The sequence below is a fragment of the Cupriavidus phytorum genome (genome assembly GCF_003254285.1).
GTDB lineage: Bacteria > Pseudomonadota > Gammaproteobacteria > Burkholderiales > Burkholderiaceae > Cupriavidus > Cupriavidus phytorum.
In genome coordinates this window covers 1-115,343 of sequence record NZ_QKZN01000004.1, presented here as the reverse complement: position 1 = coordinate 115,343, position 115,343 = coordinate 1, and the positions used below count along the sequence as shown (strand labels likewise).

At 65.3% G+C, this 115,343-nt stretch carries 96 protein-coding genes, 1 tRNA gene, 1 rRNA gene and 1 pseudogene (1 of these 99 running past the window's edge); 30 read left to right on the top strand and 69 right to left on the bottom strand.

Annotated elements, in window-relative coordinates; translation table 11 throughout:
• Both C7416_RS11815 and C7416_RS11810 read left to right on the top strand, forming a co-directional pair.
• On the top strand, window positions 1-349 hold the final stretch of the coding sequence (locus tag C7416_RS11815) for a TauD/TfdA family dioxygenase (protein WP_181461222.1). 692 nt of this gene lie to the left of the window's left edge; 349 of the gene's 1,041 nt are visible here — the last part of the coding sequence; its start codon lies beyond the left edge, outside the window; it ends in the stop codon at window positions 347-349.
• Between the two features lie 223 nt (window positions 350-572).
• Complete coding sequence (locus tag C7416_RS11810; protein ID WP_111519140.1) at window positions 573-2,075, top strand: methyl-accepting chemotaxis protein; 1,503 nt, start codon at window positions 573-575, stop codon at window positions 2,073-2,075.
• 15 nt (window positions 2,076-2,090) lie between these two features.
• On the opposite strand, the gene C7416_RS11805 is transcribed toward C7416_RS11810, so the two are convergent.
• Both C7416_RS11805 and C7416_RS11800 read right to left on the bottom strand, forming a co-directional pair.
• A complete protein-coding gene (locus C7416_RS11805) occupies window positions 2,091-2,798 on the bottom strand; it encodes a FadR/GntR family transcriptional regulator (RefSeq protein ID WP_111519139.1) in 708 nt (235 codons plus the stop codon).
• A 102-nt stretch (window positions 2,799-2,900) separates the two neighbouring features.
• On the bottom strand, window positions 2,901-4,235 hold the full coding sequence (locus C7416_RS11800; protein ID WP_062801755.1) for an MFS transporter: 1,335 nt from the start codon (window positions 4,233-4,235) through the stop codon (window positions 2,901-2,903).
• Window positions 4,236-4,538: 303 nt separating this feature from the next.
• On the opposite strand from C7416_RS11800, the gene C7416_RS11795 reads away from it, so the two are divergent.
• Window positions 4,539-5,075 (top strand): ureidoglycolate lyase, encoded by a 537-nt coding sequence (locus tag C7416_RS11795; protein ID WP_111519138.1) that lies wholly within the window; start codon window positions 4,539-4,541, stop codon window positions 5,073-5,075.
• 39 nt (window positions 5,076-5,114) lie between these two features.
• Here the strand turns inward: C7416_RS11795 and C7416_RS11790 are convergent, their stop codons facing one another.
• Together C7416_RS11790 and C7416_RS11785 are read right to left on the bottom strand one after the other, a co-directional pair.
• Window positions 5,115-5,636 carry a helix-turn-helix transcriptional regulator gene (locus tag C7416_RS11790; RefSeq protein ID WP_111519137.1) on the bottom strand — a complete coding sequence of 174 codons (522 nt, stop codon included), beginning with the start codon at window positions 5,634-5,636 and terminating at the stop codon, window positions 5,115-5,117.
• A gap of 216 nt (window positions 5,637-5,852) precedes the next feature.
• Window positions 5,853-7,394, bottom strand: coding sequence for a methyl-accepting chemotaxis protein (locus tag C7416_RS11785; RefSeq protein ID WP_111519136.1), 1,542 nt, complete (start codon window positions 7,392-7,394; stop codon window positions 5,853-5,855).
• A 205-nt stretch (window positions 7,395-7,599) separates the two neighbouring features.
• Between C7416_RS11785 and C7416_RS11780 the strand changes: the two genes are divergently transcribed.
• Window positions 7,600-8,103 (top strand): GNAT family N-acetyltransferase, encoded by a 504-nt coding sequence (locus C7416_RS11780; protein WP_111519135.1) that lies wholly within the window; start codon window positions 7,600-7,602, stop codon window positions 8,101-8,103.
• 90 nt (window positions 8,104-8,193) lie between these two features.
• Here the strand turns inward: C7416_RS11780 and C7416_RS11775 are convergent, their stop codons facing one another.
• The 10 genes from C7416_RS11775 to C7416_RS11740 all read right to left on the bottom strand — a co-directional run bounded on the left by C7416_RS11775 (window position 8,194) and on the right by C7416_RS11740 (window position 19,565).
• Window positions 8,194-8,997 (bottom strand): enoyl-CoA hydratase/isomerase family protein, encoded by an 804-nt coding sequence (locus tag C7416_RS11775; protein WP_111519134.1) that lies wholly within the window; start codon window positions 8,995-8,997, stop codon window positions 8,194-8,196.
• On the bottom strand, window positions 8,994-10,238 hold the full coding sequence (locus C7416_RS11770; RefSeq protein ID WP_111519505.1) for a CaiB/BaiF CoA transferase family protein: 1,245 nt from the start codon (window positions 10,236-10,238) through the stop codon (window positions 8,994-8,996). The genes C7416_RS11775 and C7416_RS11770 overlap by 4 nt, the downstream gene beginning before the upstream one ends.
• 59 nt (window positions 10,239-10,297) lie before the next feature.
• A complete protein-coding gene (locus C7416_RS11765) occupies window positions 10,298-11,263 on the bottom strand; it encodes a Bug family tripartite tricarboxylate transporter substrate binding protein (protein WP_111519133.1) in 966 nt (321 codons plus the stop codon).
• 60 nt (window positions 11,264-11,323) lie between these two features.
• Window positions 11,324-12,262, bottom strand: coding sequence for a LysR family transcriptional regulator (locus C7416_RS11760; RefSeq protein WP_111519132.1), 939 nt, complete (start codon window positions 12,260-12,262; stop codon window positions 11,324-11,326).
• A gap of 352 nt (window positions 12,263-12,614) precedes the next feature.
• Window positions 12,615-13,787 (bottom strand): MFS transporter, encoded by a 1,173-nt coding sequence (locus C7416_RS11755; RefSeq protein WP_181461221.1) that lies wholly within the window; start codon window positions 13,785-13,787, stop codon window positions 12,615-12,617.
• A 10-nt stretch (window positions 13,788-13,797) separates the two neighbouring features.
• Window positions 13,798-14,799, bottom strand: coding sequence for a hypothetical protein (locus C7416_RS28925; RefSeq protein WP_146604269.1), 1,002 nt, complete (start codon window positions 14,797-14,799; stop codon window positions 13,798-13,800).
• 56 nt (window positions 14,800-14,855) lie between these two features.
• A complete protein-coding gene (locus C7416_RS28920; RefSeq protein ID WP_146604268.1) occupies window positions 14,856-15,137 on the bottom strand; it encodes a hypothetical protein in 282 nt (93 codons plus the stop codon).
• The gene (locus C7416_RS11750) at window positions 15,121-16,335 is read right to left on the bottom strand and encodes a citrate/2-methylcitrate synthase (RefSeq protein ID WP_181461220.1); all 1,215 of its coding nucleotides are present in this window, start codon (window positions 16,333-16,335) and stop codon (window positions 15,121-15,123) included. Before C7416_RS11750 ends, C7416_RS28920 begins: the two co-directional genes overlap by 17 nt.
• Window positions 16,336-16,391: 56 nt before the next feature.
• Window positions 16,392-17,849, bottom strand: coding sequence for a nucleotidyltransferase domain-containing protein (locus tag C7416_RS11745; RefSeq protein ID WP_181461219.1), 1,458 nt, complete (start codon window positions 17,847-17,849; stop codon window positions 16,392-16,394).
• A gap of 66 nt (window positions 17,850-17,915) precedes the next feature.
• A complete protein-coding gene (locus C7416_RS11740) occupies window positions 17,916-19,565 on the bottom strand; it encodes a thiamine pyrophosphate-binding protein (protein WP_111519128.1) in 1,650 nt (549 codons plus the stop codon).
• A 458-nt stretch (window positions 19,566-20,023) separates the two neighbouring features.
• Here C7416_RS11740 and C7416_RS11735 point away from each other — a divergent pair, with 458 nt between their 5' ends.
• From C7416_RS11735 to C7416_RS11720, 6 genes and pseudogenes are all read left to right on the top strand, one after another.
• Complete coding sequence (locus tag C7416_RS11735) at window positions 20,024-21,031, top strand: LysR family transcriptional regulator (RefSeq protein ID WP_111519504.1); 1,008 nt, start codon at window positions 20,024-20,026, stop codon at window positions 21,029-21,031.
• A 679-nt stretch (window positions 21,032-21,710) separates the two neighbouring features.
• Complete coding sequence (locus C7416_RS29120) at window positions 21,711-21,851, top strand: hypothetical protein (RefSeq protein ID WP_181461218.1); 141 nt, start codon at window positions 21,711-21,713, stop codon at window positions 21,849-21,851.
• A 76-nt stretch (window positions 21,852-21,927) separates the two neighbouring features.
• Complete coding sequence (gene hisC, locus C7416_RS11730; RefSeq protein WP_111519127.1) at window positions 21,928-22,998, top strand: histidinol-phosphate transaminase; 1,071 nt, start codon at window positions 21,928-21,930, stop codon at window positions 22,996-22,998.
• 51 nt (window positions 22,999-23,049) lie between these two features.
• Window positions 23,050-23,868 (top strand): M81 family metallopeptidase, encoded by an 819-nt coding sequence (locus C7416_RS29315; RefSeq protein ID WP_258401113.1) that lies wholly within the window; start codon window positions 23,050-23,052, stop codon window positions 23,866-23,868.
• Between the two features lie 30 nt (window positions 23,869-23,898).
• A pseudogene (locus C7416_RS29310) lies at window positions 23,899-24,351 on the top strand (MlrC C-terminal domain-containing protein); the annotation flags it as partial.
• A gap of 338 nt (window positions 24,352-24,689) precedes the next feature.
• Window positions 24,690-24,905, top strand: a complete 216-nt coding sequence (locus tag C7416_RS11720) for a SymE family type I addiction module toxin (protein ID WP_240988192.1) — start codon at window positions 24,690-24,692, stop codon at window positions 24,903-24,905.
• A gap of 186 nt (window positions 24,906-25,091) precedes the next feature.
• Here C7416_RS11720 and C7416_RS11715 read toward each other — a convergent pair whose 3' ends face one another.
• The 8 genes from C7416_RS11715 to C7416_RS11680 form a co-directional block, all read right to left on the bottom strand.
• A complete protein-coding gene (locus C7416_RS11715; protein ID WP_111519125.1) occupies window positions 25,092-33,002 on the bottom strand; it encodes a CHC2 zinc finger domain-containing protein in 7,911 nt (2,636 codons plus the stop codon).
• Between the two features lie 490 nt (window positions 33,003-33,492).
• Window positions 33,493-34,680 carry a ribonucleotide-diphosphate reductase subunit beta gene (locus tag C7416_RS11710; RefSeq protein ID WP_018006273.1) on the bottom strand — a complete coding sequence of 396 codons (1,188 nt, stop codon included), beginning with the start codon at window positions 34,678-34,680 and terminating at the stop codon, window positions 33,493-33,495.
• Between the two features lie 156 nt (window positions 34,681-34,836).
• The gene (locus C7416_RS11705; protein WP_111519124.1) at window positions 34,837-37,776 is read right to left on the bottom strand and encodes a ribonucleoside-diphosphate reductase subunit alpha; all 2,940 of its coding nucleotides are present in this window, start codon (window positions 37,774-37,776) and stop codon (window positions 34,837-34,839) included.
• Between the two features lie 492 nt (window positions 37,777-38,268).
• Window positions 38,269-38,901 carry a 1,6-anhydro-N-acetylmuramyl-L-alanine amidase AmpD gene (ampD, locus tag C7416_RS11700; protein ID WP_111519123.1) on the bottom strand — a complete coding sequence of 211 codons (633 nt, stop codon included), beginning with the start codon at window positions 38,899-38,901 and terminating at the stop codon, window positions 38,269-38,271.
• The gene (locus C7416_RS11695) at window positions 38,898-40,535 is read right to left on the bottom strand and encodes a sigma-54-dependent transcriptional regulator (RefSeq protein ID WP_111519122.1); all 1,638 of its coding nucleotides are present in this window, start codon (window positions 40,533-40,535) and stop codon (window positions 38,898-38,900) included. The genes ampD and C7416_RS11695 overlap by 4 nt, the downstream gene beginning before the upstream one ends.
• Before the next feature lie 23 nt (window positions 40,536-40,558).
• Complete coding sequence (locus tag C7416_RS11690) at window positions 40,559-42,703, bottom strand: sensor histidine kinase (RefSeq protein ID WP_111519121.1); 2,145 nt, start codon at window positions 42,701-42,703, stop codon at window positions 40,559-40,561.
• Window positions 42,700-42,999 (bottom strand): PP0621 family protein, encoded by a 300-nt coding sequence (locus C7416_RS11685; protein WP_111519120.1) that lies wholly within the window; start codon window positions 42,997-42,999, stop codon window positions 42,700-42,702. Before C7416_RS11685 ends, C7416_RS11690 begins: the two co-directional genes overlap by 4 nt.
• Before the next feature lie 6 nt (window positions 43,000-43,005).
• The gene (locus tag C7416_RS11680; protein WP_111519119.1) at window positions 43,006-43,941 is read right to left on the bottom strand and encodes a cytochrome C assembly family protein; all 936 of its coding nucleotides are present in this window, start codon (window positions 43,939-43,941) and stop codon (window positions 43,006-43,008) included.
• Between the two features lie 142 nt (window positions 43,942-44,083).
• On the opposite strand from C7416_RS11680, the gene ffh reads away from it, so the two are divergent.
• Both ffh and C7416_RS11670 read left to right on the top strand, forming a co-directional pair.
• Complete coding sequence (gene ffh, locus C7416_RS11675) at window positions 44,084-45,478, top strand: signal recognition particle protein (protein WP_111519118.1); 1,395 nt, start codon at window positions 44,084-44,086, stop codon at window positions 45,476-45,478.
• 54 nt (window positions 45,479-45,532) lie between these two features.
• Window positions 45,533-46,075, top strand: a complete 543-nt coding sequence (locus tag C7416_RS11670; protein WP_111519117.1) for a hypoxanthine-guanine phosphoribosyltransferase — start codon at window positions 45,533-45,535, stop codon at window positions 46,073-46,075.
• A gap of 59 nt (window positions 46,076-46,134) precedes the next feature.
• Here the strand turns inward: C7416_RS11670 and C7416_RS11665 are convergent, their stop codons facing one another.
• The 6 genes from C7416_RS11665 to C7416_RS11640 form a co-directional block, all read right to left on the bottom strand.
• On the bottom strand, window positions 46,135-46,758 hold the full coding sequence (locus C7416_RS11665) for a LysE family translocator (RefSeq protein WP_111519116.1): 624 nt from the start codon (window positions 46,756-46,758) through the stop codon (window positions 46,135-46,137).
• A 135-nt stretch (window positions 46,759-46,893) separates the two neighbouring features.
• On the bottom strand, window positions 46,894-47,556 hold the full coding sequence (locus C7416_RS11660; protein ID WP_111519115.1) for a LysE family translocator: 663 nt from the start codon (window positions 47,554-47,556) through the stop codon (window positions 46,894-46,896).
• Window positions 47,557-47,644: 88 nt separating this feature from the next.
• Window positions 47,645-48,526 carry an AraC family transcriptional regulator gene (locus C7416_RS11655; RefSeq protein WP_111519114.1) on the bottom strand — a complete coding sequence of 294 codons (882 nt, stop codon included), beginning with the start codon at window positions 48,524-48,526 and terminating at the stop codon, window positions 47,645-47,647.
• Window positions 48,490-49,380, bottom strand: a complete 891-nt coding sequence (locus C7416_RS11650) for a 2OG-Fe(II) oxygenase (RefSeq protein ID WP_111519113.1) — start codon at window positions 49,378-49,380, stop codon at window positions 48,490-48,492. Before C7416_RS11650 ends, C7416_RS11655 begins: the two co-directional genes overlap by 37 nt.
• On the bottom strand, window positions 49,377-50,138 hold the full coding sequence (locus C7416_RS11645) for a lytic transglycosylase domain-containing protein (RefSeq protein ID WP_111519112.1): 762 nt from the start codon (window positions 50,136-50,138) through the stop codon (window positions 49,377-49,379). The genes C7416_RS11650 and C7416_RS11645 overlap by 4 nt, the downstream gene beginning before the upstream one ends.
• Before the next feature lie 5 nt (window positions 50,139-50,143).
• Complete coding sequence (locus C7416_RS11640; protein WP_111519111.1) at window positions 50,144-51,865, bottom strand: proline--tRNA ligase; 1,722 nt, start codon at window positions 51,863-51,865, stop codon at window positions 50,144-50,146.
• Window positions 51,866-52,058: 193 nt separating this feature from the next.
• Here C7416_RS11640 and C7416_RS11635 point away from each other — a divergent pair, with 193 nt between their 5' ends.
• Both C7416_RS11635 and C7416_RS11630 read left to right on the top strand, forming a co-directional pair.
• Window positions 52,059-52,742, top strand: a complete 684-nt coding sequence (locus C7416_RS11635; RefSeq protein WP_111519110.1) for an RNA pyrophosphohydrolase — start codon at window positions 52,059-52,061, stop codon at window positions 52,740-52,742.
• Window positions 52,735-53,316 (top strand): CNP1-like family protein, encoded by a 582-nt coding sequence (locus C7416_RS11630; protein WP_111519109.1) that lies wholly within the window; start codon window positions 52,735-52,737, stop codon window positions 53,314-53,316. Before C7416_RS11635 ends, C7416_RS11630 begins: the two co-directional genes overlap by 8 nt.
• Before the next feature lie 80 nt (window positions 53,317-53,396).
• Here C7416_RS11630 and proB read toward each other — a convergent pair whose 3' ends face one another.
• From proB to rplU, 4 genes are all read right to left on the bottom strand, one after another.
• Window positions 53,397-54,515 carry a glutamate 5-kinase gene (gene proB / locus C7416_RS11625; protein WP_111519108.1) on the bottom strand — a complete coding sequence of 373 codons (1,119 nt, stop codon included), beginning with the start codon at window positions 54,513-54,515 and terminating at the stop codon, window positions 53,397-53,399.
• Between the two features lie 47 nt (window positions 54,516-54,562).
• The gene (gene obgE, locus C7416_RS11620; protein WP_062801793.1) at window positions 54,563-55,660 is read right to left on the bottom strand and encodes a GTPase ObgE; all 1,098 of its coding nucleotides are present in this window, start codon (window positions 55,658-55,660) and stop codon (window positions 54,563-54,565) included.
• 121 nt (window positions 55,661-55,781) lie between these two features.
• A complete protein-coding gene (gene rpmA, locus C7416_RS11615; RefSeq protein WP_092306246.1) occupies window positions 55,782-56,042 on the bottom strand; it encodes a 50S ribosomal protein L27 in 261 nt (86 codons plus the stop codon).
• A 39-nt stretch (window positions 56,043-56,081) separates the two neighbouring features.
• Window positions 56,082-56,393: a 50S ribosomal protein L21 gene (rplU, locus tag C7416_RS11610; RefSeq protein ID WP_006576525.1), complete on the bottom strand. Its 312-nt coding sequence runs from the start codon at window positions 56,391-56,393 to the stop codon at window positions 56,082-56,084.
• Window positions 56,394-56,873: 480 nt separating this feature from the next.
• Here rplU and ispB point away from each other — a divergent pair, with 480 nt between their 5' ends.
• Both ispB and C7416_RS11600 read left to right on the top strand, forming a co-directional pair.
• On the top strand, window positions 56,874-57,803 hold the full coding sequence (gene ispB / locus C7416_RS11605) for an octaprenyl diphosphate synthase (protein ID WP_092306243.1): 930 nt from the start codon (window positions 56,874-56,876) through the stop codon (window positions 57,801-57,803).
• Window positions 57,804-57,909: 106 nt separating this feature from the next.
• A tRNA-Pro gene (locus C7416_RS11600) sits at window positions 57,910-57,986 on the top strand.
• A gap of 67 nt (window positions 57,987-58,053) precedes the next feature.
• On the opposite strand, the gene C7416_RS11595 is transcribed toward C7416_RS11600, so the two are convergent.
• Both C7416_RS11595 and C7416_RS11590 read right to left on the bottom strand, forming a co-directional pair.
• Entirely contained in the window at window positions 58,054-58,365 is a 312-nt protein-coding gene (locus C7416_RS11595) for a helix-turn-helix domain-containing protein (protein WP_240988193.1), read from the bottom strand.
• Complete coding sequence (locus tag C7416_RS11590; RefSeq protein WP_111519106.1) at window positions 58,355-58,693, bottom strand: type II toxin-antitoxin system RelE/ParE family toxin; 339 nt, start codon at window positions 58,691-58,693, stop codon at window positions 58,355-58,357. The genes C7416_RS11595 and C7416_RS11590 overlap by 11 nt, the downstream gene beginning before the upstream one ends.
• Window positions 58,694-59,011: 318 nt before the next feature.
• Here C7416_RS11590 and pilB point away from each other — a divergent pair, with 318 nt between their 5' ends.
• The 6 genes from pilB to C7416_RS11560 all read left to right on the top strand — a co-directional run bounded on the left by pilB (window position 59,012) and on the right by C7416_RS11560 (window position 64,893).
• A complete protein-coding gene (gene pilB, locus C7416_RS11585; RefSeq protein ID WP_111519105.1) occupies window positions 59,012-60,736 on the top strand; it encodes a type IV-A pilus assembly ATPase PilB in 1,725 nt (574 codons plus the stop codon).
• A gap of 65 nt (window positions 60,737-60,801) precedes the next feature.
• A complete protein-coding gene (locus C7416_RS11580) occupies window positions 60,802-62,073 on the top strand; it encodes a type II secretion system F family protein (RefSeq protein WP_062801799.1) in 1,272 nt (423 codons plus the stop codon).
• A gap of 3 nt (window positions 62,074-62,076) precedes the next feature.
• Entirely contained in the window at window positions 62,077-63,000 is a 924-nt protein-coding gene (locus C7416_RS11575) for a prepilin peptidase (RefSeq protein ID WP_111519104.1), read from the top strand.
• 84 nt (window positions 63,001-63,084) lie between these two features.
• Window positions 63,085-63,711, top strand: a complete 627-nt coding sequence (coaE, locus tag C7416_RS11570) for a dephospho-CoA kinase (RefSeq protein ID WP_111519103.1) — start codon at window positions 63,085-63,087, stop codon at window positions 63,709-63,711.
• Window positions 63,712-63,928: 217 nt separating this feature from the next.
• Complete coding sequence (gene zapD, locus C7416_RS11565; RefSeq protein WP_062801802.1) at window positions 63,929-64,687, top strand: cell division protein ZapD; 759 nt, start codon at window positions 63,929-63,931, stop codon at window positions 64,685-64,687.
• A 17-nt stretch (window positions 64,688-64,704) separates the two neighbouring features.
• Window positions 64,705-64,893 (top strand): DNA gyrase inhibitor YacG, encoded by a 189-nt coding sequence (locus C7416_RS11560; RefSeq protein WP_111519102.1) that lies wholly within the window; start codon window positions 64,705-64,707, stop codon window positions 64,891-64,893.
• Between the two features lie 25 nt (window positions 64,894-64,918).
• Here the strand turns inward: C7416_RS11560 and C7416_RS11555 are convergent, their stop codons facing one another.
• The 5 genes from C7416_RS11555 to secA all read right to left on the bottom strand — a co-directional run bounded on the left by C7416_RS11555 (window position 64,919) and on the right by secA (window position 72,624).
• Entirely contained in the window at window positions 64,919-66,958 is a 2,040-nt protein-coding gene (locus tag C7416_RS11555) for an OPT family oligopeptide transporter (RefSeq protein ID WP_111519101.1), read from the bottom strand.
• Between the two features lie 90 nt (window positions 66,959-67,048).
• Window positions 67,049-67,495: an NUDIX domain-containing protein gene (locus tag C7416_RS11550; protein WP_111519100.1), complete on the bottom strand. Its 447-nt coding sequence runs from the start codon at window positions 67,493-67,495 to the stop codon at window positions 67,049-67,051.
• Window positions 67,492-68,397 carry an ATP-binding protein gene (locus C7416_RS11545; protein ID WP_111519099.1) on the bottom strand — a complete coding sequence of 302 codons (906 nt, stop codon included), beginning with the start codon at window positions 68,395-68,397 and terminating at the stop codon, window positions 67,492-67,494. Before C7416_RS11545 ends, C7416_RS11550 begins: the two co-directional genes overlap by 4 nt.
• Window positions 68,398-68,466: 69 nt before the next feature.
• Complete coding sequence (gene argJ, locus C7416_RS11540) at window positions 68,467-69,705, bottom strand: bifunctional glutamate N-acetyltransferase/amino-acid acetyltransferase ArgJ (protein WP_111519098.1); 1,239 nt, start codon at window positions 69,703-69,705, stop codon at window positions 68,467-68,469.
• A gap of 141 nt (window positions 69,706-69,846) precedes the next feature.
• The gene (gene secA, locus C7416_RS11535; RefSeq protein ID WP_111519097.1) at window positions 69,847-72,624 is read right to left on the bottom strand and encodes a preprotein translocase subunit SecA; all 2,778 of its coding nucleotides are present in this window, start codon (window positions 72,622-72,624) and stop codon (window positions 69,847-69,849) included.
• A gap of 257 nt (window positions 72,625-72,881) precedes the next feature.
• Here secA and C7416_RS11530 point away from each other — a divergent pair, with 257 nt between their 5' ends.
• On the top strand, window positions 72,882-73,385 hold the full coding sequence (locus tag C7416_RS11530; RefSeq protein ID WP_111519096.1) for a DciA family protein: 504 nt from the start codon (window positions 72,882-72,884) through the stop codon (window positions 73,383-73,385).
• Between the two features lie 69 nt (window positions 73,386-73,454).
• Here the strand turns inward: C7416_RS11530 and lpxC are convergent, their stop codons facing one another.
• From lpxC to coq7, 18 genes are all read right to left on the bottom strand, one after another.
• Window positions 73,455-74,372 carry a UDP-3-O-acyl-N-acetylglucosamine deacetylase gene (lpxC, locus tag C7416_RS11525; RefSeq protein ID WP_018006242.1) on the bottom strand — a complete coding sequence of 306 codons (918 nt, stop codon included), beginning with the start codon at window positions 74,370-74,372 and terminating at the stop codon, window positions 73,455-73,457.
• Window positions 74,373-74,525: 153 nt separating this feature from the next.
• On the bottom strand, window positions 74,526-75,032 hold the full coding sequence (locus tag C7416_RS11520; protein ID WP_111519095.1) for a peroxiredoxin: 507 nt from the start codon (window positions 75,030-75,032) through the stop codon (window positions 74,526-74,528).
• 476 nt (window positions 75,033-75,508) lie between these two features.
• Window positions 75,509-76,702 carry a cell division protein FtsZ gene (ftsZ, locus tag C7416_RS11515; protein ID WP_092306216.1) on the bottom strand — a complete coding sequence of 398 codons (1,194 nt, stop codon included), beginning with the start codon at window positions 76,700-76,702 and terminating at the stop codon, window positions 75,509-75,511.
• Window positions 76,703-76,881: 179 nt separating this feature from the next.
• Window positions 76,882-78,114, bottom strand: coding sequence for a cell division protein FtsA (gene ftsA, locus C7416_RS11510; RefSeq protein WP_012353950.1), 1,233 nt, complete (start codon window positions 78,112-78,114; stop codon window positions 76,882-76,884).
• A complete protein-coding gene (locus C7416_RS11505) occupies window positions 78,111-79,049 on the bottom strand; it encodes a cell division protein FtsQ/DivIB (protein ID WP_062801811.1) in 939 nt (312 codons plus the stop codon). The genes ftsA and C7416_RS11505 overlap by 4 nt, the downstream gene beginning before the upstream one ends.
• 27 nt (window positions 79,050-79,076) lie before the next feature.
• Entirely contained in the window at window positions 79,077-80,060 is a 984-nt protein-coding gene (locus C7416_RS11500; protein WP_111519094.1) for a D-alanine--D-alanine ligase, read from the bottom strand.
• Complete coding sequence (gene murC / locus C7416_RS11495; protein WP_111519093.1) at window positions 80,057-81,484, bottom strand: UDP-N-acetylmuramate--L-alanine ligase; 1,428 nt, start codon at window positions 81,482-81,484, stop codon at window positions 80,057-80,059. The genes C7416_RS11500 and murC overlap by 4 nt, the downstream gene beginning before the upstream one ends.
• 21 nt (window positions 81,485-81,505) lie before the next feature.
• Entirely contained in the window at window positions 81,506-82,576 is a 1,071-nt protein-coding gene (gene murG, locus C7416_RS11490; protein WP_111519092.1) for an undecaprenyldiphospho-muramoylpentapeptide beta-N-acetylglucosaminyltransferase, read from the bottom strand.
• A gap of 109 nt (window positions 82,577-82,685) precedes the next feature.
• Window positions 82,686-83,927, bottom strand: coding sequence for a putative lipid II flippase FtsW (gene ftsW, locus C7416_RS11485; RefSeq protein ID WP_018006235.1), 1,242 nt, complete (start codon window positions 83,925-83,927; stop codon window positions 82,686-82,688).
• Window positions 83,924-85,438: a UDP-N-acetylmuramoyl-L-alanine--D-glutamate ligase gene (murD, locus tag C7416_RS11480; protein ID WP_111519091.1), complete on the bottom strand. Its 1,515-nt coding sequence runs from the start codon at window positions 85,436-85,438 to the stop codon at window positions 83,924-83,926. Before murD ends, ftsW begins: the two co-directional genes overlap by 4 nt.
• 70 nt (window positions 85,439-85,508) lie before the next feature.
• A complete protein-coding gene (gene mraY, locus C7416_RS11475) occupies window positions 85,509-86,678 on the bottom strand; it encodes a phospho-N-acetylmuramoyl-pentapeptide-transferase (RefSeq protein ID WP_012353957.1) in 1,170 nt (389 codons plus the stop codon).
• A gap of 13 nt (window positions 86,679-86,691) precedes the next feature.
• On the bottom strand, window positions 86,692-88,092 hold the full coding sequence (locus C7416_RS11470; RefSeq protein WP_111519090.1) for a UDP-N-acetylmuramoyl-tripeptide--D-alanyl-D-alanine ligase: 1,401 nt from the start codon (window positions 88,090-88,092) through the stop codon (window positions 86,692-86,694).
• Window positions 88,089-89,660, bottom strand: coding sequence for a UDP-N-acetylmuramoyl-L-alanyl-D-glutamate--2,6-diaminopimelate ligase (locus C7416_RS11465; protein WP_111519089.1), 1,572 nt, complete (start codon window positions 89,658-89,660; stop codon window positions 88,089-88,091). The genes C7416_RS11470 and C7416_RS11465 overlap by 4 nt, the downstream gene beginning before the upstream one ends.
• 10 nt (window positions 89,661-89,670) lie before the next feature.
• Entirely contained in the window at window positions 89,671-91,476 is a 1,806-nt protein-coding gene (locus C7416_RS11460) for a peptidoglycan D,D-transpeptidase FtsI family protein (protein WP_111519088.1), read from the bottom strand.
• Window positions 91,476-91,787 (bottom strand): cell division protein FtsL, encoded by a 312-nt coding sequence (gene ftsL / locus C7416_RS11455; protein WP_018006229.1) that lies wholly within the window; start codon window positions 91,785-91,787, stop codon window positions 91,476-91,478. The genes C7416_RS11460 and ftsL overlap by 1 nt, the downstream gene beginning before the upstream one ends.
• The gene (gene rsmH / locus C7416_RS11450; RefSeq protein ID WP_111519087.1) at window positions 91,784-92,785 is read right to left on the bottom strand and encodes a 16S rRNA (cytosine(1402)-N(4))-methyltransferase RsmH; all 1,002 of its coding nucleotides are present in this window, start codon (window positions 92,783-92,785) and stop codon (window positions 91,784-91,786) included. Before rsmH ends, ftsL begins: the two co-directional genes overlap by 4 nt.
• Before the next feature lie 7 nt (window positions 92,786-92,792).
• The gene (gene mraZ / locus C7416_RS11445) at window positions 92,793-93,221 is read right to left on the bottom strand and encodes a division/cell wall cluster transcriptional repressor MraZ (protein WP_018006227.1); all 429 of its coding nucleotides are present in this window, start codon (window positions 93,219-93,221) and stop codon (window positions 92,793-92,795) included.
• Window positions 93,222-93,659: 438 nt separating this feature from the next.
• Window positions 93,660-94,283: a 2-polyprenyl-3-methyl-6-methoxy-1,4-benzoquinone monooxygenase gene (coq7, locus tag C7416_RS11440; RefSeq protein WP_111519086.1), complete on the bottom strand. Its 624-nt coding sequence runs from the start codon at window positions 94,281-94,283 to the stop codon at window positions 93,660-93,662.
• A gap of 347 nt (window positions 94,284-94,630) precedes the next feature.
• On the opposite strand from coq7, the gene C7416_RS11435 reads away from it, so the two are divergent.
• From C7416_RS11435 to C7416_RS11420, 4 genes are all read left to right on the top strand, one after another.
• Window positions 94,631-95,764, top strand: a complete 1,134-nt coding sequence (locus C7416_RS11435; protein ID WP_111519085.1) for a porin — start codon at window positions 94,631-94,633, stop codon at window positions 95,762-95,764.
• Between the two features lie 183 nt (window positions 95,765-95,947).
• The gene (locus C7416_RS11430) at window positions 95,948-96,949 is read left to right on the top strand and encodes a Bug family tripartite tricarboxylate transporter substrate binding protein (RefSeq protein WP_111519084.1); all 1,002 of its coding nucleotides are present in this window, start codon (window positions 95,948-95,950) and stop codon (window positions 96,947-96,949) included.
• Between the two features lie 163 nt (window positions 96,950-97,112).
• Complete coding sequence (locus C7416_RS11425) at window positions 97,113-97,616, top strand: MarR family winged helix-turn-helix transcriptional regulator (RefSeq protein ID WP_062801825.1); 504 nt, start codon at window positions 97,113-97,115, stop codon at window positions 97,614-97,616.
• Window positions 97,613-98,059, top strand: a complete 447-nt coding sequence (locus C7416_RS11420) for a hypothetical protein (protein ID WP_111519083.1) — start codon at window positions 97,613-97,615, stop codon at window positions 98,057-98,059. Before C7416_RS11425 ends, C7416_RS11420 begins: the two co-directional genes overlap by 4 nt.
• 76 nt (window positions 98,060-98,135) lie before the next feature.
• Here C7416_RS11420 and C7416_RS11415 read toward each other — a convergent pair whose 3' ends face one another.
• The 4 genes from C7416_RS11415 to C7416_RS11400 form a co-directional block, all read right to left on the bottom strand.
• Window positions 98,136-99,818 carry a long-chain fatty acid--CoA ligase gene (locus C7416_RS11415; protein WP_111519082.1) on the bottom strand — a complete coding sequence of 561 codons (1,683 nt, stop codon included), beginning with the start codon at window positions 99,816-99,818 and terminating at the stop codon, window positions 98,136-98,138.
• Window positions 99,819-100,006: 188 nt separating this feature from the next.
• A complete protein-coding gene (locus C7416_RS11410; RefSeq protein ID WP_111519081.1) occupies window positions 100,007-100,669 on the bottom strand; it encodes a TetR/AcrR family transcriptional regulator in 663 nt (220 codons plus the stop codon).
• 68 nt (window positions 100,670-100,737) lie between these two features.
• Window positions 100,738-101,871 carry an aminopeptidase gene (locus tag C7416_RS11405; RefSeq protein WP_111519080.1) on the bottom strand — a complete coding sequence of 378 codons (1,134 nt, stop codon included), beginning with the start codon at window positions 101,869-101,871 and terminating at the stop codon, window positions 100,738-100,740.
• A complete protein-coding gene (locus C7416_RS11400; RefSeq protein WP_111519079.1) occupies window positions 101,868-103,976 on the bottom strand; it encodes a molybdopterin-containing oxidoreductase family protein in 2,109 nt (702 codons plus the stop codon). Before C7416_RS11400 ends, C7416_RS11405 begins: the two co-directional genes overlap by 4 nt.
• A gap of 287 nt (window positions 103,977-104,263) precedes the next feature.
• Here C7416_RS11400 and C7416_RS11395 point away from each other — a divergent pair, with 287 nt between their 5' ends.
• On the top strand, window positions 104,264-105,466 hold the full coding sequence (locus C7416_RS11395; RefSeq protein WP_111519078.1) for an ABC transporter substrate-binding protein: 1,203 nt from the start codon (window positions 104,264-104,266) through the stop codon (window positions 105,464-105,466).
• Between the two features lie 25 nt (window positions 105,467-105,491).
• On the opposite strand, the gene C7416_RS11390 is transcribed toward C7416_RS11395, so the two are convergent.
• The 6 genes from C7416_RS11390 to C7416_RS28915 all read right to left on the bottom strand — a co-directional run bounded on the left by C7416_RS11390 (window position 105,492) and on the right by C7416_RS28915 (window position 111,454).
• Window positions 105,492-106,532 carry an ABC transporter ATP-binding protein gene (locus C7416_RS11390; RefSeq protein ID WP_181461238.1) on the bottom strand — a complete coding sequence of 347 codons (1,041 nt, stop codon included), beginning with the start codon at window positions 106,530-106,532 and terminating at the stop codon, window positions 105,492-105,494.
• A 26-nt stretch (window positions 106,533-106,558) separates the two neighbouring features.
• Complete coding sequence (locus C7416_RS11385) at window positions 106,559-107,557, bottom strand: ABC transporter ATP-binding protein (protein ID WP_018003713.1); 999 nt, start codon at window positions 107,555-107,557, stop codon at window positions 106,559-106,561.
• Between the two features lie 14 nt (window positions 107,558-107,571).
• Window positions 107,572-108,504, bottom strand: coding sequence for an ABC transporter permease (locus tag C7416_RS11380; RefSeq protein ID WP_062801832.1), 933 nt, complete (start codon window positions 108,502-108,504; stop codon window positions 107,572-107,574).
• Window positions 108,505-108,507: 3 nt separating this feature from the next.
• Complete coding sequence (locus C7416_RS11375) at window positions 108,508-109,485, bottom strand: ABC transporter permease (RefSeq protein ID WP_012353976.1); 978 nt, start codon at window positions 109,483-109,485, stop codon at window positions 108,508-108,510.
• 115 nt (window positions 109,486-109,600) lie between these two features.
• Entirely contained in the window at window positions 109,601-111,187 is a 1,587-nt protein-coding gene (locus C7416_RS11370) for an ABC transporter substrate-binding protein (RefSeq protein WP_111519076.1), read from the bottom strand.
• Between the two features lie 66 nt (window positions 111,188-111,253).
• Entirely contained in the window at window positions 111,254-111,454 is a 201-nt protein-coding gene (locus tag C7416_RS28915) for a hypothetical protein (protein WP_146604267.1), read from the bottom strand.
• 56 nt (window positions 111,455-111,510) lie between these two features.
• Here C7416_RS28915 and C7416_RS11365 point away from each other — a divergent pair, with 56 nt between their 5' ends.
• Window positions 111,511-112,704 carry a M20 aminoacylase family protein gene (locus C7416_RS11365; RefSeq protein ID WP_111519075.1) on the top strand — a complete coding sequence of 398 codons (1,194 nt, stop codon included), beginning with the start codon at window positions 111,511-111,513 and terminating at the stop codon, window positions 112,702-112,704.
• 87 nt (window positions 112,705-112,791) lie between these two features.
• A complete protein-coding gene (locus tag C7416_RS11360) occupies window positions 112,792-113,817 on the top strand; it encodes a DUF2891 domain-containing protein (RefSeq protein ID WP_111519074.1) in 1,026 nt (341 codons plus the stop codon).
• A 21-nt stretch (window positions 113,818-113,838) separates the two neighbouring features.
• Here C7416_RS11360 and C7416_RS11355 read toward each other — a convergent pair whose 3' ends face one another.
• Together C7416_RS11355 and rrf are read right to left on the bottom strand one after the other, a co-directional pair.
• A complete protein-coding gene (locus C7416_RS11355) occupies window positions 113,839-114,780 on the bottom strand; it encodes a DUF3047 domain-containing protein (RefSeq protein ID WP_111519073.1) in 942 nt (313 codons plus the stop codon).
• Window positions 114,781-115,063: 283 nt separating this feature from the next.
• Window positions 115,064-115,176, bottom strand: a 5S ribosomal RNA gene (gene rrf / locus C7416_RS11350).
• Between the last annotated feature and the right edge of the window lie 167 nt (window positions 115,177-115,343).

Genomic DNA, 115,343 nt, shown 5'->3' with positions numbered 1-115,343 from the left:
TGACGACGGCAGCCTGACCGTGTTCAATGTGCTGGAACCGTTCGTGGTGCATCCGCAGACCGGGCGCAAGCTGTACCGCTCGATCCTGCATATGCAGCCGCAGGTCGAGCATCCCGAGCAAGAGCTGGAACGGCGCCAGCGCCAGAAGTACCCCACCGGCGCCACGCTGGGTAATGGTGAAGCGCTGACCGAGGCCGAGCGCGCTCATATCAACCAGCTTTGCGAACAGACCACCTATAGCTGGCCCTGGCGCGACGGCGACGTGATGGTGCTGGACAACCTGCAGGTCTGGCACGGCCGCAACCCTTACCAGGGCACGCGCGACGTCCAGGTGGCGCTGCTGGATTGAGGCGTAGCGGCGCGGGCGGAACATCGTAGCCGCTTGCTGCGCCCTCGAACATCACTCAATTGCAGCAATTTCCTGCCCGGTGTTGCGCGGCGGCGGCATGCCGCGCCGCGCGCCATGGGCGTCGATATAATCCGCCGCGCAATACCGAAAACAAGAACATTAAAACAATAGATCTCATGCGGACGGGGTGCAGCGTCTTCTCGAACCACGCTGCGGGGTAAACATGACCAGCGCTGACCACGCCCTGTCCGGACGCCTGTCCGCGACCATCCCTGCCCGCCGTGTCGCGGGCCCTTCCGTTGCCGCGCCGGCCGCGCCGCACATGCCGTTGCTGCAAGGCGTGCACCGCCGCGCCGACCGCCTGATGACGGCGCTGCTGTGGCTGCTCTGCCTGTTGTCGCTGGTGGTCGGCAATCACTATGGATCCACCGGCCTGACGCTGACGCTTGGCGTGCCGATCGCATTGATCGGCACGCTGATGGCGATCGCCCTGCCGGCACGCCTGGCTACGCGGCTGGCGATGGCGGTGCTGATGATGGTCTTTGTGGCGCTGCTGATCCACCAGGCGCACGGGCAGGTGGAATTCCATTTTTTGGTGTTCGTGTCGCTGTCGATGCTGCTGGCCTATCGCGACTTCCGCGTGATCCTGCTGGCGGCGCTGGTGATCGCGCTGCATCACCTGAGCTTCAACTTTTTCCAGCAATGGGGCTGGAACACCATCTGCTTCACCGATCCCAGCTTCAACATGGTGCTGTTCCATGCGGCCTTTGTCATCGCGCAGACCGCCGTGCTTTGCGTAATCGCGTGGCGGCTGGAGCGCGACGCCCATTCCGCGGATGAACTGAGCGCGCTGGCAGCCGGCATCGGCCGCGAACCCGGCTACCTGACGCTGGCCGGCGACGGCACCGAGCCCGACAGCGACTTTGCCCGCGCCTTCCGCAAGACTCTGGACACCGTGCGCCAGACCCTGCTGCAGGTACGCGACACCGCCGGCACCGTCGCCAGCGCCGCGGGCGAGATCCTCGACACCAGCGCCAGCGTCGCGCGCCGCACCGATGAACAGGCCCGCATCGTGGCCCGGACCATGCACGATGTGCAGGCGTTGACCCAGTCCGCGCGCGCCAGCGCGGACCAGGCCCGCGGCGCCTGCGAGCTGGCCGGTGCCTCCAGCGCCGTGGTGGCGCGCGGCAGCGGCGAGATCCTGTCGGTGATCCAGACCATGGGCGAGATCGACGAGGCGTGCGGGCGCATCACCGAGATCATCGGCGTGATCGACAGCATTGCCTTCCAGACCAACATCCTCGCGCTCAACGCCGCGGTCGAAGCCGCGCGCGCCGGCGAGCACGGCAAGGGCTTCGCCGTGGTGGCCGGCGAGGTGCGGCAACTGGCGCACCGCTGCGGCGCCGCCGCGCGGGAGATCCGCGGCCTGATCAACACCTCGGTCGAGCGCGCCCACGCCGGCACCGAGCTGGTGGGCCATACCGGCGAAACCATGAACGAGGTGGTGGCCAGCATCGGCAAGCTCGCCGCGCTGGTACAGGAACTGGCGACGCTGGGCGACCACCAGCGCAGCGGCATCGAGGGCATGGCGCAACGCGTGGCCGAGATCCAGGCGGCATTCGAGGAGAACGCCGAACTGGTGGCCGGCGCGGCAGAGGCGGCGCGGGCACAGCGGGCGCAGACCGAAGGGTTGAACCGGGCGGTGGGGGTGTTCAGGCTGGACTGAGGTCAGGCCCGACGCTTACTCGTCCTTTTCGTCGCCGGTGGGGAAATGCACGCCGGCCCGGCGTGCCGCCAACATGATGTGACGCTCCATCGCACGCTGGGCCTGTTCCGGCTGGCGCGCGGCAAGCGCCTCGATGATGGCGCTGTGCTCGAGGAAGGTGGCGTTGCGCGCGCCGCGCCGGTAGTACGGCAGGCGCTGGCTCTCGCGCATCACCTCGGCGCTTTCGCGCAGGATCTCGCGGATGACCTGGTTGCCGGACACCGTGACGATCAGCGTGTGGAACTCATAGTCCAGCTGCGAGGCCTCGTCGTAGGCATCGGCCTCGATCGCCCGCTGCATGGTGGCCGCGTTCTGGCGCAGCTGCTCGATCTCGCCGGCGGAGATGGCCAGCGCGGCCAGCCGCGCGGTCAGGCCTTCCAGCGCAAAGCGCAGCTGGTAGATATCGATCAGCGAATGCGTGGCGGCAAAGCGCCACGGCGGCGTGGCCGCGGCGCTGTCGCCGGCGGCGGTCACATAGACGCCCTTGCCCGGGCGCGACACCACCACGCCCATGCCCTGCAGCGTGGAGATCGCCTCGCGCAATGACGCGCGACTGATGCCGACCTTCGCCGCCAGTTCCCGCTGTGCCGGCAGCAGCGTGCCCGCGGGGAACGTGCCGTCGCGCACCCATTGCTGGATAAGGCTGACGGCCTGGTTGGCGACGGAGGCGGAGGATCCTGTCATACGTGCGGGGTTGACCAGTAAGGGTGACGCGTAAGGAACGGCAAAGGGGCACAGGGCCGGTTGCCGCAAATTCTAGCCGACAAACCCGCCCGCCCCGCCCCCTTACTTGTTGACCAGTTTGGCCGGCACCGAGTAAGTCAGCAACGCGCCGCACAGCAGCACCGCCGCCAGCACGAACATCGCGGCATCGGTGCTCTGGGTGGCATCCTTGATCAGCCCGATCATGTACGGGCTGATAAAGCCGGCGAGGTTGGCGAACGAGTTGATCAGCGCAATGCCCGCCGCGGCGCCCACTCCCGACAGGATCGCGGTGGGCAGGCTCCAGAACAGCGGCGACGTAGCCAGGCTGCCGCCGGCTGCGAGAGCCAGCGCGGCGAGCGACAGCGCGGTGTTGTGGCTGAACACGGCGCTCAGCACCAGGCCCGTGGCCGCGCAGCAGAACGGCACGATCAGGTGCCAGCGGCGTTCGCGCATGCGGTCCGAACTGCGGCTGACCAGGATCATCGAACACACCGCCACGCCGAACGGGATCGCGGTCAGCAAGCCCACGTCCAGCACGCTTTTTACACCGGTCTGCTTGATCAGCGTGGGCAGCCAGAAGGTCAGCCCGTACTGGCCCATCACCGTGCAGAAGCAGATCATCGTCATTTTCAGCACGCGCGGGTCGGTCACCACATTGCGCAGCGACATGTGCGCGCTCTTGTGCGCGTTCTCCGCGGCGATATTACGCTCCAGCAGCGCCTTTTCGTCCGCCGTCAGCCAGCGCGCGGACTGGATGTTGTTGTCCAGGTACCAGAGCACGGCCACGCCCACCAGCAGCGACGGCACCGCCTCGATCACGAACATCCATTGCCAGCCACGCAGGCCGTTGACGCCGTGCATGGCTTCCATGACCCAACCCGACAGCGGCCCGCCGAAGATGCCCGAGATCGGGATCGCGGCCATGAACAACGCCACCATGCGCGCGCGCCGGTGCGACGGGAACCAGTAGGTCAGGTACAGGATCATGCCGGGATAGAAGCCGGCCTCGGCCGCGCCCAGCAGGAAACGCAGCACGTAGAACTGCGTGCTGGTCTGCACGAACATCATCGCCGCGGAGATCAGGCTCCACAGGATCATGATGCGCGAGATCGTGGCCTTGGCGCCGATGCGGTGCATCAGCAGGTTGCTGGGCACCTCGAAGAAGAAATAGCCGATAAAGAACAGGCCCGCGCCAAGGCCATACACCGCCTCGCTGAACTGCAGGTCGGCCAGCATGTTCAGCTTGGCAAAGCCCACGTTGACCCGGTCCAGGTAGGCCACCACATAGCACAGCATCAGGAAGGGCAGCAGCCGCCAGGCCACCTTGCGGTACACCGCGTCCTCCCTGGCCTGGGCGTGCGGTTGCGGCACGGCCAGGCCATCCGGCCCGGCATGCGCGGTTTCAGTGGGAATCATGGAAGTCTCCTTGGTTGTTCGAGTCATCGACGCCATCCGGTCGCGGTCGGCTCATCGTCATACCGGTCTGACCAGTAGATGCCGAATGGTAGGGAGGCACCTTGCCGGTGTCAAGGCGATGCGATGTGGGGGAAAGTCCGGATACGCGCGCAATCAGCGCAACGACGGCCGCTGATCCGCTTGTGCTCCGCCGTGACTTGCTGCAGAATCCGGCTCAACTGGTCTGACCAGTCAAGCCATTCACGGCGTCGCTAGCGCGGCGGTCAGCCGCTTGCCGCTATTCCCAGATCCGGAGACTTATTGATGGAAACCACGCTTGCGCACATGGCAGACGCCCGCATGCGCCTGCACCCGCAGCCGCTGACCGCAGCCGCCTTTGCGCCCTTCGGCGACGTCATCGAGACCCGCCCTGCAGGCGATCCCGGCGCCTTTCCGATCAACGGGGGCATGGTCACGCGCCACCATGACCTGGCCGCGGTCGAACTCGGCGGCGGCCGTGCGCTGATCAACCTGTTCGAGGCCAGCCCCTACGCCTTGCCGATGGAAATCGCCATGCTGGAGCGCCATCCGCTCGGGAGCCAGGCGTTCATCCCGCTTTCGGAGCGCCCTTTCCTGGTCGTGGTTGCGCCGCCCGGCGACACGCTGGACGTCGGGTCAGTGCGGGCGTTCATCACCAACGGCAGGCAAGGCGTCAATTACCGCGCCGGTGTCTGGCATCACATGCTGCTGGCCCTGGACGCACCCTCATGCTTCGCGGTGGTGGACCGCGGCGGCGATGGAAACAACTGTGAAGAGCGCTGGCTGGCGCAGCCGCTGCGGCTTGAACTGCCAGACGCCTGACAACGCCAAGGCATGGCGCGGAATCTGCGCCGCGCTGCCTCAGGCCACCAGCTTGCGCAGCCGTCGCTCCATCGCCGGGACGATGTTTCCGGCGCTCCTGGCGAGATTGACTTGCATCGCGGCCGCAGCGACGTCCCTGAGCGAGGGCTCGATCTCGTAACCGTTGCCGCTCATCCACAAGAGCACTTCCCACAGATGCCAGAGGGAACTTGCGCCTTCGTGCACCGGCGGGGGAAAGGAAGCCGGATGGCCGAGCATCAGCTTGCGCATGTTCTGGCGCGACATGCCGAGGATGTCGGCAATGTCCGTCAGGCCAACCAGGTCCGGTGCCGCTTCGATCAGCGTGGCGGACGGCATGGCGCGCCTGGCATCGGTGAGCGCGCTGACGATGGCGTCGGCCGCTGATTCCGCTTCCCGGTCGAACGCCAGCGCAATCCGGCCCGCCACGCCGGTGCCCACGGTTGCATCGTCGCATCCGGCTTCGTAGAGTCGTTCGACCAGCGTGTCGGGATCGCTGTCATCCGCCGACAACTGGTATCTCAAGGTGAACGCGTATTCCATGGCGGTGGATTTTCCGTCAGCTCGACCGGCATCACGACGTCGTACCGATGCAGGCAGTGGGCTATGCAGACCGCCAAGACTAGCCCCAACAGCGAAGGTTGTCAAATGACAACCTAGCTATGACGCGTCCGCGTCTAGGAAGACGCCGAGATTTCCGCGTGCACATCAACGACGGACCTCGAACCCGAAGTAGCGGACGGGCATCGCCCCCTTCGCTTACGCTACCGCCACCCCACCTAACCTGAACACCGCCACCGCCTCGCGCAACGCGCGCGCCTGCTCCGCCATCGACTGCGTCGCCGCCGAAGCCTGCTCGACCAGCGCCGCGTTCTGCTGCGTGACCTCGTCGAGCTGGCCGACCGCCTGATTGACCTGCTCGATGCCGTGGCGCTGCTCGCCCGACGCCGCCGCGATCTCATTGACGATGCGCGAGACCTGCGCCATCGCCGCCGTCATTTCTTCGATCGTGCCGCCGGCGTTGCCGACCAGCGCGTGGCCGGCCGCGACGCGCTCGACCGCCACGTCGATCAGCGCCTTGATCTCGCGCGACGCCACCGCGCTGCGCTGCGCGAGCGTGCGCACCTCGTTGGCCACAACGGCAAAGCCGCGCCCCTGCTCGCCGGCACGCGCGGCCTCGACGGCGGCGTTCAGTGCCAGCAGGTTGGTCTGAAAAGCGATGCCTTCGATCACGCCGACGATATCGCCCACCTTGGCCGAGCGCTCGGCGATCTCCTGCATGGTGGTGACGACATTGCCCATCACATCGGCGCTGCGCCCCGCGATATCGCGAGCCAGCGCCGTGTGCCGGGACACCTGTTCGATGTTCTCGGCGTTGGCGCGCACGGTCAGCGTCAGTTCATCCATGCTCGCGGCGGTTTCCTCCAGCGAAGCCGCCTGCTGCTCGGTGCGCGCCGACAGGTCGAAGTTGCCGTTGGCGATCTGCGCGCTGGCCGCCGCCACGCCTTCGGCATTGCGTCGCACCAGCCCCACGACATCGGACAGGCTGTGCTGCATGTCGTGCAGCGCCTGCATCAGCGCGGCGATCTCGTCCTTGCCGCGCGTATCGATCTGCGTCGACAGGTCGCCCCTGGCAACGGTCTGGGCCACGTTCAGCGCACGGGACAGCGGGCGCGTCAGCGCGCGGCTGAACAGCATCGCGCCGGCCAGCCCGCAGACGAACGCGGCGAACATCAACGCATAGCTCAGCGTGGCGGCACGGCTTGCCGTGGCTGCGGTCTGCGCGGACACGGCCGCGGCGTCCGCCGCGATCAGCCGCGCGGCTTCCTGCAGCAACCGCGCCGGCTCGCGGTCGACGCCGGCCACGACGCGGTCACCTGCGGCTGGATCGAACTCCGCCGCCTTGAACGCCTCGAAGCCGCTCCGATAGCCCTCGCCCATCGCGGCGTGCGCGCTGGCGAACTGTGAGACCAGCTCCTTCGATTTGCCCTCGGGCAGCCGCCTGGCCAGCACCGCGCCACGCTCACGGATCGCCGCTTCGCGCGCGCCGAAGGCGGCCCAGTGCTTGTCCAGCCGCGCCGCATCGCTGCCGCGCAGGATCGTGTTCTTCCACTCCTGGATCTGCTCCTTGAAATCGACCAGCATCGCCGTGACCAGGCGTTCTTCCTCGACACGTTCCAACACGACATGGTTGTAATCGTCGAGCGAGCGGTTCAGGGTGCTCAGGCCGTACAGCGCGCCGGCGAACATGACGATTAGCGCCGCCGCGAAGGCAAGCGGGAGTTTGACTGCGATCTTCATTACGGATTTCCGATGGGCATGGGGACGCCCCAGCGCAGGAGCTGGTATGGCATGGCTCTTATCGGCAGGGAGATCTGTAAGTTGAGTCAGGAGTCGGAGTACAGGCTCGTATCCGCGCATCCGGTACCGCAAGTAGGAGAACCAGGAGGCGTACACTGCGGGATAACAGGGCCACAACGGACCGACCCAGCCAGCCTCCTTGCCTATGTCCGCCCCTCTGATCCACTCCGACCGCCTGACCCTGTCGCCCTTCCGCGGAAACGACGCAGCCGAGGCGTGGCCCTGCATTACCCCGACGCTTGCCCGCTACATGGAATGGGATCCCGCCCCGTCGCCCGAGGCGTTTCGCGACGTCTGGCAAGCATGGCTGCCGGCCATGGAAGACGGAACGGAATTCATCTTCACGATCCGTCGGACCAGCGACGGTTGTTTCCTCGGCCTGGCCGGGCTGCATCATGCCGATACGCCCGCGCCGGAGTTCGGCATCTGGATTCGCGAAGACGCCCATGGGCACGGCTACGGCAAGGAAGCGGTGCTGGCCGTGGCGGCGTGGGCGACGGCCACCTTGCGGCCGGCGCGCTTTGTGTATCCGGCCGCGGAGCAGAACTGGAAGAGCCGCCGGATTGCGGAAGCGATGGGCGGCGTAGTGGTAGACCGGCAGCCGGCACGGAAGTTTGTGCGGGTGGTTTATTCCGTGCCGGTGAGGTAGCTGGACGGCTGAACGGCACCAGCGACCGATGCCCGCCGACCAGCGAATCCGCCCGACGCCTTTATCTATAGCGTCGGGCGAACCGAAGATTCAACGCCCTTTCCACACCGGCGGACGCTTGCCAACGAACGCTTCCACCCCTTCCCGGAAGTCGTCGCTGCCATAGCACTGCCGCACCAGATCGTCGGTATCCGCCACCGCTGCAACGGTCTGGCGGCGCAACGACTCCTTGATGACCGCCTGCGTCACCGGCGCCAGTGCGCCGAGCCGCTCGCACAGCGCGGCCACTTCGGCGTCCAGCGCCTCCGGCGCATGCACGCCCTCGAGAAAGCCGCAGGCCAGCGCCGCATCGGCATCGAGAATCTGCGCCAGCAACAGCATGCGTCGCACCGGCTGCAGCCCCCATGCCGCGCGCAGCTTGGCCAGGTTCTGCGCGGAAAGCGTATTGCCGAGCGTCTTTGCGATCGGCACGCCGAAGCGGGCCTTGGGCGTTGCAAGCCGGAAGTCGCACGCGGTGGCGATGGCCAGCCCACCGCCCACCGCCCAGCCTTCGATCACCGCCACGGTAGGCATCGGCAGCTGTTCGACCAGCGCGATGCCCTCGTCGATGCGTGCCTCGTACGCGACCCCGTCATCGCCGCCCGAGAACTGCTGGAACTGCGCGATGTCGGTCCCCGCGACAAAGGCCTCGCCGCCCGCGCCGCGCAGCACCACCACGCGCGCGCCGGCGGTGCCTTCCGCGGCAAGCGTGCGGCAGTGCCCGGCCAGTTGGCCGTACATAGCCCATGTCATCGCATTGCGCGCGGCCGGGCGGTCGAAGGTCAGCGTCGCGACCTGGCCCTGTCGCGTCAGCGTGACCCGCCCTTCGCCGGGCGCCTGCTGCGGGGCGCTCATGCGCCGAACGCGCCGGCCGCGGCCAGCGACTGCTGTTCGTCCTCCGACATGCCCAGCTCCGCGAGAATCTCCGTTGTGTGCTGGCCCAGCAGTGGCGGGGGGCGCCGCACCTGCTGCGGTGTGCCGCCCATCTTCACCGCGAAGCCGATATTGGGCACCTTGCCTTCGATCGGATGATCGATCTCGATGCGCATCTGGCGGTGCTTGCCGTGCTCGCTGTCGAACGCCTGCGGATAGGTCAGGATCGGCCCGGCCGGGATGCCGACCTCCAGCAGTTGCTCGATCCAGTAGTCGGCACTGTGCTTGCCGAAGCTCTCTTCCAGCGCGCCGATCAGCGCCTGCCGGTTGGCCAGGCGCAGCGCGACGGTGGCAAAGCGCTCGTCCGCCAGCAGGTCGGGCCGGTCCAGCGTCTTGCACAGCAGCTGCCACAGCTTCTGGTTGGTCGCGCCCATCACGAAGTAGCCATCGGCCGCCTTCATCGCCTGGTACGGCGCGCTCATGCGGTTGGCGGTGCCGAGCGGCTCGGGCTCGCGCCCGGTGCCCCAGTATTCGCAGGTGTCCCACACCGAGAACGCCAGCGCCGAATCGAACAGCGACGCATCGACATACTGCCCCCTGCCGGTCTCCTTGGCGCCGATATAGGCGGACAGCATGCCGTAGGTGGCAAACAGCGCGCAGCCGATATCGGCCACCGGCACGCCCGCCTTCACCGGCGCACCGCCAGGGTAGCCCGTCACGCTCATCACGCCCGACATCGCCTGCGCCATCAGGTCGAAACCCGGCCGCGTCGCCCACGGCCCGCTCTGGCCGAAGCCCGAGATGCTGCAGTAGACCAGCTTCGGGTTGATATGGCTGAGCGTCTCGTAGTCGATGCCCAGGCGCTTCATCACGCCGGGGCGATAGTTCTCGACCAGGATATCGGCGGTTTCCGCCAGCCGGTACAGTACCTCGCGGCCGGATTCGGTCTTCAGGTCCAGCGTGACGCTGCGCTTGTTGCGGTTCATGTTGAGGAAGCCCATGCTGTCCGGGCCCTTCATCTTGAACCCCATCGAGCCGCGGGTCTGGTCGCCGCCGTCCGGCGGCTCGATCTTGATCACGTCGGCGCCCAGGTCGGCCAGCAACATGCAGGCGTAAGGCCCGGCCATGACCTGGCTGACATCGAGCACGCGCACGCCGGCAAGCGGCAGGCGCGCAGCGTTGGCGTGGGTTGTGTCGGCGCTTGCGTCGCGGGAATCCATCATCGGGTGCATCCTGGGAAATTGGTTCGTGCTGCGTGCATCGGTGCGTCGGCGGTCACCCATCAGCTCTCCGCCTTCACGCCGGCGTCCTTGATCACCTTGGCCCACTTGGTCGATTCCGCGGTGATGTAGGCGGCGAACTGCTGGTTCGACCCGCCCGAGTCCTCGGCGCCGAAGCTCTTCAGCCGCTCGGCCACGTCCGGCATGGCCAGCACGCGGTTGACGTCTTCGTTCATGCGCTGCGCCAGCGCCGGCGGCATCCCCTTCGGGCCCACCAGCCCGTACCACGACGCCGCGTCCAGGCCCGGGAAGCCCGATTCCGCCAGCGTCGGCACGTTTGGATGGCTCGACGCGCGCTTCAGGCGCGTCTGCGCGATCGCGATCACCTTGCCCTGCTGCACGAACGGCGTCGCCGCGGTCATGGTGTCGAAGGCGTAGTCGATCTGCCCGCCCATCAGGTCCGCCACCAGCGGGCCCGAGCCCTTGTACGGCACGTGCACCACGTCGATCTTCGCCTGCATCCGGAACAGTTCCAGCGCCAGGTGCTGCGCCGAGCCGATGCCCGACGAACCGAACGAAATCTTGCCCGGGTTCTTGCGGCACAGCGCCACGATGTCCGAAACCGTGCGCACCTTCTGTTCCGGACGGCAGGTCAGCATATTGGGCGTGACCCCGACCATCGAGATCGGCGTGAAGTCCGCGCGCGGGTCGTACTTGACGTCCAGCAGCGCCGGCGCGATCGCATGGCTGTTGACATGCGCCATCAGCAGCGTGGTGCCGTCAGGCGGCTGCTTGGCCACATAGGCCGCGGCAATCGCGCCGGTGGCGCCGGGCTTGTTCTCCACCACCACGCTGGTGTTCCACATCACGCCCAGCTTCTGCCCGATCACCCGCGCCAGCACATCCGTGCCGCCGCCGGGGGCAAAGCCCACCACGATACGAACCGGCCCCGCCACATTGGCCGCGCGCACCAGACCGGGCACCGCCAGCCCGGCCGCGGCCGCCAGAAGAAATTGCCTGCGCTGCATTGCCTGTCTCCTCTATCGTTATGGAGCCATCTTGCGCAATGCACCCGCCCAGGGCTATCGCTATTTTCGGGATTCAGGTTTCGCGTTTTGCGCAAGCACCTGCAGCACGCTCAGCGCCGCCGACGACAGCACCCCATGAGGCCGATGGCACAGCACAAAATGCCGTGCCGCCCACTCCCCCGCGATCGGCAACCGCACGAAGCGGCTCCCCCCCGCCACCTCGCGCGCGATCGCCTCCGGCATCACCCCGCCGCCCAGGTTCTGCGCCACCAGCGCCGCGATACTGTCGAACCCGCTCACCCGCATGCGCATCCGCAACACTCGCCCCGCATCCTCCGCCAGCCGCTCCAGCCCCACGGAAATCGCCGAACTTTCGCCCAGCACGATCAGGTCGCAGTCCAGCACGTCCTCCGTCGTCACCTTCCTGCGCTTCGCCAGCGCATGGCCGCGCGCCACCACCAGCACCAGCCGGTCGCTCCGGTACGGCGCCGTCGGCAGATCGACCACGCCGAGGCTGCCTTCATAGATACCGATATCGACGGTGCCACGGCGCAACGACTGCTGGACTTCCTGGCTGTTCATTTCCTGCAGATCGATCCGGACACCGGGGCATTCCGTGGCGCAGCGCTGGATGTCGAACGGGAGGAACTGGATGACGGCAGACTTGGGGGCAGCCACTCGCACCACGCCGAGATCGCCGCCGACGAAGGACGCGGCGTCGTCCTGCATGCGCTGCACCGTATGGGTGATGCCGCGGGCGTGGGCCAGCAGCGCGCGGCCGGCTTCGGTACAGGCCATGCCGTGGGGCAGGCGCTCGAACAGGGAGACGCCGAGTTGGGATTCGAGTTCGAGGATGCGGCGGGAGGCGGCGGCCGGGGCCAGGTGGACGCGTTCGGCGCCGCGGGTGATGCTGCCCTGGTCTGCGACGGCGATGAAGAGCTGGATCGTCGTGAGGTCGAAATGCAGCCGGGGTTGGCGCGTGTGGGCGGGGGACGTCACGGTGGTCTGCGCGCGGGGTCGGCGTCGTTGGGTCGAGCTACGGAAGGAAGTTGGAGAAACTGCCACGAACAATAGCTGCGCGTGCTCGCCGATTTTCCGCTCAATATCGAGCCCCGGCAATTGCGGGTTTCCCGTGTCCAGACAAGGGCCACCAACAATTACCGCAGCGTCCGCAACGCCTGCCTCCGGATCTTCCAGACCGCATTACGCGGCAGACCACGGAGGAATTCAACGCCGTTCCCCCGCTTGTATCCGGTGAGCCGTTTTCGGCAAGCGACCAGAATATCCGCCTCCGTCACCGGCGTCCCCGGGCTTGCATACTACGACGTCACGGGTATCTTGCCCCCACCTATCAAGGGAGGCTTTGCCTTACTTTGGCCAAGGCAAGAAAAGTAAAACACCCCACCAACATCACGGCATCAAGGAGGATTGGGGCTTCCGGCGAAAAAAATTCCGACAAGAAGGGAGTGATCGCTTGTCCGGCGGCCTGGCATAGAAAAGTGCTGGACCCCAGCATGCCATAGACGAACGGGATCTGTTCCAGTGAATAGCTGTCAGTCAGCAAGCGGTGAAAGCTCGTGAAATAAATAGAGACCCCCAGCCCACCCACTGCGAAACCAAGGCCAAGCAACAGCGACCAATGCTGTGTGAATAGTGCTGCCAAGGGTTGCGCGCACAGTAAGGTCAAGGCCAGGGCCAATCTGTGTCGGATAGAAAGCCTCGACGTCCAAGGCCTGGCGAGAAATAAGGCCAATCCTCCGGCCGCTGCCATCGTAAACGAATAGCCCAGCTGCTCGGGCGAGAGCCGATGTGCTGCAACTGCATAGATTGGCCAGCCCGCCAGCCACAGTCCCAGGCAGAAGAACTGCACGTGGTGAACGAACAAGATGCTTGTTTGCTGCCGAAGGGCGTGAATCTGATCCGAGAACTTCGTTAAGCTTCGTTCCTTGCGGCTAGACTCGGCTCGGGTCGAATCCTGCCGATGACTCGAAACCAGAAGGCATAACGAATAAAGTAGCGCCGGAAAGACAAAGGCAGCGTGGATACCGAAGTGAGCCACGAGCACGCCGCCGATGGCGGGTCCAATCAACCGGCCGGTGTTCTGTGATAACACATAGCTTTCATTGACAGCGTCGAAACCGGGAAGGCCAGCCATCCGGTTCAGCAACGTTCGCCAGGATACAACGAACAGTGACAAGCCCACTCCTTCCACAAAGCGTGCCGATATCACCAGAATTGCATGGTCGCAGTAGGCCATCACAATGCTACTGACGAGAGAACATCCCAGGCCGGTCAGGTAGTAGCGACCCGCGTTGCCCGGGCTTATGAACAGTCCGGCGCAAGGCTGAAATAACGTTCGCCCGAGGGCGGCTCCCGCAAGAAACATTCCTGCCTCAAAGGCAGACAGGCGCAGGTTCGCAGCCAGGAGTGGAAAAAAACCGGTAGCGGCAGTTGATGCAGTCCAGAACAGTGCACCTTGTAGGAAAACTAAGATAGCGGCGCTACTTGATTGGCTTCGTGTCACCTCATGTTCCTTACCGCCTGACAGGTAGACGCGTTCGCATAGCTCGACATATCTGTGTCAGCAACGCTATCGAATCGGCATGACTGGCGAGCGGAGATCTGGCGTCGCCGCCCTCCAAGAAGTCCAGCAACTGGTCACAGCGCGCGAAGCCATTCAAGCTAGCTCCAACCGGCAAACGAGGTTCCAATCCTGATAAGCCGGTTCTATCGATCCGCTGGACCGCTACTCCTTCCGCCACCAGCGGATTGCAGGCAATTGAAATCTCGAAGGCCTCTGGCTCGTCACTGCCTAGAAGTTTCCGAAACGAGTCCGAAGCTATCCGGATCGAGCAAAGATTGCCAAGATGGACGTGAACAGTCTCTTGCCGGATCCTGCCTGTGCCCGGACGCTCACTTCGAACATTGCGCGCTGAAACTGACGTTTCCAGCAACTGCAGATCAAAATTCATCCTGTAGCGACCTTTATACTCGTATCTTCCGAGTACGGAGACGTCCAATTCACCACAGCCTGGCGGAATAACATTATCCTCGCAATCTTCGGAGATTCCAAAGCGTTGAAGCAATTTCCTTTCGATCACGTGATTCAGATCAACGTGCCTGACTACAGCCAAATCTAGCGCTGGATCCGCCATATTCATTTCATGTATGAACGTATTCAATCGAGCGAACCGGGCCAGCAGGTCAATATAATGGTAGCCAGAATGGAATAACACTCCATATCCATACTTGAATGGATGATTCTCCAGATCAGACAGTTCATATGGCAGAATCCATTTCCCACCAGCAAAGTGAATGCTGACGTGCGTGATAGGAACGCAGAATTTCTCCATAAACCTCTTCATAAATTTTTCAACGTAAAGATATCCTGCCTGCATGCGTCGCTCACAGCTAATGACAAAGCGCACTCCGGCATTCCGCTTCGCCTTGAGCAACTGTAAAAATTCCCTTTGCAATAGATCAATGGAACGATCGCCTGTCAGTGGAGTTATTGGCTTGTCCATAAATACGTTCATACCTCTCTCCAAAGACCAAAAAGCATAAGAGAGGTGTGCTTTCGGCTCAGTACAGATCAATGCAGCATCAGTTGCGGCATGCCATTCAACCGCGAACGAATGATGTCCAAACTGGGGAAATTGCGATGAACCTCGTCTAGAAAGATGAAGGTTTCCGGCGCCAGACCTTTTGCCGACATCGCCTGAATAACGACTTCCCTTCTATCGGCGAGGTCAACAACGGCGGCTATTTCAACGTCCGAACGCTGTTTGACCAGGACATCGCTGTAACGGTCAATGAAATGTGGGCCACACCCGATGACCACCAGCCGCCGTACCCGCTTATGTTCTCGCAGCACCGTGCAGCTCCTGTGGACGAAGGATTGGAGCTTTGCTATCCAGACTGTCGTAATAGTGAGCCAACCACCCAACGGATCGACTAAAGCAAAGCAACATCGTGTTCATTTCCGAGGGAAAGCCAATTCGCCGTAGCAGGATGCCGTTGAACAGATCAGGATTGGGACATAGCCCGCGGTCCATGAAGTAGCGTCGGCTACCAACCTCTCGATCGAACGTCTCACAGATCTTTAAGTAAGGTAGAATCGACGAGAACTTATCCCGCTCATTTATCAATAATTGCCTCATATACGCTGCACGAGGATCTGGCTTCTTATAGATGCGATGACCAAAACCCATTAGCCTGCGACGGCTCGCCAGACAATCATCGATAAAACCTGAGACGTCCAGCGAATCGCGAACAATCCGGTCATACATCATCCCAACGTCCTCGCTAGCACCTCCATGCAACGGTCCTTTGAACGCGCAAATGCCGGCGACGACGGCAACGAAAGGATCGGCAGCGGTGCTTGCCACTGCCCGAACAACCGCAGTGGAACAATTCAGACCATGCTCTGAATGAAGAATCAGGAATTTGTTGATCAGCGCTACGGCGAACAGCTCCGGTGTGCCGGAGAAAGCTGCGTGCATGACTCGCTCGATAAAGCTCTTATCTCTAACCTGCAGTTGATCACGGATACCGGTAGCATCGCTTCCGCCTCTGGCATATACGGCGATGGATACTCCGATCACTGCAAGTAGAAAGGCAGCAACATCGATGCGCCAAGTATCATCCTTCTGTTGTGGCTTCCCCTGCGCCAGTGCAGTGAGAATCGACAGGGCAAGAAAGTCCGTGGCTGCAGACCCGCGGACCATCGGCGCCAGTATCGGCGGCAGATCGCATAGCCGCTCCATATGACTATCCACCTGACGTTTGAAGTCCAGTATGGCAACCGGATCCGAGTGGCCGGTCAATAGCAAATGAGCCACCTCCAGAAAATCTGCATGATCTGCTAGCTCAGTCACGTCATACCCCCGGTATTCCAGCCGGGGAATGGATGCATCAATTCGACCGATGCCGCTGCGACAGATAGCGGTTTGTACCAAGCCTTCGTCGAGTATTCGTAGATTGGCATGACGCCGCTGCGGCTTCAAGACCAGTCGGCCATCGTCTGATTCGACGTCAAAATAATCCGTCAACTTATTACTCAACGCTTCCATCTTCATCACCTTTGCACTATTGAAATGACAGGAAGAAACAAACAAACGTCGATAATTCAGGTGAGGTATCGCCGCGCTTTCTCCTCAACTTCGGCAGCGAAGTCATTCAATTTGCACCATCCCTGCTCCAGGCTATCGCGCCGCCCAGCTAATAACTGGGCACGAAGAGACGTCTCTTCTTCATTTAGCCTGGACGCATGATTGAGCAGAGCACTCGCTTGCTTGTCCGCGGAAAAATATGCAACAACATCAGCTCTATTTTTCGGATAACTTCCACTCTCTAGCTGCTGTAAAGGGCGGAGGCAGCCATGATCCCCCAACTTGGTCATCAGCCCAAGCATGTAATATGCTCGATGACCATAGGAGGCAGCTACCAGATACCCCCGCGCCATCTGACGAATTGTGTAGGCATTGTTCACGATGCCGCAGGCACTGTCCGTTGAAGTGCTTTCTTGTGCAAAGCAAAGCGGCCCTGCGATATGCATAGTGCCCTTGAGCAAACCATACCGGCGGAAGCGGGGATAATTTGTGATATTGCTGGCGCTATAAACGGAAATAGTGAGTTTATTAAAGCTCTGCTGTATATGGCGAACACGCTCCAACAGTTCTGCATCAACAGATTCGAATATCGCCATGGTGTCGATATCGGAGTCTGGCCTCCTGTCACCGCGAGCGGCACTTCCATGCAGATAAAATGAGAGCAGACGGTTGCCGAACGTGTCTCTTAAAGCCATCACTATGGGATCCGTCATAGCACGAATCTCTTCGGACGGCACTTCCGGTGCTTTTGCAAATAGAGCTTGCGTTTTAGGGTAGCGGGAGGCCAGGTGTGCGGAATAGCATTCTATAATTCCACTCAGACGCGCCGCTGCCGCCCGAAATTTTTTAACACTTCGCAATAAAATGCATTCGATTGGCCGCCAATCCTCATTGGCATGTGTTAGCCAAGTGATGTCGTCGTCATTCAAACCGGCCACCGCTTGAACCCCATACTCGTTTTTTTCAAGCAAGCCCAGGAGCTTGCATATCGCCATCTCCGTGTAGCGCATTGCCCAGCCCAACTGCCGCACGCCCCAAGTATGCGTCTCCGCCGGCAGGTTGCGCAGATAATAGAGACGGGCGATATGGGCCGCGCCAAAGATCGCCTGACGTATGGCCTCCAGCACGTCTGAATTTGTGCCCTGTAGTATCCGATCTACGCAATCGGTATGATGGATCCATGGACAGGCACGAAACTGCCACGCGCCGTGTGCGGGATAGCGAGCGAGTTCTCGTTCGGTCAGATAGTTCAATACAAGTTCCGGAAACTCAGCCTGTAAATAGCGCGCACGAGGCGCTGCTTTGATGCCCTCCTCCTCATTGATAATCAGATAATAGTGACCCGCGGCTCGTGAAGAGTAATCGGGCTGCCTCAAGTAGGAGTCTGTTTCCGCAATGCCGCCCAAGTTCCCACTGAACACATCTTGAGCGCAATCACGAAGATACTGAACTCTTGCATCAAAATTGTTTTTCATGATCACCGAAATGAATCGCATATGGAAAATAATATTGAAACGACATCCACCAACGTTTTATGATCTTTACGCCACGTGACGCAAAAGTTCATAGTCGTATTTGACTTCCATTTCAATCAAGTGTGGACGAGCGGATTCAAAGGCACGCTCTAAGACCAAGGGTAGTTCAGCAATATCCTTCACCTTGGTGGCCTCGACACCATTCGCTTCTGCGAGAAGCGTAAAATCGACATGACTGAACGCCGTCAGGTTGCGATCCGGCTCTGACTGGTCGAGCTTTTGGTAATACCTGATTAGGCCGAACGCCGAATCGGACAGGACCAGCACAATAAGTGGAATAGAATAGCGAGCCAGCGTCTCGAGGTCCTGACTGGTAGAATGGAAGCCACCGTCTCCACAGATGGTGAGAACTCGTTCCTCCGGGTGGCATATTTTTGCCGCCATGCCGGCAGGTAAGCCAAAGCCGAAACTACCGCACACGTTTGAACAGAGAAAGCGATTCGACTGGTAGGTTTTTGCCAGGAGTCCCGCGTATTGCTTGTGCAGGCCGACGTCGCTACACATTATTCCGCTGCGACCTAGACTATCGCAAACTGCCGCTATGATGCGCGAGATGTCAGTCAGCTCTGCTGGAAGCGATGCAGGTCGCCGCTGATCGAAGCAGTGTTTTAGCTGCTTGTGCGATTCCATCCATACTTGTTTCGGTAACGGGTAATTGTTTAAATAGTCCAGGCTGTCAGCGAGCGCCCCCAGGCATTTATTATCCGGCTGGAATACATCTCCCATCGGAACATCGAAGCTATTTATTTCAATGGTTGGCTTGTTTCCACCCCACAATGATGGCTTCAGGTCTTCGCCAAAGTCATAGCCAATCAAGATCATTAGGTCGACTTGATCGAATAGCTTTTGCAGCACCGGCTCCCGATATACACCGTCCAGATATTTATTGGCGGCTGTCAAGAACAGGGGATGATCGTCAGCCAACGCGCCCTTGGCTGCTAGTGAGCAGATAACGGGAGCGTTGATTTTTTCAGCAAATCGGCGAACTCTCTCTTCGATGCCTTCGCGGATCACCTGATTTCCGAGAACAATCATGGGGTGTGACGCCGCCGCAATTTGGCCAGCGACACGCGCAACGTCACTGCGGGACGGCGCTTTCGCCTTTCTCCGGATGGGGATCTTCAGCTCGTGCAGAATGGCGAAAGCGGTGTCGTCGGGGACGTGCTCTTTCATCAGATCGACCGGAATGCTGATGTACGCCGGCCCCGGTAGCTCTTCTTTACTGCATTGCAATGCGCTTGGCAGACGTGTCGTCAAATCCTTCACGGACTCTAACTGCAGACTGCTTTTGGTGATGCCCGACATTAGCCGCACATTGTCAATACACTGATGGGTAAGGTTGAACCTGACCTGTGAGCGCGGGATCTGTGCCGAACAAACAATCATGGGCGAGCGATCCAACATGCCCGAGCATGCACCAGTGGCAACGTTCGTCAATCCCGGACCAAAGGTAGCCCAGCACATATGTGGCTCGCTAGTCAGTCTGCCGGCCACATCCGCCATCACGCCTGCGACAAATTCATGCCTGGTCAAGTAAAAATCAATGCCAAAGGATTTGTCGAACCGCATTGCCTCGGCTTCGCCACCAATAATTCCAAAGCACTTCGTCACGCCCAATTTGTGCATGGCTCTTAAAAATAGCTCGTCGAATCGCATTTCACCTCCCAATAGATGAACTCAAGCGGACAAGACGGTGGCGGAATTCCACTTCGCAGGGCTTCAATCACAATCGATATACAAACAGGCTTATCGACTCGGTTTGAATCCTAGAGGATTGACGCACTTTTTAGCAGACGAATTTGTATTGCAGCGACCGGAAATTTCAATATCTGCGTTGGTTGCTGCGAATGCCTCGGACACCGCTGATCTGCATCAAAGTTGATGCGGCCTAGCGGGGTAGGAATAGTCTGGCAGGTACTACACTCCACACCAGAGTTGCCAGGACGTACAGGATATTGGCGTTAGGAATAGTCTGAATTAACTCGGACGCGAGAGCATTGAGCCTCATTCCTGGGGCGCTATCGAAGGCACTGGTACGCCAGGTTGGCTTCGAACCTGGATATGAACGAGCGAGAGAGTCTTCGTGAACAATGACGGTCTGTAACTCACACCAAATGACAAACTCCGCCAAGAACTCAACCTCTCGGTCAGCTGATAGTCCGTGGACAGAAGGACGAAGCTTGGCGCTCGCCAGAACCATTTACGGGCACCTCATCCAGCGAGGTCGTCTACGCCAACTCCAGCTACTTGTGGTGGTGGAAGATTGCGGAAGTATTGCGCGCGCCGCCTCGGAAGTTTGCATGAGCCAGTCTGCGGCAACACAGGCTCTGGCTGAGTTGGAAGGACTCGTCGGTATGAGGCTTTTCGAGCGTCACGCGCGCGGCATTCGGCCCACGGAGAGTGGCCATGCATTGATTGCCCAAGCACGGGAAGTCATTGTCAGGCTCCGGCAGTCCGCCGAGCAGCTCGCGGCCACTAAGCAGGGCGCCACCAAAGCATTGCGGATCGGATCCATCGCCGCAGCTTCACACTCATTGATCGCGCCAGTTTTGGCGGACTTCTATAGAGTGCATCCGGAAGTGCACATCGACTTGGAGGAGGACACAGCTGCACGTCTATTGCCGCTACTGATTGGAGGTGGACTAGATGCATTGTTCTGCCGGAGTCCTCAACGACTACCTGCGGACGTGGTGTTCAATCCATTGCTTGAGGATGATGCAGTCATTCTGGCCGCTTCGTCCCACCCGCTGTCTACGATGGCTGCCTTGCCCATAGGGGCATTGGATGGCGCGCGCTGGATATTGCCTGCACCCAGCATCCAACTGAGGGAGTTGTTCGAGAGCATTGTTCTAGGCGCACTTCCCAATGCCAGCTGGTTTCCGCTCTCGACCATGTCTCTGGCTGTCCTCGAACGGCTCCTCCAGCAGCCCGGCGCCGTTATGCTCCTCCCACGCAGCATTTCAACGAGCATGATAGCTGGCGGACGCGTGCGCCAACTTGACGTTTCGCTCGCTGCTCCGCTCGACCCGCTGGGCGTAGTGCATAGCACGGAAAGAGCGCCTGATCTGCTGCGGGCATTCATGTCGATTGCCCGACAACGGCTTGGTACAAAGCAGAGGTGAGCCTACTGATGGCAGCGCTTTTTGGACCTACGGCACGGTGCAGGCCGAGAGAAGAAAATTGCCGCTTGCGGTTCGATCGCCGGCCACTGGAAATCTTCTGGCGTTCTTGAGATCACATGGCCAACACCACGACGCTAGTACAGACAACGGCGACCGGCAGTGCTGAATCGTTGTAGACAAGACCCGCCAGGAACGCGACAGCCCCGCCGGTCCAATGTCTGCAATCCGCCCAACATGCCAGCGGCAAAGGCACGGTACTCGGCGGCGACATTCATGATCCACGCGTTGGCAACGGGTACGATAAGGCAGTAACCCAGCTGGGCAGCAGCCAACGCTGCCAGGAAAAGGGGAAGTGCGTGCGCTTGCGTGATCGGATTGGCAAGTTATTGCATCGACAATTGTTTCTATCGAAACATTGTTGCTTTAAACAACAGATGACCTTCCGAAATGACGTGAAAAATCACGTAGCGAATAGCGCGGAGCGATACTGATGTTTGCGATCCAAGATTGATGTTTGCGCATCGAAGGAGAGCGCTGATCATGTCAACGCGTTGGTGCGTCGACGAAGATGTCGCGAACTTTTAGACCCGCTCTCAGAATTTCGCCTTCACGTACGGGATGTACTCGGTCTTCATATCGAATGATTCGAAGCATTTTGCCATCCTGGCCGCACGCACGCATGGCCGACGAGGATCAGGCAGAATTTGCGATCGGGATGAAGTACGCTTATGACGCATACATCCGCGGCAGCCTCATTGCGCACGTTGTGCAACGAACGAAGGCATGTATGAGCAAGGCAGAGCTGGAACTGCTGGTCTGAGTACTCTTCGATGGCAGATTGCCCACGCATGTGGTGCAAGCCGGATTGGACGACGCTCTCGATTCAAGGAGCTAGGATGAGTAAATTCTGGAGTCCGGGGTTGAATGGATTGGCCCCATATACGCCGGGCGAGCAACCTCGGCAGAGAGGCCTGGTCAAGCTCAATACCAACGAGAGTCCATTCGGACCGTCTCCCGCCGTCGCCGATGTCCTTCGGACTTGGTCCATCGAGCAACTGAGGCGCTATCCTGATCCGGATTCGACCGCGTTGCGTGACGCACTGGCGCGCGAGCACGGCGTTCGCGTCGACAACGTGTTCGTCGGAAATGGCTCCGACGAAGTGCTGGCACATACATTCTGCGCACTGCTCAGACATGACCGGCCAGTTCTGATGCCGGACGTGACCTATGCCTTCTACCGGACCTACTGCGCGTTGTATGGCATTGCGTATAAGGCGATTCCGCTCGATTCCGAGTACCGCATCAATGTGTGCGACTACGAGCAGTCCTGCGGCGGCGTGGTCCTCGCCAACCCGAACGCGCCCACCGGCATCGCGCTGGCCCGCACAGACATCGAGCGCATGCTGGTATCGCATCCGGATCAGGTGGTCGTCGTGGATGAAGCCTATGTGGATTTCGGCGGCGAAAGTGCAATCGGGCTGATAGCTCGCTATCCCAATCTTTTGGTCGTCCGTACCTTCTCAAAGTCCCGGGGCTTGGCGGGAATACGCGTCGGATACGCGCTCGGCCATATGGCATTGATTGACGGCTTGAACAGAGTCAAGAACAGCTTCGACTCGTATCCCTTGTCGTCGCTGTCGGTTGCCGCGGCTATTGCTTCGCTGGGGGACGCCGACTATTTTGCCAAGACCGTTGCCGAAATCGTTCGACTGCGCCAGCTGGTGACCGAGGAACTCGGACGCCTGGGGATGATCGTTCTTCCATCATCGGCCAATTTTCTGTTCGCAGCACATCCGGCTTGTCCCGCTTCACGCCTGATGGCCGGACTACGCCAGCACGGTGTCCTGGTCAGGCATTTCGTGAGTCCGCGGATTGAGAATTTCCTGCGCATCACCATCGGCTCGGAAGCCGATTGTGGTGCGCTGGTGAGGGCGCTGACGAAGGTGCTATCCGATCAGTCTGGATGAGGCATAGATGAGGCATCCTAAACGCCGTCGGCGCGCGATGCGTCCACCCGTATCAGGCGGGCGACGCCCTCGGGCATAAACGAAGCCGGCGCGTATGCCGCCATGAAGCAAGACATCCTCGAAGGCATTCGCGCTGCGCTGCCGGTTGACGGCGTGCTGCTGGCCCTGCATGGCGCCGGTGTCGCCGACGGCACTGAAGACGTCGAAGGCGATCTGGCGCTTGCCGTTCGTGCGCTGGTCGGGCCGGGTGTCCCGATTGCCGCAGTCTACGATTTGCACGGCAACATGACGGACGCGATGCGCGACGCTTGCGACCTGACGTTGCCGTGCAAGCTGTATCCGCATACCGACTTCCATGACCGGGGCGTCGAAGCCGTCGAGCTGCTGCTTGAGATGATTCGGGGCGGGCTCACACCGGTCACCGCAATGCGACGCCTGCCGATGCTGCCGTACATCGTGACGACACAAGACGGGTTCATCCCGGGGGAAGTCAACGACGTTTGCCGGAAGCTGGCCGCACAGCCCGGCGTGATCGACTGCTCGTGGTTCCACGGCTTCCCCTACGCGGATATCGCGGCCCCCTGCCCGGCGGTCGTGTGCACCACAACCGGAGACGCCGCGCTTGCGCAGCGTTGCGTCGACGAAGTCGCGCAATGGATCTGGTCGCATCGCGAGGCGTTCCGTCCGACGTTTCCGCCCCCCGCACAGGGCGTCGCCCTTGCCCTGTCGGCGGCAGAGGGGCCTGTCGTTGTCAACGAGTACGCAGACAACCGGCGGCACACCGGGAGACGGTACGCATCTGCTTCGCGCGTTACTGGACGCCAATCCGGCTACCGGCACGTGCTGTTTCGCGTTGATCAACGATGCTAGCGTGGTTGCACAGGCACAGCACGCGGGGTCGGCGCCATGATCAGGGGCTCACTGGGCGGCAAGCAAGGCCGCTTCCAGGGCGCGCCTATCGAGGCAGATGCCTATGTGAAATGCATCACGGATGGTCGTTTCGTGAATCGGCCCGGCGCGATGTTTGAAGGTGTTCGCTTCGACCTGGGGGTGATGTGTCGCCTCGTCATCAACGGTGTGGATGTCATCGTGGCTTCGCGTGCGGAGCAGATCTTTGATGTCGAGCCGTTTGCGATGCATGGGCTGGATGTTACTGGGTACAACGTCATTGCGATCAAGGGGGCCAATCACTTCCGCACCGGGTATCGGACGGTGGCTAAGCAGATCATTTCTGTTGACAGTGAAGGCCTGAGTACGGCTGCGATTGCGTCGTTTCCGCGTGAAAGGCACGTCGGAGAGTTTTGGCCCTTGTGGGATGAAGTGCGGTTCGAGGCTAGCGCCGATCCCTCATGATGTGCGCACGATTTAGGCATCAATGGACCAGACGAGATTGAAATAGATCCATCCCCATTTTCTGCTAAGGGTAAGCAGCGACGCGACTCGCTGTTGCGGTAACACAATGCAGAACCGTCTTATTGGCGGCAGAATTCACGCCCTCTAGCCTTGCTGTGGGTGCTGAACACACCTCTCACAGCGGCATCTTGCTTTCCATAGCTTTCGCAAGGGCCGGGTAGCGCGCATCTATACAAGACCCTGAAAGGGGAAGCATGCGGGCCGTCTGTGAGCGGTGTTCAAGTACCCGGCCGCCCTCTGAGCAGGGGCGAAAATGGCAATCTCACAGGAAACATGCTATGGAAAAATCTTCTGTTCGCAAGGACGTGCGCACTGTCAAGGCTGGGCGTATTCACTTTCCGGTTGCGCCCGCTCTCAGCAATAACTTTTCTGGCCTGCGCGCGGTCCCGTGGATTCGGTTGGGAGGTGTTTGGTTGGAGAAGGCAGGGTTCAGCATTGGGGAGTCGTTGAAGGTCAAAGTGCTGCGCAAGCGCGTTGTCATCTGGGTCGAGTAATAGCAAGAGCGTCGCTTCTATCCCAGCACACTTCCGCGACTTCAGTCACCACGAGGAGGCACACGACGAAGAGGAGCTCAGTCAGAATACGAGGTCTTTCATCAGTTCTTACATTTGGCTGGCCACCAAAGGTGGCCAGCCAACGTTAAGTCCCAAGACTAATAGCGAACGTGAATGGTGCCCTCGCTAACTCAGGCGGTTCGTGTCATCACCCTGATGACGCTGAGGAGCATCGGATACATGCTGATGTGTCTGAGGGCTACTGGTCGCTGCCTGGGACATACGCTCGTCACGCTCAACCAAATCGGCCGCTCCAGATTGATCTGTCTCCTGCCATGACTCTTCGTTCCAAGGCGGGACAAAGATCGACGGGAGCATCCTTGTAGGTGTCAGGTCTACCCACAACCAGTCGACCGCTGCGGCTGGTGCCCCATAAATGGGAAGCTGTCGCCAGTTTCGGCACCACGCATCTGCCCTTTCCTGCACTGACCGCTTATCGGACGTGAATTTCCCAACGCCGGAAGTCAGTTGATAGAGCGACTGCGAGCCGGAAATTGAGAATTTTGGATCGACTGGGCTTGTAGTAGGTGCCGCCGCAAGCGTTGTAAGTAATTCTGAAGCAAGCTGAGACACCGGCGCCGTCTCATGCAAGCCAAGTCGATCGCAACCAACTAGTCCTTTACGCCATGCCACCGTGAAGATACCTGTGGCAGCTAACTGATCGGCAGTATCCTTTGCGCACAACGTCTCGATAATCGGAAGATGAGCGACTAGTCGGAGAGGTACTGGTAGCGCCTGCGGCCTTGGCTTCCCCTCATTCATGTGCACCGGATCCACGTCAGCGATAACCATCGCCTGCTCCGTCTTAGACAATGGAGTCGAGCCTTGATTGTAGTGAATGCCGCGCGACCAACCGGCATAAACTGTGTCCTTGGGCCGCCCAGACCCGCCATCTGCGAGGCCGTCCCAGCTGTTGCGGCCAATGAAGCAACTGCCGCCACTCAGACCTGCGCCAGCGGCTCCACAGAAGACCATAGTCATTCCTGCCGCCAACATTGCTGCCTGCCCGTATATCCAGTAGTCTGCCGAGCGACTTGTGCAAGCCGGGACGAGAATCAGTGAGCGCCTGTCGCTATTGCCAACTTCCCCGCCTCCATCCGATCCGACGTAGCCGAAGTAGTCCGCAAGCTTTCGTAGATCCTCATCAACCGCAGAGCTCCCGCCGCCGTGGCCGAAGCGCAGTCTAGCCTGGACATACTCCTCCCGAACCGAATTCCAATTCGCAGGATTCGTTGCCAAAAACAGTTCGGAGCATATTAGCTCGGCAGCATACGCCACCGGAGGACGAGCTCGCACCAGCGCCAACGTTGCGTCAACTGCCTGCCTCGGCCCAAGATCTTCTAGACGCTTGTGCAATTGATTGATGAGTGCGCCATGTGTAAACAGGGGCGCCCATGGCTCCGTGCCCGGATTCACAAGCTCTCCCATCGCGACAGAGGAATACTTTTTTCGACGCGTGAACACCACTATGTCGTTCGGCAGATGCTGCGAATCTAAGGGATGAAGCAGCGTCATAACCGCAGATTTCTCCAGCCCCATCAGGCTAGTCGACCTCAGCCCCGCGAGAACCTCCTTGTCGGAATCTCCCAGGATTTTTCCGTGCAGTTCTCGAAAATGAAAATCGCTCGGCTTCCCATGGAGACGATAGGATCCGGCGAGCACCGACGTACGGACTCCACGGCTCAGGAGTTGGTCTCTGAGCCATGCAACCGTATCTGGCCTGACACTGTACTCAGGCAGGACCAATACATCGACCTCGAATGAGTTGCACGCATCGAGAACAGTCTCAAGCAAAGCCCGCCGCCTGTGTTCAGCCCAGCTTGGTAGCAGGGAGGCAGATCTCCACTCATGTTCACGCCCGTTGCCAGTCAACGCGTTCTTGGCTCGCTGAATCAGACTTTCCGCCTCGGCTTTCGTTGGCACGCCGCTTTGTTCCGCGCCTTGTAAGACGATCGGCAATTCACGAGGGCCCGACAGGAAGTCTTTGAGCGAATCTGGTATCCCGACCTCTACGAGTGGATGCTCATACGACTCGTCAATACGGAACTGAACGAAAGCCGTCCTGATGTGATTCCCCGCCGACTTAGCTCTACTCCGCCAGCTTGAAGCCTGTATGTCTTTCCAAAGCCGACGAGTCTGTACAAACTCGTTGTCCAGCGGCTCATTGTTGTGGGAGTTCCCAGACTCCTTACCGCCTTGGACGGTGAGCTCGGAAAGTCTATCGACGTCGTTCTGCAGGTCCTGCGGAGGTAACGCCGCACGATCCGGAGATCCATCTGTAACACGCAGAACCGTCTTGCCATCGGGATCGTCGGCAGATTCTTGGGCGAGAGCGCCTGCAACGCGCTCTATCAACTCTGCAGCTTCCGCTTTGGCAGCCGGGCTGACGTCAGGGATTTCAGCTGTGAGAAAGAATCGTGCAAAGCTGTACCCGAGCGCGCTCACCCCAATGAGCTCACCCTTTGAATTCCTCGTTTCGCTCCAGATCTTCTTGACCGAGCGCCCCCCATCGACCTCCTCTATCCGACGCTCATACGGAAACTGGTCGATGGTCCATGCTGGACAACGCCATTCCACCGAGTCAGCATCCTTGAACATCCCCTGCTTAGGCGTGTAGCTCCACCAGTCAGCAACGACCCGCTGAACCACGAATCCGAGCTCAGCCTCGATCGAAGTCAACGCCATCTCACATAGATTCCACACCTCGTCATCAAGCAGATGCCTCTGTTGACAGCTGCTTAGTTCAAAGGGCCACTGCGTCTCCTCGTCATCGCAGCCCGCGTCACCCAAAATTAGCGACTTCGCCAGTCCATCCATCCGATCAGCAATCTCGTCTCTATGCTCAAAGGCACATGGAATATCTTGGCGATACACTCCAAGCTGGTTTGCCAACAACACGAGCCATCCGATTGGCGTAATGGCATTCAATTGTTCTGTTGGTTTATCACCCTTCTGAACAACACTTGAAAACGCCTCATCGACGCCAACATCTGCGTCGTCAGTGAGCGCCAAGTCGACTACGTCCCAATGCGCAGGTACCTCAACCCGCGCGGATAGCTTGTATCGCCCGTCGAACTCAAGCTCGAGGGTCAACGCGCGCATCCAAGCTGCCAAAGCCGCTAAACGGAGTCCGCTGCGCAGGAAGTTCGCTGTCTCTTCAAGTCCCTCCGGGACAGGCTCGTGTCGAATGGTTTGCGAAACAAGATCATCTGCCAAACCGGCCCACCACTTCCAAGCCGCCACAGTGCGCCGATCATTCCCTGGAGCCGGCCCGACATATCCACTCGTGACAATCGGCTCGCGCCAAGACAATGGGAGCCGCCCGACAACGTTGCGCGCAATGGTCGCAACGAAGTGCGCCTCAAGTCCTGGCGTCTCGATCCAATCGTACGCCAGACGAATTTCCATCGCCCTGGTCTGCGTCTCCACACAGAGTAGATATCCAAGTGAGACGGCATCAGCAGCCGCCTCAGGGAAGCGCTTTAGCAGTTCCAACGAACGAAATACTGTCGCAGGCAAGTGCTCGTGCTCCTTGTGGCGAGGCAGACTCGTCGACCGGAACAACTCGCCGCGAAGGCGCCTCAGTACGCTTTTTAGCAGGTACTCGGCTGGATTGAAGCGCCCATCCCCTATCCTTTCGTTTCCTAATTCGCTGTACTTATCCAACTCCTCCGCGTAGCCAAGCAGATCGGTCAGCGCATAGCCAATCCGCCACGCCCATGCGTCGACGATCGGCACCAAAACCGACCGTAGGCTGTCACGTCCATCTCGAATAAATGCGCTGGTGCCAAGCTTTGAGCGTGAAACTTTTGGCCCAAACACCGCAATGGTGGAGGTCGCCAGAGTACTAGCGTCGTCGCCTGACTGCGCAAAGGCGACGTAGGGCCAAGCAAGCAAATACTCAGCCGGCTCAGGATAGCCTGTCACGGGGTCAGCAAGCGCGGCTTTGGCGTTTATTTGTGCCATTGCTTCGTACAAGGAAGCAGCCCACTTCAATACCGCACCGTCGACATCCTCTCGTGCCGCAGGGGGATGGAACAGAACTAGGTTCGCATACGAAGGCCAGTCCGCCTCACTTGTAATTAAGTTTAGTTTCGGTGTAGTGGCTACTTGCCTAGATGACCATTGCAAGACAACCTCGCGGAGGTCCTTTCCAGATATCTCTGCTGGCTGAATGTCGACGGAAGGCATCCCGTCCTCATCGCTGATCGACAGGACGCTCAGTGATCGCAGGGTACCTACTTCACGGAAGGTTTCCCCCTTGTCACCACTGTTTGTGAAGATGATGGCGCCAACTCCAATGCCTGGCGGTGGGGAAAGGGGCCGCTCGCGAGACGGGGTCTCTGTGAGTAAAGAAGGGCGCCTGCCAAGCAGCCGGATAACGGCCTCATTCGGGCAAACGCTAACAAAACTCAGCAGTGCGACAGTTCGAGTCTGGCTATCAATTTCTGAGGTCGCATTTTGTACGCCGGCCCACAAGTAAACGATACGGATAAAGCGACCCAGAGCAATCGAGTAGCTGGACCCCATGTTTCCCTCACCTTGGGCCAGTTCAGGAAGGCGCCCCTCCAAAACTTGCAAGGGATCCGGCCCTTCCGGCACTCGTGACGCAGCAGCCAAAACGATCACCGCCTCATGCATCCACAACAGCGCATCTCGGAGCGAGTCATCAGCATTCGGGTCAGCCCCGAGATCGGCCAATGCAGGTAGCCCCATAGACGCCGTTTCGCACTCTGCCATTCTGGCACGAGCAAGCGATGACCAGAGGACCGAATCGCCAGAATGTTGGGACAGCATCCATATGGGTGCATGAGCCGATGCTCGCGAGAGCTGGAAAGCTTTCCACCGCATGCCGCAAAGCCGTTGGATGAACATGCGACGCAGACGCTTTGCTGCGACCCCTACACCAAGAGATGGATTGGCACCTAAATCCAAGTCCTCCAAGAATCGTCCGCCCATAGCAAATACGGCGAGGTTGCGCGTGCGCTGTCCCCGAACCTGCTTTTCTATTGGGTCGAGAGTCCTCTCGTAGGCGTGAGCGGTTGAAAATAACAGATCAAGACCTTCGAGCGCGATCAATGCGGGGTCATCCCACGGTTGATCAACGGGCTTAAGCTTCCACGAACAGAATCTCGTCAGCGTAGTCCATAGTTCCCAGTAGCCTCGCCAGGCTGCTTCGGCAGAGCTCAGAGGGCCTTTGCCCACGATGTACCAAATCCAGCGTGACGCCTTGGTCAGCTCTGACGGGCGCAGGTCCTTCGCTTGGAGAGCGGTAAATATCTGGTCGCGAAGTTGGTCCTCATTCATTGTGAAGTTGCGGCGATCACTGAGCAGGTCGAGAGCGCTAGCGCGAGTAAGATCGGCTCCCGCCCAGGTCATATTGCCAGTAGCACCGTCACCAAGATGCAGCACCGGCGGCTCGATTGCGGGGCCTGACGCCGCAGCGACACGCCCTTCCACTAGCATCTCACCAAACTGCTCTGGTGACATGGGCGGAAAGTGTTCGCCTTTTTGCATCAGCACCAAACTTAAGCTCTTAACCTTATCTTCGGCAATTGCACGCAGCACAGATATGACCTGCGCAGAGTCACCCACAAGGAATACATCATCGACATACCGCGCGTACGCGGCGCGCTTGCCGTCACTGTTGATCTGCTGGACTGCCTGTGTCATCGTCGCGTCCAGAGGAAACAGTGACACATTAGCAAGCCAAGCTGAGAGCACGGGCCCCTGTGGAACCCCGACCTCAGGAGGTGAAACCGCGATGCGACCGTCTTTCGGGTCGTAGTACTTAAAGCCGAAACTCTGGTCGCACAACCAATCTACAACCTTATCGTCCCGGTTATGCTCACCTGGCAGCAGCAACCCAGCCCAGCTCTCTGGCGCCTCCAGTGAGCGATATGCGCTCTTTACGCACTTACGCAACATATTTCGGACATTTGTTCGAAGTAGGCTGTCGTAGTATCGCTTTAGATCCAAGCGTATAGCGTGCACCGTCGGTAGCTCACTCGCTTCTCTCCTCAGATAGAAGATGAAGTCGCGCCAACACTCAATATATGGCCGGAACATGCCTTGGTCGCCAGCTGGCCGAATTCCCTCCAAGACCTCCATGTCGATCTGATACGCAAAACTTACCGTTCCGGTGTGACGACTCGAGATACTTCCGGCCGCGGTAGTCTCTGTTCGCTTTTCGCTTCGGTAATATCGGACTGCAGGAATAGAGTCGCTGAACGCAGTAGCGCCGATACCGTCATAGTGCTCGGTAAGAAGTTCTCCGAGGACGTACTGTTGGGCAACGAGGTCCTCGGGGCATGGCATTGCCTTCAGCCGGTGCTCGGTCTTGCCGAAGCCTCTTGATACAAATACGGCGTCGAACGGCTCCAACGGTCCGTAATCCGGCCGCGCCAGCCGAGCCTTGAGTCCCTCGTTAAACGCAGTAGCAGCGATGTCCAAACGTCTCCAGCCTGACTCGTCAGCGGGCAATTCACCTCGAGATGCGCCGGATTGGGCGATCGCCCGTGCAAGATTTAGTCTGGCGTCTGTATCCTCCAAGAACAAATTGGACCGCACAGGGCGGGGGATGACTTCATCACTCCGGGACAGCCTCAGCTCCTGGAACCAGGGCGAAGTAGTGCTCTCGGTGGCCAGACCAACATTGTCGACAAGCAAGTCGATTGCACTGTCATTCTTTCCAAGGAGCTTACCAAATGCACGGTGCTTGCGGCTTGCCGATATGCCCTCCCATGACTGGGCATCGAGTAGGGCCTCTGGTAGCACGCCAAGCTCAGACGCCACCACAGCTAACGCTCCTGGGTGAGTCCATGTGAAGAGCAGCTTCCGGACGTCATGATCCTGTAGGCTTCCGATAATGGTGTCAGGATCCTTCCACTTGGCTTCGTCAATCCCAATAGACCTAAGTTGCTCGTTTGTAGGCCAGATGATGTCGCATCCTATGCCGACGGTCGCAAGCGAGCTTGCCAACTTGGCCGCTCCCCGCGCGCCAGCGGCATCTCTGTCAAGAAATAGGTGACACTTGAAGGAGACCTTCGCTCCGATCCGCTCGGACCAATCCAAGAGAATCTCCACTTGTGCTGTGGATGCTGAAGCGCCTAATAGCCCTACCGCCAGCAAGCCGCTCTCTTCCAATCGAAGCGTATCAACTAGACCTTCACAGATATACAAGTCAACCTGTTTGGGCAGTTCGGTGGCCTTTGGGGCTCGAAGACAAGTCTCGATGATTTCGGAACGGTACAGAACATCGCCCTTAGGCATGTTCTTCGTATACAGGTACTTGGGACTTGCGCGGTGCGCGTCATGCTCAAGCTGGCGACCAGCCAACCCGACCAATTTCCCAAATCGATTTCGCACTGGAAAGATCACCCGTCGATCTCGAAAGAATTCGCTGTAGAACGTTCCGGCGAGATCGCGTCTGACAGAAGCCTCACCGGATTGCGTTGCTCGCAGCAGACCTGCGTCTTCCAGCAGCCCCTCTTCCACGCGTCGCTGATCACTGTCAATTGCAGAGCGGCTTAGAAACTGAGAAAGCCGCAACGGTGCAGCAAAGCCCAATTCGGCTAGGTCAACCGTGTCCGCTCGCAACCCTCGTGATTGCGCCCACGCCCGTGTCACGTCGACGGCCGGCGGCTCCCTAAACGCTACGAGGGCGAGATCCAACCCTCCCTGATACTCAGCGTTCTTATGCGCGCTTCTGCCCCTCTTGGGAGAAGACGCATCGAAGCTCTGCAACCCATAGGTCCGAGCCAACCATTGGACGGCCTCAACAAATTGCAAACCAGTCTTGCGTTGTGTCAAACGAATGGCGTCACCCGTCGCTTGACAGCCGAAGCAATGAAAATGGCGATCTCCTGGTTCATCGTAGAACGCAAGTGATGGGTTTTTGTCGTCGTGGAACGGGCACCGTGCGCGCAGCCCACTTCCCTGGCGAACTGTTTCCATACCCAGCGCAGATGCCAAGTCTTCCAGCTTTACCCGTTCTTTTACTTCCCTCACTACGTCTGCAATACGCCGGCGCGCCATCACCGCCTCCTTGTTCTTCTGTATAGATTTCTAACTGCAAATACTGCGAGCGCTTCTCAACCATCACTAAGGGCTAAACAGCACCATTCCAACGGACTCTGTTGCCTTGAAGGGTCATAAGCAGTGCCCGCCTCTGGTCGAATCGAGATCATCAACCGTCGCAGGGATGTGCGGTGAAGCTTAGGCTCGCTATTAAAAGAGCTTCTCGTTCAAATCAAACACTTCCATGATCCCCAATTCATAGGCCACCTTTCGGGGGCCTATCCCCGACCCACATTTAGATGCGTCCACAGCTATGTCTTGGTTTGTTTCGATCCTATCGTCACCTTGGAGGTCCATACTACCCCTCTTCTCTGATGCCGCAAAAAGAGACCACATTCTTTCACTCCTGAGGCGGTCCGTCATCCCACCAAAGCAGGATTCAAGTTGGAGAATATGAAAAAAGGGGAGCCAAAATGGCTCCCCTTTTTTTGTTTCAGATCAAACTACCTCAATCCCAGCTCAACGCCCCACCCGTCTGATACTCAATGACGCGCGTCTCGAAGAAGTTGCGCTCCTTCTTCAGATCAATCATCTCGCTCATCCACGGGAACGGGTTCTCCTCGTTCGGGAACAGCTGATCAAGACCAATCTGCTGGCAACGACGATTGCAGATGAAGCGCAGATAAGACTTGAACATCGGCGCATTCAGACCCAGCACGCCACGCGGCATGGTGTCCTCAGCATAGCGATACTCCAGGTCCACAGCCTTCTTGAACAACTCAGTAATCTCAGCCTTAAACTCCGCCGTCCAAAGATGCGGATTCTCCAGCTTGATCTGATTAATCAAATCAATCCCAAAATTGCAGTGCAGCGACTCATCCCGCAGGATGTACTGATACTGCTCCGCAGCCCCAGTCATCTTGTTCTGCCGCCCCATCGCCAGGATCTGCGTGAAGCCCACATAGAAGAACAGCCCTTCCATGATGCAGGCAAACACGATCAGCGACTTCAGCAGCTTCTGGTCGTTTTCCGGCGTACCGGTCTTGAACGACGGGTCGGTCAGCGTGTCGATGAACGGGATCAGGAACTCGTCCTTGTCGCGGATCGACTGCACTTCGTGGTACGCGTTGAAGATCTCGGCTTCGTTCAGGCCCAGCGATTCAACGATGTACTGGTAGGCGTGCGTGTGGATGGCCTCTTCAAAGGCCTGGCGCAGCAGGTACTGGCGGCATTCCGGCGCGGTGATCTGGCGGTAGGTGCCCAGCACGATGTTGTTGGCGGCCAGCGAGTCGGCGGTGACGAAGAAGCCGAGGTTGCGCTTGATGATGCGGCGCTCGTCTTCGGTCAGGCCGTTGGGGTCTTTCCACAGGGCGATGTCGCGGGACATGTTGATTTCCTGCGGCATCCAATGGTTGGCGCAGCCGGCCAGGTACTTTTCCCACGCCCACTTGTACTTGAACGGGACGAGCTGGTTGACGTCGGTCGAGCCGTTGATGACGCGCTTGTCGGCGGCGTTGACGCGGCGGTTGCTTTGCGCGGCGGCGGCGTTGGGGTTGTTGCCCAGGATGCCGGCTTGCGTGGCGCTCGACGGCAGCACGCCTTGCTGGTCAGCGGTGGCAGCCGATGCAGCGGGTTGCAGGGCAGGCTGCGGTGCGGCCTGCGGGGTGGCTTGAACGTCGTCGTCCCAGCTCAGCATGATGTTGTTCTCCGTGATTCGGTTGGGGGGCGCATGTGGTTTCGTCAGGTTTGACGCTTCACTTCGTTGGGGCGCCGGCCCTCTCCCCCGCCCCTCTCCCGCAAGCGGGAGAGGGGAGCAAACCGGGGGTGATTTTTACTCTTTAGGCTTTTTGCCTTATTGGCAGGCTTCGCACTCTTCGAAGCCGGGGTCGCCCGGGCGCATCGTGCAGACCGCGCCTTCGGCTTCCGGCATGGCCGGGGCCGAGGCGGCCGCTGCGTCCAGGGCGGAGCCGCTGTCGCTGCCCGACGACACCGCATTCAGCGAGCCGCGCGACACGGTGGACTTCTCCACGTGGGTGGCGGCCATCGTGCGCAGGTAGTACGTGGTCTTCAGGCCGCGCACCCATGCCAGCTTGTAGGTGTCGTCCAGCTTCTTGCCCGAGGCGCCGGCCATGTAGATGTTCAGGGACTGGGCCTGGTCGATCCACTTCTGGCGGCGGCTGGCGGCTTCGACCAGCCAGGTCGGCTCGACTTCGAACGCGGTGGCGTAGATGTCGCGCAGGTCTTGCGGGATGCGGTCGATGCGCGACAGCGAGCCGTCGAAGTACTTCAGGTCGGCAACCATCACCTCGTCCCACAGGCCGCGTTCCTTCAGGTCGCGCACCAGGTAGTCATTGACCACGGTGAACTCGCCCGACAGGTTGGACTTGACGTACAGGTTCTGGAAGGTCGGCTCGATGCAAGCGGACACGCCGATGATGTTCGAAATGGTCGCGGTCGGCGCGATCGCGATGCAGTTCGAGTTGCGCATGCCGTGCTGCTTGATGCGGGCGCGCAGGCTGTCCCAGTCCATGGTGCTGGACAGGTCCACTTCCAAGTAGCCGCCGCGCTCTTCGGCCAGCAGCTTGAGCGAGTCCTGCGGCAGGATGCCGCGGTCCCACAGCGAGCCTTCGTAGGTGCTATAGCGGCCGCGCTCTTCGGCCAGCTCGGTCGACGCCTGGTAGGCGTAGTAGCACACCGCTTCCATCGAGGTGTCGGCGAACTGCACCGCGGCCTTGCTGGCGTACGGGGTGCGCAGCACGTGCAGGCAGTCCTGGAAGCCCATGATGCCCATGCCGACCGGACGGTGGCGCAGGTTGGAGTTGCGGGCCTTGTCGACAGCGTAGTAGTTGATGTCGATGACGTTATCCAGCATCCGCATGGCGGTGCGGATGGTCTTCTGCAGCTTGGCGTGATCCAGCGCGTAGGTGCCATCGGCCTGCTTGGCCAGGTGGGCCACCAGGTTGACCGAACCCAGGTTGCACACGGCGATTTCGCTGTCGTTGGTGTTCAGCGTGATTTCCGTGCACAGGTTGGAGCTGTGGACGACGCCGACGTGCTGCTGCGGGCTGCGGATGTTGCACGGATCCTTGAAGGTGATCCACGGGTGGCCGGTTTCGAACAGCATGCCCAGCATCTTGCGCCACAGTTGCAGCGCCGGCAGCTTCTTGAACAGCTTCAGTTCGCCGCTGGCGGCCTTGGCTTCATAGCCCAGGTAGGCCTTCTCGAATTCCTTGCCGACCTTGTCGTGCAGGTCCGGGCAGGTGGCGGGCGAGAACAGGGTCCACTCGCCGCCTTCCATCACGCGCTTCATGAACAGGTCCGGGATCCAGTTGGCCGTGTTCATGTCGTGGGTGCGGCGGCGGTCGTCGCCGGTGTTCTTGCGCAGCTCCAGGAATTCTTCGATGTCCAGGTGCCACGTTTCCAGGTAGGCGCAGACGGCGCCCTTGCGCTTGCCACCCTGGTTCACGGCGACGGCGGTGTCGTTCACCACCTTCAGGAACGGCACCACGCCTTGCGACTTGCCGTTGGTGCCCTTGATGTGCGAGCCGAGTGCGCGCACGTTGGTCCAGTCATTGCCCAGGCCGCCGGCGAACTTGGACAGCAGCGCGTTTTCCTTCAGCGCTTCGTAGATGCCTTCCAGGTCGTCCGAGACGGTGGTCAGGTAGCACGACGACAGCTGCGAGCGGCGGGTGCCGGAGTTGAACAGGGTCGGCGTGGACGACATGAAGTCGAACGACGACAGCAGCTGGTAGAACTCGATGGCGCGCGCTTCGCGGTCCTTCTCGTTCAGCGCCAGGCCCATGGCCACGCGCATGAAGAAGGCCTGCGGCATTTCGATGCGGGTTTCATCGATATGCAGGAAGTAGCGGTCGTACAGGGTCTGCAGGCCCAGGTAGTTGAACTGGAAGTCGCGGCCGGCGTCCAGCGCGGCGCCCAGGCGGGCCAGGTCGAAGGTGGCCAGCTTTTCGTCCAGCAGCTCGGCTTCGATGCCGCGGGCGATGAACTTGGGGAAGTATTCGGCGTAGCGCGTGGCCATCTCGGCCTGGGTCACTTCGGTGCCCAGGATTTCCTTGCGGATGGTGTGCAGCAGGATGCGGGCGGTGACCTGGCTGTAGTCCGGGTCTTTTTCGATCAGGGTACGCGCGGCCAGGATGGCGGAGTCGTACACCTGCGTCATCGGCACGCCTTCGTACAGGTTCTTCAGCGTTTCCTTCAGGATCGGCTCGGCGCTGACGGCATCGCCCAGGCCGGAGCAGGCGTTGTCGATCAGCGCGTGCAGCGCGACGATATCCAGCGGCTTGGTCACGCCGGCGTCGGTCACGTTGATGCTGATGCCGGCTTCCTGCACGCGAGCCACGGCCTGCGCGCTGGCGCTGGCGCGCTCGGCCTTGCGCTTCTCGCGATACAGCACGTAGGCGCGGGCCACTTCATGCTCGCCCGAGCGCATCAGCGACAGCTCGACCTGGTCCTGCACGTCTTCGATATGGATGGCGCCACCGCTCGGGCGGCTTCGCACCAGCGCGCGCACCACGTTGTCGGTCAGCTGCTCGACGATCTCGCGCACGCGCGCGCTCGCGGCGCCCTGCCCGCCGTTGACGGCGAGGAAGGCCTTGGTCATGGCAACGGCGATCTTGGACGGCTCGAACGCCACCACGGCACCGTTGCGACGAATGATCTTGTGATCCGGGTAATTCGTGGTCGCGGCGCTGGGGGTCTGCTGCGTGGTCGAAGCCTGGCTGGCAACGCCGGCGGCGGCGCCACCCGTGGTGATTTCGTTCTGGGCCGTTTGCATGAGAACTCCTGTTTTTACCCTGGCAATAAGAGACAAAGAGTCCCTGGCGAAATGCGGCGAAAAAGAACGTCCCTCCCGGCTGCATAGCGGGTGCGACTGACTGCCTTTACGTGAACATTTCGCCAGGGACTCTTGTGATGCCGGCCTTGCGGGAGAGGTTTGCAGTCGATGCGCGAACTTCGCGGCTGCTGCCTCGCTCCTGGGGCCGGCTCCCCGGTTTGACTACTAGATATAGTGTGTGACGCGGAAAACTGGGCTAAGTATAGTGAAACGAATCCGAATGACCAGTCTTGACAACCGCTATTTGGGGCACGGCGGCGGCTGTGCGGCAGCGCCACATGCCCGCAAGCCTAGTACTCGCAAGGCTTTCGGCCAGACCGTTCGCAACTGCACATTTCACAAAAATTTTTTTGATTGTTGCGAGGTTGCGATAGCCCCACACCGACGTGGGGCATCGGTGCCCAAATGGCGAGCACGGGGCAGCAAATGACGTTAGGAATCCGTCACCTGCCCAGCGGCGCCAGGACACTGGTAGGGCAACATTTGGGGGCCGATGCCCGCCTGCCTGGCAAACCGCGCCCAGTCGAAATGCGGGCCGGGATCAGTCTTGCGGCCCGGCGCGATGTCGCTGTGGCCGGCAATCGCGCGGACCGGGTAGGCGGCCATCAGCGCGGGCACCAGCGCGGCCACGGTGTCGTACTGGGCTTTGGTGAACGGCAGGTCGTCGCAGCCTTCGATCTCGATGCCGATCGAAAAATCGTTGCAGCGCGCGCGGCCGAAGAAGTCTGACTGCCCGGCATGCCAGGCGCGCTGCGTGCACGGCACGAACTGCACCAGTTCGCCCGTGCGCGTCACCAGGAAGTGCGCCGACACCTGGACCTGGTGGATGGTGGCAAAGAACGGGTGCTTGCCCGGATCGAGCCGGTTCTGGAAGAAGGCCTCGATGTCGCCGCTGCCGAACTGGCCGGGCGGCAGGCTGATGTTGTGCAGCACCACCAGGTCCACCGGCATGCCGTCCGGGCGCGCGTCGCAATTGGGCGACGGCACGCGCCGGGCGGCCGGAACCCAGCCGTCGGCACCGGGCAGATAGGACAAGGACGACGACGAGGACGCGGGCGCGGTCATGGCGTGCCCTCGCCTTCCACGGCGCCGCGGTCGGCGGCGTCCATGGCCTCGCGGATGCCCAGCTGCTGGATGCGGTAGCGCAGCTGGCGCAGGTTCAGGCCCAGCAGCGGCGCGGCCGCGGTGCGGTTGAAGTTGGTCTGCGCCAGCGCCTGCAGGATCAGTTCGCGCTCTACCGCCTCCAGCCTGGCGGGCAGGTCGATCGGGAAGACGATGCCGCGGCAGGCGCGCTCGGCGGGGTCGCCGGCAGGCTCGGGTTCAGGCGCGGCGAGGGCGGCAGCAGCCGCTGGGGGCGATTCGGCCGGAACCGGCGCAGGCGTGGGAGCGGTCGGCGCGGCCGCACCCGCTGTCGTGCCCGAGGGCGCGTAAGGGTATGGCGCCATCGGCTGCGGCACCATCGCCGGCGTCGGGGCAGGCATCAGCCCGGCGCTCCCGGCGCCCGCGTCCAGCGGCCCCAGGTCGGCCAGCTCGATGTCTTCGCTCTCGGCAAACGCGTAGGCGCGCTCGAGCAGGTTTTCCAGCTCGCGCACATTGCCCGGGAACGGATAGGCCACCAGCCGCTGCAGCGCCGCCGGCGACAGCCGCTTGGGATGCGCATCGCCGTAGCGCACCGCCAGGTGGTCCAGGATGGCGCGCGCCAGCACCGGGATGTCTTCGCCGCGCTCGCGCAGCGTGGGCATGCGCAGCGCCAGCACGTTCAGGCGGTAATACAGGTCTTGCCGGAACTGCCCGGCCGCCACCATCGCGGCCAGGTCCTTGTGGCTGGCGCACATCACGCGCACGTCGACGGCGTCTTCGCGGCTGGCGCCGATCTTGCGCACGCGGCGCTCCTGCAGCGCGCGCAGCAGCTTGACCTGCATCGGCAACGGCAGGTCGGCCACCTCGTCGAGCAGCAGCGTGCCGCCGTTGGCGGCCTGGAAGAAGCCGCCGCGCTCGGCATCGGCGCCGGTGAACGCCCCTTTGACGTAGCCGAAGAACTCGGACTCCATCAGGTTTTCGGGGATGGCGCCGCAGTTGACGGCGACGAACGGATGCGCGGCCCGACTGCTGATCGCATGAATGGCCTGTGCCGCGCGCTCCTTGCCGCTGCCGGATTCGCCGCTGATCACCACCGGCGCCATGCTGCGCGCCAGCCGCGACAGCGAGCGCCGCACCTCCTGCATCGCGGCGGAATGGCCGGGCAGCAGCGCCGCGGCGCGGTCAGCGGCCTGCTCCGCCGCCGTGGCAGCATCTGCGTCGGCGTTGTCGCGCGACTGGCGGCCCAGCGCGTTCAGCACCAGGCTGCGCAGCTGCTCCAGCGACACCGGCTTGGCGATGTAGTCGAAGGCGCCGGCCTTGAGCGCTTCGACGGCGTTGTCGGCGCTGCCGTAGGCGGTGATCACGGCCACCGGGATGCGCTCCGGCGCGGCCGACAGCTGGCGCACGATCTCGATGCCCAGCCCGTCGCCCAGGCGCATGTCGGTCAGCACCAGGCTGTAGCGGCCCTGCGCCAGCTTTGCGCGCGCCTCGGCCAGCGAGCCGGCCAGCACCACGTCATGGCCCATGCGGCGGATCGAGATGTCCAGCAGCTCGCGCAGGTCGGCCTCGTCGTCGATGACCAGGATGGGATCGGGCGCGCGGGACATTCGGGGTGGCATGAGGGTGGCGGAATGGAGACGGGTCAGACGGCGGCCGCCGCGGCGGCTTCGGCGCTCTCGATGCGCAGCGTCAGCACGAAGGCCTTGGCCGGCAGTGTATCGCGCGCGGCCGGGGCCAGCATGCCGGTGCGTTCGATCAGCGCCGGCAGCGAGATCGCGCCATAGCGCACCTGGGCGTCATTGGCGCCGCACAGCTCGCGCGCCATGAACAGGCCCAGCCCGGTGCCCTGGGCGTTGCTGGTGAAGAACGGCTCGAACAGGCTGCGCTGGTGTTCGCGCGCCACCTCGGCGCCGTCGTTCCAGACGATCAGCTCGGCATGGTGCTGGTCCAGCGCGTGCGCCAGCAGCCGGATCGAGCCGGGCAGCCGGCTGCAGTAGCGCCAGGCGTTGTCGAGCAGGTTGCCCAGCACCTGCTGCAGCTGCGCGGCGTCGAACACCACCGGCTGGGACACGTCGACGGTCAGGCGGATGGCATTGGCGTTGATGTCGGCTCGGCCGGCCGGGCGAGTCTCGCCGGCGCGCGGGCGGCGCTGGCGCATTTCGGCGCGCCAGCGCTCAACGATCTCGGGCAGCGCCTGCGCCAGGTGCACGGTGCTGCGGCCGGTGCGCGGGCGGCGCGACATCTGCAGCACGTCCGACACCACCTGGTCGAGCCGGCGCACGTTGTCGTGGATGATGCGCAGCAGGCGGGCGTCGATATCGACATCGGCACCGCCGGACTCCTGCACCGCCGGGTCGTGGCGGCCCGAATCGCCCAGCAGTTCGCTGGCCTGGCTGATCGCCGCCAGCGGGTTACGGATCTGGTGCGCGATGCTGGCCACCAGCCGGCCCATGGCGGCCAGCTTTTCCTGCTGCACCTGCTCGGCAATGCGCTCCCAGCTTTCGATATGGACCAGCACGGTGTCGCGCATCTCGCTGCGCAGTAGCGCCTCATCTTCCTGCGACCACGCCATGGCCTCGTTCTGGGCGATGGCCAGGCGCAGGCGGGCGGCGGCTTCGGGTGACAGTTCGTTCCATGCGGCGGTGTCGAGCGCGGCCGGCACGGTGCGGCCGTGCGCCATGGTCGAGCGCAGCCCGGCCAGGCCCGGCAGCACGAAGCGCAGCCGCAGCCGGGTGTGCTGCATGGTGCCGTCGGCCAGCGCGGCGCCGGACGCCATCGGCAGCAGTTGCAGGATGCGCGGCACGTCGTCCTTGCTGCGCAGCCAGTCGCGCAGCATCTCCATCAGCGGCTGCAGGCGCGGGATGCGGCGCAGGTCGAACAGCACGGTATCGCCGCCGCCAAGCCCGGCTTCGCCAGCGGGCGCGCCGCCGAGCTTGCGCGAGTAGATGCGCTCGTGCGGCTGCACGCCCAGCAGCACCACCGCGGCGGGATTGGCGGCCACCACCGCGCCGTTGGCGCGCACCAGCATCACGCCGTCCTGCATGTCGTTGACCATCAGCCGGTTGACCAGTTGCTGCAGGCGCAGCTCCTGCTCGCGCGCCAGCGCCAGGCGCTCCTGCGCGAGCTGGCGGTTGGCCAGCATATACATCAGCAGCGCGGCGATCATGAACACCAGGCCGAACAGGCCCGAGCCCAGCAGCCCGGCATCGGCCTGGCGCAGCAGGATGGTGTGCATGAACGGCCCGCTCATCACCACCAGCGCCGAGATCGCCGCGGCAAACAGCGCGAACAGCAGGCTGGTCAGCGCGCCGGCTTCCAGTGCCGGCAGCAGGAAGATCATGGCCAGGCCCTCGGCATGCCCGCCCCGGCCCAGCACGCTGAAGACCAGCGCCAGCAGCGCCAGGTCGGCCAGCACCTGCACCCGCACGCGCAGATGGAAATGCCGGCGCCACAGCGTGCCGGCCAGCATCGCCAGCGCAATGCCAAGGTAAGGGACGGCGACGGCCATGGCCGCCGCATGCTCGATCCCGCCCATGGCCTCCAGGCCGAAAGGCAAGGTGGGGATGGCGGCAGTGAAGGGGGAAGCGGCCGTGCCGGCGCCGACGGCCGGCTCGCCGCGCCGCATCAGCGCGAAGCCGACCAGCAGCAGGCCCACGGCAACGCGGGTCCAGCAGAAATAGCGCAGCAGGCGCCAGTGGAAGTCAGGCGGCTCGGGCTGGCGCCACAGCTGCGCCAGGCCGCGCCAGGCGTTCAGCCGCTGCCAGGCCGACGGCGCCGGCTCCTTCATTGGCGCGGGCCGCTGCTGCCGTCGCCGCTTTCAGTGCGGCTCTCGTCGGGCAGGTGGCTGCGCCGGCAGTAGTGCAGGCCGCGCCAGGCGATGGCGTCGCCCTGCGGCAGGTGCACGCCGCACTGGGCGCACTGGACCATGCGCTCGGCGGCGGCGTCGGGCGTGCCGGCGGCCTCGTGTTCGCTGGCCTCACGGGCCTGGCGGGCGCGATGCTCGGCCAGACGGGCCTCGGCGCGCGCGCGCAGCCACCAGAAGACGCCCAGCACCACGGCCAGCAGGATCAGGATACGTGCCATGGCAAATCAGAGCCGGTGCAGGACGACTTCAATCACGAAACGGCTGCCGACATAGGCCAGCAGCAGGATGCCGAACGACGCGATGACCCAGCGCAGCGCCACCTTGCCGCGCCAGCCGCGGAAGATGCGCCCGGCCAGGATGCCGCCGAACATGGCCCACGAGATCAGCGCAAACACGGTCTTGTGGTCCAGCCGGAAGGCGCGCCCGAACAGCTCTTCGGAGAACAGCAGGCCCGAGCCGATGGTCAGCGTCAGCAGCACGAAGCCGGCGCCGATCAGCCGGAACAGCAGCTTTTCCAGTGTCAGCAGCGGCGGCAGCAGGTCCAGCCAGCGCCCCAGCCACTGGCCCGGCTGCGGCGCGGACGGCCGCGCCGGCGCGTGGCGGAACCCGTGCAGGCGGCGCTCGGCCAGCAGCATCAGGAAGGCATGGAAGGCGGCCAGCGTGAACAGCCCGTAGGCCACGTTGGCGATGATGAAATGCAGCTTGAACAGCGGCCGCGCCGCGTAGCCCAGGATCTGCGAGCCGGGAAAGGCCAGCGGCATCAGGCTGGCCACCAGCGCCACCGGAATCACGATCAGTCCCAGCCCCGCCAGCGAAAAGAAGAAGCTCTCGATCCAGTAGATGCCCACGCCCAGCCACAGCATGGCCGACAGCGCGAAGGCGAAGCCGAACATCATGCGCTCGGCCGGGAAGATGGTTTCGTGCAGCAGCATGCCGTGGCTGGCCAGCGCGGCCAGCATCAGCACGTGCCACCACGCCGGGCGCCCCTCGCCGTGGGCGCCACCTGCCGGGGGAATGCCGCCGCCCGCCACCAGCACGGCCGTGGCCGAACCGCCGGCCGGGCCCGCCGAAGCAGCCACGCGCGGATGGCGCGTGGCCCAGCCGTGCCAGGCCAGGCCGCAATAGAGAAGTGCCGTCAGGGCATACAGTACAATGACCATTTACGCAGTTTACCTTAGTGCCCACGGACGGTGGCGGCCCGCTTGAACCGATGCAAGCGGTGTTCCAGGCCCGCCCCGTGTGCCGGACTGCCTCCCGATTTCAGCCCCGAGCCCTGCTCCGACTTTTCCCCCGATTCCTGCCATGCTGGACAATCTCACTCAACGCCTGGCGCGCGTGGTCAAGACCATGCGCGGCGAGGCGCGCCTGACCGAGGCCAATACCGCCGAGATGCTGCGCGAAGTGCGCCTTGCCATGCTCGAAGCCGACGTGGCGCTGCCGGTCGTGCGCGAATTTGTCGCCCGCGTGAAGGAAAAGGCCATGGGCGAAGAGGTGGTCAGCAGCCTGACCCCTGGCCAGGCCCTGGTCGGCGTGGTCCAGCGCGAGCTGACCGCGGTGATCGGCGGCGCCGAGGCCGCCGGCGGCAACAATAAAGAGTCCGAGCTGAACCTGGCGGTGCAGCCGCCCGCCATCATCCTGATGGCCGGCCTGCAGGGCGCGGGCAAGACCACCACCGCCGGCAAGCTGGCCAAGTGGCTCAAGGAAAACAAAAAGAAGAAGGTGCTGACGGTCTCGTGCGACGTCTACCGCCCCGCCGCCATCGCCCAGCTCAAGACCGTGTCCGAGCAGGTCGGCGCGGAGTTCTTCCCGTCGCAGCCCGACCAGAAGCCGGTGGACATCGCCCGCGCGGCGGTGGACTGGGCGCGCAAGCATTACCACGACGTGCTGATCGTCGACACGGCCGGCCGGCTGGGTATCGACGAGGCCATGATGCAGGAAATCGCCGCGCTGCACGCCGAACTGAAGCCGGCCGAAACGCTGTTCGTGGTCGATGCCATGCTGGGCCAGGACGCGGTCAACACCGCCAAGGCCTTCAATGACACCCTGCCGCTGACCGGCGTGGTGCTGACCAAGCTGGACGGCGATGCGCGCGGCGGCGCGGCGCTGTCGGTGCGCCATATCACCGGCCGCCCGATCAAGTTCGTCGGCGTCGGCGAAAAGCTCGATGGCCTGGAGCCGTTCTACCCGGACCGCATGGCCCAGCGCATCCTGGGCATGGGCGACATCCTCGCGCTGGTCGAGGAAGCCCAGCGCGGCGTCGACATGGAAGCGGCCGAGAAGCTGGCCAAGAAGATCAAGAAGACCGGCGACTTCGACCTGGAAGACTTCAAGGCGCAGATCGGCCAGATGAAGAAGATGGGCGGCCTGGGCAGCCTGGTCGACAAGCTGCCGGCGCAGTTCGCCCAGCAGGCGCAGGGCGCCAACATGGACCAGGCCGAGAAGCAGGTGGCGCGCATGGAAGGCATCATCAACAGCATGACCCCGGCCGAGCGCGCCAAGCCGGACCTGATCAAGGCCAGCCGCAAGCGCCGCATCGCCGCGGGCGCCGGCGTGCCGGTGCAGGAGGTCAACCGCCTGCTCAACCAGTTCGACCAGATGCAGTCCATGATGAAGAAGCTCAAGGGCGGCGGCATGATGAAGATGATGCGCCAGATGGGCGCGATGAAGGGCGGCATGAAGGGCCTCTTCAACCGCTGAAGCCGGCCGCCGCAAGCCGAACTGCCTCCCCCGCAAAAGAACAGGAAAGACATCATGATGAGCGCCGAACAGGCCCGCGAGCTGTGGGCCAATTCCGAAGAAATCGTCTCCGCCGCGGAAGTCCAGGCATCGCTGGACCGCATGGCCGCCGACATTACCGCCAGGATGGGCAATGACTTCCCGCTGGTGCTGTCGGTGATGGGCGGTGCGGTGGTCTTCACCGGCATGCTGCTGCCCAAGCTGGCGTTCCCGCTGGAGTTCGACTACATCCACCTCTCGCGCTACAACAACAAGACCGTCGGCGGCGAGATGCAATGGCGCGTGGCCCCGCGCGAATCGGTCAAGGACCGCGTGGTGCTGGTGCTGGACGACATCCTCGACGAAGGCGAGACCATGGCCGCGATCCGCCAGCGCATCATGGACATGGGCGCCCGGGAATTCCACGCCGCGGTGCTGTGCGAGAAGACGCTGAGCAAGGCCAAGCCCATGCATCCGGATTTCTGCGGCTTTGCGGTGCCGGACCGCTATGTGTTCGGCTGCGGCATGGATGCCAAAGGGTATTGGCGCAACCTGGATTCGATCCGGGCGCTGGTTTGATTTCGCTTGACTGATGGTCTGCTCCTCTCTGCCGCGCGCGGGAGAGAGGAGCAAACAGGTCAAGCCTGGTGCGTCCCCAAAATCGGCCACAGCGACGCCAGCAGCAACACCGCCATCCCGATATTGAACGCCCGCAGCACCTTCGGCCGCGCCAGCCAGCGCCGCAGCGCCGAGCCGCACAACGCCCACATCGCCACGCTGGGCAGGTTCACCACCCCGAAGATCCCCGACAGCAGCAGCACGTTGAGCCACAGGTTGCCGTGCAGCACGTAGGTGCTGCAGGCGCCGACCGCCATCACCCACGCCTTGGGATTGACCCACTGGAACGCCGCGGCGGCCCAGAAGCCCATCGGCCGCGCCACCTGCTGGTCCTGCACGCCGCCGGCAGTGGCCAGCTTCCACGCCAGCCAGACCAGGTAGACCGTCGCCACCACGCGCAGCACTTGCCAGGTCCACGGAAAGGCATGGAACAGCGAGCCCAAGCCCAGCCCGACCAGCCCTACCATCAGCGCGAAGCCGATGCTGACACCGAGCAGGTGCGGCACCGTGCGCACGAAGCCGAAGTTGACGCCGGAGGCGAGCAGCATCGTGTTGTTCGGACCGGGGGTGATCGACGACACCAGCGCAAAGCCGGCAAAGGCGGCGAAGACACCGGCGCCGGCGGCGAGTTGGGACACTTCCATGACTGACTCCAAGGGGCATTCATCTGCTTTCGGGAAATCAGTCTACGGTCACTTAACGGTACAGTACCGGTACACTTTGAGGGAAATACGCCGATACAGGGCCGCCCCACCTGCCCCGCTTCGCAGGCAGCCTGCTCACCGCAGCGCGTGCCAGGCGACGCCCAGCGCCAGCAGCCACAGCACGGCTCCGGTCGCGCGCTCGACCCACCGCACCGAACGCCCGAAGCGCGCGGCGATTGCCGGATGCCCGATGCCATAGGCCACCAGCAGGTCCCAGCCGAGCACGACCGCGAACATCCAGACCCCATAGGCCAGTTGTACCCCCGGCGGCGTGCGGCTGGCGGCCAGCACCGAAAACAGGCTGGCGTAGAACAGCCCGTTCTTCGGGTTCAGCACCGCGGACAGGAAGCCGCTGGCAAGCTGGGCCAGCCCGGCCGCGGGCGCGGGCCTCGCGGCGGCATCGGCCGCCGGGATCGACAGTTCGCCGGAGGCGTTCAGCAGGCGCCAGCCCAGCCACGCCAGGTAGGCACAGCCGGCCCACTGCAACGCCGTAAACAGCGGCGGCGAATCCCGCATCGCGGCCACGCCGGCCAGCGCCAGGCCGATAAAGACGCCATTGCCCAGCGCAATGCCCAGGCAGACGGTGCCGGCGCGCCGCGGCCCGTGCAGCAGCGCGCTGCGCACCACCAGGAAGAAATCCGGCCCGGGGCTGAGCAGCGCCAGCGCATGCGCGCCGGCCACCATGGCGAATTGCTGCCACGGCAATGCCCCGGGGGCGAGATCGAAAACCATATCCATGCCGACCCTCCGTAAAGAGTCCGCAGTGTGGTGCGCACGGCGGTGGCCGGTCTTGAAGAAAGTTGCGGTGTGGCGCCAGGCCCGCGCCTCAGGCGGCGCGCTGGTACCCGCGCGGTGTCATGGCCACGCGCTGCTTGAAGGCGCGCTGGAAGTGGCTCTGGTCGGCAAACCCCAGCGCCAGTGCGACCTCGGCCAGCGCCGCGCCCTGCCGCAGCAGGCGGCGCCCATGCTGGATGCGCAGGTCGAGCTGGTAGGCGTGCGGCGTCATGCCGGTTTCGGCGCGGAAGGCCCGCACCAGGTGGTAGCGGCTCAGGCCGCAGGCGCGCGCCAGTTCGGCCAGCGGCAACCGCTCGGCATGGCGCTCGTGCAGCAGCTCGCACAACTGCGCCACGCGGGCGGAGACGGCGGCCGGTAGCGGCAGTGTCAGGATGGTTGCGCCGGTGTCGATGGCGGCATGCAGGTCGCCGATGAAGGCCACCAGCGCGGCCTCTTTCTCGACGCTGTCGGCGGGCGAGAACAGCGTGCGGTTCAACTCGCAGACCAGCCGGTAGACCGCCCGCGACGCCATCACGCGTGCCGGCAGACAGGTCCGCGCCGCACTGTCCTCGTCGAGCACAGCCGCGACCCACGCCGGATCGAAATGCAGCATCTGGTAGCTCCAGCGCCCATCCGGCACCGGATTGCAGGCATGGACCTGCTGCGCCGGGATCACCACCACCGCGCCCGGCGCGAGCACGGCGCTGTCATCGCCGCAGGCAAAGCGGCTGGTGCCGCCGTCGACGGCGCCGACCGACAGGGTGGGATGGCTATGCGGCAGGTAGCTGGCGCTGCTGTGGCTGGCGCGCCGGCTTTCGGCAAACGGCAGCGCGGGATCGGCCCACCAGCGGCTGGCGGCCGGGGCAGACGGTGCTGCTGGTGCTGCCGTGGGGTGGCTCACGCCGCGCTGCGGTACGGCCGTTCGCGCAGCCATTTGGTGGCGATCCACTTTTCGCCGGCGGCCACCGGCAGGCCCGCGTGCAGGGTGCGGTCATCGAGCGTGCCGTCGGGCAGCAGGTAGCTGAAGTAGACCGCGTTGCCCTTGACCGGCGCCACCTCCAGGCCCACGCGCGGGAACGCGGTGGCGCCGCCCGCCTCGGGCGTGTTCAGGTAGATCACCAGCGTGGCGATGCGCTGGCCGCCGACGGACAGCTGCCGCGCTTCGCCGGGGCGCTGCGGATTGAAGAAGTCGAAGTGCGGCTGGTATTCGCCGCCCGGCTTGTAGTTGAGGATCTGCAGCCCTTCGCCATGCTCGGCCGGCACCCCCGTGACCGCGGCGATGCGGGCCTCGATGCGCGCGATCAGGGCGTGCTCGGCCACCTGGAACATCGCGCCCATGCTGGTGCGGGCATCGATCAGGTTCTCGTCGCCGGTGTCGGGATTGACCACCGGCGAGCGCGCCAGCCGGCCGCGCGACAGCGCCACCAGCGCATCGCACTCGTCGTCGCTCAGCAGCTGCTGGAACAGCTGCACCTTGGGCGACGCCAGCCGGAACAGCACCGGCACCTGGCGGTCGCCGCCGTCGGCGGCGTAGACCGCGGGCGTTCCGGCGGCGGCCGCTTCAGCCGGCGCGGGCCGTGCCGGCGCCGCGCCGCCGGTGTCCCGGGCAAACGCCGCGGCCACGGCGCGGCGCGCGAAGGCGTCGTCGTAGCCCGAGCGCAGCATCGACAGCACCAGTGCATCGGCGGCAAAGCCCTGGGCGATATGCCGGGCCAGCCATTGTTCGAGTTCGGGCGAGGATTCGGTGTAGCCGGCCTTGCTGCCGGCAACGGATGCTTCGCGGATCATGACGGATTGGCTGCGACGCGCTGCGACGAGAACGGGTTGCCGGCCGGCGGCTCCGCCACCGGCGCGCGCGGGCGCGACGGCGCGATCTCGGCATCGCCGGCCACGGTGACGGTGGCTTCGGAATACTGCCAGCGCTTCCATGCCGCCAGCACCGCGTTGGGATATTCCGGGCGCCCGCGGCTGCCGTTGTAGCGGCCCAGCGCCAGGTACAGGTCGCCCTGCTCGCGGTCCAGGTAATAGCGCAGGATGGTGCAGCCGTAGCGCAGGTTGCTCTGCAGGTGGAACAGCTTGCGCGCATCGCTGTCGCCGATGGTGCGCACCCAGAACGGCATCACCTGCATCAGCCCGCGCGCGCCGGCCGAACTGATCGCGTACTTGCGGAAGTTGCTTTCGACCTGGATCAGGCCCAGCACCAGCGCCGGCTCCAGGCCGGCGCGCTTGGCTTCGTAGTAGGCCACCTCGATCAGCTCGACCCGCACCTGCGGCTCGGGGATGCGCGCGGCCAGCCGCGCCGACATCTCGCCCAGCCACTTGAGGTAGGCCAGGCGCTCGCCGCCGGACGCGAACACCGGCCGCAGCGGCCGGTCATCGGCGATGGCCGCGGCCAGCGCGCCGCGCACGGAATCGGCCAGGTCTTCTTCCTTCTGCGCGCCGGCGTGCGCCGCCGTGGCCGCCACGGCCAGCAGCGCTACCAGCAGCGCGCCCGCCAGGCGGCGGGCGGCGGCAGTTGCGGCGGTCAGGCCGCGGACGGCGCGCATGGGGCTCAGTTCGCCAGCAGGTTGCGCACGTGGGCGACCACCTCGGCCACGCCGACGGCGGTGGCCTGCGCGTCGCGCCGGCCCTGGTACTCGACCTTGCCTTCCTTCAGGCCCCGGTCGCCCACCACCACGCGGTGCGGCACGCCGATCAGTTCCCAGTCGGCGAACATCACGCCCGGGCGCTCGCCGCGGTCGTCGAGGATCACGTCGACGCCGGCCGCCAGCAGCTCGGCGTGGATGCGGTCGGCCTCAGCCTTGACGGCCTCGGAGCGGTCATAGCCCACCGGGCAGATCACCACCGCGAACGGGGCGATCGCGGCCGGCCAGATGATGCCGCGCTCGTCGAAGTTCTGCTCGATCGCCGCGCCCAGGATGCGGGTGATGCCGATGCCGTAGCAGCCCATCTGCATCGGCTGGGTCTTGCCGTTCTCGTCGAGGAAGGTGGCGTTCATCGATTCCGAGTAGCGCGTGCCCAGCATGAACACGTGGCCCACCTCGATGCCGCGGCAGATTTCCAGCGTGCCCTGGCCGTCCGGCGAGGCGTCGCCCGCCACCACGTTGCGCAGGTCGGCCACGATCGGCTCGGGCAGGTCGCGGCCCCAGTTGACGCCGGTGTAGTGGTAGTCGCGGTAGTTGGCGCCGCAGACGAAGTCGCTCATGTTGGCGACTGTGCGGTCGGCCACCACCTTGACCGGCTTCTTCATGTCGATCGGGCCCAGATAGCCGGGCGGCGAGCCGAAGGCTTCGACGATCTCATCCTCGGTGGCGAAGCGGAACTCGGCCAGCCCCGGCACCTTCGAGGCCTTGATCTCGTTCAGTTCGTGGTCGGCGCGGATCAGCAGCAGCCAGATCTGGGTGCCGGCGTCGCCCTCGGTGGCCAGCACGATCGACTTGACGTTGGTCTCGAGCGGGAGGTTCAGGAATTCGGCCACCTGCTCGCACTTGACCTTCTCCGGGGTGAAGGTTTTGACCAGATCCTGCTTGGGCGCAGCGCGCTCAGTCAGCAGCGGCAGCGCCTCAGCCGCCTCCATGTTGGCGGCGTAGGCCGAGGTCGGGCAGTAGACGATGGCGTCTTCGCCGGTTTCGGCGATCACGTGGAACTCATGCGAGCCCGAGCCGCCGATGGCGCCGTTGTCGGCCGCCACGGCGCGGAACTCCAGCCCGAAGCGGCGGAAGATGCGCACGTAGGCGTCGTACATGTTCTCGTACGACTTGCGCAGGCCGTCGGTGTCGCGGTCGAAGGAGTAGGCGTCCTTCATGGTGAACTCGCGCCCGCGCATGATGCCGAAGCGCGGCCGGCGCTCGTCGCGGAACTTGGTCTGGATCTGGTAGAAATTGAGCGGCAGCTGCTTGTAGCTGCGGATATCGCTGCGGGCGATGTCGGTCACCACCTCCTCGGAGGTGGGCTGGACCGCGAAGTCGCGCTCATGGCGGTCCTTCAGGCGCAGCAACTCGGGCCCCATCTTGTCCCAGCGGCCGGTCTCCTGCCACAGTTCGGCCGGCTGGATCACCGGCATGGACAGTTCCACCGCGCCGGCGCGGTTCATTTCCTCGCGCACGATGTTCTCCACCTTGCGGATCACGCGCAGGCCGACCGGCATGTAGGTGTAGATGCCGGCGCCCAGCTTCTTGATCATGCCGGCGCGCATCATCAGCTTGTGCGAAACGATTTCCGCGTCGGCGGGCGCTTCCTTGAGGGTGGAAATGAAGAATTGCGAGGCTTTCATCCGTAATTTCTCTCTGGGCCGCCGAGGTCGGAAAAATCCGTCCCGGCACAATCCGGGGGGCTGGCGGCGCTGAATTATGCGCACGCGCCTGAAACTGCCCTTCCGCTCGGGGAAAACCACCATCCCCCGGTCCGGGCCCGGCTGCGCGCTTCCTTTATAATCAGCGTAATTCTAAAGGATTCGAGGTGCAGTCATGCTCGATCGTGAAGGCTTTCGCCCGAACGTCGGCATCATCCTCCTCAACGCAAGAAACGAGGTTTTCTGGGGCAAGCGAATCGGCGAACACTCCTGGCAGTTTCCGCAGGGCGGCATCAAGTACGGCGAAACGCCGGAACAGGCCATGTACCGCGAACTGCATGAGGAAATCGGCCTGCTTCCGGAGCACGTCAGGATCGTCGGTCGCACGCGCGACTGGCTGCGTTACGAGGTGCCGGACAAGTTCATCCGCCGCGAGATCCGCGGCCACTACAAGGGCCAGAAACAAATCTGGTTCCTGCTGCGCATGGCCGGCAGGGACTGCGACATCCACCTGCGCGCCACCGAGCACCCGGAGTTCGACGCCTGGCGCTGGAGCCATTACTGGGTGCCGCTCGAGGCCGTGATCGAGTTCAAGCGCGATGTCTACCAGATGGCGCTGACGGAATTGTCGCGCTTCCTGAACCGGCACCCGCGCGTGCCGCTCAGCCCGTATGGGACGCATGGCAACCATGGCGCCCACGGCGTGCATGGTCGCCACGGCGGACCACGCGGCCAGGCGTTGAGCCGGGCGCAGGCCGCGCAGCAGGCCGACGCCGACGGCAATGCCGAAGCCCCGGCCACGGCCGACTACGTTTCGCCGGCGACGCCGGTATCCACTTCACGGAGCACTGATGACTAGTTTGACCGGCGTGGGCCGCCACGGCGGCCTGGGCGCTGCCGCATTGCTGCTTGCCGCGGCCAGCCTGGCGCTGGCCGGCTGCAAGACCACCGGCAAGGAGATGGCCGAGGAAGAAAGCACCTGGAACAACCCGTTCGCGCCAAAGACCTTCGAGGAAGCCAAGGCCATGCTGCCGGCCTTGCCGCAGGAGGCCAACCTGATTCCGTTCTCGGTGGCCGGCACCGGCACGCTATCGTTCGCGGTGGACAGCAAGTCGATCTCGGTGGGCAAGGACAACGTGGTGCGCTATACCGCCGTCACCACCAGCCAGAGCGGCGCCCGCAACGTGACCTTCGAAGGCATGCGCTGCGACGTGTTCGAGCGCAAGCTGTACGCCACCCTGCCCCCCGGCGCCACCGAGTGGGTGCCCAACACCAGCGACTACGGCGAGACCTGGCACCGCATGCAAACCGGGGTCCGCAACGCCTACGCCGCCACGCTCGCGATCGATTTCTTCTGCGAGGGCCGCACCGTGGCCGGCAAGCCCGCGGACATGGTGCGCGAGCTGCAATCGCGCGCGCCGCAAAAGCGCTGACGCCCCCGCAGACGCAACCGGTGCAGGCATAAAAAAACGGCGGGACTGCCAGGCAGTCCCGCCGTTTTTGCTTGCGTCGCTCAGACCAGCACCAGGTTGTCGCGATGGATCAGTTCGGGCTCGTTCAGGTGGCCGAGCACGGATTCGATCTCGGACGACGGTTTGCGCGCGATCAGTCGCGACTCCGCGCTGGAATAGTTGGTGATGCCGCGCGCCACCTCCTTGCCCTGCGCATCGACGCAGGCGATCACCTCGCCGCGGGCGAATTCGCCCTGCACCTCGACCACGCCGATCGGCAGCAGCGACTTGCCGCCGCCGGTCAGCTTCTCGACCGCGCCGTTGTCGATCACCACGCGCCCGCGCAGCTGCAGGTGGTCGGCCATCCATTGCTTGCGTGCCGTCAGCCTGCCGGTCGGCGCCAGCAGCTGGGTGCCGATGGCCTCGCCGGCGGCCAGGCGCTCCAGCACATTGGCCTCGCGGCCCGAGGCGATGGTGGTATGCGCGCCCGACTTGGCCGCGCGCTTGGCCGCCAGGATCTTGGTCAGCATGCCGCCGCGCCCGATCGCGGTGCCGGCGCCGCCGGCCATGGCTTCCAGCTCGGGCGTGCCGGCCAGGGCCTCGTCGACGAACTGCGCGGCCGGGTCCTTGCGCGGATCGGCGGTGTACAGCCCGCGCTGGTCGGTCAGGATCACCAGCGCGTCGCCTTCGATCAGGTTGGTCACGAGCGCGCCGAGCGTATCGTTGTCGCCGAACTTGATTTCGTCGGTGACCACGGTGTCGTTCTCGTTGATGATCGGCACCACGCCCAGCGACAGCAGCGTCAGCAGCGTGGAACGGGCGTTCAGGTAGCGCTCCCGGTCGGCCAGGTCGGCGTGGGTCAGCAGCACCTGCGCGGTGCGGATGCCATAGCGGCCGAACTGGCTCTCGTAGACCTGCGCCAGTCCCATCTGGCCGACCGCGGCGGCGGCCTGCAGCTCATGGATTTCCTTCGGGCGGCGCACCCAGCCGAGCCGCTGCATGCCTTCGGCAATGGCGCCGGAACTGACCAGCACCACTTCCTTGCCGGCCACGCGCAGCTTGGCGATCTGGGCCGCCCAGCGGGCGATGGCGTCGTGGTCCAGCCCCTTGCCGTCGTTGGTGACCAGGCTGGAACCCACTTTGACGACGATGCGCTTTGCCTGCGCGATGACCGATTGCATGGTGGAAATCCTGTCTCCGGAGTTCGTTCGGAACCGCTGATTCTTGTTTATGCCTCGCGCTGGTCCTGGTCGACGTTATGCAGGCGGTCGTCCAGGCGGATGTCCGGCTCTGCCAGCGCTGCGGCCTCCTCGGCCTTGATCGCCTGCAGGTGGTCCTTGATCGCGTAGATCAGCTCGCGGCAGCCTTCGCCGGTCAGTGCCGAGATCTGGAACACCGGACCCTTCCACTTGTAGCGCTTGAGGAAGTCCTTCACCTTGGCCGCGCGCTCGTCCTCGGGCACCATGTCGAGCTTGTTCAGCACCAGCCAGCGCGGCTTTTCATACAGGGTCTCGTCGTACTTCTTCAGCTCGTTGACGATGGCCTTGGCCTCGGCGACCGGGTCGACCGCCTCGTCGAACGGCGCCAGGTCGACGATATGCAGCAACAGACCGGTGCGCTGCAGGTGGCGCAGGAACTGGTGTCCCAGGCCCGCGCCCTCGGCCGCGCCCTCGATCAGGCCGGGAATGTCGGCGACCACGAACGATTGCTCGTGGTCCACGCGCACCACGCCCAGGTTGGGATGCAGCGTGGTGAACGGATAGTCCGCCACCTTGGGGCGCGCATTCGAGATATGCGAGATAAAGGTCGACTTGCCGGCATTGGGCATGCCCAGCAGGCCAACGTCGGCCAGCACCTTCAGCTCGAGCTTGAGCATGCGGCGCTCGCCCGGCTTGCCGTCGACCTGCTGGCGCGGCGCGCGGTTGGTACTGGACTTGAAATGCAGGTTGCCCCAGCCGCCCATGCCGCCTTCGGCCAGGCACACGCGCTGGCCGTGCTCGGTCAGGTCGGCGATGACCTCGCCAGTGTCCATGTCGGTGATCAGTGTGCCCACCGGCATGCGCAGCGTGATGTCTTCGCCGGCGGCGCCGTAGCAATCGGAGCCGCGGCCGTTCTCGCCGTTCTTCGCCACATGCTTCTTGGCGTAGCGGAAGTCGATCAGCGTATTGATATTGCGGTCCGCCACGGCGAACACGCTGCCGCCCCGGCCGCCGTCGCCACCATCCGGGCCGCCGAAGGGCACAAACTTCTCGCGCCGGAACGAGGCGCTGCCATTGCCGCCGTTGCCGGCGATGGCTTCGATTCGGGCTTCGTCGATGAACTTCATGATGGGTTTTCCGTGATGGATCGGCTGGGCTCGGCAGAGCGGGTGCCGGCGTAGTTTACTTCGCCAGAAAAGAAAAAGCCCCGCAAGCGTTGCGGGGCCTTTCGTCCTGCAAAGGCTGTTATCAGGCCGCCGGAACGACGCTGACTTGCTGCTTCTTGGCAGGGCCCTTGACGGCGAACTGCACGTGGCCGTCGACCAGGGCGAACAGCGTGTGGTCCTTGCCCACGCCGACGTTGTCGCCGGCATGCACGCGGGTACCGCGCTGGCGCACGATGATGCCGCCGGCGTTGATGGCCTGGCCACCAAACACCTTCACGCCCAGACGCTTCGATTCGGAATCACGGCCGTTCCGCGTGGAACCGCCGCCTTTTTTCTGTGCCATGTCTTACTCCTGTCGCTTTACCGGATTACGCTCGATCGATCAGGCAACGATCGCTTCGATGCGCAGTTCGGTGTAATTCTGACGATGGCCCTGACGCTTCTGGTAGTGCTTGCGACGGCGCATCTTGAAGATCTTCACCTTGTCGTGACGACCCTGGGAGATAACGGTAGCCTTGACGGAAGCCCCGCTCACCAGCGGCGTACCAAACTTGATTTGGTCGCCGGCGCCCACTGCGAGCACCTGGTCGAGCGTGATTTCTGCGCCAATGTCTGCCGGTATCTGTTCTACTTTCAGTTTTTCGCCAGCAGCAACCTTGTATTGCTTGCCGCCGGTTTTTACGACCGCGTACATTGTCGAACCTCTCGGATGTGAATAAAACGCCGAAGCCGCGCGATGCGGCCCGGTTATCTCCCACCGGCAAGGACCCGCAAGGCGAGCGACTACCGGAGGAAACCGGGAATTGTAAACGAGATCGGGTAAAACTGCAAAGAAAACAGGCACATAGCCTGTGAGCGGCGCGGCCGCCACAATCGGCGACCGCTGCGGATCAGGTCAGGTCGGCGAGCAGGAACCCGGCCAGTGCGGCAAACGCCACCCACCAGGCGGTGCGGCGCAGTTGGCGGCGAGGTAAGGGCTTGTCCATGGCTGCAATTATAGTGGCGCCGATGATCGGCGCCGCTGCGCGCATACCCTGAGCCCAGCGCCCGGCAAACTATGCGGGGCATGCGTAGAACGCCGCCCGCATCGCATATAATCGTCCGGTTTTGCGTAACGGTGATCATCTTGTCCCAGCCTTCCGCCACTGCCTTGCTTGCCCCGGTCGCTGCAGACATGCGCGCGGTCGATGCTGTTATCCGCCAGCGGCTGTCCTCTGAAGTCCCGCTGATCGAACAGATCGGCGAATACATCATCGGTGCCGGCGGCAAGCGCCTGCGCCCGGTGATCCTGCTGCTGACGGCGCGCGCGCTGGGCTACGACGGCAACCGCCACCACGAGCTGGCAGCCGTCGTCGAGTTCATCCACACCGCCACCCTGCTGCACGACGATGTGGTGGACGAGTCCGAGCTGCGGCGCGGGCGCGATACCGCCAACGCGGTGTTCGGCAACGCGGCCAGCGTGCTGGTGGGCGACTTCCTCTATTCGCGCGCGTTCCAGATGATGGTCGATGCCGGCAGCATGCGCATCATGGAAATCCTCTCCAACGCGACCAACGTGATCGCCGAAGGCGAGGTGCTGCAGCTGCTGAACATGCACGACCCCGACGTCACCGTCGAGCGCTACCTGCAGGTGATCCGCTACAAGACCGCCAAGCTGTTCGAGGCCGCCGCGCAACTGGGCGCGGTGCTGTCCGGCGCCGACGCGCAGATGGAAGAGGCCGCCGCCGAATATGGCCGCCGCATCGGCACCGCGTTCCAGCTGATCGACGACATGCTGGACTACACCGCCAGCGCCGAGCAGATGGGCAAGAACGCCGGCGACGACCTGCGCGAAGGCAAACCCACCCTGCCGCTGCTGCACCTGCTGGAGCACGGCACCGCCGAGCAGCGCCAGCTGGCCCGCGACGCGATCGTGCAGGGCGGCACCGAGCATTTCGACGCGGTCTTCGCCGCGATCCACGCCAGCGGCGCGCTCGAGGTCACCTTCGAAGCGGCACGGCGCGAAGCCGAAGCCGCCGAGCAGGCAGCCCGGCAGTTCCCGCCGTCCGAGCTGAAGGAAACGCTGATCCAGCTCTGCGCGTTCTCGCTGCAGCGCCAGTCCTGAGGCGGGACGAGCGGCGTTTTCCTCCACCCTCTTCCATTCCAAAAAAAACGCTGCTAAACTTACGTTCTTTGCTGCTGACGCTAAAACGTCTGCCGGCAAAACAAATCGGGGTGTAGCTTAGCCTGGTAGAGCGCTACGTTCGGGACGTAGAGGCCGGAGGTTCGAATCCTCTCACCCCGACCAGATTTAAGAAGCCGAATCAACGAAAGTTGGTTCGGCTTCTTGTCTTTCTACCCCTACCCCTTCCTCCTCAGCCCTTGATGGCTTTGCGCCGTCGCTTGAATGCCTTCAGCTCCGCCACGGAGAAAAGCTGGCTTCGCCCGACTTCCGCCCGTGGAGCCAGCTTGCCATCGCGCACCAGCCGGCGGAAGGTGGCAATCGAGATTTCGAGGTATTGGGCAGCCTCTGCCGCGGTGAAATCCTCCTCAGCCAGATGGCCGAAGACTTCCTCGTGCGAGAAATTCTCGTCACCAAAGGCCTGCTGCCCGATCAGTGTGAAGAACCTGACGCGCTCCCGCGGGGGCAACTCGCCGAGGGCATGCAGCAGATCTTCAGCAGTCATCGTGTCCATTCCTTTCTGCCTTCAGGTATTTCTTGAGCTCGTCATAGAAGTTCTCATGCGAGCTCACCTTGTAGAAATCGATCCATAGCACTTCAAGCGCCCCGCCTTTCGCGTTGAACTCCTGCGGCAGTACCCGGTAGGCGATCAGGTATTGCTGCCGGTTGAACCGGAATTTGTGCACCCGGATGCCACCCAAGTCCCCGATCTTCGCTTCCCCAAGCTCGGGCGCCGCACAGAGCTCCTCGACCTCGTCTTCGATCGCCAGTTGCAGCGGCTTGTGTGCCTTCTTGACGAACTGCGCGAAAGGCTTCTTGTAGTTTCGCCTCATGCGATGTTACACACTCAATTTTGATTCTATAACAGATCAGACTACGCCGGACGTCGGCGAGCCACCATGCCGGGAAGCATGGCTGGCCTGCGCCCCATGGGGATTAGGGCAATTCTCAAATGCCGTGATGCTGTGTTCGCGCCGCGTGGAACTGGGCCCCGCGCATTAGGGTTGCGCCGGTGTCGCACAAACGCCAATACGTCCCGCCGTCGCCTTTACAAAAAGTGACCCCATCGGCAAACTGCCCCGATCCCTAGAAGCGGGCTCGTCTCGTCCTGCCCTGTCCGCGGACACTGCTCCAATCACTGCGCACCTGCCATGACACTCGGACTTGCCCTGGCCCAGAGCCGGCGTATCGCGCCCGCCCTGCTTGCTCAGCTGGAGCAGGCCGCGCGTGAAAAGCAATCGCAGCTGATCGACGAGATCGTCGGCAGCGGCACCATGAGCGCGCACGACCTGGCGCTGTTCGCCGCCGACAAGTACCAGCTGCCGCTGCTGGACCTGGCGCAGTACAACCTCGCCAAGGTGCCGCCGGCGCTGGCCGGCAACCGTGAATTCCATGCCCACCGGCTGCTGCCGCTGGGCCGGCGCGACAATCGCCTGGTGCTGGCGCTGTCCGATCCGTCCAACCAGGCCGGCCTGGACGCGATCCGCGACAAGTACAAGCTGCCGGTCGAAGCGGTGGTGGTCGAGCACGACAAGCTGATGAAGCATGTGCGCGCCGCCGGCGAGGCGCTGGGCACGCTCAAGAACATCTCGCCGGTGCAGGCCGAGCGCAAGATGATCGAATACGATCCGGTCGCCGCCGCCGCCAACCCGCGCAACCGCACCACGGCCGACAATATCGACGACGCCCCGGTGGTGCGCTTCCTGCAGAAGCTTCTGACCGAGGCCTTCCACCGCGGCGCCTCCGATCTGCACTTCGAACCGTTCGAAACCTTCTACCGGATCCGCTTCCGTGTCGATGGCGTGCTGCAGGAGGTCGCGCGCCCGCCGCTGGATATCCGCGACAAGATCGCGACCCGCATCAAGGTGCTGTCGCGGCTGGATATTTCTGAAAAGCGCGTGCCGCAGGACGGCCGCATGAAGCTGCTGATCGCGCTGCCCAAGGACAAGGATGCCAAGGAAACCGTCGAGAAGGCGGTGGACTTCCGCGTGTCGACGCTGCCGACGCTGTTCGGCGAAAAGATCGTGATGCGGATCCTGGAATCGTCGTCCGACAAGCTCGACATCGACCAGCTCGGCTATGAGCCAGAGCAGAAGGCGCTGCTGCTGGACGTGATCAAGCGTCCCTACGGCATGGTGCTGGTGACCGGCCCCACCGGCAGCGGCAAGACGGTATCGCTGTACACCTTCCTGAACCTGCTGAACCAGGGCGACATCAATATCTCGACGGCCGAGGACCCGGCCGAAATCCAGTTGCCAGGCATCAACCAGGTCAACGTCAACGACAAAGCCGGGCTGACCTTCGCCACCGCGCTGCGCTCGTTCCTGCGCCAGGATCCGGACATCATCATGGTCGGCGAAATCCGCGACCTGGAAACCGCCGACATCTCCATCAAGGCCGCGCAGACCGGCCACCTGGTGTTGTCGACACTGCACACCAACGACGCTCCGACCACGCTGACACGCCTGATGAACATGGGCGTGGCCGCCTTCAACATTGCGTCGAGCGTGCTGATGATCACCGCGCAGCGGCTGGCGCGGCGGCTGTGCACCTGCAAGCGCGAGGGCGAGATCCCGCGCGAGGCCTTGCTGGAAGCAGGCTTCCGCGAGCAGGACCTGGATGGCAGCTGGCAGCCCTACCATCCGGTGGGGTGCGAGCGCTGCAATGGCAGCGGCTACAAGGGCCGCTGCGGCATCTACCAGGTGATGCCGATCACCGAGGCCATGCAGGAGATCATCCTGGCGCACGGCACCGCGCTGCAGATTGCCGAGCAGGCGCGCAAGGACGGCGTGCTATCGTTGCGCGAAGCGGGGCTGCTGAAAGTCAGGCAGGGCGTCACGTCACTCGAAGAAGTGCTGGCGACCACGAACACGTAGGCAAGCAGGACACAACGTAAATACAAGACGCACAAAAAGCGTCATTGTCATCGGGGGTCAATAACATGGCGACGCGCGCACCAGCAGCGGGCGCCCGGACGGGGGCACCGTCACGGGCCAAATCGGGGAAGGGACGCAAGGCCCCCACCCAGTACATCTTCGAGTGGGAAGGCAAGGATCGCAAGGGCAAGACCTTCACCGGCGAGCTGCGCGCCGAAAACCAGGCCGAGGTCACCGCCACGCTGCGCAAGCAGGGCCTGACCATCGTCAAGCTGAAGAAGCGCAAGGCCGCGCGCGGACGCAAGATCACCGAGAAGGACATCGCCTACTTCACCCGGCAGCTGTCGACCATGCTCAAGGCCGGCATCCCGCTGCTGCAGTCGATCGACATCATCGCGCGCGGGCACGTGAACCCCAACTTCACCCAGCTGCTGTCCGACATCCGCTTCGACATCGAGGCCGGCAGCAGCATGGCCGCGGCGTTCCGCCGCCATCCCAGATACTTCGACACGCTGTACTGCAACCTGATCGATGCCGGCGAACAGGGCGGCATCCTGGATTCGCTGCTGGAGCGCCTGTCGCTCTACATGGAGAAGACCATCGCGCTGAAGGGCCAGATCAAGTCCGCGATGATCTACCCGATCGCGGTGCTGACCGTCGCCTTTGCCGTCACGGTGATCCTGATGCTGTTCGTGATCCCGGCGTTCAAGGGGGTGTTCTCCAGCTTCGGCGCCAACCTGCCGGCGCCGACGCTGCTGGTGATCGCGATCTCGGACTTCTTCGTCCAGTACTGGTACCTGGTGATCGGCGCGCCGGTGGCCGGCATCAGCTTCTACCTGCGCGCGCTGAAGAAATCCGAGAAGGTGCAGCGCGCCACCGACCGCGCGCTGCTGAAGCTGCCGATCTTCGGCAGCCTGTTCCGCAAGGCCGTGATCGCGCGCTGGACCCGCACCCTGGCGACGATGTTCGCTGCCGGCACGCCGCTGGTCGAGTCGATGGAATCGGTGGCGGGCGCAGCCGGCAACTGGGTCTACTACGACGCCACCCGCGAGATCGAGCAATCGGTGCGCATCGGCACCAGCCTGACCAACGCGATGCAGGCGACCCATGTGTTCGACAACATGGTGCTGCAGATGACGCAGATCGGCGAGGAATCCGGCGCGCTGGACAACATGCTGCTGAAGGTGGCGGAGTTCTACGAGCGCGAAGTCGACGATGCCGTCGCCGCCATCTCCAGCCTGATCGAGCCGCTGATCATCGTGGTGCTGGGCGTGCTGATCGGCGGCATGGTGGTGGCCATGTACCTGCCGATCTTCAAGCTGGGTCAGGTGGTGTAAGCGATGCAGCCGGTGTGGTCCGCTTCCCCCTTTCCGACCGGAGCCGCGACCGGAACCGCAACCGGCACCGCCCCGCTGCTGCACGCGCTGGCGGCGCTGCCGCCAGTCTTCCTGGTGGCGGCAGCGGCGCTGCTGGGGCTGGTGGTCGGCAGCTTCCTCAACGTGGTGATCCACCGCGTGCCGCGCATGATGGAGCGCGAAGAGGCCAACTACATTGCCGAGCTGCGCGGCGACCCGTTGCCCTACCCCGGCCGCTACAACCTGATGGTGCCGCGCTCGGCGTGCCCGCATTGCGGCCACGCCATCGCCCCGTGGGAAAACGTGCCGGTGCTGAGCTACCTGTTCCTGCGCGGCCGCTGCTCGGCGTGCAAGGCGCCGATCAGCGTGCGCTATCCGCTGGTGGAGCTGGCCTGCGGCGTGCTGAGCGCGCTGGTGGCATGGCGCTTCGGCCCGAACGCGCAGGCGCTGGCCGCGCTGGTGCTGGTGTGGGGCCTGCTGGCGCTGACCATGATCGATGCCGATACGCAATTGCTGCCGGACCAGATCACGCTGCCGCTACTGTGGCTCGGCCTGCTGCTGAACCTGGCCGGCCTGTTCGTGGCGCTGCCCGACGCGGTGATCGGCGCCGCCGCCGGCTACCTGGTGCTGTGGCTCGCCTACTGGCTGTTCCGGCTGCTGCGCGGCAAGGAAGGCATGGGCTTCGGCGACTTCAAGCTGATGGCGGCGCTCGGCGCCTGGTTCGGCTGGCAGGCGCTGCCGGCGCTGGTGCTGCTGTCGTCGGTCGCCGGCGTGCTGTTCGGGCTGGCCAATATCGCGCTGCGCCGCCAGGAGCGCGACACGCCGTTTCCGTTCGGGCCCTTCATTGCGCTGGCCGGCGTGGTGGTGCTGCTGTTCGGCCCCGGAGTGCTGCCGCTGTTTGCATGGTGATGGCCGCGCGGCCGTGAGCAAGACACAGGCGAAGCGGCCGAAGCTGGTATCGTTGCGGCAACGACGTCTGACAGAAACTATCACATGCTGGAAATCGGCCTGACCGGCGGCATCGGCAGCGGCAAGACCCGCGTGGCCGACATGTTCGCCGCGCGCGGCGCAGCGATCATCGATACCGACCTGCTTGCGCATGAGATCACGGCCCCGGGCGGGCGCGCCATCCCGGCGCTGGTCGAAGCCTTCGGCCCCGCCTGCCTGCGCCCGGACGGCGCCATGGACCGCGACGCGATGCGTGCGCTGGTGTTTGCCGATCCCGCCGCCAAGGCGCGCCTCGAAGCCATCACGCACCCGCTGATCCGCGCGCTGACCACCGAACGCGCGCAGTCGATCCGCGCTGCCGGCGCGCATCCCTACCTGATCTACGTGGTGCCGCTGCTGGTGGAATCGGGCTCGTGGCGCGAGCGCGTGGGCCGCGTGCTGGTGGTCGACTGCACCGAAGCCACGCAGGTGGCCCGCGTGATGTCGCGCAACGGGTTCAGCCGCGAACAGGTGCTGGCGATCATGGCCAGGCAGGCCACGCGCGCGGCGCGCCTGGCATGTGCCGACGACGTCATCGACAACGACGGGCCGGTGGAGGCGCTGGTGGCGCAGGTCGACCGGCTCGACCGCTACTACCGTGAACTGTCGGCCGCGGGCACGGTCCATCCATAACGCACCGGCCCATGCCGTGGCGCATTGCATCATGCGCGCGACATTGTCGTCGGACCTGGTCTCGCATAGAATGCGCTGGAACATGCCGGGAAATCGCCGCATAGTGCCGCATAGTCTGGTATCCCACCCGCATGGATCACCCTTTCCGGTATTCCCGGGCCTCATTCTGCACCGGGCCGCCCCCTGAAGCGCCCGACGCCCTGCACGGACACAGCACTTGATTCTGTACGAATACCCTTTCAACGAACGCATCAGGACTCTCCTGCGGCTGGAGGACCTGTTCGATCGGCTGGAATACTTCCTCGGCCAGGATCATGCCCAGCAGCACCATGTCGCGCTGACCACGCTGTTCGAGATCATCGACGTCGCCGGCCGCGCCGACCTCAAGACCGACCTGATCAAGGAACTGGAGCGCCAGCGCCAGGCCCTGGCGCCATTGCGCGCCAATCCGCAGATCGACCAGGACGCGCTCGACTCGGTCATCGGCGAGATCGAGCAGGGCATCAGCTTGCTCAACCAGACCGTGGGCAAGGCCGGGCAGCTGCTGACCGACAACGAGTGGCTGACCAGCATCCGCAGCCGCGCCATCATCCCCGGCGGCACCTGCGAGTTCGACCTGCCTGCGTACTATGCTTGGCAGCATCGCCCCGCCGAAGACCGCCGCGCCGACATCCTGAAATGGGCCCGTCCGCTGGTTTCGCTGCGCATGGGCACCACCATCGTGCTGCGGCTGCTGCGCGAAGCGGGCCAGAGCGGCAAGGTGATCGCCACCGGCGGCAGCTACCAGCAGATGCTGTCGGGCCGCAGCTACCAGCTGATGCAGGTCTACCTGGATGATTCGCTGCTGGCCTTCATCCCCGAGATGAGCGCCAACAAGTACATGCTGTGGGTGCGCTTCACGCAGCAGGACGGCGACCTGCGCCCGCGCTCGGTCGATGCCGATATCCCGTTCCTGCTGAAACTCTGCAATTTCTGAAGCCTGCGCTGAACGCCATGCCTGCTGTCGTCAAATGCCCCACCTGCGGTACCGAGGTGGCCTGGGTGACCGAAAACAAGTTCCGCCCGTTCTGTTCCGAGCGCTGCAAGCAGATCGATCTCGGCGCCTGGGCGTCCGAGAAGTACGTGATCGGCGGCAAGCCGGGCGAGACTTCCCCCGACCGCTCCGAAGACGAGGACGACTGAGGGCGCGCCGCCGGCGCCCCCTTCCTCAGTGCGCCGCCGCCAGCACGCGGCGATAGAAGCCCACGCACACCAGCACGAACACCGCCAGGCCCAGCCACTGCGCGGTCGCTTCAAACCCGCCCCCGACCACGGCCAGCGGCGCATCGCTGCCTGACAGGCCGATCACCGCCGCCAGCATCACGCCGACCAGGCTTTCGCCGACGATCAGGCCGGACGCCAGCAGCGTACCGCGGCGCTCGGCGTGCTCCAGCGCCAGCTGCACGTCGTCGCCGCGCGCGGTGGCGCGGCGGCGCTCGGCGCGCAGCAATAGCCACGACAGCACCGCTCCCACCACCAGCGCCGAGCTGATCGTCGGCGGCAGGTAGATGCCGATGCCCACCGCCAGCACCGGCAGGCGCGCCGCGCCGCCACGGCGGCGCAGGATGTCGTCGATGGCGATCAGCACTACGCCCAGCCCGATGCCGATCAGGATCATGTTCCAGTTGAGCTGGTGGGTGAAGATCCCGGTGGCGATCGCGGTCATCAGCGTCGCCTGCGGCGCGGCCAGCGCCTGGTTCGGATCCATGCCCGCGCGCGGCAATGCGCCGGCGAAGCCATAGGCGCTGTAGAGCAGCTCGAGCACGGGCGGGATCACCGCGGCGCCGACCAGGCAGCCGATCAGCAACGCCACCTGCTGGCGCCACGGCGTCGCGCCCACCAGCCAGCCGGTCTTCAGGTCCTGCAGGTTGTCGTTGGCGATGGAGGCCACCGCTACCACCGCGGAGGTGGTGAAGATCGCCAGCGCAATCGCGAACTTGCCGCCCTCGGGCGTGGCCAGCAGGCCGTCGGCCTGGCCGGCCAGCAGGATCAGCAGCGACACCAGGATCACTGCGATGATGCCGATGCCCGAGATCGGGCTGGCCGACGAGCCCACCAGTCCGGCCATGTAGCCGCACGCCGCCGCCACCAGGAAGCCGAAGATGAAGGCGAACACCACCGCGTAGGCCACCAGGCGCCAGCGCGCCCCGCCATCCAGCGGCGCCGGCGCGAGGAACCAGGCGAACACCGTCACCAGCACCACCAGCAGCGCCAGCATCACCAGCCCGATCCACTTGGCGGGCATGTCCTGCTGCGTGCGCGGCACGCTGCCTTGCCCCGCCGGGCCGGCCTGCAGCGCGCCGAACGAGGCGCGGATGCCATACAGCATGGGCCTGGCCAATGACAGCAGCGTCCAGATCGCGGCGATGCCGATGGTGCCGGCGCCGATGAAGCGTGCCTGCTGGCTCCACACCATGGTGCCGAAGGCCGACAGCGTGGCGCCGTCCGGGCGCGGCGTGACCGCGGTCAGCCACGGCACCGCGACGCCCCAGGTCAGCACCAGCCCGAGCAGCATGGCCAGCCCGCCAACGATGCCGACCAGGTAGCCCGCGCCCACCAGCGCCAGCGAGAAGCCCATCGACAGCCGCACCACCGACGCGCCGGCCGACAGCCAGAAATTGGCGCCCTCGGCCAGCACGCGCAGCCCGCCGGCGGCGAAGCTGAACAGCCCCGCCACCAGCCCTCCGGCCATCAGGTCGGCCAGGCCGGTCGCCTGCGGCTTCTGGCCCGGCGCAGCTTCGGCCGGAGCGGCGCTGCCCACGCGCAGGATTTCCGCCGCGGCCACGCCCTCGGGATAAGGCAGCTCGCTCTGCACCACCATGGCATGGCGCAGCGGGATGCTGAACACCACGCCCAGCATGCCGCCGGCCGCGCAGATCGCCAGCGTCTGCCAGAACGGGAATCCCTGCCAGTGGCCCAGCATCACCAGCCCGGGCAGGATGAAGATGATCGACGACAGGGTGCCCGCGGCCGAGGCCTGCGTCTGCACCATGTTGTTTTCGAGGATGTTGGCGCCGGGGAAAAGCCGCAGCACGGCCATCGAGATCACCGCCGCGGGGATCGCCGACGAGAAGGTCAGGCCGACCTTCAGGCCCAGGTAGATATTGGAGGCGGTGAACACGACCGTGATCAGCGCACCGAGGATGATGCCGCGCAGGGTCAGTTCAGGCAGGGAAACGTCGTCGGCGATACGATCGACACGTAGCATGCAGGTTCCTTTCCTGTGGATCCGGGCCACTGGCCCGGGCGGCGCACAAGCGGGCGCCGCGGCCGCTTGTCGGTGACGCGGGACGGCAGGTCAGCCGTTGCGCGCTTCCTCGGCCAGCCACGCCACCACGGGAATGGTGGCCGGCAGCAGCGGCCCCACCGTCACCGGCGTGCCCTGCCACGAGAACGCCTGGCCCTCGCGGCCGACGGGTTCGCCCTGCCAGGCCGTGACCTTGCAGAAATGCAGCCGCACATACGCGTGCGGGTAGTCATGTTCCAGGATGTGCCAGCGCTCGCATTGCGTGACATCAAGCCCCAGCTCTTCGTGCAGCTCGCGCGCCAGCGCTGCCTCCACCGACTCGCCCTGCTCGAGCTTGCCGCCGGGGAATTCCCAGTAACCCTCGTAGGGCTTGCCGGCCGGGCGCTGCGCCAGCAGGAAGCGGCCGTCGGGCTGCACCAGCACGCCGACCGCGACCTCGGTCACCTTGCGCGGCGGGTTGCCGCCGGTGGCTGCGGGGTTCTGCGTCGCCGCGCTCATGCCTTGGTGTCCCCGGCGACATCGGCGATGTACGGCTTGCCGTGCTTGCCGCCCCAGTCGCGCGCGAACTGCCAGGCCACGCGGCCCGAACGCGAGCCGCGCTCCAGCGCCCACACCAGCGCGTCGCCGCGCGCGGCGGCGATGTCCTCGTCGGTGCAGCCGAAGTGCCCCAGCCAGTGGCCGACGATGGCCAGGTACTCGTCCTGCTTGGGCGGGTAGAACGACAGCCACAGGCCGAAGCGCTCGGACAGCGAGATCTTCTCTTCCACCACTTCGCCGGGGTGGATCTCGCCGTCCTCGGTGTGGCGGTAGCTTTCGTTGTCCTTCATGTACTCGGGCAGCAGGTGCCGGCGGTTGGACGTGGCGTAGATCAGCACGTTGTCCGACTGCGCCGCGACCGAGCCATCCAGCGCCGACTTGAGCGACTTGTAGCCCGACTCGCCCTCCTCGAACGACAGGTCGTCGCAGAAGATCACGAAGCGCTCGGGCCGCTGCGAGACCAGTTCGACGATATCGCCGAGGTCCCCCAGGTCGTCCTTGTCGACCTCGACCAGCCGCAGCCCGTCATTGACGAAGGCATTGAGGCAGGCCTTGATCAGCGACGACTTGCCGGTGCCGCGCGCGCCGGTCAGCAGCACGTTGTTGGCAGGCAGGCGGTTCACGAACTGGCGCGTATTGCCGACGATGGCATCCTTCTGGCGCTCGATGTTCTTCAGGTCGTCCAGGTGGATCGGCGGCAGCTGGCGCACCGGCTGCAGGTAGCCGATATTGCCGAACAGGCTCTGGCGCTTGCGCCAGCGGAACGCGACCGCCTCCTGCCAGTCGGCATCGCTCAGTTGCGGCGGCAGCCATTGTTCGAGTCGGGCGAGGAAGTTGTCGAGGCGGGCGGCGAGGTCAGACATGGCGGCGGGGCGGTGACAGGCAGGAAAAATCGATGTCCTTCCCGCGTGCGCGGGAAGGACTGGACAGGCTCAGGAACGGTAGTCGGCGTTGATCGACACGTAGTCGTGCGACAGGTCGCAGGTCCACACGGTGGCTTCGGCATTGCCGCGGCCGAGCGCGATGCGCACGGTGATCTCGGCCTGCTTCATCACGCGCTGGCCGTCTTCCTCGCGGTAGTCGGGATTGCGGCCGCCGTCGCGGGCGACCCAGACGTCGTCCAGCCACAGGTTGACGCGGCCGACGTCGAGATCGTTGACGCCGGCGTAGCCCACCGCGGCCAGGATGCGGCCAAGGTTGGGGTCCGAGGCATAGAACGCGGTCTTGACCAGCGGCGAATGCGCCACCGCGTACGCGATCTGGCGGCATTCCGCCACGTCCTTGCCGCCTTCGACGCGGATGGTGATCAGCTTGGTCGCGCCTTCGCCGTCGCGCACGATCATCTGTGCCAGCTCCTGCGCCAGGCTCGTCACCGCCTCGCGCAGCGCTTCGAAGGCCGGCCCTTCGGCGCGGTCGACCACGGCACCGGACTTGCCCGAGGCGATCAGCACGAAGGAGTCGTTGGTCGAGGTGTCGCCGTCGATGGTGATGCTGTTGAACGAGTGGTCGGCGGCGTGCGTCACCAGACCCTGCAGCACCGGCTGCGCCACGGCGGCGTCCATGGCGATGAAGCCCAGCATGGTCGCCATATTGGGGCGGATCATGCCGGCGCCCTTGCTGATGCCCGACAGCGTCACGGTCTTGCCGTCGATCTGCACCGTGCGCGAGGCGACCTTGGGCTGGGTGTCGGTGGTCATGATCGCTTCCGCCGCGGCCAGCCAGTTGTCGGCGCCGGCGTTGGCGATGGCGGCGGGCAGGCCGGCCAGCAGGCGGTCCATCGGCAGTTGCTCGAGGATCACGCCGGTCGAGAACGGCAGCACCTGCGCCGCATCGATGCCCAGTTGCGCGGCCAGTGCGTCGCAGGTGGCGCGGGCGTTGGCCAGACCCTGCTCGCCGGTGCCGGCGTTGGCATTGCCGGTGTTGACCACCAGCGCGCGGATGCCCTTGCCCGCTTTGTCCGCAGCCGCCAGGTGCTCGCGGCACACCTGCACCGGCGCGGCGCAGAAGCGGTTGCTGGTGAAGACGCCGGCCACGGTGCTGCCTTCGGCCATGCGCACCACCAGCACGTCCTTGCGGTTGGCCTTGCGGATACCCGCCTCGGCCCAGCCGAGCTCCACGCCGGCGACGGATTTCAGGTTCTCTGCCTGGGGCAGCGGAAGATTGACGGGCATGCAGGACTCCTCGATGTTGCTGCTTGCGACTTGCTGGTCTCAGACGAACATGCCCGCGAAGGGCGGGCATGTTCGATTCCTCTTGCGCCACTCCGGTGCTGCGCGGAGCGGCGTCATACCGGATGCCCGGCCTGGCTCAGTTCAGCTGAGCTTGCCGTGGCACTGCTTGAACTTCTTGCCCGAGCCGCACGGGCACGGGTCGTTGCGGCCGACCTTGGGCATGCCGGCCAGCGCCAGCTCGGCGGCGGCCATGGCCGTGCCGGTGCGCGGCGACGGCGCTTGCTCGACCGGCTCGCGGCCTTCGGCGAACTCGTCGTGCTTGTACTGCACGTTCTCCAGGTGCGACAGGCCTTCCTCGATCTGCTCGGAAGCCTGTTCCAGTTCTTCCGGCGACTGGATCTGCACATTGAAGGTCACGCGCGTGACTTCGTTCTTGATCACGTCCAGCAGGCGCGCGAACAGCTCGAACGACTCGCGCTTGTACTCCTGCTTGGGATCCTTCTGCGCGTAGCCGCGCAGGTGGATGCCCTGGCGCAGGTGGTCCAGCGCGGCCAGGTGCTCGCGCCAGTGCGTGTCGATGCTCTGCAGCATGACCGAGCGCTCGAAGCCGGCGAACGACTCACGGCCGACCATGGCCACCTTGCTGTCGTAGCGCTCCGTCGCCGCCTTCATGATCAGGTTGAGCAGCTCTTCGTCCTCGATGCTCTGCGCGCCCTCGATGGTCTTTGCCAGCGGCACTTCCAGGCCCCAGTCCTCGCGCAGTCGCGTTTCCAGGCCGGCGATGTTCCACTGCTCTTCCATGGTGTCGGCCGGCACGTGGTCGCGGAACAGCTCGATCAGCACGCTTTCGCGCAGGTTGGTGACCATCTCGCCGACGTCATTGGCCTCGAGCACGTCGTTGCGCAGCTTGTAGATTTCCTTGCGCTGGTCGTTGGCAACGTCGTCGTACTGCAGCAGCTGCTTGCGGATGTCGAAGTTGCGGCCTTCCACCTTGCGCTGCGCCGATTCGATCGAGCGCGTGACGATGCCGGCCTCGATCGGCTCGCCCTCGGGCATCTTCAGGCGCTCCATGATGGCGCGCACGCGGTCGCCGGCGAAGATGCGCAGCAGCTGGTCGTCCAGCGACAGGTAGAAGCGCGACGAGCCCGGGTCGCCCTGGCGGCCGGCACGGCCGCGCAGCTGGTTGTCGATACGGCGCGACTCGTGGCGCTCGGTGCCGACGATATGCAGGCCGCCGGCGGCCTTGACCTGCTCGTGCAGCGACTGCCATTCGTCCTTGAGCTGCTGGATGCGCGCGGCCTTGTCGGCGTCGGACAGGCTGGCGTCGACCTCGATGAAACCGGCCTGCTTCTCGACGTTGCCGCCCAGCACGATATCGGTACCGCGGCCCGCCATGTTGGTGGCGATGGTGATCATCTTGGGGCGGCCGGCCTGCGCCACGATCTCGGCTTCGCGCGCATGCTGCTTGGCGTTGAGCACCTGGTGCGGCAGCTGTTCGCGATCGAGCAGGCCCGACAGGTATTCCGAGGTCTCGATCGAGGTGGTGCCCACCAGCACCGGCTGGCCGCGCTCGTAGCAGTCGCGGATATCGCGCACCACGGCGTCGTAGCGCTCCTTGCCGGTCTTGTAGATCTGGTCCTGCAGGTCCTTGCGCTGGGTCGGGCGGTTGGTCGGGATCACCACCACTTCCAGGCCGTAGATCTCCTGGAACTCGTACGCTTCGGTATCGGCCGTGCCGGTCATGCCGGCCAGCTTCTCGTACATGCGGAAGTAGTTCTGGAACGTGACCGTCGCCAGCGTCTGGTTTTCCTGCTGGACGGTGACGCCTTCCTTGGCTTCCACGGCCTGGTGCAGGCCATCGGACCAGCGGCGGCCGGTCATCAGGCGGCCGGTGAATTCGTCGACGATCACGACTTCGTCGTTCTGCACCACGTAGTGCTGGTCGCGGTGGAACAGGCTGTGCGCGCGCAGGGCCGCATACAGGTGGTGCATCAGCGTGATGTTCTGCGGCGCGTAGAGCGATTCGCCTTCGCCGATCAGTCCCAGCTGCGACAGGATGTCTTCGGCCTTTTCGTGGCCGGCCTCGGTCAGGTAGACCTGGTGGCCCTTCTCGTCGACGTAGTAGTCGCCCGGCTTCTCGACCCCGGTGCCGTCGGCTTTTTCTTCGCCGATCTGGCGCTCGAGCAGCTTGGGGATGCCGTTCATGCGCTGGTACAGGTCGGTCTGGTTCTCGGCCTGGCCGGAGATGATCAGCGGGGTGCGGGCCTCGTCGATCAGGATCGAGTCCACCTCGTCGACGATGGCGTAGTGCAACGGCCGCTGCACGCGCTGCGACGGGTCGTAGACCATGTTGTCGCGCAGGTAGTCGAAGCCGAACTCGTTGTTGGTGCCGTAGGTGATGTCGGCGTTGTACGCCGCCTGCTTCTGGTCGTGCGCCATCTGCGACAGGTTCACGCCCACCGACAGGCCCAGGAAGTTGTACAGCCGGCCCATCCACTCGGCATCGCGCTGCGCCAGGTAGTCGTTGACGGTGACCACGTGCACGCCCTTGCCGGTGATGGCATTCAGGTACACGGCCAGCGTCGCGGTCAGGGTCTTGCCTTCGCCGGTGCGCATTTCGGCGATCTTGTTGTCGTTCAGCACCATGCCGCCGATCAGCTGCACGTCGAAGTGGCGCATCTTCATGACGCGCTTGCTGGCCTCGCGGCACACGGCGAAGGCTTCGGGCAGCAGCGCCTCGAGCGATTCGCCACCGGCGTGGCGCTGCCGGAAGGCCTCGGTCATGCCGCGCAGCTCGTCGTCGGAGAGCTGCTCGAACTTCGGCTCCAGCGCATTGATCTGCGCCACCGTGCGGCGGTATTGCTTGATCAGCCGCTCATTGCGGCTGCCGAAGACTTTCTTGAGAAGGCCCGTGATCATCGATTGCTTTCACCTGCGCGGAACCGGGTGGCATCCCCAGGGAAGGCGGGCTGCCCCGGTGGCCGGGCGCGGTAATGGATAGATTGGCGCAAAACGCCGAGTTTATCATGTGCCGGGGTCACGCCCGGCGGCGCGGGGCGCTGGCGCGGGCCCTGCTGCAAGCAGTTTGGGATGGTTGCGCCGGCTTCAATCCGGCCGCCCTCGCTTTCGCCCCGCGCTGCCTGCGTGCACGCGCTGCCCCTTGCTAGAATGGACCCATGCGCCGCTTCACCCATCCCGCCCTGCAGACCCCCGCCGCCAAGCCGCTCAACGACTGGCTGGACAAGGCCGGCCCGGTGTCGACGCTGCTCCAGACCGCGCGCCAGCTGTCGGTGCTGGAGGCGGAGGTGCTGGCGCTGCTGCCGGCCGGCATGCGCGCCGGCCTGGCCGTGGCCGGCATCAAGCGCGACCCGTCCGACCCCAACGGCCAGGTCCTGCTGTTGCTGGCGGCTCACGGCGCGGCCGCGGCGCGGGTGCGCCAGGTCGTGCCGACGCTGCTCGGACGACTGCAGCAGCGCGGCTCGCCGGTCACCTCGATCCGCGTGCGGGTGCAGCCCGAGGTGCAGCGCCATTCCGACTGGGAGGTGGAGCCGGTGGCACGGCCGCGCACCAGCGGGCGCATGACGCCGACCGGGCTCGCCAATCTCGACCAGCTCGCGCGCAGCCTGCCCGATTCGCCGCTGCGCGACGCGCTCAATACGCTGCTGTCCCACCACCGCTGAGCGCCCGCGCCGCGTCCAAAGCAAAAGAGCCGACCTGTGCAGGTCGGCTCTTTTTCTATGCGAGGCCGCTCAGGCGAAGGCCGGCTGGGCCTGCGGCAGGAACGCCGCCGGGGCTTCCTCGACGCGCTCGAAGGTGACCAGTTCGTAGGCTTCCTGGTCGGCCAGCAGCGCGCGCAGCAGCTGGTTGTTCAGGCCGTGGCCGGACTTGTTCGCCACATAGGCGCCGATCAGCGGATGGCCGACCACGTACAGGTCGCCGATCGCATCCAGGATCTTGTGGCGCACGAACTCGTCGCCGTAGCGCAGTTCCTCGTTGTTGAGCATGCGGTGCTCATCCAGCACGATCGCGTTGTCCAGGCTGCCGCCGCGCGCCAGGCCCATCTCGCGCAGGGCCTCGACCTCGTGCGCGAAGCCGAAGGTGCGGGCGCGGGCGATCTCGCGCACATAGCTGGTGTCGGCGAAATCGATCGAGAAGGTCTGGCCGGTCTTGTCGACCGCCGGGTGGCGGAAGTCGATGGTGAACGACAGCTTGAAGCCGAAGAACGGCTCCAGCCGCGCCAGCTTGTCGCCTTCGCGCACTTCCACCGGCTTCTTCACGCGGATGAAAGTCTTGGGCGCGTTCTGTTCTTCGATGCCGGCCGACTGCAGCAGGAACACGAACGATGCCGCGCTGCCGTCCATGATCGGAATTTCTTCGGCGTCGACGTCGACATAGAGGTTGTCGATGCCCAGGCCGGCGCAGGCGGACATCAGGTGCTCGACGGTGGAAACGCGCGCGCCATCCTTCTGCAGCACCGACGCCAGGCGCGTGTCGCCGATGGCCGATGCGGCCACGGGAATCTCGACGGCCTCGGGCAGGTCGACGCGGGTGAAGACAATGCCGGTACCCGCCGGCGCCGGTCGCAGCGTCAGCGTGACCTTGCGGCCGGAGTGCAGGCCGATGCCGACGGTCTTCACCAGGGATTTGATCGTGCGCTGTTTGAGCATGACAGCCTCAACAATTATAAAAATCTATCGTGTTATTTTTTTGATTAAGGGATTTTACCACCACATCCGGCACGCTGCAGCCGGCTTTTGTTTCCGGCTGTTAACACGCCTGTCACAAGTTACGTATTATCCACGTTTACCCGGATGACTGTGTCAGCCACGCAACGCCGCCAGCACCGCCTCGGCGCTGCTGACGCGGAATTCGCCCGGCGCCTCGACGTCGAGCCGGGTTACCACGCCGTCCTCGACCACCATGGCGAAGCGTTTGGCCCGCACGCCCATGCCGCGCGCGCTCAGGTCCTGGTCCAGGCCCAGCGCGCGGGTCCACTCGGCGCTGCCGTCGGCCATCATGCGGACCTTGCCGGCCACCTGCTGCTCGCGGCCCCAGGCGCCCATCACGAAGGCATCGTTGACCGAGACGCACCAGACCTCGTCCACGCCCGCCTCGCGCAGTGCCTCGGCATGCTGCACGAAGCCCGGCACATGCTTGGCCGAACACGTCGGCGTGAAGGCGCCGGGCAGGCCGAACACCACGATCTTGCGCCCGCGGACCAGGTCGGCCACCTTGAACGCATTGGGGCCGAGCGCGCAGCCGTTGCTTTCGGTCTCGAAGAATTCCTGCAGCGTGGCGTCGGGGACGCGGGAACCGACAGTGATCATGGCTTTCCGGTTTTCCTTGGGTGTCTGGGCGGGTCTATGAAGGATAGGACGAATGCGGGGCCGCATGGCGGCGCGTCGCCGCTGGGCAACCTAACGATCATAGGCGCCCGGCCAGCGCTGCCAAAGCCGGATCACATCCGCTTACGTTCGAACCAATATTCGGACGAATTCCGATACACCTGAAGACGCTACAAAGACGTCCGCGCGGCGCACCTTTTGGGTGCGCCGCGCGGACGGCGATACATCCCGACCGGGAAGGCGGGAAACCAGTCCGGGGAGGCGGCCAGCGGCACGCCCGAACCCGGCAACGGGATGCGGGTGAAGTCAGTCCGGCGCAGGCGCAGCGCCGCCAGCAGCCCGGCGGTTCACGTCAGCCATGCAAGGCACGCGCGGATGGGGAGCGCACGTGCATCGCGACCAGGCGAAGCGTTCCGTCAGGCGGCCGGTGGAGGCACCGATGCCGCGCCAGGCAGGCTTCAGTCTGCCTGCTTGCGCAGGAAGGCCGGGATGTCGTACGTATCCACACCCTTTTCCTGCAGCGCCGCCACGTGGGCCGATGCCGACTCACGCGAGCTGCGCCACACTGCCGGCGTATCCAGGTTGCTGTAGTCCGGCGAGCTGTGCTGCGCGGCGGTGGCGGCCATGTTGGCCATCATCTGAACCGGCATGTTGTCGGTGCCGGTCTTCAGCAGCGTCATCGGCTGTTGCTTCTTGGCCGAGCGGCCCAGGCCGGTCGCGACCACGGTCACGCGCAGCGCATCGCTCATCGAATCGTCGTACACCGTACCGAAGATCACGGTCGCATCTTCCGCGGCGTAGCTGCGGATGGTGTTCATGACTTCCTTGGTTTCCGACAGCTTCAGCGAACGGCTGGCGGTGATGTTGACCAGCACGCCGCGCGCGCCGGACAGGTCCACGCCTTCCAGCAGCGGGCTGGCCACGGCCTGCTCGGCCGCCAGGCGGGCGCGGTCCACGCCCGACACGGTGGCCGTCCCCATCATGGCCTTGCCCTGCTCGCCCATCACCGTCTTGACGTCTTCGAAGTCGACGTTGACCAGGCCGTCAACGTTGATGATCTCGGCAATGCCGGCCACCGCGTTGTGCAGCACGTCGTCGGCGCACTGGAAGCACTTGTCCATCTCGGCGTCGTCGCCCATCACTTCGAACAGCTTCTCGTTGAGCACCACGATCAGCGAGTCGACGCTCGATTCCAGCTCGCTGGAACCGTGCTCGGCCACCTTGGCGCGGCGCGCGCCTTCGAAGTCGAACGGCTTGCTGACCACGCCCACGGTCAGGATGCCCATCTCCTTGGCCACCTGCGCGACGATCGGCGCGGCGCCCGTGCCGGTGCCGCCGCCCATGCCGGCAGTGATGAAGACCATGTGCGCGCCGCGCAGCGCGTCGGCGATCTGCTCGCGGGCCTGATCCGCGCAACCGCGGCCGACTTCCGGCTTGGCGCCAGCGCCCAGGCCCGTATTGCCGAGTTGAAGCACGCGCGAAGCGGTGGAACGCTTGAGCGCCTGGGCGTCGGTATTCATGCAGATGAATTCAACGCCCTGGACACCGCGGCTGATCATGTGCTGCACGGCGTTACCGCCCGCGCCGCCCACGCCGACCACCTTGATGATGGTGCCGTCCATCACTTCCGTTTCGATCATGTCAAAGTCCATCACTGCCTCCGAGAAAAATCAGTCCCCAGACGATGCGGCCTCCCCGCCGCAACCCCTGGTTTCTGAACAAGAAACCAAAAAAAGAAAATCAGAAAACTTCCATCCGGCACGCAGGCCTGTCCGGTAGACCGCCCTGCCCGCGCGCCGTTGCATCGTTAGCGCGTCAATTTCCGCATCGATCAGAAATTGCCGACAAACCATTCCTTCATGCGGGTCCACACCTGCTTGACCGACCCGCTCTGCACCGCCACCTTGCGCCCGCGCATGCGCTGCACGCGGCCTTCCAGCAGCAGGCCCATCACGGTCGCGTAGCGCGGGCTCTTCACCACTTCGTGCAGGTTGCCGCGATACTCGGGCACGCCGACGCGCACGGGCTTGAGGAAAATGTCCTCACCCAGCTCGACCATGCCCGGCATCATCGCGGTCCCACCGGTGATGACCACGCCCGACGACAACAGTTCTTCATAGCCGGACTCGCGCACCACCTGGTGCACCAGCGAGTACAGCTCTTCGATGCGCGGCTCGATCACCGCGGCCAGCGCCTGGCGGCTGAGCGTGCGCGTGCCGCGGTCGCCCACGCCCGGCACCTCGATCATGTCTTCCGGGTCGGCGATCGCCTGCTTGGCGATGCCGTACTGGATCTTGATGTCCTCGGCGTCCGGTGTCGGCGTGCGCAGCGCCATCGCGATATCGTTGGTGATCTGGTCGCCGGCGATGGGGATCACGGCGGTATGGCGGATCGCGCCTTCGCTGAAGATGGCGATGTCGGTGGTGCCGCCGCCGATGTCGACCAGCACCACGCCCAGTTCCTTCTCGTCCTCGGTCAGCACCGCCAGGCTCGACGCCAGCGGCTGCAGGATCAGGTCGTGCACTTCCAGCCCGCAGCGGCGCACGCACTTGACGATGTTCTGCGCGGCGCTGACGGCGCCGGTGACGATATGCACCTTCACTTCCAGGCGGATGCCGCTCATGCCGATGGGCTCGCGCACGTCTTCCTGGCCGTCGATGATGAATTCCTGCGTCAGGATGTGCAGGATCTGCTGGTCGGTCGGGATATTGACCGCCTTGGCGGTCTCGATCACGCGCGCCACGTCGGTCTGCGTGACCTCCTTGTCCTTGATCGCCACCATGCCGCTGGAATTGAAGCTGCGGATATGGCTGCCGGCAATGCCGGTGAAGACCTCCGAAATCTTGCAGTCGGCCATCAGCTCGGCCTCTTCCAGCGCCTTCTGGATCGACTGCACGGTGGCCTCGATGTTGACCACGACCCCTTTCTTCAGACCCTTGGACTCAGACTGGCCCATCCCGATCACCTCGTAGCTGCCGTCGGGGCGCAGTTCCGCCACCACGGCCGCCACCTTCGAGGTGCCGATATCGAGACCGACCAACAGGTCCTTGTATTCCTTGCTCATCGGGTTTTCTCCGCGTTCTTGCTCTTCAGTCGCGTCGGATTGTTGTTGGATGTACCTGAAACCGTTGCGGCCGCCCCCGGCCTGGCAGCGCTCGTCGCCGCGCTCGCCGCCTTCGCCTTGGCCGCTCGCTCCGCCTTTTCCGCCCGTACCGCCGCCGCAATCTGCGCCTCGGTCAGGAAGCGCGCGTTGGCGGCGCGGATGGCGAAGCCGTTGGGGTAGCGCAGGTCGGCATATTCGATCTGGCTGCCCCATTGCTGCGTGACCTGCGGCCAGGCCGCGACGAAGCGGCGCACGCGCTGGTCCATCGCGGTGCGGTCCTCGTCGTTCTGCTCGCGGCCCAGCTCGACCTCCATGCCGTTGGACAGGCGTGCGCGCCAGGCGTAGCGGCCGGACAGCGCCACCGCCAGCGGCTCGGCCTTGAGCGGCTTGAACCACTGGCGCATGACCTCGAGCTTCTCGATCACGTCGGCCTCGCTGTCCGGCGGCCCGTCCAGCGCCAGCAGCTGCGCGTCTTCTTCCGCCTCGGCGGTGTTGGCGACAAAGATCTCGCCATAGGTGTTGATCAGGCGGCCGCTGTCGGGCGCGCCCCAGGTGCCCAGCGCCTCGTGCTCCTCGACCTCGACCGCCAGGCCGTTGGGCCATTCGCGCCGTACGCTGGCGCGCCGCACCCACGGCACCGACTCGAACGCCTGGCGCGCCGCGTTCAGGTCGAGCGTGAAGAAGTTGCCGGTCAGCTTGCCCAGCGCGCTGGCGCGCACGCTGGGCGCGTTCACGTGGCGCAGCGCGCCGCCGTCCATCGGGCCGATCTCCACATGCGTGATGGCAAACACCGGCCGCTGCGCCAGCCACAGCAGGCCCGCCGCGAGCGCCATCAGCGCCACCACCGCATACAGCGTGGAGGCGATCAGGTTGAGCAGGCGTGCGTTATGCCACATGGTCCGGTGCGGTCCTGTCGGGTGAAGTTATTCGGGTTTCCAATGCTCGTTGGGATGCAGGTCCAGCGTCGCGGCGGCCAGCACCTGCAGCACGAAGTCCTCGTAGCTGATGCCGACCGCGCGCGCCGCCATCGGCACCAGCGAATGGCCGGTCATGCCGGGCGAGGTATTCATCTCGAGCAGGAAAGGCGTGCCGTCGGCGCGCAGCATCACGTCGGCGCGCGCCCAGCCGCGGCAGCCCAGCACGCGGTAGGCCTGCACCGCCAGCGCCTGCACCTGCCGTTCGACTTCGGCATCCAGGCCCGACGGACACAAGTACTGGGTATCGTCAGTAAAGTACTTATTTTGATAGTCGTAGTTGGCCTCGGGCGCGACGATGCGGATCACCGGCAGCGCTTCGGCGGTGTCGCCCTCGCCCACCACCGGGCAGGTCAGCTCGGCGCCGTCGACGAAGGTCTCGGCGATGACGTCGTTGTCAAGCGCCGCCGCCTTGTCGAAGGCGGCGCGCATCTGGTCCGCCGCGGTGACCTTGGTCAGGCCGATCGACGAGCCCTCGCGCGCCGGCTTGACGATCAGCGGCAGGCCCAGGTCGGCCGCCACCGCGTCAAAGTCGGTGTCGGCATGCAGCATGGCAAAGCGCGGCGTGGCCAGGCCGTGCGTCATCCACAGGCGCTTGGTGGCCTGCTTGTCCATGGCCAGCGCCGACGCCAGCACGCCGCTGCCGGTGTACGGCACGCCCAGCTGCTCGAGCAGGCCCTGGATGGTGCCGTCCTCGCCGTAGCGGCCGTGCAGCGCGATGAAAACGCGGTCGAAACCGGCCGCCGCCAGCTCGGCCACGCCCTGCAGGCCGGGGTCGAAGCCGTGCGCGTCGACGCCGCGCGACTGCAGCGCGGCCAGCACGCCGTTGCCGGACATCAGCGAGATTTCCCGCTCGGCCGAGCGGCCGCCCAGCAGCACGCCGACCTTGCCCAGCGACCTGGGATCGATATTGGGATGGGCGACGAAGCTCATGCCTGGCTCCCTTGCTGCAGCGGTTGCTGGTGCGACACCAGCTGGCCGGGCACGCCGCCGATCGAGCCCGCGCCCATGGTCACGACCACATCGCCGGGCCGTACGGCATTCAGGATGGCCTGCGGCATCTCTTCCATCTGCTCCACGAAAACAGGTTCGACCTTGCCCGCCACGCGCAGCGCGCGCGTCAGCGCACGGCCGTCGGCGGCGACGATCGGAGTCTCGCCGGCGGCATAGACCTCGGACAGCAGCAGCGCATCGACCGTGCCCAGCACCTTGACGAAGTCTTCGAAGCAATCGCGCGTACGGGTAAAGCGGTGCGGCTGGAACGCCAGTACCAGGCGGCGCCCGGGGAAGGCGCCGCGCGCGGCGGCCAGCGTGGCGGCCATTTCCACCGGGTGGTGGCCGTAGTCGTCGACCAGCGTGAAGGTGCCGGCGCCGTCCGGCGTAGCCACCTCGCCGTAGCGCTGGAAGCGGCGGCCGACGCCGTGGAACTCACGCAGCGCCTTGACGATGGCGGCATCGGGCACTTCGAGCTCGGTGGCAATGGCGATCGCCGCCAGCGCGTTCTGCACGTTGTGCATGCCGGGCAGGTTCAGCACGATCTCCAGCGGCGGCTCGGCGTGCTGGTTCAGCTGGCGCAGCACGGTGAAGTGCATCTGGCCGTCGACCGCGCGCGCATCGACCGCGCGGATCTGCGCGTCTTCGGCAAAGCCGTAGCGCACCACCGGCTTGGACACGAACGGCAGGATCTCGCGCACGTTGGGATCGTCCACGCACAGCACCGCGATGCCGTAGAACGGCAGCCGCTGCGTGAATTCGATGAACGCCTGCTTGAGCCGGGCAAAGTCGTGCCCGTAGGTGTCCATGTGGTCGGCATCGATATTGGTGATGACCTCGATGACCGGGAACAGGTTCAGGAACGAGGCATCCGATTCGTCGGCCTCGGCCACGATGAAATCGCCGGTGCCAAGGCGCGCGTTGGCGCCGGCCGAGTTCAGCCGGCCGCCGATGACGAAGGTCGGATCGAGGCCGCCTTCGGCCAGCACCGATGCCACCAGGCTGGTGGTAGTGGTCTTGCCGTGCGTGCCGGCAATGGCCACGCCCTGCTTCAGCCGCATCAGCTCGGCCAGCATCACCGCGCGCGGCACCACCGGGATGCGCTGGCTGCGCGCGGCCAGCACTTCGGGGTTGTCGCCGCTGACCGCGGTCGACACCACCACCGCGTTGGCGCCGCTCACGTTGGCGGCGTCGTGGCCGTGCATGACGGTGGCGCCCAGCGACGCCAGGCGCCGCGTGGCGGCATTGTTGCCCACGTCCGAGCCCGAGACCTTGTATCCCAGGTTCAGCAGGACCTCGGCGATGCCGCTCATGCCGGCGCCGCCGATGCCCACGAAGTGGATGTTCTTGACGATATGCTTCATTGGATTGCTGCTTCGCTCATTTCAGTCCCTGGCCAGCTCGCTGCATACCTCGGCGACGCGCCGCGTTGCCTCAGGCCGGGCCAGTCCGCGCGCCAGGCGCGCCATGTCTTTCAGCTGCGGCCGGGTCAGCCTGGCAATGGTCTGCGCCAGGCCCTCGGCCGTCAGGTCTTTTTGCTGCACGAGCAGGGCCGCGCCCTGGCTCGACAAAAACTGTGCGTTGGTGGTCTGGTGGTCGTCCACAGCATGCGGGAACGGCACGAACAGTGCCGCCACGCCCGCCGCGGCCACTTCCGACACCGTCATCGCGCCGGCACGGCAGATCACCAGGTCGGCGTCGGCATAGGCGCGCGCCATGTCGTCGATGAACGGCAGCGTCTGCGCCGGTACCTGCGCCGCGGCGTAGTTGGCGCGCAGCGTGTCGATCTGCTTTGCGCCGGCCTGGTGCGTCACCACCGGGCGCTGGTCCTGCGGCAGCAGCGCGATGGCCTTGGGCACCACCTCGTTGAGCGCGGCGGCGCCCAGGCTGCCCCCCACCACCAGGATCCGCAGCGGGCCGTCGCGCCGGTCGTAGCGCGCCTCGGGGGCGTCCAGTTGCGCCAGCTCCGCGCGCACCGGGTTGCCGGTCCATTCGCTGCCGGGCAACGCATCGGGGAACGCGCACAGCACGCGGTCGGCCACCCGGGCCAGCACCTTGTTGGCCAGGCCGGCGATCGAGTTCTGCTCGTGCAGCACCAGCGGCCGCCCCAGCAGCGAGGCCATCATGCCGGCCGGGAAGGTGATATAGCCGCCCATGCCCAGCACCACGCTCGGACGCACCCGGCGCAGCGCGGCGATGCTCTGCCAGAACGCGCGCAGCAGGTTCAGCGGCAGCAGGAACTTGGTCACCAGCCCCTTGCCGCGCAGCCCGCCGAACTGGATGAACTCCATCGGGATGTCGTGCTTCGGCACCAGCGTGGCTTCCATGCCGGTGCGGTTGCCCAGCCAGACGATGTTCCAGCCCTGCTCGCGCAACGCGTGCGCGACCGCCAGCCCCGGGAACACATGTCCCCCGGTGCCGCCGGCCATTACGAGCAGGGTACGCGGCTGCGTCATACCTTGCCTCCGCGCATCATGACTCTGTTTTGGCTTCGGCCGCTGCGCTTAACTTCCTGCAGTCGCAGGAAGTTAGCCTTCGCCGAAATCGCGTGCTGCTGCGTTCCGGTCATACCTTCCCTCCACGCATCAGCACGCGATTTTCATAATCAATGCGCAGCAGGATCGCCAGCGCCACGCAATTCATCAGGATGCCCGAGCCGCCATAGCTGACCAGCGGCAGCGTCAGCCCCTTGGTCGGCAGCAGGCCCAGGTTCACGCCCATGTTGATAAAGGTCTGCCAGCCGATCCACACGCCGATGCCCTTGGCCACCAGGCCGGCAAAGGTGCGGTCCAGCTGCAGCGCGGTGCGGCCGATATTGAAGGCGCGCCGCACCAGCCAGTAGAACAGCACGATCACCACCAGCACGCCGATAAAGCCGAATTCCTCGCCGATCACGGCGAGGATGAAGTCGGTGTGCGCTTCGGGAAGGTAGTGCAGCTTTTCGATGCTGCCGCCCAGCCCCACGCCGGTCCACTCGCCGCGCCCGAACGCGATCAAGGAATGCGTCAGCTGGTAGGCCTTGCCCAGCGCGTTGCTCTCTTCCCATGGATTCAGGTAGGCAAAGATCCGCTCGCGCCGCCAGGGCGACGCGGTGATCAGCAGCGCGAACGCGCCCACCGCCACCCCGACCAGCCCGGCGAACAGCTTGCCGTTGATGCCGCCCAGGAACAGGATGCCCATCGCCACCGCGGCGATCACCAGGAACGCGCCCATGTCGGGCTCGAGCAGCAGCAGCAGGCCCACCACCACCACCGCCACGCCCATCGGCAGGAAGCCCTTGGACACGGTCTGCATCCACTCCTGCTTGCGTACGGTGTAGTTGGCGGCGTACAGCACCACCGCCAGCTTCATCAGCTCGGACGGCTGGAAGTTCATCACCCCCAGCGGAATCCAGCGCCGCGCGCCGTTCACGCCCTTGCCCACGAACGGCACCAGCACGATCACCAGCAGGATCAGGGCAAGGATGAAAAGCTTGGGCGCGTAGCGGTCCCATACCTTGACCGGCACCTGGAACGCGGCCAGCCCCACCGACAGCCCGATCCCCAGCGCGAACGCGTGGCGCAGCAGGAAGTGGCTTTCGCGATAGTTGGCGTAGCGCGGCGAGTCCGGCAGCGCGATCGAGGCCGAATAGACCATCACCAGGCCGAGCGCGAGCAGCACGATCGAGACCCACAGCATGGGCTGGTCGTACTCCATCATGCGCGAGCGGGTCGGCTTGACCCCCGACACCGCGTCGCGCAGGCCGCCCCAGGCATTGCCGATGGTGGCGCCGATAAATCCGCTGCGCTTGACCTGTGCGTCACTCATGGCAGGATCCCCCGGGACAGGGCCAGTTCTTCCACCGCGCCGCGGAACACCTCGGCGCGATGCACGTAGTTGCGGAACATGTCCAGGCTGGCGCACGCCGGCGACAGCAGCACCGCGTCGCCGGCCTGGGCCAGCGCGGCGGCCTGCGTCACGGCCTCTTCCAGCGTGGCGGCGTCGACCAGGCTGGCGCCGCTGCCCTGCAGCGCATCGCGCAGCTCAGGCGCGGCGCGACCGATCAGCACCACCGCGCGCGCGTACTGCGCCACCGGCGCGGCCAGCGGCGAGAAATCCTGCCCCTTGCCCTCGCCCCCGGCGATCAGCACCACGCGCTTGTCCAGACCCGACAGCGCGGCGACGGTGGCGCCCACATTGGTGCCCTTGCTGTCGTCGAAATACTCGACGTCGTCGATGGTGGCGACCCACTCGACGCGGTGCGGCTCGCCGCGGTATTCGCGCAGGCCATGCAGCAGCGCGTTCAGCGGCAAGTCGATGGCACGGCACAGCGCCAGCGCGGCCATCGCGTTGGTGGCGTTGTGCATGCCGCGGATATGCAGCGCATCGGCCGGCATCAGGCGCTTGTGGCGCACCGGCACCGCTTCCGGCGCCGCCTCGGCCGCGGCCTTGCGGCGGCGCGGCTTGCCCTCCCCTTCCGCGTCGGGATCGGGCTCGGCCAGCACCAGCCAGGGCATGCCGCCCTCGCGCAGGATGCCGAAGCTGCCCGGCACTTCGGGCAGGTCGATGCCGAAGGTCACCGGGGTCGAGCCCGGGCGTGCCATGTCCAGCGTCAGGCGGTCGTTGCGGTTCAGCACCTGCACGCACGCGTGGCCGGCCGGGCCGAAGATGCGAGCCTTGGACGCGGCATAGGCTTCCATCGAGCCGTGCCAGTCGAGGTGGTCCTGCGTCACGTTGAGCACGGTGGCGGCATGCGGCGCCAGCGTATGGGTGGTTTCCAGCTGGAAGCTCGACAGCTCCAGCACCCACACCTCGGGCAGCGATGCCGAGGCGATGCAGGCCGACAGCTTGTCCAGCGCCGACGGGCTGATATTGCCCGCCACCGCCACGCTCTTGCCGGCGCGCTCGACCAGGCGGCCGGTCAGCGCGGTGGTGGTGGTCTTGCCGTTGGTGCCGGTGATCGCCAGCAGCTTCGGCGCATAGCCGGACTCGGCTTCGAGATGGCGCAGCGCGCGCACGAACAGCTCGATCTCGCCCCACACCGGGATGCCGCGCGCCTGCGCCGCAGCCAGCAGCGCGCCGGTGGCGGCCTCCAGCGGCGACAGGCCCGGGCTGATCGCCACCAGGCCGATGCCGTCGAGCAGGCTTTCGGCGAAGGGGCCGCCGACGAATTCGGCCGAAGTCAGTTCGGCCTGCAGGAACACAAGGTTGGCGGGCGCCTCGCGCGTGTCGGCCACGCGCACCGCGCAGCCGTTCAGGCCACACCAGCGCGCCATGGCCAGCCCCGACTCGCCGAGGCCCAGTACCAGCACATGAGGTTTTTGCAGCTCGCCAAACACTTCGATTTCCTGCCCTTGGTTTCCTGTATCTATATAAAGCGCGCCGCGGGCCTTACCCCCGGCGCAACCATCAACGCAGCTTCAGCGTCGACAACCCGATCAGCACCAGCAGCATGGTGATGATCCAGAAGCGCACCGTGACCTGCGTTTCCTTCCAGCCGCCGAGCTCGAAATGGTGATGCAGCGGCGCCATCCGGAACAGCCGCCTGCCCTCGCCATAGCGGCGCTTGGTGATCTTGAACCACGTGACCTGCGCCATCACCGACAGCGTTTCCACCACGAAGATGCCGCCCATCACGAACAGCACGATCTCCTGGCGCACGATCACCGCCACCGTGCCCAGCGCGCCACCCAGCGCCAGCGCGCCCACGTCGCCCATGAACACCTGCGCCGGGTGCGCGTTGAACCAGAGGAAGGCCAGCCCGGCCCCGCCCAGCGCCGAGCAGAAGATCAGCAGCTCGCCCGCGCCCGGGATATGCGGGAACAGCAGGTACTTGCTGTAGACCGCATTGCCCATCACGTAGGCAAACACGCCCAGGCCGCCGCCGACCAGCACCACCGGCATGATCACCAGGCCGTCCAGGCCGTCGGTCAGGTTGACGGCATTGCTCGAGCCCACGATCACCAGGTAGGTCAGCACGATGAAGCCGGCCACGCCCAGCGGATAGCTGATCTCCTTGAAGAAAGGCACGATCAGGTTGGACTTGTACGGCATGTCCAGCGACAGCCCGCCCTCGACCCAGTTCAGGAACAGCTCCCAGACCCGCACGTTGCTGCTCTCGGACACCGAGAACGCCAGGTAGACCGCGGCCACCAGGCCGATCAGCGTCTGCCAGAAAAACTTCTCGCGGCTCGACATGCCGCGCGGGTCGCGATACACCACCTTGCGGTAGTCGTCGACCCAGCCGATCGCGCCATAGCCGAAGGTGACCAGCATCACCACCCAGATAAAGCGGTTGCCCCAGTCGCACCACAGCAGCGTCGATACCGCGATCGACACCAGCACCAGCACGCCGCCCATGGTCGGCGTGCCGGACTTGACCAGGTGCGTCTGCGGGCCGATGGTGCGCACCGCCTGGCCGACCTTCAGCTCGGTCAGCTTGCGGATCACCCACGGCCCGAACGCCAGGCCGATCACCAGCGCGGTGACGTTGGCCATCACCGCGCGGAAAGTCAGATAGTTGACGACCCGGAGGAAGCTGTAGTCGTTTTGCAGCCACTGGGCCAGAGCCAATAACATCGTGTTGTCTTATTTAGTGTGCGGAAGTGTCTGCGACCAGCGCCGCGACCATCCGTTCCATGCGCATGAAGCGCGATCCCTTCACCAGCACGGCGCCCGCTTGCGCCACCATGCCCCCGCTGTCTTCCTCCAAGGCCTTTGCCAGGTCTTGCGCGCTGCCGAAATGGCGGCCGTTGGCGCCGAACGCCTGCACCGCGTGCAGCGCCAGATCGCCGGTGGCCCACAGCACGTCGATGCCGCGCGCCTGGGCGTAGGCACCGATCTCTTCGTGGAACGCCGGCCCCTGGTCGCCCACTTCGCCCATATCGCCCAGCACCAGCACGCGCGGCGCGGCAAAGCCGGCCAGCACATCGATGGCGGCGCGCATCGAGTCGGGGTTGGCGTTGTAGGTGTCGTCGATCACCACGGTGCCGGCCGGCGTGTACTTGACCTGCAGCCGCCCCTTCACGGGCTTGAACTCCGCCAGGCCCGCCTGGATGGCCGGCACGTGCACGCCCGCGGCGAGCGCGCAGGCGATCGCCGCCAGCGCGTTGCGCACGTTGTGCTCGCCCAGCAGCGCCAGCCGCACCTCGAAGGCATGGCCCGGCGCGCGCACCTTCATCACGTGCACGCCGTCGACCAGTTCCACGGTGGCATGCACGTCGGCCTGCTGCGAGGTGCCGAACGACAGCACGCGGCGCGTGCCCGCGGCCGCGCGCCACACCGGGGCGTAGGCGCCGCCGCTTTCCGCGTCGAGCGGGAATACCGCCACGCCGTCGGCAGGCAGCGCCGCGATCGCGGCGGCGTGCTCGTGTGCCACCGCTTCCACGCTGACCATGAACTCCTGGTGCTCGCGCTGCGCGTTGGTGATCACCGCCACGGTGGGCTGGGCGATGCCGGCCAGGTAGACCGTCTCGCCCGGATGGTTCATGCCGAGTTCCAGCACCGCCAGCCTGTGCGTGGCGCGCAGGCGCAGCACCGTCAGCGGCAGCCCGATATCATTGTTCAGGTTGCCGCCGGTGGCCAGGCGCTGGTCCTCGCCGACGGCCGCGGCGAAGATCGCCGCAATCATTTCCTTGACCGTGGTCTTGCCATTGCTGCCGGTCACCGCCACCGCCGGCAGCGTGAACTGGCGGCGCCAGCCGGCACCGAGCTCGCCCAGCGCAATGCGCGTGTCCGGCGCGACAATGGCCGGCACCCCGGCATCGACCTCGCGGCTCACCAGCACCGCGGCGGCGCCGCGCGCGACCACGTCGGCAATGAAGTCGTGCGCGTCGAAGCGCTCGCCGCGCAGCGCCACGAACAGGTCGCCGGGCGCGACGCTGCGGCTGTCGGTATGCACGCGCGCGAACGGCACGGCGCCGTCGCCGCAAATGCGCGCGCCGGCGATCCAGCCGGCGGCCTGTTGCAAGGTGGTCATGGTGGTCTGGCTCATGCCGATACTCCGCGCGTGGCCAGTGCCAGCCGTACGTGTTCGCGATCCGAGAACGGCCGCTTGCGGCCCTGGATCTCCTGGGTGGCCTCGTGGCCCTTGCCCGCCACCAGCACCACGTCGGCCGGCGCCGCGTGGCGCACGGCGTAGAGGATGGCGGCGGCGCGGTCTTCGATCTGGCGCCCGCGCGCGCGCTCGGCCATGCCGTCGGCAATCGCGTCGAGGATGTCCTGCGGGTCTTCGCTGCGCGGGTTGTCGCTGGTCAGCACGATTTCGTCGGCCAGGCGCTCGGCCACGGCGCCCATCAGCGGGCGCTTGATCGGATCGCGGTCGCCGCCGCAGCCGAACACGCACCACAGGCGGCCGTTGCGCGCCTGCGCCACCGGGCGCAGCGCGGCCAGCGTCTGCTCGAGCGCGTCGGGGGTGTGGGCATAGTCGACCACCGCCAGCGGCGCCTGCGCGGCGTCGTGGCCACTGCCTGCACCGAACAGCTCCATGCGTCCTTCCACCGGTGCGAGCGCCCGCAGCGCGGCGATCGCCGCGTCCCATGCCACGCCGTTGGCCAGCGCGGCGCCCAGCACCGCCAGCAGGTTGCTGACGTTGAAGGCGCCGATCATCGGCGTCGCCATCTCGGCGTGGCCGAAGCTGCCGTCGATATGGAAGGCGGTGCCGGTGGCGGTGGCGCGCACATTGGTGGCGCGCAGCCATGCGCCGCGCGGGCCGCGCACCGTGGCGGCGGCGGGGCCGTCGATGCCGTATTCGATCACGTGCGGCGCGGCCACGGCGGCGGCGTCGGCCGCCAGCAGGCGCTGGCCCATGCCGTCGTCGCGGTTGATCACCGCGCTGCGCAGGCCGTCCCAGCGGAACAGGCGCGCCTTGGCGGCCTCGTACTCGGCCATCGAGCCGTGGTAGTCGAGGTGGTCCTGGGTCAGGTTGGTCAGCACCGCCACCGTGAAATGCGTGCCCGCCACGCGTTCCTGCTCGAGGCCGTGCGAGGACACTTCCATCGCCACGGCGCGCGCGCCGTTATCGTGCAGCGTGGCCAGGCTGGCCTGCAGCTGCACCGCGTCGGGCGTGGTGAAGCCGGTGGCCTGCAGCGCATCGGGAAAGCCGGTGCCGAGCGTGCCGATGGTCGCGCAGCGCGTGCCGGCGGCCTGCAGCACCCGCGCCAGCCACTGGCTGCACGAGGTCTTGCCGTTGGTGCCGGTGATGCCGGTCACCGCCAGGCCGCGCGCCGGGTTGCCGTGCCAGCCGGCGGCGATCGGGCCGGCCAGCTGGTGCAGGCGGCTCACGGCCAGGTGCGGCACGGCATCGCCAAAGGGCCAGTCGAAGCCGTCGGCCTCGTAGACCACGGCGCCGGCGCCGGCGGCGATCGCCTGGGCGATATAGGGGCGGCCATCGGTGGCCAAGCGGTCGTTGCCCAGCACGTAGGCGAAGAACACATCGCCGCGCGCCAGGCGCCGGGTATCGCCGCTCAGCTGCGCCGCGGCGGCCACGTTGGTACGCAGCCAGGCCAGCGCGTTGCTGGCCTGGGCGGTGACCTCGAGGGGGAGCAGGGGCTTGGCCGTCATCGGGTCGATCTCATTGGGTCGAACTCCACGGTTCGCTTTCCTGCACCTTGTCGCTGACCACCAGCTGGCGGATCGGCGAATCGGGCTGGACGTTCAGCGCGCGCAGCGTGCCGCCGGTGATGGCCGCGAACGCGGGGCCGGCCACCAGGCCGCCGTAGTGGCTGCCGGCGGTGGGCTCGTCCACGCTGACGGCGACGATGATGCGCGGGTTCGACATCGGCGCCAGGCCGATGAACGAGGCGCGGTACTTGCTGCGGTTGTAGCCGCGTCCTTCATGCTTGTAGGCGGTGCCGGTCTTGCCGCCGACGCGGTAGCCCATCACCTGCGCCTCGGGCGCGGTGCCGCCGGGCGCGGTCACGGTTTCCATCATCGCGCGCACGTCGCGCGCCACCTGCGGCGACAGGATGCGCTCGCCGGTGGCGGGGCCGTTGGTACGGAACATCGTCACCGGGATCAGCTCGCCGTCATGCGCGAAGATGGTGTAGGCATGCGCCATCTGGAACAGCGACACCGACAGGCCGTAGCCGTACGACATGGTGGCCTGCTCGATCGGGCGCCAGCTCTTGTACGGGCGCACGCGCCCGGCCACCGCGCCGGGGAAGCCGATCTTGGGCGCCTGCCCGAGGCCGATGCTGGTGTACATGTCCCACATTTCCTGCGGCTTCATCATCATCGCGATCTTGGTCGTGCCGATGTTGGACGACTTCTGGATCACGCCGGTGACGGTGAGCGCGCCATAGTTGTGGGTGTCGGTGATGGTGGCGCCTTCGAAGTTGTACTTGCCGGTGGTGGCGATCACCGTCGACGGCGACACGCGCTTGAGCTGCAGCGCCAGCCCCACCGTGATCGGCTTCATCATCGAGCCCGGCTCGAAGGTGTCGGTCAGCACGCGGTTGCGCAGCTGTTCGCCCGACAGCCGGGTGCGGTCGTTGGGGTTGTAGGTGGGCCAGTTGGCCAGCGCCAGCACTTCGCCGGTCTGGGCGTCGAGCACCACCGCGCTGGCGGCCTTGGCCTTGTGCTTGTCGACCACGGCCTTGAGTTCGTTGTAGGCCAGGTACTGGATCTTGGCGTCGATCGACAGCTGGATGTCCTCGCCGTCGCGCGGGGTCTTGAGCACGCCGATGTCCTCGACCACGCGGCCGAGCCGGTCCTTGATCACCTGGCGCGCGCCGGCGCGGCCGGCCAGGCCGCTCTCGCGCGCCAGCTCGACGCCTTCCTGGCCGCGATCCTCGACGTTGGTGAAGCCGACGATATGCGCCATCGCCTCCCCTTCCGGGTAGAAGCGCTTGTATTCGCGGGTCTGGTGGATGCCGTCGATCTTCAGCGCGGCGATCTTGTCGGCGACGTCGGGCAGCACCTGGCGCTTCAGGTAGACAAAGCCCTTGTCCTCGGACAGCTTCTTGCCCAGGTCCTTCTCGGACATGCCGAGCAGCCTGGCCAGCTGACGGATCTTGCCGGCCTCGACCTGGTTGGGCACGTCCTCGGGCACCGCCCAGATCGCCTTGACCGGCAGGCTGGTGGCCAGCACCAGGCCGTTGCGGTCGAGAATCTTGCCGCGCGTGGCCGGCAGTTCGAGCGTACGCTGGAAGCGCTTCTTGCCCTCGGCCTCGTAGAACTGGTTGCCGGGCCCCTGGATCCACGCCGCACGCACGGCCAGCGCGACGAACGCGGCAAACATCAGGAACACCACCAGCTTGGAGCGCCACATCGGCAGGCGCAGGCCCAGCACCGGGCTGGCGGCGAACTGCCCGCTGCGCGGGCGCGAGGCGGTGCCGTTGCGGTCACGGCGGGGCGGGTTGGGGCGGGCCATGCTCATCAGCGCGCCTCCGCTGCGCTGGCCGGCGCGGACGGTGCCGGCGGCAGCACGATGCCGGACAGATACTGGGTCTTGCCGGGGTTGACCGGCGCCATCTTCAGCTGCGCGCGCGCGGCATCGGCAATGCGCGCGCTCTTGCCCAGCGCGCTCTGCTGGTATTGCAGGCGCGACCAGTCGATATCGAGCTGCCGCTCTTCCGCCTGGGCACGCTCGAGCGCGACGAACAGCGTGCGCGCCTGGTGCTGCGCGCTCACCAGCGACAGCGCGCACAGGATCAGCGCGGCCAGCAGGAAGAAGGTCAGGCGGTTCATGCGCGCGCACCTCCGCCGGCGGCCGGCACGGCAGGCGCCAGTTTCTCGGCCACGCGCATCACCGCCGAGCGCGCGCGCGGGTTGGCGGCCACCTCTTCGGCGCCCGGCTTGTAGCGGCCGAGCAGGCGCAGCGTCGGTTGCGGCAGGTCGGCCGCGCGCAGCGGCGCGCGGCGCAGCGCCGGGTCGGCATCCTGCTGGGGACGGGCGTGCGCCGCCATGAACCGCTTGACGATGCGGTCCTCCAGCGAATGGAAGCTGATCACCACCAGGCGTCCCCCTACCTGCAGCAGGTCATAAGCCGCCTTCAGCCCTCTTTCGAGGTCCTCAAGCTCTTGATTGACGTGAATCCGTAGAGCCTGAAAGGTGCGGGTCGCAGGGTCCTGACCCTTCTCGCGTGTTTTGACGGCTTTCGCCACGAGCGCGGCAAGGTCGGCAGTAGTGGCGATGGGTCCGCCATCGCCGGATTGGCTCCGGCGAGCAACAATCGCCTTTGCAATCTGTACAGCAAACCGTTCTTCCCCATAGTCTCGTATCACCCTGGCAATGTCCTGCTCATCCGCCTGCGCCAGCCACTGGGCGGCAGTGATGCCGCGCGTGGTGTCCATGCGCATGTCCAGCGGGCCCTCGAAACGAAAGGAAAACCCCCTCGCCGCCTCATCGATCTGGGGCGAGCTGATCCCCAGGTCGAGCAGCACGCCGGCGACATGGCCGCGCCCCGCCAGGCGCTCGGCCATCGCCGCAAAGCTCGCGTGCTCAATGGAGAAGCGGGCATCCTTGATGGTGCCCGCTTCTGCGATTGCTGCTGGGTCCTTGTCGAACGCAACCAGGGCCCCGTCTGGCCCCAGCCGGGCCAGTACCGCCCGGCTGTGCCCTCCCCTGCCGAAGGTGCCGTCGACATAAACCCCGTCGGGCCGCCAGACCAGCGCGTCGACGGCCTCGTCCAGCAGCACGGTGCGATGCTGCAAGGCGGGGGTTGCCGGGGTTCCGGTAGGACTCATGACCTCTTCAGAAAGAGAAATTCTTCAATGCTTCGGGCATGCCCTGCGCCATCGCCTGCTGTTCCTTGGCGGCGTAGGTTGCGGCATCCCACACTTCGAAATGGCTGCCCATGCCGAGCAGCATGACTTCCTTGTCGAGCATGGCGGCACTGCGCAGCTCCGGTGCGATCAGCACCCGGCCTGCGCCGTCCATTTCCACGTCGGCGGCGTTGCCCAGGAAGATGCGCTTCCACCAGTGCGCATCCATCGGCAGCGCTGCAATGCGCGTGCGGAAATTTTCCCACTCGGGCCGGGGAAACAGCAGCAGGCAGCCATCCGGGTGCTTGGTCAGCGTCACCCGGCCCTCGGCCTGCTGTTGCAGCGCTTCGCGATGCCGCGACGGAATCGACATCCGCCCCTTGGCATCCAGCGACAGCGCCGATGCTCCCTGAAACAAGCTAGCTCCCGGTCCACGCCGGCCCTGCGAATGGTTCGCCGGCCGGCCTGCGCGTGAATCCTTCCGTTCCGACGATGGTGAGAATCATCCCATCCCCGGGGCCCAATTTCACACAAAAATACACTTCCTCACACTATTTCCCACTTTAGAGGAAGCGATATGGGCGGTCAAGGCTGCAGGAGGGGCAGCAAACGAGATTTTTTTTAATCAGAACAATGACTTAGCGCGCACACCTCACGCACCGGAAAAGTGAATCCTTAATGAAATGAAGATCTTAGGGAGGAAAGCAGAGAAACCACCTGAGAACCACTTGCGGAAGAACTGCCGACCGCGCGGGAAAGACCTGTCCCGGCGCGCGCCCCGAGGATACAACAATTGCCCGCCAGCCCTGCTGAATTCAGGGCTGGGCGGCAGACGCCCGATCCCGCGCGGCGGACCTCAGATGCGGTAGGCGGCGGTGGTCATCACGCGCGAGGCGCCGCGCATCAGCGCCCGCACCGGCGCGGGCAGGGGCATGCCGCCGGCCTCGCGCGCGGCGTCGCCATGGCGGATCTCGTCGTCGCGCATCTGCTCGAGGATGGCGCGCGAGCGCCCGTCGGACTCGGGCAGGCGGTCCAGGTGCCCGCCGAGGTGGTGCTCGACCTGGCGCTCGGTCTCGGCAACGAAGCCCAGGCTGACGCGATCGCCCGCGCGGCCTGCGACCCAGCCGATGGCGAAGGCGCCGGCGTACCAGAGCGGATTGAGCAGGCTCGGACGCGAGCCCAGCTCGCGCAGGCGCTCGGCGCACCAGGCCAGATGGTCTTCCTCTTCGCGCGCGGCGGCGTCCATCTGCGCGCGCACCGCGCCGTTGCGCGCGGTCAGCTTCTGCGCCTGGTACAGGGCCTGGGCGCAGACCTCGCCGACATGGTTGATGCGCATCAGGCCGGCCACATGGCGGCGCTCGTCGGCGCTCATCTGTTCGGTGTCAGGCGCCAGCCGGTCAGCCGGGTTGGCGCGCGCCGAGCGCGTGGCGCCGGCAATGGCGCGCAGGGCCACGTCGAATTCTTTGATCAGGGTATCCATGTCGCAGAGGCGGTTGGAATCGGTGCCCGGGCCAGCCCCCGCCAGGGTACGGTGCGCGGCCGCGGTGCGGCATGGCGGGGCACGGCGGGGCGCCATCGGGATTACCCGTATTGTAGCTTGCCTCTAATCGCCGCCAGCCCGCATCCCGCCTTGCATTGATACGCCCGGCTACTCAGAAACCCTGAGTTGTTAAAACAAGACAAGGGGTTGGGCCCCAATGGTGAACGAAAAGTTGTTTGTTACAGTACTTCGCAACTTCCAAGGAAGTTTGACGCACGGGAGATGGAGACCATCAGGAGGTTCTCCCGCGCCGTCACCAATAATTCTTACAGTGGAGATCAACGAGCATGAAGAAATCGCTTCTGGCGCTGGCAGCGCTTGGCGCATTTGCTGGGGCGGCGCAGGCCCAATCGAGCGTGACCCTGTACGGTGTGGTCGATGCCAACATCGAATACGTGAGCAACATGTCCAGCGTCACGCCGTCGCTCGCCAACGGCCTGGCCGTCGGCCCGGCGGAAAACGTCTTCCGGCTGACCTCGGGCGGCCTGTCCGGTTCGCGTTGGGGCCTGCGCGGCGTGGAAGACCTTGGCAGCGGCATGAAGGCGCTGTTCGTGCTCGAAAGCGGTTTCGGTCTCGATGATGGCAGGTCCCAGCAAGGCGGCCGCCTGTTCGGTCGTCAGGCTTATGTCGGCCTGGAAAGCGCCCAGGTTGGCCGTTTCACCTTCGGTCGCCAGTACACCACGCTGTTCGACATGATGGCCAACTTCTCGCCGACCGGCTACGCCACCCAGTATGAGCCGGTGGTGGCGCAGCTGGGCCTGAACTTCCGCTCGGACAACACCGCCAAGTACACCGGCAAGTTCGGCCCGGTCACGGCGATCGCCCACTGGTCGTTCGGCAACGGCGTTGCCGGCGGCGGCGAGGTCCCGGGCCAGTTCCGCCGCGACACCGGCTACGGTGCCGGCCTGGCGTGGGCAGCAGGTCCGTTCGGCATTTCGGCGGCCTACGACCAGTACAACCCGACCCTGAACGCCGCCGGCGGCACCGGCGACTTCAAGAAGGCGGCCGTCGCCGCCAGCTACGCCTTCGGCCCGGCCAAGCTGATGGCCGGCTACCGTTGGGGCATGAACAAGGCCGCCAACGACAACACCATCCTGAAGGACAACTACTACTGGGTCGGTGCCAACTACCAGGTCACCCCGGCGCTGGGCCTGACGCTCGCCTACTTCTACGACGACGTCAAGAACCTGAACCTGGCCGCAACCGGGACCACCAACAACATCAAGAACCCCTGGCAGATCTCGTTCGTCGCCGACTACAACCTGTCCAAGCGCACCGACGTGTACCTGACCACCGCCTACGCGAAGAACGCCGGCGTCAACTTCGACACCTCGGCCATCAGCTTCGCCAACGGCTACTTCCTGGGCACCGGCAAGGACAACATGGTCGGCGTCGCGCTGGGCATCCGCCACAAGTTCTGATCCGCCTGATCCGCCTTTCCGGGCCGATCCTGCAAGGCACCTTCGGGTGCCTTTTTTCATGGGCCGGCACGGCGCGCGAACGCCATAGGGCATCACCTCATCGGCGCCGCCGCGGGTGCCGACTAGAATGCACTGACCATACGCACCGTGGACTATCCAGCGGGCCACACCAGGAGACCAAGCATGCAACCCACTCGCCGGCGCGTCGTTGCGCTGCTGCTGTCCGCCAGCCTCGGCGCGCTTGCCAGCCAGCCGGCGCTGGCCGCCGACCCGTATCCGGCCAAGCCGATCCGCCTGGTGGTGCCCTTCGCTGCCGGCGGTACCACCGACATCCTGGCGCGCGCGGTGGCGGCCGAACTGGGCAAGCTGCCCGGCTGGAACGTGGTGGTCGACAACAAGCCCGGCGCCGGCGGCAATATCGGCGCCGACATCGTCGCCAAGGCCGCGCCTGACGGCTACACGCTGCTGATGGGCACGGTCGGTACCCATGGCATCAACCAGTCGCTGTACGGCAAGCTGCCGTTCGACCCGATCAAGGACTTCGCGCCGATCACCGAGGTGGCGGCGGTGCCCAACGTGCTGGTGCTCAATCCTGCGTTTGCGCAGCAGAACAAGATCGACAGCGTCAAGGACCTGATCGCCTATGCGCGCGCCAACCCCGGCAAGATCAACATGGCCTCGAGCGGCAACGGCACCTCGATCCACCTGGCCGGCGAGCTGTTCAAGACGCAAACCCGGACCTTCATGGTGCACTTCCCGTACAAGGGCAGCGGTCCCGCGCTGACCGACCTGGCGGGCGGCACCATGCAGGTGATGTTCGACAACCTGCCGTCGTCGATGGCGCTGATCAAGAGCGGCAAGCTCAAGGCGCTGGCGGTGACCAGCGCCAAACCGTCGCCGGCGCTGCCGGGCGTGCCGACCATCGCCCAGGCGGCCGGCCTGCCGCAATACGAGGCCAGTTCCTGGTTCGGCATGCTGGCGCCGGCGGGCACGCCGCCGGAGGTGATCCAGCGCATCCAGCAGGAAGTGGCCAAGGCGCTGGGCGCCCCGGCCGTGCGCGAGCGGCTGCAGGCGCAGGGCGCCGAGCCGGTCGGCAACACGCCCGAGCAGTTCGCCGCCTTCATTCGCGCCGAAACCACGAAATGGGCCAAGGTGGTCAAGGATTCGGGCGCCAAGGTGGATTGACGCCGGATCGCGCTGGATCGGCTTGAATTGATCGCCGGCAGGGCCGCTGCGCTTATCGGGTATCTATCGCGCATATACTTGAGGCATCAAATGTCGGCCGCCCGCAGCGTGGGCGGCCTCGGCGGCGCTTGCCGCACACCTGCCACCCCGGGCCGCACCGAAGATGCCAAACCTGTCTCCTGCGGCCGGCGCCGAGAGCGCGCCGGTCGACCTCGAAACCCGCGCCGACCACACCGAGCACGAGGCCCTGCGGCTGTGGCTGCGGCTGCTGACCTGCACCAACCTGATCGAAGCCGATATCCGCTCGCGGCTGCGCCAGGACTTCGCCTGTACTTTGCCCCGCTTCGACCTGATGGCGCAGCTCGACCGCCACCCCGAAGGGCTCAAGATGGGCGAACTGTCGCGCCGCATGATGGTGACCGGCGGCAACGTTACGGGCATCACCGACCAGCTGCAGCAGGAAGGGCTGGTCTCGCGCGAAGCCCTGCCCACCGATCGGCGCGCCTATCTGATCCGCCTGACGCCGGCCGGGCGCGCCGCGTTCTCGCGCATGGCGCGCGCGCATGAGGACTGGATCGGGCAACTGTTCTCGGGCCTGGCCGAGACCGACCGGCGCGCCTTGTTCCGACTGCTTGGCCGGCTCAAATCCGGCCTGATCTCGCCATGAAACCGCTTGCCATCCTTACCCTGTGCGCCGTGCTGCCGGTGCTGGCCGCCTGCAGCAGCACGCCGCCGCCACCGCAGGTCACCCCGGTGAACGCCACCATCAAGCTCGGCCGCGTCACCGAAAGAGTGTTCCTGACCCGGCTGGACGTGGCCCAGGTGCCTTCCTACTACGGCGGCGGCACCAGCGTCGGCGTGGGTGCTGCCAGTGGCGGCCACGGCGGCGGGGTCGGCGTGGGCTTCGCCTTCGACCTGAGCCGGCTGTTCAACAAGCCGGCGCCGGTGCAGCAGGTGGACCTGTTCCAGTACAAGGTGCGCACGCTGGACGGCGCGATGGTATCGGCCAACGCGCCGGCGGCACCGGGGCTGGAGCCGGGCGCCTGCGTGCGCGTGATCTACCCCGACGGCGGCCAGGAGGCGCGCCTGGCGCCGTCGAACGAGTGCTGAGCCTGAATGGCCCCGCCTGAACGCACAACGGCCTCCGAGGAGGCCGTTGTCGTTTGCCGTGGCGGGAGGACCGCGATCAGGCTGCCGCGCGGCTGTCGCGCAGTTCGCGGCGCAGGATCTTGCCGACGTTGGTCTTCGGCAACTCGGTGCGGAACTCGACGTACTTGGGCCGCTTGTAGCCGGTCAGGCGCTCCTTGCAGAATTCGATCACGTCGGCCTCGGTCAGCGCCGGGTCCTTCTTCACCACGAACAGCTTGACCACCTCGCCCGAGTGCGTGTCCGGCACGCCGACCGCCGCCACTTCGAGCACGCCCGGGCATTCCGCCACCACGCCTTCGACTTCGTTCGGATAGACGTTGAAGCCCGACACCAGGATCATGTCCTTCTTGCGGTCGACGATCTTCGTGTAGCCGCGCTCGTCCATCACGCCGATGTCGCCGGTCTTGAAGAACCCGTCCGCGCTCATGACCTTGGCGGTCTCGTCCGGGCGGTTCCAGTAGCCGGCCATCACCTGCGGGCCGCGGATGCAGATCTCGCCGGGCTGGCCCAGCGGCACGTCGTTGCCGTCGTCGTCGCGGATCACGACTTCGGTCGACGGCAGCGGCATGCCGATGGTGCCCGAGAACGCATCGGTGTCGGTCGGGTTGCAGGTGGCCGACGGCGAGGTCTCGGACAGGCCGTAGCCCTCGATGATGGGGCAGCCGGTCTTGGCCAGCCATTGCTTGGCCACCGCCTCCTGCACCGCCATGCCGCCGCCGTTGGCGACGCGCAGGCCGGAGAAGTCGACCTTGCCGATCTCCGGGTTGTTGAGCAGCGCGTTGTACAGCGTGTTGACGGCCGGGAACATGTTGAACTTGTACTTCTGCAGTTCCTTGATGAAGCCCGGGATGTCGCGCGGATTCGGGATCAGCACGCTGGTACCGCCGCTGCGCATGCCCAGCAGGCAGCAGACCGTCAGCGCGAAGATGTGGTACAGCGGCAGCGCCGTGATGGTGATGGGCTGGTCGATATGGGCGCCCTTGTTCAGCGCCGGCTGCATCCATGCCTCGGACTGCAGCACGTTGGCGACCACGTTCCGGTGCAGCAGCACCGCGCCCTTGGACACCCCCGTGGTGCCGCCGGTGTACTGCAGGAAGGCGATGTCGTCGGGGCCGGTGGTGGCCGGCTGCAGCGCCAGCTTGCGGCCTTCGGCCAGCACGCTGTTGAAGCGCACGCAGTTGGGCAGTTCCCATGCCGGCACCATCTTCTTGACGTTGCGCACGACGAAATTGACGATCGCGCCCTTCAGCCCGCCCAGCATGTCGCCCATACTGGCCACCACCACGTGCTTGACCGGGGTCCGGGGCAGCACCTGCTGCAGTGTCGCGGCGAAGTTCTCCAGGATCACGATGGCTTCGGCGCCGCTGTCCTTGAGCTGGTGCTCGAGCTCGCGCGGGGTATAGAGCGGGTTGACGTTGACCACCACGAATCCCGCGCGCAGCACCGCGGCCAGCACCACCGGGTATTGCAGCACGTTGGGCATCATGATCGCCACGCGCGCGCCGGGACGCAGCCCGCGCGACTGCAGCCATGCGGCAAAATGGGTCGAGAGCCGGTCCAGTTCACCGTAGGTGATGGCCTTGTCCATGCAGATAAAGGCCTTGCGGTCGGCATAGCTGTGGAAAGACGCCTCGAGCAGCGCAGCGAGCGAGCGGAACTGGCTGGCATCGATCTCGGCAGGCACGCCGGCCGGGTAGTGTTTCAGCCAAATTCTTTCCATAGCACCGTCTCCTGAATTTCTGAATGGTCGTTCGATTTTTCCGAGATGCTAAACGTGCGCCCCGGTTAAAACAACAACTTAGACGAAGTCCTCAGGGGCGTCCGCCTATCCTTTGCACCCATGGCGAGCATTATGCGCCACCGATCGGACATAGGCAGCGGGATAACCCCTAGGTGCCCGCGCCGCGCTCAACCGTCGCTGGGCAGCACCAGCTTCATCATGCTGGCTGCGAGTTCCTGCGCCAGGATTTCAGGGTCGGTGCGCCCGGGTTCGTGCCAGGTGTAAAGGAACCCGACCACACTGCCGATCGCATGCGCGGTCACGCGCGCGTCGCCAAAGGCGAACACGCCTTCGCGCTTGCCTTCCTCCAGTAGCGCATAGAGGTCGCGATAGAAATCCCGTGCCATGCTGTCGAGCCATGACACGGTGTCCGGGCGCAGGTACTGCCGGTCGCGGAAGCTCAGCGTGGCCGGCACGTGGCAAGCGATGCAGCGCCGCGCCATCTCCAGCAGGCAGGCATGCAGGCGGGGCTGCACGGGTTGCGCCGGGTCCGCGGTCTCGCGGATCACGGGCAGGCAGGTCTGGGCCGACTCGCGGCACAGGATGTCGAAGATCTCGTACTTGTCGGTGAAGTAGTAGTAGACCGCCGGCTTGGTCACGCCCAGCGCGCGGCACAGGTCGTTCATGGTCATGCCGGGGTAGCCCTTGCTGTAGAACAGCTGCGCGGCGGTATCGAGGATCTGCCGGCGGCGCGCCTCCTGGCGCTCGGCGATATGCGCGCGGGCCGGCTGGGGCTCCGTGGGCGCGCCCGACGGCGGGGCCAGCGGTTCGGATCTGGGAGCAATCGACATGACGGCATTCTCGCACGCGGCGCGGGGAGCGCAGCACCGTGGTTTCCCGCCCAGGGACTGCCTGCGGCCTAGTTGACGGCGGCCTTGGCGCCCGCGGTCAGCGTGTCGGTGCGGGTCGCCGGCGGCGCCAGCCGGCGCAATGCCGCCTCGCGCTCGCGCGCGGGCAGCGCGCCGATGCGGCGCGCCTCGTCGTAGAAGCGCTGCCAGTCGCCGTCGCAGCGCGCCAGCAACGCGGTAAACGCCGGCACCCATTGCTGGTAGGTCGCCACCGCGGCCAGGTGGGCGTTGGTCAGCGGCTGGTCGAACCAGCGGTCATAGCCGCTGTAGCCGCCCCACTCCGCGCGCAGCCGGGCATAGCCGGCGCGCAGGTCGGCAAAGATCTTCGCCTTGCCCTCGCGCTTGGCGGCGTCGTCGAGGGGGGTCTGGTACAGCGCCACCAGCCGGTCGCGCGTGCCCAGCAGCAGCGCGCGGAACTGCTGGCGCCGGGCATCGTACTGGCGATAGCTGGTACGCGCGTCCTCCGACGCATCCTGGTCCAGCCAGCGCTCCACGCCGGCCGCTTCGACCGCGGTGGCGAAGGACTCGTTGAACGCGGTGTCGTTGCGCACGTACACCACCTGGTGCGCCAGTTCATGAAAGATCAGCCGCGCCAGCTCGCCCTCGGGCAGGTAGACGAAAGTGTTGAGCAGCGGGTCGTCGAAATAGCCCAGCGTCGAATAGGCGGGGACGCCGGCCACATAGGTCTCGAGCCCGTCGCGGCGCAGGCCTTGCGCGTACTGCTCGGCGTCGGACTGGGCGTAGTAGCCGCGGTAGCTGATGCAGCCGACGATGGGGAAGCACCACTTGCGCAGCTCCATCGACAGCTCCGGCGTGGCGAACACGCTCCACACCACATAGGGCCGGTGCAGGTTGGCGTAGCGGCGGTAGCTGCCGTTGTCGGGCAGCTTCAGCTCGCGCGAGGCGAAGTCGCGCATGCGGCCGGCCAGCGCCAGCCGCTGGGCCAGGCGCGCATCGTTGGCGTCGCGCGCGCTGGCGATCGCGTCGGTCAGCGGCTGCGCCTGGGCCATCACGCCAAGATGGCCGCCGATCGACTGCGCGTAGTAGCCGACCGCCTCGCATCCCGCCGTCAGCAGCACCAGGGCCGACAGCGCCGCCGCCCCAACGAGTGCCGCCCAGCCGCGGCGGGCGCGCGGCCGCGTCATGCCGCCTCGACTGCCCCTTGCGCGCAGGCTTCGACCTGCACCAGGCAGTCGTAGAACACCGGCGCGCGGCCCAGGTCGGTCAGGCGCTGGCTGGTCAGCTCATTGGCGTTCTTGCCGTCGGATGCAAGCTTCTTCCACCAGATCGACAGCCCCACCACCAGGCCGCGCCGGGCGCGATCGGTCACGCGCGCGCGCGCCACCATGCTGCCGCGGTCATTGAAGGCCCGCACCAGCGCGCCGTGCACGATGCCGCGCTCCGCGGCGTCGGCCGGATGGATGTCCAGGTGCGGCTCGCCCTCGGTGGCGCGCAGGCTGTCGACGTTGACGAACGAGCTGTTAAGGAAATTGCGCGCCGGCGGCGAGATCATCGCCAGCGGATAGCGTGCCGCCAGTTCCGGCGCGGTCTGCGGCGCTTCATACTGCGGCACGTAGTCGGGCAGCGGGTCGAAGCCGTCGCGCGCCATCGGCTCGGAATAGAACTGGCACTTGCCCGATGCCGTGGGGAAGCCGCCCTCGGCGAACGGCGCCGCCGGCAGCGCCAGCTTCTGCCAGCCCTGCGCTTTCAGCGACTCCCAGCTGATGCCGGCCGCGCGCGCATCGTCCGGCAGGATCGCCTGCGCGGCGATGGCCTCGTCGCTGTCGGCAAAGCAGGCCTCGGTAAAGCCCATGCGCTGCGCCAGCCGGCGGAAGATCTCGGTGTTGGGCAGGGCCTCGCCCAGCGGCGCGATGGCGGCGTTGTTGGCCAGGAAGTAGGTATGGCCGTAGGCCTTGTGCACGTCGGTATGCTCGAGCTGCGTGGTCGCGGGCAGGATGATGTCGGCATAGTCGGCGGTGTCGGTGCGGAAATGCTCGAGCACCACCGTGAACAGGTCCTCGCGCGCGAAGCCCGCGGCGACCCTGCCGGACTCCGGCGCCACCGCGACCGGGTTGCTGTTGTAGACCACCACCGCCTCGATGCGCGGCGCGCCGGGCGCACCCTCGGCCAGCAGGGCATCGCCGATGGTGCTCATGTTGACCAGGCGCGGCAGTTGTTGCGGCCATCCCGGCAGCAGGTCCGGCCGCTGCAGCGCGGCTTCGTTGATCGGGAAGAAACCCGAGGTCGACAACTGCAGCCCACCCGCCGGATGGCGCCACGCGCCCACCAGCGATGGCAGGCACGCCACCGCGCGCACCGCCTGGCCGCCGCCGTGCACGCGCTGCATGCCGTAGTTCAGCCGGATCGCCACCGGCTGGCGCTCGCGCACCGCGAGCTGGCCGTAGAGTCCGGCCAGCCATTCGATGTCCTCGACCGGGATGCCGCAGATCCCGGCGGCGCGCGCCGGCGGATAGGCCTGCGCGCGCTCGCGCAACGCCTCGAAGCCAACCGTGTGGCGTTCGATGTAGTCGTGGTCGAGCAGTCCGTCGCGGATCAGCACGTGGATCATCGCCAGCGCCAGCGCGCCGTCGGTGCCGGGCATCGGCGCGATATGGCGGTGGCACTTCTCGGCGCTGAGCGAGCGGTACGGGTCGATCGCCACCAGCGTGGCGCCGCGCCGCTTGGCCTCCTGCGCGCGGGTCCAGAAGTGCAGGTTGGAGGCAATCGGGTTGCCGCCCCAGATGATCACCAGCCTGGCATCGACCACGTGCTCCATGTCCATGCCCACGCTGGCGCCGTAGGTGTAGCGCAGCGCGGTGGCGCCGGCGCTGGCGCAGATGGTGCGGTCCAGCCGCGACGCACCCAGCTTGTTGAAGAAGCGCGCGGCCATGCTCTCGCCCTGCACCAGCCCCATGGTGCCGGCATAGCTGTACGGCACGATCGCCTGCGGATCGCGTGCGGCGATCGCCTGCAGGCGGGTGGCGATGGTATCGAGCGCCTCATCCCACGAGATCGGCGCGAACTTGCCCTCGCCTTTCTTGCCGACGCGCTTCATCGGCGTCAGCAGGCGGTCCGGGTGGTAGGTTCGCTCGGTGTAGCGCGACACCTTGGTGCAGAGCACCCCCTGCGTGCCGGGATGGTCGGGGTCGCCCGCTACCTTGACGGCGCGGCCGTCCTCGACGGTGACGAGCAAGGCACAAGTATCGGGGCAGTCATGCGGGCAGGCGGCGCGGACGATGCGGGAAGCCATGGGGTCTCCGGGCGGGGCTGTGTTGTTTTCGTTCGGTCGTACGGAACGGGAGATGCCGGCGCAGGCCGCGGATAGCAGCGCCTGCGTCGCGCCGGCCGGCGGCGCATCCCCCGGGCGTGCGGGGCGACGGCGGGGAGTATCTCGTCCCGATTGTATTCGATTATGATGTGCCGGCGCGCTCGCGGCACAGACCGGGACGCGCACCATGCCGCACGATCCAGCAGCTCGCCGGCGCAGACCGGCCAACGCGGCGAACGGGTAACCGAACCATCATTCGCGGGGGGTTTATGTCTTTCCGATCCGGGGTCAATGGCCGGCTTGCCGGCCTGCTGGTGGCGTGCGCCATCGGCACGGGCGGCGCGTCCTGCGCCGTCTTGGCGGCGAACACCGCAACCACTACTGCCACATCCGAGCAAGGCGTCACCGCCGACACCATCCTGCTGGGCCAGTCCGCCGCGCTGACGGGCCCGACCGCCGTACTCGGCAAGCAGATGAACTCGGGCGCGCGGCTGTATTTCGACCACATCAACCAGCAGGGCGGCATCCACGGGCGGAAGATCCGGCTCGAGGCGCTGGACGACTACTACGAACCCGAACCGGCGGCCAAGAACACGAAGAAGCTGATCGAAGAGGATCGCGTCTTTGCCCTGTTCGGCTATGTCGGCACGCCCACCAGCCAGGCCGCGCTGCCGCTGGCAATCCAGGCCCGGGTGCCGTTCTTCGGTCCGTACACCGGCGCGCAGTCGCTGCGCGAGCCGCGCAGCCGCTATGTGTTCCATGTGCGCGCCGGCTACAACGAGGAAACCGCGGCCATCCTGCGCCAGATCCAGACCACCGGGCTCAAGCGCGTGGCCGTGGTCTACAACGAGGATGCCTACGGCAAGGCCGGCCTGGACGGGCTCGAGCGCGCGCTCAAGGCCGCGCCCGACAGTGGTGTGCAGATCGTCGCGCGCGAGCCGGTGGTGCGCAACACGACCGAGATCGGCGACGCCATGCAGGGCTCGATGAAGGCGAAGCCCGACGCGGTGGTGATGATCAGCGCCTACCGCACCGCCGGCGCGTTCGTGAAGGAAGCGCTGCGCCGCGGCTATAACGGCCAGTTCTACAACGTCTCCTTCGTCGGCACGCAGGCGCTGGCCAACGTGGTCGGCGCGCAGGGCAGCGGCGTGATCATCTCGCAGGTGATGCCCCACCCGGGCAACGCCACGCTGCCGATCGTGCGCGAATACCTGCGCCTGCTGCAGGCTGCCGGCAAGCCCAGCGAATTCGACTACGCCAGCATCGAAGGCTTCATCGCCGCCAAGACCTTCACCGAAGGCCTGCGCCGCGCGGGCAAGGACCTGACGCGCGAGAAGCTGGTGACCGCACTGGAATCGATGCGCAACTACGATCTGGGCGGGTTTATCGTCAACTTCACGCCGGAGAACCATGTCGGCTCGAAGTTCGTGGAGATGACGATCATCAATTCGAAGGGGCAGGTGATTCGGTGAGGCGCGCCCCCGCGATTTGCAAGCCCTATTTCATGTCATTCAGGTGGCATGCCGAGAACCGCAGCGGCGCAATCTCCTTGAGCAGCGGCTGCTCTACGCGGCAACGCGGCATCGCGTGCGGGCAGCGCGGATGAAAATGGCAGCCGCTTGGCGGGTGCAGCGGCGACGGAATCTCGCCGCGGATCGCGACGTAGTTCTTGCGCGCCACCTCCAGCTTGGGCGCTTCCGCCAGCAACGCCTGCGTATAGGGATGGTTGGGCGCGGCGAACACATCCTCGGTCGGCGCGGATTCGACCACCCGTCCCAGGTACATGATCACCACCCGGTCGCTGATGTGCTTGACCACGCCCAGGTCGTGGCTGATGAACAGGTAGGTCAGGTTCAGCTCTTCGCGCAGGCGCATGAACAGGTTCAGCACCTGGGCCTGGATCGACACGTCAAGCGCCGCCACCGATTCGTCGCAGACCAGGAACTCGGGCTTCACCGCGAGCGCGCGCGCAATGCCGATGCGCGCGCGCTGCCCGCCGGAGAACTGGTGCGGGAAGCGGCGCAGCACGGTCGGGTCCATGCCGACGCGAACCAGCATGTCCTCGACATAGCCCTTCTGCGCGCCGCGCCCGACCATGCCGTGCACCACCGGCGCCTCGCCGACGATGTCGAGCACGCGCAGCCGCGGGTTCAGCGAGGCATACGGATCCTGGAAGATCATCTGGATCGCCAGTTGCTTCTCGCGGCGCTTGTCGGGCGGCAGGTGGTCCAGGTTGGTGCCGCGCCACAGCCGTTCGCCCTCGGTCAGCGAGTGCAGGCCCACGGCCATGCGGCCGAGCGTGGACTTCCCGCAGCCGGATTCGCCCACCAGCCCCACCACCTCGCCGGCGCGGATGCTCAGGTCGACCCGGTCCACCGCATGCACCACCTCTTCGCGCGCATGCGCGCCGAACAGGTTGGCGATGCGCGCGGCGGCATCGAGTGACTTGACGAAGCGCTTGGACACGCCGCGCAGTTCAAGGATCGGCGCAGCGGGCGTGGCGCCTGCTTGTTCGGTCGGTTCGGCCGGTTCGGTCATCGGGCGGGATTGCAGTGCAGTGGCGTTCATGCCGCCTCCTGGTTGGCCAGCACCGGATGGAAGCAGCGCAGGCGGCGCCCGTCCGCGGCGGTTTCCAGCGGGGGTTCGGTCTTGCAGGCCGCGGTCGCATAGGGACAGCGCTCGCGGAACGAGCAGCCGCCCGGCAGGTTCAGCAGCGATGGCGTCATGCCCGGGATCTGCCGCAGCGGCGCGCCGCGCGGATTGCGCGACGGCGCCGAGCTGATCAGCCCGTGCGTGTAGGGATGCTCGGGGTGCTCCAGCACCTGGCGCACGTCGCCCGCCTCGACAATCTTGCCGGCGTACATCACGCAGACGGAATCGGCCAGCCCCGCCACCACCGACAGGTCGTGCGTGATCCAGATCAGCGCCGTGCCGGACTCGCGGCACAGGGTCTGCATCTCGTACAGGATCTGGCCCTGGATGGTGACGTCGAGCGCCGTGGTCGGCTCGTCGGCAATGATCAGGTCGGGCTTGTTCAGCAGCGCCGTGGCGATCGCCACACGCTGGCGCATGCCGCCCGAGAACTGGTGCGGATACGCCTGCAGCCGCTCGTCCGGCGACGGTATGCCGACCCGCGCCAGCGCATTGCGCGCGCGCTCGCGCGCCACCGCCTTGCTCACGTTCTCATGCGCCAGCACCGCCTCGATCATCTGCGTGTCGATGCGCAGCACCGGGTTCAGCGTCATCATCGGATCCTGGAAGATCATGGCGATGCGGTTGCCGCGCACGTCGCGCTGCTGCGCCGGCGTAAGCGCGCGCAGGTCGCGCGTGACGCCGTCGCGGCTGGTCAGCGCAATGCGTCCGTCGACGATCTTCCCAGGCGGATCGATCAGGCCCATGATCGAGTAGCCGGTCATGGACTTGCCCGAGCCGGACTCCCCCACCAGCCCCATGATCTCGCCGCGGCCCACGGTGAAGGACACGTCGTCGACGGCCCGGGCGATGCCGCCGCGCGTATAGAAATGCGTTTTCAGGTGTTCGACCACCAGCGTCGGTTGTGCCATCTTGCGCTCCCCGGTTATTGCGTCTGCAGGCGCGGGTTCAGCACATCGCGCAGCTGGTCGGCGACCAGGTTCATTGCCACGATGGTGACCACCAGCGCGATGCCCGGGAAGAAGCTGATCCAGTACTTGCCCGACAGCATGTACTGCTGGCCGTTCGAGATCAGCGAACCGAGCGACGGCTCGGTGATCGGCACCCCCAGCCCGAGGAACGACAGCGTCGCCTCCAGCGTGATCGCCGAGGCCACCTGCAGCGCCGCGATCACGATCAGCGGCGGCAGGCAGTTGGGCAGCAGGTGGCGGAACATGATGCGCGCGGGCGGCAGGCCCAGGCAGGTGGCGGCTTCGATGTACTCCTTGCGCCGTTCGACCAGCGCGGCGCTGCGCGTGGTGCGCGCGTAGTAGGCCCACTGCACCGCCACCAGCGCGATCACGATATTGCCCAGCCCCGGGCGCAGGAAGGCCAGCAGGATCAGCGCCAGCAGGATCGGCGGGAACGACAGCTGCAGGTCCGCCACGCGCATGATGAAAGCCTCGGTGCGCCCGCCCAGAAAGCCGGCCAGCAGGCCCAGCGTGGCGCCCAGCAGCAGCGCGATCAGGGTGCTGACCACGCCCACGCCGATGCTGATGCGCAGCCCGTACATCACCGCCGACAGGATGTCGCGGCCCTGCTCGTCCGAGCCCAGCAGGAAGGTCATGCCGCTGCCGGCCTGCTCGCCCGGCGCCAGGCGCGCGTCGAGCACGTCCAGCGTGGCCAGGTCATACGGGTTCTGCGGCGCCAGCCACGGCGCGAAGATGGCGATCAGGATGATCGTCACCAGCGTGGCCAGCCCGGCCACGGCGATCTTGCTGGCGAAGAACTCGGCGGCAAAGCGCCGCCAGGGGGACTGCTCGCGCGCCGCGGCGCGCGGCGGCGTCTTGTCTTCGGGTTCGACGGTGACAGCGGTCATGGCTCAGCCCTTGTTGTCGGCAATGCGCACGCGCGGATCGAGCATGCTGTAGATGATGTCCACCACCAGGTTGATCAGGATGAACAGCGTCACGATCACCATCAGGTAGGCGACGATCACCGGCCGGTCCAGCAACTGGATCGAATCGATGATGAGCTTGCCCATGCCGGGCCAGGCGAAGATGGTCTCGGTCACGATCGCAAAGGCGATGATCGAGCCGAACTGCAGCGCGATCACGGTGACGATCGGGATCAGGATGTTCTTCAGCACATGCACGCCGACGATGCGGGTGTTGGACAGCCCCTTGGCGCGCGCGAACTTGACGTAGTCCTGCAGCATCGCCTCCTGCGTGCCGGCGCGCGTGAGCCGGATCACCATGGCGATGTTGAGCAGCGACAGCGTCACGGCCGGCAGGATCAGATGGCGGATGCCGTCCGCGGTCAGGAAGCTGAGCGGGATGCCCAGCACGCGCACGGTCTCGCCGCGGCCGTTGGACGGCAGCCAGCCCAGCTGCACCGCGAACACCATGATCAGCATCAGCCCGACCCAGAAGGTGGGCAGCGAGAAGCCCAGGATCGACACCGTCATGATCGACTTGCCGGCAATGCCCTTGGGCCGCAGCCCGGCCCACAGGCCCAGCGGGATGCCCAGCACGATCGCCAGCAGGATCGCGCAGACCGCCAGCTCCATGGTCGCGGGCATGCGCTCGAAGATCAGCTTGAGCGCCGGCGTGCCATGCGCGAACGAGGTACCGAGGTTGCCTTGCAGCGCATTCTGCAGGAAGACCCAGTATTGCTCCCACAGCGGCTTGTCCAGGCCCAGCGCCGCGATGGTGCGCTTGATGTCCTCCTGGTCGGCCTGCGGGTTGATCAGGATGTCGACGGGATTGCCGATGGCAAAGACGCCGAGGAAAACCAGCAGCGACATGACGAAGAGCACGACCACGCTCTGCATCAGGCGCCGGATGATAAAGACCAGCATATTCAGACCACTATCCTTTCGCGCGGGAATGCGCACGCCGCCCGGGAGCGCGTGGCGCTTCCAGGCGGCGCGGCAGCCATGCGCGGCACCGCGAACTCAGCAGCAGGCAGCCTGCTTACTGGGGCTTGAAATTATGCGCGTACGTGCGCTCGTCGGTGCGCGGCACGTAGACGATGCCCTTCTGCGTGGCCCAGGTGGTCACCTGCTGGTGGATCGGGATGATACCGCCATCGTTGATCGCGATCGCGGTGGCTTCCTGCAGCAGCTTGGAGCGCTCGGTGTCGTCCACCGTCGACAGCGCCTTTTCCAGCACCACGTCCATCTTCGGGTTGCAGTACTCGCCCCAGTTGGTGGTGCCGAAGCCCTTCTTGCTGTCTTCGCACGCCAGCAGCGCGCGCAGCGGCGAGCTGACCTCGCCGGTCTGCGCGCCCCAGCCGAGCAGGCCGAACGACCACTCGTGCTTGATGCCCTTGGACGAGTACGTCGCCATCGGCATGCCCTCGACCTTGGTCGAGATGCCGATGCGGGTCAGGTTCTGCGCGATGGTCTGCGCGATCTTCTCGTCGTTGACGTAGCGGTTGTTGGGCGTGTGCAGCGTCACGCCGAAGCCATTGGGGAAGCCCGCCTCGGCCAGCAGCTTCTTGGCGCCCTCGGGGTCGTACTTGACCGTCTTCAGGTTGGGGTTGTAGCCGAACAGCGTGGGCGGCACCAGGTTGTTGGTCGGCTCGGACAGGCCTTCCATCAGCCGGTCCTTGATGCCCTGCCGGTTGATCGCCATGCTGATGGCATTGCGCACGCGCGTGTCCTTCAGCGGGTTCTTGTCCAGCGGCGCGCCTTCCTTGGTGGTGACGTAAGGCGACTTGTCGCGCTTGGCATCGAAATACAGGTAAATCACGCGGTGCGAGATCTTGGAGAAGAACGCCAGCTTGGGATCCTTGCGCACCTTGGGCAGGTCGGGCGTGGGGACGTTCTCGATGGCCTGCACATCGCCCGACAGCAGCGCCGCCAGGCGCGTCGCCGGGTTGGGGATGAAGCGCAGCGTGACCTTGTCCCAGGCCGGCTTGTTGCCCCAGTAATCGTTGTTGCGCACCAGCTCGACCCGGTCATCGCGCGCATAGCTGACGAACTTGAACGGGCCGGTGCCGACCATGCCCTTGCCCTGCGCGAAGTCATCCGAGCCCAGGCCCTGCGTGGCCTTCTTCTGCACGATGAAGATCGAGGTCAGGTCGTTCAGCATCAGCGGATACGGCTGGCTGGTGGTGAGCTGGATGGTGTGCTTGTCGATGATCTTCTTGTTGACGATCGCCTTGGTGTAGACGTCGAACTTGCCCGGGCTGTTCTGGATCGTGGCGGGACGGTCGAGCGACCAGATCACGTCCTCGGCGGTCAGCTCGGAGCCGTCGTGGAACTTCACGCCCTTGCGGATCTTGAATTCCCAGGTGAGGTTGTTGACCAGCTTCCACGACTCGGCCAGGCCCGGGATGATGCGGCTGTCCGGGTCCATCTTGGTCAGCGAGTCGAAGATATGCTCGGAAACGTTGATGTTGGAGAACAGGTTGTAGAAGTGCGGATCCATCGAGGTCGGCGGCGAACTCATGGCCAGTTTGAGGTCCGCGGCCTGGGCGGTGCCGGCCAGCGCGAGGCCAAGGGCCCCCGCCACCGCCACCGCGCCAATTGCCTTCTTGAAAGTGCGAAGGGACATCGCGCAATTCTCCCTGTAGGAAGTGAAGCAGACGTTTTAGGATCGGCAATGCGCGCGCGCAGCGGGTCACGAGCGGCGCTGCTTTTTGGTGCGATGGGGCATCACAAAGCGACGGTATTGCCGGCCGGGCACTTCAAGCATGAACTGTTCCAGCAGTGCACATGCCAGGGCAATGCGGGGAAACCCACCCGCGCCGGCATATTGCGCTGCGCCAAGGCGGCGAGCGCGCAGCAAATCGCCGCGTTTTGGCGCTTTCGCGACAGGCATCGTATGATCCGGGTATCCCATTGCTAACGCCTTCGACCCCAAGGCCGCCCGGCATCATGAAGCTGATCCCCGAAATCCTGCAGGCACAAGCCGAAATCCGCGCGATCCGGCGCGACATCCACGCCCATCCCGAACTCTGCTTCGAAGAGCAGCGCACCGCCGACGTGGTCGCGCGCAACCTGGAAGCGTGGGGCATCGAAGTCCACCGCGGGCTCGGCACCACCGGCCTGGTCGGCGTGATCCGCAACGGCAGCAGCCCGCGCACCATCGGCCTGCGCGCCGACATGGACGCATTGCCGCTGCAGGAGGCCAACACCTTCGAGCACCGCTCGCAGCACACCGGCAAGATGCATGCGTGCGGCCACGACGGCCACACCGCGATGCTGCTGGGCGCGGCGCGCTACCTGGCGCAGCACAAGCCCTTCGACGGCACCGTGCACCTGATCTTCCAGCCGGCCGAGGAAGGCGGAGGCGGTGCGCGCGAGATGATCAAGGACGGCCTGTTCGAGCGCTTTCCATGCGACGCGGTGTTCGGCGTGCACAACTGGCCGGGCATGCCGATGGGCGCCTTCGGCACGCGCGCGGGCCCGCTGATGGCCTCGAGCAACGAGTTTCGCATCGTCGTGCGCGGCAAGGGCGCGCATGCGGCCATGCCCAACAACGGCAACGACCCGGTGTTCACCGCGGCGCAGATCGTGTCGGCGCTGCAGGGCATCATCACGCGCAACAAGCGCCCCATCGATACCGCGGTGATCTCGGTGACGCAGTTCCATGCCGGCGATGCCACCAACATCGTGCCGGACCAGGCCTGGATCGGCGGCACCGTGCGTACCTTCACGGTGCCGGTGCTGGACCTGATCGAGCGGCGCATGGAAGAGGTGGCGCGCGCGGTGGCGTCGGCATTCGACTGCACCGTCGAATACGAATTCCACCGCAACTACCCGCCCACCATCAACAGCGAGGCCGAGACCGGCTTTGCCGCCGCGGTCGCCGCCGAGCTGGTCGGGCCGGACAACGTCGACAGCAACGTCGAGCCCACCATGGGCGCCGAGGATTTCTCGTTCATGCTGCAGCACAAGCCGGGCTGCTACCTGTTCCTGGGTAATGGCGACGGCGGCCATCGCGATGCCGGCCATGGCATCGGGCCTTGCATGCTGCACAACCCCAGCTACGATTTCAACGACGAACTGCTGCCGGTCGGCTCGACCTTCTTCGTACGGCTGGTGGAGAAGTGGCTCGCACCTGCCTGATGGCAGGTAGCTGATGGCATAGACCAGAGCGTGCCCGAGCACGCCTGCCTGAGCAGGGCAATACGATCACAAAGGGGAGCTTCGGCGATGGGGCGTTCGGCGCTGGATCGCGAGACCGCGCGCAGCTTTGCGCGCGTGGCGCTGGAGAATATCCTGCGCCGTTATCCGTACAAGCTGGACCACATGATGGCGGGCGCCGGCGATCTCGCCGGACCGGCCGCCTGGCATCCGGTGTTTTGCGGCAGCTACGACTGGCACTCCAGCGTGCATATGCACTGGCTGCTGGTGCGGCTGCTGGCACTGCACCCGGACCTCGAGGAAGCGCCGCGCATCCGCGCCATGCTGGATGCCCAGCTGCGGCCGGACGCGATGGCCGCCGAACTCGCGTATTTCCGCCGGGCCGACTCACGCACCTTCGAGCGCCCCTACGGCTGGGGCTGGATGCTGAAACTGCAGGCCGAACTGCTGGCGCTGGCCCGGCACGACCCGCATGCCAGCGTCTGGGCCGAAGCCTGCGCGCCGCTGGCCTCGCATCTCTCGCAGCAACTGGCGGAATTCCTCGATGCGGCAGCGTTCCCGGTGCGCACCGGCACCCACTACAACAGCGCCTTCGCGCTGGTCATGGCGCTGGCCTATGCGCGCACGCACCAGGACCTGGCCTTGCGGCGCGCCATCGTAAGGCGTGCCCACCGCTGGTTCGGCCACGACCAGAAGTATCCGGCCCGCTACGAGCCCGGCGGCGACGAGTTCCTGTCCGGTGGGCTGACCGAAGCCGTGCTGATGCACGCCGTGATGGACGGTTGCGCGTTCTCGGAATGGTGGGAGTTGTTCGTGCCGGGCCAGGCCGAGTTGGCCAACTGGCTGACACCGGTGACGGTGACCAACCGCAATGACCCCAAGGCTGCGCACCTGGACGGACTGAACCTGTCGCGCGCCTGGTGCTGGCGCCTGCTGGAGCCCGCCCTGCCCGAACCGCTGCGGCCGCTGGCGATCCGCGCGTGGTCGGACCATATCGAGGCATCGCTGCCCCAGGCGGTGGAGGGCGAGTATGTGTCCACGCACTGGCTGGCCTCGTTCGCGGTGCTCGCGCTGGCCGAGCCGATCGGCGGCTGAGGGCGCCGCCGGCGCGACAACCTAGTCCAGCGCGATGTCGCCGTACCAGGCTTCGGCCTTGCTCTTGGTATTGTCGGTATCGGTCATGATGCCGACCGCGATGACGCGGCCGGGGTCGGTCCCGAATGCCTTGCGGTAGTCGGCGCGCAGATCGCGCTCGTGGCAACGCCACTCATTGGCGTGCTTCATGCCGCTATCCACCACGATCATACGCACGCGATCGGTATGCGGGTTCTTCACCACCGCGCCTTCCGCGCGCTGGCCGCCCCAGATATACATCAGCGTGGCGTACGGCATCTCGCGCCCGGTGGTCAGGCGCGCCATCTCGTACATCAACTGGTCCTTGAGCGGCAGCGCCCCCTTGTCGCCATCGAAGGCCACGAACAGTCGCAGCGGCGAGTCTTCGCGCGGGCCATGGCTGTTGTCGGCGTTGCGGATGATGCCGCTGGTCTTCCAGGTCCAGCGCAGCATGCCGGCATCGCGCTCGCGCAGCGGCACGTAAAGTCCCGAGGCCGAACTGTCGGCCTTGGCGTGCACCACGACGCGTTGGTCGACCTCGGCCATCGAGTATGTGGTGGGAATCTTGTTGCGGTTGATGGTCCACGGCTGCCAGCCTACGGGCAGCTGGTTGCCGCGTGGCGAAACCGAAAACAACGGCAGCGTGGCAAAGGTGGGTGGCGAGGCGTCGGCGGGCTCGCCATCGTCCCCGGCCTCCTCGGCGCCGGTGTTGGCGGCGGCCAGGGCGTCGGGCTCGTTCACCGCGGTATCGGCCTGCGCCGCCGCGTGGGCAGCCATGCGCTCTGTGAAGGCCTGGCAATCGATGGCTGAGCTGGAGGCGCTCGGGACAGTGGGGGCCGGATCGCCTTTCGACGCGGTCGGTTCAGGGGGAGTGGAAGCGCACCCTGCCAGCAGTAGCGCGCCGGCGGCGCCAGTCAAAACCAGCCGAAACCTCTTGGCCGTCATGTAACCCCTCGAAACCCGAAATCACGGACCCGCTCTGTCGGCATCGGCCCGCTTTATTGCTCACTGCTTGCTGCAAACGCGTGTTGCAACCGCCTTCGTGCCACCCGTGGGCACTTGAGGGTCGAACATAGCAGAAGCCGGACGAGGCCGGAATGCGCCCCGACCCGCAATGCAGCATGAAAACAACGGGGACCGGCATGCCAGGGAACGGCACGGCGATTGCGCCGCGCCAAAGACAAAACCCCTCGCAGCACACGCTGTCGAGGGGTTTTGCAGTATAAGAGCCTGGCGATGACCTACTTTCACACGGGAATCCGCACTATCATCGGCGCGGAGCTGTTTCACGGTCCTGTTCGGGATGGGAAGGGGTGGTTCCAGCTCGCTATGGTCACCAGGCATGAGGGGTTGTGGCGCTGTCGGGTTGGGACAGCGTCACGAATCGGGATGTAGTTGGGGTTGTGCGTATCTGGCACAGACACGATCACACACACCAGGTGAAACACACTGGTTATAGGATCAAGCCTTACGGGCAATTAGTACTGGTTAGCTTAACGCATTACTGC

Coding starts and splice junctions, on each gene's coding strand:
- C7416_RS11425 (WP_062801825.1), top strand. CDS start 97,113: ATGCCAAACCTGTCTCCTGCGGCCGGCGCCGAGAGCGCGCCGGTCGAC.
- C7416_RS11775 (WP_111519134.1), bottom strand. CDS start 8,997: ATGAGCGCCCCGCAGCAGGCGCCCGGCGAAGGGCGGGTCACGCTGACG.
- ffh (WP_111519118.1), top strand. CDS start 44,084: ATGCTGGACAATCTCACTCAACGCCTGGCGCGCGTGGTCAAGACCATG.
- C7416_RS11750 (WP_181461220.1), bottom strand. CDS start 16,335: ATGGAAGCGTTGAGTAATAAGTTGACGGATTATTTTGACGTCGAATCA.
- C7416_RS11560 (WP_111519102.1), top strand. CDS start 64,705: ATGCCTGCTGTCGTCAAATGCCCCACCTGCGGTACCGAGGTGGCCTGG.
- ftsW (WP_018006235.1), bottom strand. CDS start 83,927: ATGAGTGACGCACAGGTCAAGCGCAGCGGATTTATCGGCGCCACCATC.
- C7416_RS11630 (WP_111519109.1), top strand. CDS start 52,735: ATGACTAGTTTGACCGGCGTGGGCCGCCACGGCGGCCTGGGCGCTGCC.
- C7416_RS11655 (WP_111519114.1), bottom strand. CDS start 48,526: ATGGCTGCGCGAACGGCCGTACCGCAGCGCGGCGTGAGCCACCCCACG.
- C7416_RS11580 (WP_062801799.1), top strand. CDS start 60,802: ATGGCGACGCGCGCACCAGCAGCGGGCGCCCGGACGGGGGCACCGTCA.
- C7416_RS11385 (WP_018003713.1), bottom strand. CDS start 107,557: ATGGCACAACCGACGCTGGTGGTCGAACACCTGAAAACGCATTTCTAT.
- ftsA (WP_012353950.1), bottom strand. CDS start 78,114: ATGAGCAAGGAATACAAGGACCTGTTGGTCGGTCTCGATATCGGCACC.
- argJ (WP_111519098.1), bottom strand. CDS start 69,705: ATGCCCGTCAATCTTCCGCTGCCCCAGGCAGAGAACCTGAAATCCGTC.
- C7416_RS11660 (WP_111519115.1), bottom strand. CDS start 47,556: ATGGATATGGTTTTCGATCTCGCCCCCGGGGCATTGCCGTGGCAGCAA.
- C7416_RS11665 (WP_111519116.1), bottom strand. CDS start 46,758: ATGGAAGTGTCCCAACTCGCCGCCGGCGCCGGTGTCTTCGCCGCCTTT.
- C7416_RS11470 (WP_111519090.1), bottom strand. CDS start 88,092: ATGAGCCAGACCACCATGACCACCTTGCAACAGGCCGCCGGCTGGATC.
- C7416_RS11410 (WP_111519081.1), bottom strand. CDS start 100,669: ATGTCGATTGCTCCCAGATCCGAACCGCTGGCCCCGCCGTCGGGCGCG.
- obgE (WP_062801793.1), bottom strand. CDS start 55,660: ATGAAGTTCATCGACGAAGCCCGAATCGAAGCCATCGCCGGCAACGGC.
- ftsZ (WP_092306216.1), bottom strand. CDS start 76,702: ATGGACTTTGACATGATCGAAACGGAAGTGATGGACGGCACCATCATC.
- C7416_RS11355 (WP_111519073.1), bottom strand. CDS start 114,780: ATGACGGCCAAGAGGTTTCGGCTGGTTTTGACTGGCGCCGCCGGCGCG.
- C7416_RS11380 (WP_062801832.1), bottom strand. CDS start 108,504: ATGACCGCTGTCACCGTCGAACCCGAAGACAAGACGCCGCCGCGCGCC.
- C7416_RS11745 (WP_181461219.1), bottom strand. CDS start 17,849: ATGAAAAACAATTTTGATGCAAGAGTTCAGTATCTTCGTGATTGCGCT.
- C7416_RS11805 (WP_111519139.1), bottom strand. CDS start 2,798: ATGACAGGATCCTCCGCCTCCGTCGCCAACCAGGCCGTCAGCCTTATC.
- proB (WP_111519108.1), bottom strand. CDS start 54,515: ATGCAATCGGTCATCGCGCAGGCAAAGCGCATCGTCGTCAAAGTGGGT.
- murG (WP_111519092.1), bottom strand. CDS start 82,576: ATGACGCAGCCGCGTACCCTGCTCGTAATGGCCGGCGGCACCGGGGGA.
- C7416_RS11640 (WP_111519111.1), bottom strand. CDS start 51,865: ATGAAAGCCTCGCAATTCTTCATTTCCACCCTCAAGGAAGCGCCCGCC.
- C7416_RS11430 (WP_111519084.1), top strand. CDS start 95,948: ATGCAACCCACTCGCCGGCGCGTCGTTGCGCTGCTGCTGTCCGCCAGC.
- C7416_RS11395 (WP_111519078.1), top strand. CDS start 104,264: ATGTCTTTCCGATCCGGGGTCAATGGCCGGCTTGCCGGCCTGCTGGTG.
- C7416_RS11390 (WP_181461238.1), bottom strand. CDS start 106,532: ATGACCGAACCGGCCGAACCGACCGAACAAGCAGGCGCCACGCCCGCT.
- C7416_RS11545 (WP_111519099.1), bottom strand. CDS start 68,397: ATGTCTGACCTCGCCGCCCGCCTCGACAACTTCCTCGCCCGACTCGAA.
- C7416_RS11400 (WP_111519079.1), bottom strand. CDS start 103,976: ATGGCTTCCCGCATCGTCCGCGCCGCCTGCCCGCATGACTGCCCCGAT.
- C7416_RS11635 (WP_111519110.1), top strand. CDS start 52,059: ATGCTCGATCGTGAAGGCTTTCGCCCGAACGTCGGCATCATCCTCCTC.
- C7416_RS11785 (WP_111519136.1), bottom strand. CDS start 7,394: ATGAAGATCGCAGTCAAACTCCCGCTTGCCTTCGCGGCGGCGCTAATC.
- C7416_RS11520 (WP_111519095.1), bottom strand. CDS start 75,032: ATGATCACTGTCGGTTCCCGCGTCCCCGACGCCACGCTGCAGGAATTC.
- C7416_RS11360 (WP_111519074.1), top strand. CDS start 112,792: ATGGGGCGTTCGGCGCTGGATCGCGAGACCGCGCGCAGCTTTGCGCGC.
- C7416_RS11650 (WP_111519113.1), bottom strand. CDS start 49,380: ATGATCCGCGAAGCATCCGTTGCCGGCAGCAAGGCCGGCTACACCGAA.
- C7416_RS11685 (WP_111519120.1), bottom strand. CDS start 42,999: ATGGCACGTATCCTGATCCTGCTGGCCGTGGTGCTGGGCGTCTTCTGG.
- C7416_RS11530 (WP_111519096.1), top strand. CDS start 72,882: ATGCGCCGCTTCACCCATCCCGCCCTGCAGACCCCCGCCGCCAAGCCG.
- C7416_RS11790 (WP_111519137.1), bottom strand. CDS start 5,636: ATGGAATACGCGTTCACCTTGAGATACCAGTTGTCGGCGGATGACAGC.
- C7416_RS11370 (WP_111519076.1), bottom strand. CDS start 111,187: ATGTCCCTTCGCACTTTCAAGAAGGCAATTGGCGCGGTGGCGGTGGCG.
- C7416_RS11415 (WP_111519082.1), bottom strand. CDS start 99,818: ATGGAAAGAATTTGGCTGAAACACTACCCGGCCGGCGTGCCTGCCGAG.
- C7416_RS11405 (WP_111519080.1), bottom strand. CDS start 101,871: ATGACGCGGCCGCGCGCCCGCCGCGGCTGGGCGGCACTCGTTGGGGCG.
- C7416_RS11505 (WP_062801811.1), bottom strand. CDS start 79,049: ATGTGGCATAACGCACGCCTGCTCAACCTGATCGCCTCCACGCTGTAT.
- C7416_RS11555 (WP_111519101.1), bottom strand. CDS start 66,958: ATGCTACGTGTCGATCGTATCGCCGACGACGTTTCCCTGCCTGAACTG.
- lpxC (WP_018006242.1), bottom strand. CDS start 74,372: ATGCTCAAACAGCGCACGATCAAATCCCTGGTGAAGACCGTCGGCATC.
- C7416_RS11595 (WP_240988193.1), bottom strand. CDS start 58,365: ATGACTGCTGAAGATCTGCTGCATGCCCTCGGCGAGTTGCCCCCGCGG.
- C7416_RS11740 (WP_111519128.1), bottom strand. CDS start 19,565: ATGCGATTCGACGAGCTATTTTTAAGAGCCATGCACAAATTGGGCGTG.
- rplU (WP_006576525.1), bottom strand. CDS start 56,393: ATGTACGCGGTCGTAAAAACCGGCGGCAAGCAATACAAGGTTGCTGCT.
- C7416_RS11765 (WP_111519133.1), bottom strand. CDS start 11,263: ATGCAGCGCAGGCAATTTCTTCTGGCGGCCGCGGCCGGGCTGGCGGTG.
- C7416_RS11435 (WP_111519085.1), top strand. CDS start 94,631: ATGAAGAAATCGCTTCTGGCGCTGGCAGCGCTTGGCGCATTTGCTGGG.
- secA (WP_111519097.1), bottom strand. CDS start 72,624: ATGATCACGGGCCTTCTCAAGAAAGTCTTCGGCAGCCGCAATGAGCGG.
- C7416_RS11465 (WP_111519089.1), bottom strand. CDS start 89,660: ATGACGGCCAAGCCCCTGCTCCCCCTCGAGGTCACCGCCCAGGCCAGC.
- murC (WP_111519093.1), bottom strand. CDS start 81,484: ATGAAGCATATCGTCAAGAACATCCACTTCGTGGGCATCGGCGGCGCC.
- C7416_RS28925 (WP_146604269.1), bottom strand. CDS start 14,799: ATGAACGTATTTATGGACAAGCCAATAACTCCACTGACAGGCGATCGT.
- C7416_RS11590 (WP_111519106.1), bottom strand. CDS start 58,693: ATGAGGCGAAACTACAAGAAGCCTTTCGCGCAGTTCGTCAAGAAGGCA.
- C7416_RS29120 (WP_181461218.1), top strand. CDS start 21,711: ATGGCCGACGAGGATCAGGCAGAATTTGCGATCGGGATGAAGTACGCT.
- ispB (WP_092306243.1), top strand. CDS start 56,874: ATGCGCGCGGTCGATGCTGTTATCCGCCAGCGGCTGTCCTCTGAAGTC.
- C7416_RS11670 (WP_111519117.1), top strand. CDS start 45,533: ATGATGAGCGCCGAACAGGCCCGCGAGCTGTGGGCCAATTCCGAAGAA.
- C7416_RS11715 (WP_111519125.1), bottom strand. CDS start 33,002: ATGGCGCGCCGGCGTATTGCAGACGTAGTGAGGGAAGTAAAAGAACGG.
- C7416_RS11770 (WP_111519505.1), bottom strand. CDS start 10,238: ATGATGGATTCCCGCGACGCAAGCGCCGACACAACCCACGCCAACGCT.
- C7416_RS11800 (WP_062801755.1), bottom strand. CDS start 4,235: ATGATTCCCACTGAAACCGCGCATGCCGGGCCGGATGGCCTGGCCGTG.
- C7416_RS11420 (WP_111519083.1), top strand. CDS start 97,613: ATGAAACCGCTTGCCATCCTTACCCTGTGCGCCGTGCTGCCGGTGCTG.
- mraY (WP_012353957.1), bottom strand. CDS start 86,678: ATGTTATTGGCTCTGGCCCAGTGGCTGCAAAACGACTACAGCTTCCTC.
- C7416_RS11500 (WP_111519094.1), bottom strand. CDS start 80,060: ATGAGCTTCGTCGCCCATCCCAATATCGATCCCAGGTCGCTGGGCAAG.
- coq7 (WP_111519086.1), bottom strand. CDS start 94,283: ATGGATACCCTGATCAAAGAATTCGACGTGGCCCTGCGCGCCATTGCC.
- C7416_RS11710 (WP_018006273.1), bottom strand. CDS start 34,680: ATGCTGAGCTGGGACGACGACGTTCAAGCCACCCCGCAGGCCGCACCG.
- C7416_RS11680 (WP_111519119.1), bottom strand. CDS start 43,941: ATGGTCATTGTACTGTATGCCCTGACGGCACTTCTCTATTGCGGCCTG.
- C7416_RS11695 (WP_111519122.1), bottom strand. CDS start 40,535: ATGCCACCCCGAATGTCCCGCGCGCCCGATCCCATCCTGGTCATCGAC.
- coaE (WP_111519103.1), top strand. CDS start 63,085: ATGCTGGAAATCGGCCTGACCGGCGGCATCGGCAGCGGCAAGACCCGC.
- rsmH (WP_111519087.1), bottom strand. CDS start 92,785: ATGAGTCCTACCGGAACCCCGGCAACCCCCGCCTTGCAGCATCGCACC.
- ftsL (WP_018006229.1), bottom strand. CDS start 91,787: ATGAACCGCCTGACCTTCTTCCTGCTGGCCGCGCTGATCCTGTGCGCG.
- C7416_RS11550 (WP_111519100.1), bottom strand. CDS start 67,495: ATGAGCGCGGCGACGCAGAACCCCGCAGCCACCGGCGGCAACCCGCCG.
- C7416_RS11365 (WP_111519075.1), top strand. CDS start 111,511: ATGAAGCTGATCCCCGAAATCCTGCAGGCACAAGCCGAAATCCGCGCG.
- C7416_RS11780 (WP_111519135.1), top strand. CDS start 7,600: ATGTCCGCCCCTCTGATCCACTCCGACCGCCTGACCCTGTCGCCCTTC.
- C7416_RS11460 (WP_111519088.1), bottom strand. CDS start 91,476: ATGAGCATGGCCCGCCCCAACCCGCCCCGCCGTGACCGCAACGGCACC.
- hisC (WP_111519127.1), top strand. CDS start 21,928: ATGAGTAAATTCTGGAGTCCGGGGTTGAATGGATTGGCCCCATATACG.
- C7416_RS11375 (WP_012353976.1), bottom strand. CDS start 109,485: ATGCTGGTCTTTATCATCCGGCGCCTGATGCAGAGCGTGGTCGTGCTC.
- C7416_RS11720 (WP_240988192.1), top strand. CDS start 24,690: ATGGAAAAATCTTCTGTTCGCAAGGACGTGCGCACTGTCAAGGCTGGG.
- C7416_RS11795 (WP_111519138.1), top strand. CDS start 4,539: ATGGAAACCACGCTTGCGCACATGGCAGACGCCCGCATGCGCCTGCAC.
- C7416_RS11705 (WP_111519124.1), bottom strand. CDS start 37,776: ATGCAAACGGCCCAGAACGAAATCACCACGGGTGGCGCCGCCGCCGGC.
- C7416_RS11690 (WP_111519121.1), bottom strand. CDS start 42,703: ATGAAGGAGCCGGCGCCGTCGGCCTGGCAGCGGCTGAACGCCTGGCGC.
- C7416_RS11645 (WP_111519112.1), bottom strand. CDS start 50,138: ATGCGCGCCGTCCGCGGCCTGACCGCCGCAACTGCCGCCGCCCGCCGC.
- pilB (WP_111519105.1), top strand. CDS start 59,012: ATGACACTCGGACTTGCCCTGGCCCAGAGCCGGCGTATCGCGCCCGCC.
- ampD (WP_111519123.1), bottom strand. CDS start 38,901: ATGACCGCGCCCGCGTCCTCGTCGTCGTCCTTGTCCTATCTGCCCGGT.
- C7416_RS28915 (WP_146604267.1), bottom strand. CDS start 111,454: ATGCCTGTCGCGAAAGCGCCAAAACGCGGCGATTTGCTGCGCGCTCGC.
- C7416_RS11810 (WP_111519140.1), top strand. CDS start 573: ATGACCAGCGCTGACCACGCCCTGTCCGGACGCCTGTCCGCGACCATC.
- rpmA (WP_092306246.1), bottom strand. CDS start 56,042: ATGGCACAGAAAAAAGGCGGCGGTTCCACGCGGAACGGCCGTGATTCC.
- C7416_RS11735 (WP_111519504.1), top strand. CDS start 20,024: ATGACAAACTCCGCCAAGAACTCAACCTCTCGGTCAGCTGATAGTCCG.
- C7416_RS11575 (WP_111519104.1), top strand. CDS start 62,077: ATGCAGCCGGTGTGGTCCGCTTCCCCCTTTCCGACCGGAGCCGCGACC.